This window comes from Enterobacter sp. WP_7_1, from assembly GCF_003688535.1.
Lineage (GTDB): Bacteria > Pseudomonadota > Gammaproteobacteria > Enterobacterales > Enterobacteriaceae > Enterobacter > Enterobacter asburiae.
Genome location: NZ_REFK01000001.1, coordinates 1,320,460 through 1,433,121, shown reverse-complemented (window position 1 = coordinate 1,433,121; position 112,662 = coordinate 1,320,460). Strand labels below are relative to the sequence as shown.

Below are 112,662 nucleotides of genomic sequence, written 5' to 3'. Positions count from 1 at the left end.
ACAAGAATAACAGGTGTACCATCCAGAATATTCTCCACCGGCGAGAAATATTTCTTCATCAGCCCGAATATAATATCCACTACCACCAGCGTGGTAATGGTAATCATCGCGCCGGTGACGGAAAAATCTTGTCCCAGAAGCGCCTGCTGTGTGGCTTCACTAATTATCAAGAGCAGAATGAGATCGAAGCTGGTCATCTGCAGCAGCGCACGACGCCCGGCCACTTTAAATACCACCACGAGGAACAGATAAATAGCCAGCGCGCGAAAGACCATATCCATATCAGCCTCCTACGGGTAAATAAATTGCCAGATGTTAATCTCCGGCTCGCTGTTGACGCGGATGACGGTGTTCCATTTACCGGCTCTGGAAGGTGTCGTGAAGAGTAACACGGAGAAGCGGTCGGATTTTTTCAGGTTGTTATAGACAAAAAAGAGGGTCTTTCCGCGGCTGAACATACTGTCCGGCTGCGGCCAGACGCTGCCGGGCTCATACGCATCGCTGCTCTCGCTGGTCATGCTGAGGACATACTTCCCCTCGGCCTGCACCGGAAACGCGAGCTCCATCCGCGTCTCTGTCTCCCGTCGTCCAAAGCGTTCATAGTTTATGGTCAATGATTTAGCGGAATTCGTTTTGACCGTGTTGCTGACCATTCCGCTGGAAAACAGACCGGCAATCGCCGCGACGATAATACCCAGCAGAACAATAAAACCCACCTGACGAAACGCGTATTCAAACGTCAGCAAGCGATAACTCTCGTCTATCCCGGGTAACTTTTCATTTTCACGCTTCATGGCCTTCGTCACCGTTTCGCTTATTATCCGATAATTTTGATTTCTAACGCGAATGTTTTTAGGACTTATCACATTTGCCACATAAAGGAATAGCAACAATACTTAATAAGTCAAGACACCCAAAATGAAGGATATCGGATGAAATTATCACTTGTTTCCGCTTTATTGATATTTCTGGTTCCGGCCGCATGGGCAGATAATAACGGGGGTTTACAAAAAGACGAAGCGCCACCGCCTCCCCACGCGCTTGATAGCGGATATCGCGGAACCGACGACGCGCGTATTATGACCATCAAGCAGGCAAAAGAATTGCATGATGGTGCGACAATTTCATTACGCGGTAATCTTATTGACGGTAGCGGCGATAAGTTTGTATTTCAGGATAAAACCGGAAAAATCGACGTTATTATTCCCCAGGCAGTCTTCGACGGCAGAACGGTAAAACCCGACCAGATGATCAGTATCAACGGTTCGCTTGATAAAAAATCATCTCCTGCCGTCGTCCGTGTTGATCGTTTGCAGAAATAATTCAGCGAAGCGTTAACGCTGCAGTTATCCATCAAATCTCACCCCTTGGCTTAAGGAGTCAGCTATGAGTGATACTAAACAACGTACGAACGCTTACCCGCAGCCCCCGTTCCCGGAACAGCCGCAGACGCCGCCGGGACTGGCATCAGAAATGCAGCCCGTACCCGACCACGGGGAAAAAAGCTACAAAGGACATGGACGCCTTGCCGGCAAAAAAGCGCTAATTACCGGCGGAGACTCAGGTATTGGTCGCGCGGTCGCTATCGCCTATGCTCGTGAAGGCGCTGACGTTGCCATTAACTACCTGCCCGAAGAGGAAAAAGACGCCTCTGAGGTCATCGACCTGATCGAAGCGGAAGGCCGCAAGGCCGTCGCGCTGCCGGGTGACGTCCGGGACGAAACCTTCTGTCAGAATCTGGTCGAAGAAGCCGTGTCGAAACTGGGCGGGCTGGACATTCTGGTCAATAACGCAGGCCGCCAGCAGTTCCGTGAATCGCTTGAAGAACTGACCACGGAAGATTTTGACGCAACGTTTAAAACCAACGTTTACGCTCCGTTCTGGATCACCAAGGCGGCGCTGCGCCACCTGAAAGCGTCGTCCGTTATCATTAATACCTCGTCCGTTCAGGCGGTTAAGCCCAGCCCCGTGCTGCTGGACTACGCCCAGACGAAAGCCTGTCTGGCGGTGTTTACCAAATCCTTAGCCAAACAGCTGGGTCCGAAAGGCATTCGCGTCAACGCGGTTGCTCCTGGCCCTTACTGGACGGTACTGCAGTCCAGCGGCGGGCAGCCGATGGAAAAAGTGAAGGAGTTCGGTGGCGACACCCCGCTGGGACGTCCGGGCCAGCCCGTCGAGATTGCCCCGCTGTACGTCACGCTGGCCTCGGATGAATGTTCATTTACGTCCGGCCAGGTGTGGTGTTCCGATGGCGGTGACGGCGTGATCTAAATCGGTAAACGATACCCCTCCGCAATGAGTAATAAATGAACAAGGATGTTCACTTTTATTCCCCCGCCAAAAAACATGTTGTAACTCAAACAGATCAAATGTTAAAAATATTTTGCTATCAGGTTATCAAAATTAAACAACTTAACTTGTCACCCGCATCGCTCTGTTTTTAACATCGCCTATGGAAAAAAATGGTCTGTTCAGTCAGCGCATACGCTTGCGCCATTTGCATACATTTGTGGCCGTCGCTCAACAGGGAACGCTGGGGCGTGCGGCTGAAACTCTCAACCTGAGCCAGCCTGCGCTCTCAAAAACCCTCAACGAGCTGGAACAGTTGACCGGTGCCCGTCTTTTTGACCGCGGCCGGCTGGGGGCGCAGCTTACCATCGTGGGCGAACAGTTCCTCACGCACGCCGTTAAAGTGCTGGATGCGCTCAATACCGCAGGCCAGTCCCTGCACCGAAAAGAAGAGCAAACCAGTGAGGTGGTGCGCGTGGGTGCTTTGCCTACCGCGGCGCTGGGCATCCTGCCGCCCGTTATCGGCCAGTTCCACAAGCAGCAGCGGCATACCACGATTCAGGTCGCCACCATGAATAACACCATGCTGCTCGCGGGGCTGAAATCGGGTGAACTGGATCTCGGAATCGGTCGCATGTCCGACCCTGAGCTGATGGGCGGTCTCAATTACGAACTGCTGTTCCTGGAGTCCCTGAAGCTGGTGGTTCGTCCCGATCACCCCCTGCTGCAGGACACGGTGACGCTTAGCCGCGTGATGGAGTGGCCGGTAGTGGTTTGCCCAAAAGGGACCGTTCCCCGCCAGACCGCCGAAACCTTGCTGCAAATGCAGGGGTGTACGCTGCCCTCTGGATGTATCGAAACGCTGTCGGCCTCGCTTTCGCGCCAGCTTACGCTGGATTATGACTACGTCTGGTTCGTGCCCTCCGGCGCGGTGAAAGATGATTTACGTCAGGGAACGCTGATCGCCCTGCCGATTACTTCCCCCGGCCCCGGTGAACCTATCGGCATTTTGACCCGCGTAGACACGCCGCTATCAACGGGCGCACAGACGCTGCTGAGCGCTATCCGTAAATCAATGCCGGTATAAAACCTTTTTCACCCCTCACCCTAACCCTCTCCCCTTAGGGGCGAGGGGACTAGCCCATGCGTTAATCAAATAATGCGGAATAATCCATTAACAATTGCGTAAAACAATTTAACAGTTTTATCATAGCGTCGAATTCACCAAATGGTTCGTAAATCATTTTTTAACTCCGAATTCACCCGTATTAATCATTATTCCCTCCGCATTTATTACCCAACTGGTACACACCCAGCTCGACGGGGGGATCTTAAGGAGACAGAAATGGCATTTGGCAGCGCGCCACGTGGGATACCGCGTATCCTGCAGTGGCTTCTTGCCGGACTGATGTTGCTCATCGGTCTGGCAGTCGGCGGGCTGGGCTTTAAGCTCGTCACCGTAGGCGGAAGTGGATACTTCCTGATAATGGGCGTGGTGATGGTGATTGCCGCGATCCTGATTTTCCTCAATCGCAGCAGCGGGATCGTGCTTTACGGCATCGCCTTTATTGCCTCGCTGTTCTGGGCGGTAAGCGATGCGGGCTGGGATTTCTGGCCGCTTTTCTCTCGCCTGTTTACATTTGCCGTATTGGCCTTCCTCTGCGCCATCGTCTGGCCTTTCCTGCGCGCGGCAAACCACAGCGTTGCGAACAAGGCGCCCGCTTTTGGCGTCGCGGCCGTGCTCGCGGTGGCGATGCTGGTCAGCCTGGGCTGGATGTTTAAGCCGCAGACCCTCGTGGCAGCGAACGAGCCCGTTCCGGTGAAACCCGTCGCCCCCGGCGAGCAGCAAAAGAACTGGGAGCACTGGGGCAATACCACCCACGGCGACCGTTTCGCCGCGCTGGATCAGATTAACAAGCAAAACGTCCGCGATCTAAAAGTCGCCTGGGTTGCGCACACCGGCGATATTCCGCAGAGCAACGGCTCCGGCGCGGAAGATCAGAATACCCCCTTACAGGTTGGCGACACGCTGTACGTCTGTACTCCATACAGTAAAGTGCTGGCTCTGGACGTGGATTCCGGCAAAGAAAAATGGCGCTACGATTCCAAAGCCACAGCGCCTAACTGGCAGCGCTGCCGCGGTCTGGGCTATTTTGAAGACCATTCAAGCGTGACAACGTCACAGACAGAAACACAGCCTGCGGCATGCCCACGCCGTCTGTTCCTGCCGACCACCGATGCCCGCCTGATTGCCATCAACGCGGATACCGGCAAGGTCTGCGAAGACTTCGGCGACCATGGCACCGTGGATCTGAGCGTCGGCATGGGCGAAATCAAGCCCGGGTATTATCAGCAGACCTCCACGCCGCTGGTCGCAGGCAATGTGGTTGTCGTCGGCGGTCGCGTCGCGGATAACTTCTCCACCGGCGAACCGCCGGGCGTGGTGCGCGCCTACGACGTGCACACCGGTAAGCTGGCGTGGGCGTGGGATCCGGGTAATCCGAACCTGACCGGCCTGCCGCCGGAAGGCCAGACCTACACGCGCGGCACGCCGAACGTCTGGTCAGCAATGTCTTACGACGCTAAGCTGAACCTGATCTACCTGCCAACCGGCAACGCCACCCCGGACTTCTGGGCGGGCGAACGTACCGCGCTGGACGATAAGTACAGTTCCTCCATCGTCGCCGTGGACGCGACCACCGGTCAAGTGCGCTGGCATTTCCAGACAACCCACCACGACCTGTGGGATTTTGACCTGCCTTCCCAGCCGCTGCTGTACGATCTGCCAGACGGTAAAGGTGGCACCACGCCGGTGCTGGTGCAGACCAGCAAGCAGGGCATGATCTTCATGCTTAACCGCGAAACGGGCAAGCCGGTGGCGAAGGTAGAAGAGCGTCCCGTTCCGGCGGGGAACGTTGAAGGTGAACGCTACTCTCCGACCCAGCCGTATTCCGTGGGCATGCCGATGATTGGCAACCAGACGCTGACCGAATCCGACATGTGGGGGGCGACGCCTGTCGACCTGCTGCTGTGCCGTATTCAGTTTAAAGAGATGCGTCATCAGGGCGTCTTCACCCCGCCGGGTCTCGACCGTTCCCTGCAGTTCCCTGGCTCTCTCGGCGGGATGAACTGGGGCAGCGTCTCCGTTGACCCGAACAACAGCCTGATGTTCGTCAACGATATGCGCCTGGGCCTGGCAAACTACATGGTGCCGCGCGCTAACGTGGCGAAAAACGCCAGCGGCATCGAGATGGGTATCGTACCGATGGACGGCACGCCGTTCGGCGCGATGCGCGAACGCTTCCTGTCGCCGCTGGGCATTCCGTGCCAGAAGCCGCCGTTTGGCACCATGTCGGCCGTTGACCTGAAAACCGGCAAGCTGGTGTGGCAGGTGCCTGTCGGCACGGTGGAAGATACCGGGCCGCTGGGCATTCGCATGCACATGCCAATCCCAATCGGCATGCCGACGCTAGGCGCATCGCTCTCTACCCAGTCCGGCCTGCTGTTCTTCGCCGGCACGCAGGATTTCTACCTGCGCGCGTTTGATACCGCCACCGGGAAAGAGATCTGGAAAGACCGTCTGCCTGTTGGCAGCCAGTCCGGCCCGATGACCTACGTGTCGCCGAAAACCGGTAAGCAGTACATCATCATCAACGCCGGGGGCGCTCGCCAGTCGCCGGATCGCGGTGATTACGTTATCGCGTACGCGTTACCCGATAAGCAATAAGATGTGAAAAAGGGACCGAAAGGTCCCTTTTTTTTGCCCGGTGGCGCTTCGCTTACGCGGGCCTACCGATTTACGTAGGTCGGGTTAGCGAAGCCGCCACCCGACAAAACACGCCACTCAGAACGTCTCCCAGTTATCCCCGGAAACCGTCGCCGCCGGACGCAAAGGCGCGTTCTTCGCCACTGGCGCAGACATCACCGCGCGGCCCGACTTTGCACCACTCAGACGAAATGCCCCGACCGCCTCGGTCAGACGCGCGCCCTGTTCTTCCAGAGACGCGGCTGCCGCAGAGGCTTCTTCCACCAGCGAGGCGTTCTGCTGGGTCACTTTATCCATCTCAGAAATCGCCTGGCTCACCTGCACGATACCGCGGCTCTGCTCATCGGACGCGGCGGCAATCTCCAGCATGATGTCGGTCACGCGTTTAACCGCCTCGACGATTTCATTCATGGTGTTACCGGCAGCCACAACCTCACCGGAGCCCTGGTCGATCAGCGAGACCGATTCGTTAATCAGGCTTTCGATCTCTTTTGCGGCATTCGCACTGCGGCTTGCAAGGGTTCGGACTTCGCTTGCCACCACGGCAAACCCGCGTCCCTGTTCACCCGCACGCGCCGCTTCTACCGCCGCGTTAAGCGCCAGGATATTGGTCTGGAACGCAATGCTGTTAATCACGGCGGTGATCTCGGAGATTTTTTTCGAACTGGTGGAGATATTGCCCATGGTTTTCACCACGCCGGAGACCATCTGGCCGCCGCGGCTGGCTTTCCCGGAGGCATCTTCCGCCAGCTTGCTGGCATGATGGGCGTTATCGGCGTTCTGCTTCACCGTCGCGGTAAGCTGTTCCATGCTTGCGGCGGTTTGCTCAATGGCCGCGGCCTGCTGCTCGGTGCGCGAAGAGAGATCGGTGTTACCGGCAGAAATCTCGCTCGTGCCGCGGTAGATCTCCTCCGCCCCCTGACGTACGGTGCCCACCGTGTTTTCCAGCGAGTGCTGCATGGTTTGCAGATCGCGCGTCAGGCGGCCAATTTCGCTGCGCCCGGCCACGTCGTCCGGCATCGTCAGGTCGCCTTTGGCGATATTCTCGATACGTTTCGCTGCACGCTGCAAAGGATTGATTACCGTGCGGCGCAGCACGACAAAGGTCATCGCCGTCAGCACCAGCGCCAGCGCAAACGCGCCCACCATAAACATCAGGCCCAGCTGCGTGCGGCTGTGCGCCTGCGCCGTCAGCGCATTGGCACGCTCGGTACGGATCTTGATCGCCTTCAGCAGTACGGCGTTGTAAGCGTCATCCAGCGGACGCGCCTTTTCGTTTTCGTGGTTGATAATCGCTTCGAACATGCCGTTTTTGGCAAATTTCACCATCGGCTGCATGCCCGCAATATAGGCGTCGTACCGGGCCTTGAGATCCTCATCCAGCGCTGCACCCTCAGCGGTACGCACGGCACGATTCATATAGGCGGTAAAGCTCTCCTGGGACTGCTTAATACGCGTTTCCGCCTCGCTGATGTTCTGCTTCATCGCATCCATCTCCGCGATGCGGCTTGCCGCACCGGCGTGGATCAGATTAATACGCGCGGTTCGCAGATGGTTTGAGCTGTTCGACAGCCCCATACGCACCTGAATTTCGGATGTAACATCCTGCTGATCGTTATCGGCCTGCAGCAGAAAATACCCCGCCAGACCCGAGCTCAAGGCAAACAGAAGAATAATGCCACCGAGAATGGAGGAAAACAGCGGAACCAGCCTGATGTGATGCAAGAAGCCCAGCTTGCGCTGCGCCGGCATCGAAGTAGTGTTGTCCATGACCGTCGACTCTCTTGTAGGTAAGATGCGTAAAAACATGCCTGTTAAATAGTCATCGGCACGGCAGAGATTTAGATTACGGCTAAAAACGCCGCACTGGTCACACTTTAGAGAAGATTATTAAAGAAACGCCAGCGGCGAAAAACCGCTGGCAGAAGAGTTACTTGTCGCCGAAATGAATAACGGTACGAATGGATTTTCCTTCGTGCATCAGATCGAACGCCTCGTTGATCTGCTCCAGCGGCAAACGGTGGGTGATGAACGGGTCGAGCTGGATCTTGCCGACCATGGCATCTTCAACCATGCCCGGAAGCTGGGTACGGCCCTTCACGCCGCCAAAGGCGGAACCGCGCCACACGCGCCCGGTCACCAGCTGGAATGGACGGGTTTTAATCTCCTGACCCGCACCGGCCACGCCAATGATGATGCTCTCGCCCCAGCCTTTGTGGCAGCACTCCAGCGCGGAACGCATCACGTTCACGTTGCCGATACATTCGAAGCTGAAGTCAACGCCGCCGTCGGTCAGCTCAACGATGACGTCCTGAATCGGTTTTTCGTGATCTTTCGGGTTCACGAAGTCGGTCGCGCCCATTTCACCCGCCAGCTTGAATTTCTCCGGATTAGTGTCGACCGCGATGATACGACCGGCCTTCGCCTGCACCGCGCCCTGAATCACCGCCAGACCAATGCCGCCGAGACCGAATACCGCAACGGTATCACCCTCTTTGACTTTTGCCGTGTTATGCACTGCGCCAATACCGGTGGTCACGCCGCAGCCCAGCAGGCAGACTTTATCCAGCGGCGCCTGCGGGTTTACCTTAGCCAGCGAGATCTCCGCGCAAACGGTGTATTCGCTGAAGGTGCTGGTGCCCATGTAGTGATAAACAGGCTCGCCGTTATACGAGAAACGGGTGGTGCCGTCCGGCATCAGCCCTTTCCCCTGCGTGGCGCGAACCGCCTGGCAGAGGTTGGTTTTACCGGATTTACAGAACTTACACTCGCCGCATTCCGCCGTGTACAGCGGGATCACGTGATCCCCCGGCTTAAGGCTGGTCACGCCCTCGCCCACTTCCACCACAATCCCGCCGCCTTCATGGCCGAGTACCGCCGGGAAGACGCCTTCAGGATCGTCGCCCGACAGCGTAAACGCATCGGTATGGCACACGCCGGTATGGGTGATTTTGATCAGCACTTCGCCTTTCTTCGGCGGTGCCACGTCGATTTCAACGATTTTGAGCGGCTGGCCGGGACCAAATGCAACTGCAGCGCGAGATTTCATCATGTCTTCCCTTTTTGTCAGGTGTGTGGGTTTATTTTAGATAAGAGCGCAGCAAATGGCCGACTTCTGCCATGCGTACGGCTCGCTGATCCGGCGTGGTTTCCCCCGTCACCAGCTCATCTTTGAGGTGAATTTCAACCATTTCGCCCATCAGGCCATTGGCAGCCCCGCGCACGGCGGCGATTTGCTGCAGGATGGCCAGACAGGGATCGCCCGACTCCAGCGCGCGCTCAAGGGCATCAACCTGGCCCCGAATGCGACGGACGCGAGTAAGAATACGCTTTTTATCTTCGGGTGAATGCGGCATACGCCCTCCTAATACTATAGGGGGGTATTGTATCCTCCAAAGCAACTTTATGTAAACATTAAGTTTTATATGTTTATCAGGCATTTACGCGGTATACATAAAAGACACTATTGGACATAAAAGGACTTTTTACTGCCCCCAAATTGCCCCCAAATTGCCCCCAAACCGTATTTTGCCCCCAAATTTGCCCCCAAAAATTCACTCTTTTGCGTAGCTCCTTCCAGTTTCGAAACGCCTCGCTTTACCGCCTCGCTGACTTCCATCATCATGCCCCTGCTTTAAAATCATAATGTTTCGGTGCACATCTGTTTTTTCTCCCTGCCCTATACTTTCAGTCTGACATCTGGCTGGAGGTTTCTATGTGTGGACGTTTTGCACAAGCCCAAACCCGTGAAGAATATCTGGCGTACCTTGTCGATGAAGCAGATCGCGACATCGCATACGATCCTGAGCCTATTGGGCGTTATAACGTAGCGCCAGGTACCAAAGTCCTGCTGTTGAGCGAACGCGACGAGCAGCTTCATCTTGATCCAGTCCTGTGGTCTTACGCGCCCGGGTGGTGGGATAAACCGCCACTGATTAACGCACGTGTCGAGACGGCGGCCACCAGCCGAATGTTCAAGCCTCTCTGGCAGCATGGCCGAGCAATCATTCGTCTTTAAGCATTCTGGAGCCCCGGATATTCTTCGACTGTGTACAGCCTCCCGACGTTACGATTGAGCGGGTTTACGCGCGTCAGGCTGCACGTCACGTCCTTGTCGTCCATCGAGCAGTCGCTGACGTAGAGCGTCCATGACTTGATGGCCGTGGACATATCGGCTGCGTCAAATTGCTGGTACGTCGCAGAGATAGGCGTGATGCGCGAGTAGGCTTTCCACTGCTTGAGCTGTTGCTTGAAGTCCTGCGCCAGCCGGCCAAATTTGACTGTGCTGTCAAGGATCGGCGTGTTGCTTTGCTGGCTTTCGGTTAACTCCATGCGGCATGGTGTGTAGACCTGACCGCCAAGCGTTTTGGGGAAAATCTGGTTATTAACGAGCCTGATATAGCCAAAGACCGGGCTGTAGAATGTGATGGTTTCGTACAGGATTCGGTTTGGCCTTCGGCTTTGAAATTCTCTGAGCGTCGGCATTATGGAACCTTAGGTAAACTCTCCTGGTCGCGACCGTCAGGATAGCCAGTGACAACGATATCCAGCCAGGATGCCCATGGCGGCGGGAGCTCAATGATAATGTCGTCAAACTCGTCATCTGAGTTGACCAGCTCGCGCGCGACGACATCACCGCTCCACGTGAAAATGGACCCGGACTGTGACCACGACGGCCAGGAGAGAAAGTGTAATTCCTGCACCTCGACACCGGAGTCTCCAGTCCCGGTGCCGAGTGGCATCGTGAACCACTGATTGCAGTTATCGAGGTAGTTAGGGCTGCGCAACCACTGCATGAATGCCCGGTGCTGATCCTGTGTGAAGATCCACGTTAACGAGAAGGACGTCTTCAGGTCGTCGGTTAATTTCTGAAATACCGGCGCGCCGACCGTCGGTTGGTCGACGCGAAATCCGGTATCGGTGGTTGGTGATTTCCCTTTCTGTGCCAGCGGCAACCAGTCAGGGTACGTAATTGGCATGTTATCCCCTTGCTTTGCGTGGTGCCTGGTGATTCTGCTGGATGGCCTGGCCGATGCGTCCGCCCTGGCTGATATCGGCAACAATCATGTCGATTGTCACGCCATTGCCGTTCTGTGTGGCCTGGGCATCAACAGTTGCGCCGGTATAATTCTGAATGTTGATGGTGACAGGCACTGAACTACCGCCAGCACCGGCATTCATCTGCTTGTTGCTGATGACCTTTCCATTGTCTCCCGGAATCATGTACTGACTGCCATTGCTGGCCCTGTAGATTTCAGGCATGCCGCCCTCACCTACCTGGTACATAGAGCCTGCAGATACCGGACCGCCGTTTTTGCGCTTCCCGGCAATACCACCAGCCATCGCCATAGCCGCGATAAGGGCAGCAATACCGATAGCCGCAGCACCACCGAATGAACCGATTGAGGCAACGGCCGCCGCTGGGGTCCAGACAGCCATCGTGGTCGTGGCCGCCGCAGTGCTTGCCGCAGTGGTTGTCGCTAAACCAGCAGTTTGCGCCGCTGTGGTGGTGGCAATCGCAGAGGTTTGCGCCGCAGCACCCATCACAGCAGATTTCACCCAGTCGACTCCCATCTGAACGAAGCCGTTAATCAGGCTATTCAGGGCGTTACTGGCTAGAGACTGCATAGCCTCCTGCGCCGACATGCTTCCGGTAAGGATCCCGGTAAAGGCATTGGATGCATTGCGTGCGAGAGAATCAAAGCTCGCGGCAAGCAACTCATTGCCCATACTCTGGTTACGGAAAATCTCCCACTGGGCAGCGATACGCGCCTGCTCATACTGCGTGTCAGTTGCAGCACGCAATGCCATGGCGCTCTGGTGAGTAATCAGCCCCTGCTGCTCGTATGACTGAATAAGCGCGAGTTTCTGGGCGTTCTCGTTAGCCAGCTGCTGAACAGGATCAACTCCACCAACCGACTCCTGCTGTGGCGTCACGGCCTGTTGAGCCTGGATTTTCGCGAGGTTAGCCTGGTGCGTTGCCGCCATTCTTTCTGAAGTCTGGTTGTACTGCTCCTGGCTGATTTTCTTCGCAGCCAGAGCGGTGTTCAGATCCTCAACATCCTGTTTGTAACTGGCATTCTCAGCCGCTTCAGGGAGAAGCTTCTGGGCTGCAGCTTCAGCCTTAATGGCGTTGGCGGTGTCCCATTTTTTTGCCGCATACTGACCGGCCAGTGCTATTTGCTCTTTGGTGGCGCCTTTCCCAAGCGACTGCTGCGCAGTCAGGATGGCCTGTTCGCGACTCAGCTTATTCGTTGAGTCAGCAGCGAGCTCTGATTGCAGTTTCAGGTTCACCAGCTTCTGGGCGATAGAATCGGTCAGTGATGCGCCTTTCTTCTGCTCTGACTGAAGCGTCTTCTGTGCCTGCGTATTTTTGTACGTGGCGGCAGCATCATCTTCCATCTGCTTGGCGTGCGGATCATCCTTGGCAAATCCGGCATCCTCTGCGGCATATTGCGCCTGCAGCCGCGCACGGGCCTCACCCTGCAATTTCGAGAGAGCCAAATTGCGCTCGGACTGTTTGATTAGGTTCTTCTGGCCAGAAGTAAGGTTGTCGACCTCTTTTTTCATCCCGGACAGATTGATTTGAGCCTCTCCAGCGACTCGAACGAGCTCTGTGAGCGGACCAAGGAACGTCCTGATGGCATCAGCGCCTGACTTTGTTGAGCTCTCCGTGTTCTGGAGCTCAAGGACCAGCCTTTGCAGCGCTTCAGGAGTAGGATTATTCGCCACATCGGAGAGTTGCTTGCTTAGCTCGAATGCCCGCTGTTCCGATACGCCAAATTTATCCGCGAGTGTGGTAACAGTGTTCTGGATCGCGTTAGCGTTAACGGTGAATTTCGCCCCGGCGTTCCTTGCCTGCTCCATTGCTGCAGAGTAGGTGTCAGCTGTTACACCGACTGTCGAAAGGTTTTTGTTAAATTCATCAATCGACGCAATACCGCCAACGAAAGAGGTTCTCAGCTTGTCAGTAAAGCCAACGATGGAGCTGGAAGCGTCGTTAATTGATTTGGGGATCTTCGCTATGGCAGCGTTGTACTCAATCATTGCCTGATTTCTCAGGATGGTTGCTGCCTCAGCGTTGGTTCTTGCCAGGTTGGCGTACTTATCTGATAGTGCGGCCACGCCATTTTGGGAAATGGTGATCACCTTATCCATCGCTTCAGCTGCGTCTTTCAGCGCATCCATGGCGTTCTTACCGCCATTCAGCGAGGTAATCAGCACGCCAGCGATAACTGAGCTCAACGCAATTACCGCACCCAATACAGCTCCAGCAGGGCCAAATGCACCGGCAAGCTGCGAGCCCTGCTGAGCGAACGCCACCAGCGCAGACTGCCCACCCTGGACCTGCACGATGAAGTCCTGAACCTGGTACCCGGCCTGCTGCATGCTGGACTTCCAGCCCTTGTTGCTGCCCATCGATGTGTCAGCAGCGCCTTTCATGTCGAACAGCCGCCCGGTCAATTCGCCGATCTTCTGCTTTTCTTCGTCTGTCGCTTTCGACCCGGCACGCAACTGCGCAGCCAGAACTGCGGCACTACGCGCGCCATTTTCCTGCGCTTCGTCCAGTACCGCCAGCTGGTTACCCAGCGCCTCGATGATGGATTCTGCTCGACTGAATTCACTACTCGCGCCGCCGGTACCGCTGCGGGCCTCTTCCATTGCGCGGGCAATTCCGCTCACGTTGGTGTTCAGCTTGCGCAGCTGGTTGTCCATGGAGTTGGCATAACCAGCCAGTTCAGTAAATGCGGACCCGGTCTGGGATGCGCTCTGATCAAGGTTATCCATTCCCTTGCCGGACTGCTGGGCTGCAGCATCCAGTTTATCCAGAGCATCAATGGCCTGTTTCCCGCCCTGCAGCAGCGGCTCAACGTCGGCGCTGATTTAATAAACGATGCTACCGGCGTTCTTCTCACCTGCCATGTCATTCTCCGGACGTAAAAAAACCCGCCGAAGCGGGTATTATTTAATTATATATTTAAGTTACTATGTTCGATTAATATTTTCTCGTTTACCAAACGCATAACCTAAGGCTAAGGTAAGGATAGGGGTAAAAATAGACCAAATATCCTTCAAAGCTGCGACTATATCAATTTTAGCTGGATCGCTCATGTCAAATACGAAGTGGAAATACGCCAGTATTATACACACACTAAAAAGGGCACCAAGATAAAAACAATACTTTAAAGTCATCCATATGAATGAGTCTCTTGCATGCTCACCCGTTCCAATCTGTTGAGCGATTGTACCGGGTAAAAATTCTCCACCAGAGCTAGCATTGTTAACAGATGGTCTTACTTCTTTGTGTTCAGGAGAAGCATGTGAACCAACTGAGGGTGTGATTTTATTGTCCATTACACATCCTCATAAAATGAATAATGCGTAGTAGCCACCAATGCTCCGCCTATAGCTCTAATAATATTTATAGACCAAGACATGTATATCTTTTTACCGTCATGCTTGACACCTACTTCAAGAGGTACAAGCATACCAGCATATCCATTAGTCACTCCGCTGCTATCATTACATCTTACTGGCTGACGGAGTACAACCTCACCATTTTCAACCATCCCTTGGAAATTAGGAAGTGGATAGGGAGGTATATTTGCCGGCGGATCAATATAGGTATTTATCAGAAACTTAATATATAAGCCATCGTAATTGAATCGAATCTGACTTTCATTATTCGCGGCTACGATACTATTAAATACACCAGATTCAACTAGTATTTTCCCATCAGAAACTACAGATATTTTCATTAGATGCCAACTTTAAAAGTTAAAGGTCATGTGATCTGTGATATTTTAACTTATTGAATCATTTAAACAATAAATGTCAAGTAATCATCTGCTTGAACTGCATTTAAATGCTGAATCTCAAACATCCGCAGCACTTCTCCGAGCGGCTTGTTTCTTAAGGTATTCGTCGGCGATGCTGTCGTACTCTTCACGAGTGAAGCCTTTCTGGTCCGGGTATTTCGCCGCCAGCAGCATCTGGAACTCGGTCATCGTTAGCTGCGAGGCTTCTGCGCGATTCATGCCGAAGTGGCTGCGTGCAGCGCTGATGTAATCGAAGGCCTTAAACTCTGTGGTTCGCTCGCCTGTTTCGTGGCGCTGCAGCTGGCGAACCTTTGCTTTGCCGACGACGCCGTGCTGCATTAGGTGCTGCGCCAGCACGATGATGTCGTTCTTAGGCATCTGGCCGGGTCGGTAGACGACGCAATGCCGCCCCCCCTTCCACTCTCCGATCATCGGCGTCAGATCGTCATCGCAACACGCCTGCAGTACCAGCATGCACGTTGATAACAGCTTCTCAGCAGCTCGGTTGAATGATGGGGATAGCCAGGAAGGAAAACGTCCCAGCGTGCCAGCGCAAACCTCAATCAGCTGAGCGACATCATTGCCGTGGATGGTGGCGTACGCCTGCACAATCTCTTCGGGAGTGCCGATCCTGGTCATGGCCTCGAATGAAGGCCGCAGCAGGTAGTCTTTCCCGCCTTCGCAGCTATCGCTGATAGAGAGTTCGCCAATATCGGTTAAAGCGGTCATAGGCCTTCCAGTAAACGGTCATTATCAAGGGCAGCACGCCGCCCTTTGGAATGTCCGTTAGGTAACAGTAACCGTATGCACGGCCACAAAGTTGCCGTCTTCGGTGTTGATGATGATCTGCGCGCTGCCGGTGGCGACACGCGTCACGGTAACGGTGTTGCCGGAGGCGGTGGCTGTTGCTTTAGTCGCATCGGTAGTCGCTACAGTGAAATCTTTGTTGGTTGCGCCGGTTGGTGCGACGTTACCCGTGAAAGTGCTGGTACCGCCCGCCGTGCCGGTGCTGGTTGTCGGGGCTACCGTCACGCCAGTCACCGCAACCGCAGTGATTTCGTTCACTTCGATGGTGCTGGCGTCACCGACTTTGAACTCAGTAGAGAACGTGACGATATCGTTAGTGCCACCGTCAGAACTCAGCGCGTTAATGTTCATGTAGCCGATGAATTCAATCGGACCGTAGTCCATGCGCACCCAGATACCTGGCTGGCGCTTAGCCTTAAGTTCATCAGCGAAATACTTGATGAACTTGCCGACACCGTACTGATCCAGCTTGTCCTTCTTACGCACCTCGCCTTCAAAGCTCAGCGTGAAGTCACTGTTAGTGATGATGGTCTCGACATAGCCGCCGCCGTCATCCGCATCAGAGGTAACCGAGTTCGGGTTGAAGTAGAAGCCTTTCGACGTACCAGCAGCCAGCGCCTTCCACTCACTTTCCAGTGGTTTGACGTCCGGGCAGCCATCGGCGACTTCCAGCACGACCGTACCGCCTAACAGGCGCTCGTTCGAGTTCTGGCAATTAGCCATGTGAAACTCCTCTTTGACGTATAAAAGAAAAACCGCCGGAGCGGATTATTTGGTTGGGATGGCTATTTGCCGTAAGTGCAGACGAACTGGAGTCGGAAGACTATTCGCCCTTCTTCTGTGAGCTCCGGCGCGGGAATTGCGCCCATGTTCTGGATGTAGCCGACACACTCGTCAGCCATGGGGTTGGCCTGTACGTAATCGACGATGCGCTGCACAGCATTGAGCGCGTCTTTGCGCTTATCTTTCGCGCCGACAACGTCGACCAGGACGTGATACTCAGAACCGAGGTCAGTGCGGATATTCGCCCCGCCGTTTGGCCTGAATACCATGACCGCCTTCGACAGGTCGTCAGGGTCGTCGTACATCAACTGCTGCACCGTGAAGCCGGTTGTTAGCCCGGCATCGCCGAACATGTTGCGCACCCGCTCGTGCATCATGGGTGTCATGACGTAAGCTCCTTGCGCATCACCGCGTCAACATTATCGCGCTCGTCATTTGCGCCTTTGGTCAGGAATTGGGGCTCACCGTGCGGATCCCAGTAGTTGCCTGTTCCGGTCCCGCCGCCGAACTCTTTCGGTTTCTGCGGACCGAACTCAGATCGGTTGCTGGTTATACCAAAGTGCGCGCGCGGCTGACCTTTAAGCTTGCCTGATGCCTCATGGACGTACGCAGCATAGTTGGCTGAGTAGCCGATGCGCCCGGTAATGAACACCCCGCCAGCGTCGATTTCCCGAAACTGGCTGTTAATCAGCGTGGAGGTGTCGATTGGGGTGTAATAGGCCGCCCGCGCACCGATGAGAATCATCGCCGACTGCAGCGCGCGAATCACCTTGCGCCCCCTCACATCGTTGATGATATCGTTCAGGTGTTTCTTCGCCTGGCTGATGCCTTTCACTTTGATGCCCATGGTTTTCTCCAGTCAATAAAAAAACCCCGCCTGAGCGAGGTTTGGTGTCATTTAAAGTTGAATCAAAAAGGGAGCATTGCGCGGATTTCAGTGTGCCAGTTATGAAAGGCAGGCAGGTCATCTAATAACCAGAATCCAAAGCCAATCATTACAACGCCAATAATCATTTGAGCAATAACGCTGAACCAGTATTCAATAGGCTTGCTGTCTTTATGGATGTACTCCTTTCGCGTCGTCCCCTTAAATGTCTTTGTATAGACACCTCGTCGCAAAAAGATAATCGACTGAACAAACGCAAAGGGGCCGGTCAGGAAAATCCCACATACCGCAAGCCAATATTGAAAGCCCATCACCTATCATTCCAGTTAATTTTTTGGGCCATTATTGCACAGGTTTATCAGATTCCAGTCAGGATGGCGTAATCATCAGTCAGGCGATCGAATGTATCGCCATAGCGGATAACCTGCCGCACCTCATCGGCACCGGCCACAACCGGGTCGGCTTCGGTTGACACGCCAATCATCAGATAATCACCTGCGGCCGCCAGCGCGAACTCCGTCCAGACAGTGTTCTTCACGACGATTTCGGCGCCCAGACTGGCTAACTTCTTGCTGAGCCCGCCCTCGTAATCACAGAGGATTTGCTCAGGTTCGGCATAGCCCAGCGGATCGCCGTATTCGTTATTGCCTTCCAACTTGCGCCAGATGGTCGCCGTAGCGGTATAGCTCCAGTTTGCTACCGATGACATCAGCCCTCCTTCCAGCGCAGCACCTTCGCGCCAGTCGCCCGGATGCGCGGGCAGTTAATGAACCACCCGCCATCCGACTTCACGTATCCGGTAGTCTCCCTCCCGGTGTCGGTCATCACCCATACGCGGGTAAACGAACGCGGCAGGCCTTGCTTAACTGATTTGTACGTCATCATCAGCCTCCGACCACCATGAACAGGCCGACGCTGTTACCAGCGCTGATCGGCAACTCACCGGTGCAGCCGCTGGTATCGAGACGGGCCAGCGAGTCGCGCAGCCAGGTAATGCTGTCGGTACCGTAATCGAACGAACGAGACGCGCCAGACGGCGCACCCTGCGATTTGATGCGGCGCGCGCCGGACGACGTAGCCATGAGCGCCGTGGCATACATCAGGATCAGCTTCGCTGTGCACTCGTCATACCCGGCTCCATCGAGGCACGGGATAATTTTGTTCACCACGCAGAGGATCGGATCCAGCAGCGCGCCCGGGATGGAGTAACCCAATTCACCGAGGAACGCCTGCACGTCTGCCGCTGTGATTGGGTCAGCCATGGTTATTTCGCCTTCTTGATAGCTTCTGCCAGTGCCGCTTCAGCTGCGTCAGCACGTTTTGTTTCAGCGTCCAACTTAACTGCACTTTCCTGCTTCAGTTGCTCAATCACTTCGGCATGCTCTTTATCCTTAGCATCAATTTCAGACCGGGCCTGTTCCAATTGAGCCAACGCCTCATTGAGTTTTGACTGCAAATCTGATGCACCGGTTGCCACGGGCGCAGACGGTGTCGCCACTTCAAAGACGAGCTTCTCACCCTTCTTGTCAGATGATTTTTCCGCCTTACCCTGCTCGATCCACTTTTCAGCGATCGAGTCATCGACGTCATAAACCTGTCCAGCCTCCAGCTTTTGAAGGCTGGCACCGGCAAAGAGGTTTGCTACCAATACCTTTACGAGTGCCATATTGTTTCCTTAGCTCGAAGCGTGAATAACAGAGTAGTGACCGTTGATGTCCTGCTTGACCATCAGGCCAGCAGCACCCCAGGTACGCCAAACGTAATCTGAGTTGTAGAACTGACGCGGATCAGCGACGGTGCCGAAGGCCTGGCCGACGATAGGAGCAATCACGCCAGCCTGCAGTGGTACGATTACGATTTCGTTTCCGGTCAGCTCAGCATCTTCTTTGATTGCCGCGATGCCTGACAGTTTGGAGATCTCTTCCAGCACGGTGCGGAGAGAGTTCACATCGAAGTACTGTTCCCAGTTGGACATGATTTCGCTGGAGACGTACCACGTCTGCTGCCCGTACTGCATGTTTTGCAGCTTAAGGACGTCACGCAGGGCAATCGCCGCAGCACGCATGGCTTTTGGGTCGGTGCTTGTTGCGAAGTTAACGCTCAGCGTTACCTGCGCCACACGCTCATCGTGACGCAGTCCCTTCCAGGTCTTGTCATCGAATTTGATGTAGTTACCGGCTGCATCGCGGAAGCCTTCCCAGATATAGTCGACATACTGGCGACGCACATCATCCACAGAACCGGCCTGAGCATCCGCCAGGGATGAGAGCGCAGATCCTTTATTGAATACCGGGTCACGCCAGTTAAATTTAAAACCGCTGTCGTGGATCGGCACCATGGTGCCATCGAAGGTGTAAGACTTCGCATCCAGCGCAGCACCAATCTGACCGGACATGGAAGTATGCGCCCAGCCACGGCCGCCGGTGCGAGCGTATTCGTAAACAGACTCTTCCAGACGAACAGAGCGAGACAGCGGCATCAGGTCGTTCAGCAGCGTGAATTCGGTATTCGGTTCGAATTGTTTCAGCACGGTCTGGTCACAGGCCTTGTACAGACGGCGGATATCGTCGACTGCGTTTACTGCGTCCAGTACCGGGGCATTTGCCGCTTCACCGCGAACACGGGTACGAGCAATAAAGTCTGCCACGGCCTGAGCACTGGAATTACGAGCGAACGTCAGTTCATTGAACTGAGCCATGTTGGCTTCGAGGTTCCCGGTTTCGGTCGCCTGCTTAGTGGAGAATACAAACATTCAGGTGCTCCTTATTTAATGACCACGCGCAGGAGGTCACCTGCCGTTGCAATGGTGTATGAGCGGTCTTCTTCTACGTAGCAGCGGACCGATTCATCAGTGCCGACAGCTTTAACGCGGCCGTTGGCAACAGAGAGCGGCTGCCCTTTGGTGTAAGTGCCTGCTGCAGCTGGCACGTTGAAGAAAACGCCTGGGGTTGGGTGGAAAGCAACAACCCAGTCGCCAGCCTTGATGACGTCGTCTACGGTTTTGCAACGCAGGTAGTCATAATTGGCTACGTAGAGGATCGCGGCTTCATTACCATCCACGGAGGCGGTGAATTTCTTCGTAGTGTTGTCGAAGAAACCAATCGTACCTGGAGGCGTATCAGCGGCTGCAGCACCTTCACGGTGAAGCTGTGGGTTTGCGAAGATACCGCCCGCGTGAATTACGTGTTTTCCGTCTTTAGCCATTTTTTACTCTGGCATTTCGCTGACTGATTGGGTGTTAGTTGCCTGGCGGAATGCACCGTTCAGGCCGAAAGAGGTTTGGCACTTGGCGTACATGGCGTCGAGCGCCTTACCGTCCAGATCCGCGACTTCTTCATCGCTCATGTTCATCGCCAGCTTCACTGCCGTGCGCTTTTCGCCTTTCTCTTTGTCGGCGTTCGCGTTCAGGCTGTTGAAAACGACGTCCACGCGATCGGCGAGTTTCTGCGCCCAGGCTGGCATCTCTTCGTTATTGGTGGCCTGCTCTTTTTTCTTGGACTTGCCGGTTTCCGGGTCGATTTCTTCATCGCCTTTTTTCTTGGCGGTGGCTTCTTCGGCCTTCATCTGGTTGTATGCGTCCATCAGCTCGGCGTCGGACTTGCCTTCAGTCGGCTTACCAGCGGCTTGCAGCGCATTGATAATTAGTTCTTTCATCGGATCGTTCTCTCCGTTGGTTTTAATCTCGTACTCAGTGGGTTTGCGCACGACTTCTACAGGTTCGCCGACGAACACGGCCTTGCCGTCATCATCGATGAGGTACTTCTGCTTCAGGTATTTGGTGTCATTGCGGTAGATGAAGCTGTCCGGCCACACCGTTTCAGGCCAAAGCCACTTATCTTCGGCGTCACCCTCGCGCAGCTTGTCGCTGATAGCGCGGGAGATGTCGTCGAAAGAGAAGTTGGAGGCATTGGTGAAGAAGAATTTTGTCTTGTTGAGCAGACCGTCGCGGGTGCAGTCGATACCATCAGCCAGGCGGGCAACTTCGATCTGCTGCTCATCACCTTCTGAGTTAACGAAGATGCCTACGCCCTCTTCTGGCGTTCCAGCGCCAGGCTCATCAAGCAGTACCGCCACATGGTCAAACATCATGTTGGTGGCGATCTCGTTGTACTTCTTGCCCTTAGACTCGCCATTTGCGGCGATGCCGGAATACAGCAGGCCGGTGGAGATGTGGATCGGATCGGAGTTGGTACCGGCCAGCATCTCATCCAGGCGGTTAATCAGGCGCTTCCCCTTGTCGCTCGACTCGGCGTACTGGCGGTTAACGTACATATCGCCCGTCACTTTCCCGTCTTTGTGGCTGACGTTCTGCAGCCATGCCCCGACGTGATACTCATTCACCGCTCTGACATCGCGAGCAGACACATGCTTGCCGTCAACCTTCGGGTGGCCCAGCGGCATCGGGTTTCGCTCAAGCGTGTTGTAGGCCTTTTCGATTTCTGCTGCCGGGTACAACTTCCGGTTCATCACGATATCGTCCACGACAGGCGTGATGCCGCGAACCACGATATGTGGCTTGCCGTCGATGATTTCAGTGGTGATGTTTGAAGCGGAGTTGACGACGGTCAGCACGTTAACGCGGTTGCGTTTCATGCTGGGTCCTCATTGGTGGATTTCAGGCAATAAAAAAGCCGCTTATGCGGCTTAGATATCTTCAAATATTTTTATACGGTCATGTATTTCAATTAAATGCTCTCCATATTCTTCAGGGCTTCTGGCTTCGCTATCTCCACTTATCCAGCCGGCCAAATTCATATGTTCCCATCCATGCAAATAATGGCTTAACTCATCAGCAAAAAATGCATTTGGTACTATTACCGAGTGAGCATTACGTATATCTAGCTGTTTGCAGTTCAACCTCCACTCTCTTTCCCAAGTGAAGTTAACTCCGTCTCTCTTAACCTTATCTTTATCATTTGGGTCATATGTCACATGACGCCAATGAAGGCCCTCCGGGAGGAAATAAGCCTCATTTTTAGGTTGGTAAATAACGTGCCTGCCACCCAAGTCAAAAATAAGTGATTTACTAAAAGCAAATCCAAACTGAGTATAGCGTGATGACTGATGCCTCTTTACTTCTAATGGCGACTCGGTAAAGCAAACGCTTTCCAGATTTCTGAAAGTGTCTTTACCAGACGCATTTAGGCAGCCATCCATAACAATTTTCTTCATTATCTCGAAGGCTAACTCATCAGCTTTTTTGTTATCTTTTCCATCGTAATCAGTTTTTATCCAATGAAATACGTCATCAGAATAATCGCTATGATTATGCATGAATGAAATCCTCCTTTAGTTAGTTATCGACAGGAAGACTCCATTGTTTACGTTCAATGGTCAATTTTTCTTTAAGCCCTTCATTGAAAATGCTGCCGTCATCGTTGAGCAGTACCGGAATCTGGCTGCAATAGCAATTGTACCGGTTGCCGTTCTCAGCGTAGAAGTCCCGCACCTCTTCCGTGGTGTGGACTTTGCCGTGTCGACTGGCGTGCCAGGTTCGCGTCGTTGGCTTGAGCGCAGACAGCCACAGCAGGCCTGTATTCAGGCCAAGCCGGTCAGCGGCCCAGTCGGTTTCGTTCCACTGAGCCTGCCGCAGCGCGCCGACCTGCTCAGTCTGAGCGATGGTCTTCGCCTTCGACATTGACACATCGAGACGCTTACTGATTACGCTGGCCGTCTCGCGAGGATTTACCCCTCGCGCGATCGCATCGGTGATGATGTTGGTCAGATCGCCGCGGGCTGTGTCGCTGATAACCTTCCAGTCACTGAACGTTGTCAGCCTGGCCGCCGATATCTGGTTCAGATAACCGGGGCTGCTTAAAAGCTGCTGTAGCGTTGTCTGGCTGGCGTACACCTGCGACTGCTGCGAGAGGTTGTTGAATGCCTCCAGTGTGCCGCGCTGCGCCTCAGCGACCACGTAATCCATCGTCCAGAGTTTTTGCTCACCACCGTCCAGAAGGTAATCATCCAGAATCGACTGCACCGCTTCGAGGAGATCAGCCAGTTCCTGCGCCGACATGTCGTAGATGAACTTGCCAGCGTTGACCTGGTAGACACGAATATCCTCGCCGTGGTCGTGGCAGAGGAAGTGCCAGTTATGGCTGTTTACCTCTCGCTCTCGCCCAGTCAGGCGCTGGTCAAACAGCGCTTTCAATGCGCGCTTGATGCCGAGATACCGCGCCTCGATATCCCGGAACATCGCGGTTACCTGCTTTGCCGATCGGGTCGGGTCAACCTTGCTGCGCGGAACTATCGGCAGGCCTACCTTTGCCGTCTGTTCTGGTGTCATCGGCCAGTGGATCATCGGTAGTCACCTTATCGTCCGGTTTTGGTGGTTCTTTTGGCTCCGGCAGCGGGTCAAGCCCAACAACTTCGCGCAGCTCATTGGCTGTAACAGGCGGCTCACCGCCATAGAAGCCAGTGGTTTTCTGCACGATATCGGCCAGCTTAGATGCGTTCTCGATCTTCTCTTTCTCGCCGGGCGCCAGCAGGTCACTCCACGAAATGGTGACCTCGCCTTTGGTCGGTGGGTCGATAATCCCAAGAGTCCAGAAGCGTTCCAGCAGCGCGGTAATGCGATCTGTCAGGAAGCCATTTCGGCGCGTGTTGCGTCGGATAGCCCAGTCCGTTTTATCCTCATCGCTCGCCAGTCGCCCAGTCTGCTGACCGAACAGGATGGTGAACGGGATTTGCACGGAGGCTGCCAGTTCGTTCGCAGTGACTTCCCAGGTCGGGCCCGGGTCGCCTGGCGTAACACTCAGAACGTGCATCTGCCCGGCCTGCATTACGGCCGCCGCATCGGTACCGCGGTTCAGCTTATTGACCTTATCGCCCATCGCTTCGCCGAGATCGGCATAGCCAGCCTTTTTGGCCTGGTCAGCCAGCGTATTCATATCGGTTTCTTTGCTGAACTCGACGGCGATCTGACGGCTGGCGTTCTTCAGGAAGCCTTCAGCGCCACCACCTGACACTTTCTCAAGGTCGAGGCCCTTGTTGTAGCCGGCTTCCAGCAGCGGGATACCGGACAACACGTTGTCATCTTCAGAACCTTCGCAGAACAAGATAACGCGGCTCGGGTGTACCGGTTCTCCGCGCATCGGACCGACAAAAGGCTCATCACCGACCGGCTGCTCGTTGAAGTTGAACATCTTCGGCTGGCCGAACGTTTCAGACTGACGGTCGTTATCCCATTCGGCGACAGTTAACTGCGGCTCCCATACCGGGATAAGTTTTACCAGCGCTGACTCGCCCAGGGATTTCACCAGCTTGGTATCTACTGGCTCGTTCCATGACTTATTGTCTTTCACCTGAAGCAGCAGCGCGGAGTATCGCCCGACCATATTGCGGCGATCGGCATCCTTCACCTTCGGCCACAGCTTCTTCATAAACTTGGTGACTTTCTTTTCCCAAGCGTTTGTTTTCTCCGCTTCCTGCGCTTCATCACCGTCAACAATGACAGGATAGTCCTGCCAGCAACCTTCCAGCAGCCGATGCACCACAGCGAAGCCAGCGGCGTTGCGGCGGTACATGTTGTAGAAGTCGTTGAAGGTGATCGTGCGCGGGTAGCCAAATTCCTGGTAAAGCGTAGGTCGCTTCGTGTTTCCGCCACCGATGCCGATGGCATTCAGGTAATTCGCTCGCCTCATTTCAGTGGCGAGGTTGTTCACAGCCATTTGAAGGCCGTTATCTTGTTCGCTCACTGGCGATGCTCCTTAGAAGAATACTGTGCCGACGCCCTGACCGCTTAACTCAGTCATTGCCCACACGAGAGCATCTAGCCGATCGGGTGATTTTTTGGCAGTGGTTGGGATGTATTCCATTTGCTGGTTTTCGAGGTTGTATAGATTGCCGTGGTGGGCAACACTCCCCTGCGAATAAAGCGCTGAAATTGGCTCTGCACGGGCAAATTTACCCTTACTGGCGTGGACGCGGATAATCCGGCCCTTAAACCCGGCGTTTCTGAGAGTATCCTCAGCCATGTCGCCGCCCTGGTTGGTTTCAATGACGATCGCATCTGCCTCATGAAGGTCGTAAGCCTCCATCGCCTTCGTCGCCCAGCCGTTGGGTGAATATTTACCGCTATAATCGCCATCAGCAGAGTATTGCCTGCGGTCACCTGTGCCATAAACACTGGCGGCCACGATACCAGTCTCATCACTTTCTTCGCTGTTTGTGGCCTGTGGGTCAATCGCGATAACCGTTCGCGATAGCTCTTCAGTGATGATGAGCGCCCTAGCGGCGCTGATCATCTCCTCATTCCACAGCGCCCCCTCCGCATTGAAGCGTTTAGGGTTCTGCATATACTGAGCTTCGGCGGTGCGCCGGTGAGAGAACAGCGATACGCGGTGCGATTCGTTGTGCTTAAACGGCCACAGCCAGCCATCAGGCAAGCAGTGGTCAATCGGGATAGCGTGGGTGTTTTCCGGATAAGTTTCTTCGTAACTGCGGCTGCTATCGATGAGAACAGGCAGATTCAGGTGATACCACTTCTCACCACTCCCGCCCCGCAGCAGATATCCGCTCAGGTCGTGGTAGTGAATCCGCTGCATGATGACAATCATCGGCGTCGTCTCGATCGCCAGTCGTGATTTGATTGTCTCGTTGAATCGGTTGTTGACCCCGTCGCGGACGATCTCAGAGTAAGCGTCGTCCGGTTTAACCGGGTCATCGATAATCAGCGCGCCCTGCCAGCCTGGCTCCATATGCCCCGCACGAAAGCCTGTAACCTGTCCGGCAGCAGATGACGCATAGACACCGCCGCCGTGCTCGGTCCACCACATCGCCTTGCTGTCAGCATCATCGCGCAGCGCCATCGGCCACATTGACTGATATGCTTGCGACTTAATCATGCCGCGCGCAGTAGATGAGTTCAGCAGCGCTAGGTTATGCGAATAGGACAGGTGCATGAAACGGGCCCGGCAGTTCAGCGCCAGCCCGCGCCCCATCATATTAATGGTCGCCAACTCCGTCTTCATGTACCCTGGAGGGACGTTGATGATAAGGCGTTGAATCTCACCATCGATGACGCGATCCAGTGTTTGCTGAATCACCTTATGGTGAGGCGCAACAATCATCTTTCCGCCGGTGCGCTGCTTGAAGAAGTAACGAGCGTAATAGAGCCCGTCCTCTTCGCATTCAACCTTACGGGCAAAAGCCTTTTGCTCAGCAGTCGTCATCCTCCATCATCTCCTGCCGTGCGGATTTATATTCCTCTTTGCTCATGGTGATCGTCTGGATAGCGCCACCATTAGGGCCGGAATGTTCAAACTTGTGCTTATTGGTGTAGGCATCGCCGCATTCCTTCGCCGCCTGTTCGATGATCTCGGCCGTAAGCGCGAGGTTCTTCATGCCCTCGGCACGCGTTGCCATACGGCCGAGAACTCGAAGGCGGTACGCCTTGTTGGCGATCGGAATATCGGAGATTTCATTCTGGAAGCGTTCGCGGGTGGCATTGAACATGTCCACCCATTTCTGCGCCAGCCCCCTGCCGTTTGCTTTCGTCGGGTCGTGGGATTCGACCTGCTGACGTGTGATGCTCAGGTCAAATTCTTTTTTGACCAGCTCAACCACCTGGGATGGAGTATCGAAGCAGGCAAGAGACTGAACGATGAAGGCTTTGACCTCACCTTTCAGTGTCGCCATGGATTACCTGCCTGTCATAATCAGTCATATTGTTAGGCCAGCTTTAGCATGCATGTTCCACATGACCTGGCTATATCGATGTGAGCCACTTCTGCAGGCGCATTGGCCGCATCAACGAGCTCCTGTACTTCTTTGCTGGCACCGTATCGACGTACGACACCTGTGAATTCTTCGACGTCGTGGCCGCGCAGTGTAAGCACTGGCTGCCCGGTCTCTTTGTTGAACTTAGGCGCGCCGAAATCATCGGTGGCCTGGGCGATATGGTAAAGCTCATGCTCTACCAGCGCGCAGAATTCGAGGTCACTGCATTGTGAGCAGTAATCAGCTGCCAGCGTGATGATGAACTTCGGGATGCGCCCGAACCATTCATGCATCTGCTGTTCCATTCTTGCTTTCTGCCAACCACCGGCGCGGAGCATTACCTGTTCGGCTTGGCCGAGGACATAACGCCCTTTCTTAGCGAACGAATCGGATGCCCACATGAAGCAGAGGTCAGCCTCTAACAGGTGTTCGTGGTCAGGGTTATAGATGCTTCCGGTATCGCTGAGGATCTGGCGGCCTATCAACTCATGCACTTCGTTGGCGGGTATCAGCCTGGTGTATGGCTGCCAGTTATCGGAGTCGATGAAGTTGACTGGCGGATATGGCCTGCGCTCGTCATCGGCTAACATGATTTAATTCCTATGGTTAAAGCTATAAAAAAAGCCACCCGAAGGTGGCCTTTGTGATGGCAATAGAAAGACGTTGCTACAATCTGATTATGGATTGTATTTTGTCACTATTGAGTACTTAACGATCCCCGGTTCGTCATGAGCCATGAGAAACGTCCCTTTGATTCCCGTTTGTTTCCCTGACTCAATATCATCAGCAAGCTGGCGTAACGTTTTTACATAATGAGGATGAAAATTAACCTCTGTTTCATCCGTAGATTGCATCAGCTTTTGCAATTCATCACGGTACATACATATCTCCTTAGTTGAGTGTTGTAAAAGTATATCGGCTCATTAAGGGGAAACTTAAATATACGCATCAATTAATTACTCATTTATCCATATCTCGTATCCCTGCTAGTTGGTGACTCTCCTTCTCAATGGCCTCCCAGTCCGATTTGCTCATTCGTTACTCCGTTGTTTGTTCTTCTGGCTGTTCGGTCTGCTATGCCGGTACCGGCTTGAACTCCACGCGCTTCACATCGGCAGGAGCGAAATACAGCCACTGCCCCGTTTCAGTCGCCAGCGGCACAAAGCCGTTAACCAGCTCAGGTTGACGTCGTGACATCTTGCCCGTGAAGGTTTCGCCTGTCTGGGTGGTTAGCGTAATTTGGTAGATGTCGGACATTGAGAGCCTCTTAATGAGCTTGAGGGATGTCGCGTTAATTTTCCTCTGCATGAGGATATAACTTATCACTCACTGTAGGAGCAGGGGTCGCCTGACTCGATTTTCCTATAGGAGGTAACATGTCCCAAAACCAATTTTTCGAACTGGCTATCGCCTACGCTGATGGAGTCAATGCGATCATCAATCTGACCTGCCTGCTGCTGGCGAAGCGCTTCGGCGTTCTTCGATATTTCTAATCCCTTCCTTGTCCAAATTGCACTGCCCCAGCGCCGTGTAGAGCTGCGCGTTTAACTCCAGACTTGCCTGCCATGTGAACGGAACAACCATTCTGGGGATCGGCGTATCTGCTGTCAGGTCAGCGCTTATCGGCACTACTGGGGCCGGTACGTAAACTGTCTGCGTATTCCCGCAGGCTGTCAGCAGCGGCAGAAGGAACAGGCTGGTTAGCGCACGGATCGCCTTCAAGCGCCTGCCTGATGTAGACAATGCGTGTCTCGCTATTTTGAGCCAGTTCGTTCTTTGCATTCTGGGTAGCCTGTGAGATGTCACGGATGAGGTTCATCGTGGTGATCACGTTGCTGGTGATCGCCACTGATGTGTCTGCCCGGACCGTCGCCTTATCGCGCTGGTCTTTGTAGGTGATGGCGTTGTCGCGGTAGTGGTTAACGAAGAACGCCAGCACGCCAATTACGGCTACCACAAACAGCTGCAGCCAGTAACGCCTTACCAGTGAGCCAATCACGACAGGAACAGAGCGCGCTCCGCCTCACGTCGACGGGCCAGGCCGTTCAGGACTTTACCGCCAGCTTTATTCCAGCGCAGGAACTCATCGGCTGCGCCAGCGTAATCACCGGCGTTGAGCTTGCGCAGCAGTGTCGATGTCGACAATGACCGGGCGCCGAGGTTATACGTGAACGATACCAGGGCGTCGAATTGCCCCTGAGTCAGGCCAATTTTGACCAAGCGGGACACATCACTTTCGTAACTGACCAGTCCTGTCTTCAGCAGGCGTTCTGCCGTTTCCTGCTTAATTGTCATCCCGGCACGGATTGGTTTCCCGTCGACAGGCTGGGTCCAGCCATAGCCGATCGTCCAGACGCCGACGCTATCCTGGTAAGCTGTGAGTTTGCAGCCTTCAAACTGCTTGATCAGGGAGATGCCTTTATCACTGGTTTGCATTCTTCATCCCCGTCAGGCGTTCCCAGAAGTACGTCAGCGCAACGGATCCCATCGCCCCGCTGATGCCGGACGTAACCAGGATCATGTAAAGACTCAGCCCGCTTTCAACGCTGATCAGGCCACCAATGAGACCGGTAAATCCGGACACTGCGATCTGCGCCAGTGCGTTGATCCAGCTCCAGGTTGCTTTGTTCTGCTTAACGTCAATAAGGTATCGGACCAGGCCGCCCCAGCATGACAGAGCAAGGACAATCAGCCATGACACTCCGGCAATGCTTTCTTTATCTTGCATACGTTTAGCCATATCACCTCCGAAAAAACGGGGTGCTGTTTGTAGTAAGGGATCAGGCCATCGGGACAATTTAACAAGTAGGTGTGTCGATGATGGTTCCCGGAGCCTGAATTAAAAAAGGCCCACATGAGTGAGCCTTTGAATAAAGTTTCTTCACATCACTGCCGATACATTCCTTAAAGGAGATAAAAATGGGCAGACGTAGACGTGGCAGGTACAGAATTAACAAGAATCCGGACATAGTGGATCGAATTATTCACATGATTATCGATATCGCTATTTTCATCTTCCTAGTAAAGCTTGGGATATCTTTTTTGTTCAAATAAAAAGCCCCGCACGATGGCGAGGCTCTTAATTCTTTGTCGACCTACGAAACTAGGGCGACGATATCAGATTTACATGAAATGTATGCTATTTAATTGACTTTTGCAATACTCTGCTGCGAAAAAGTCGTCTTTTGTTGTGATCGTGTTCTCACAGTACAGAGAAGAGAATCGCCATCAAGCCGCTAAAAGATGGTGCACATGGCCCGCCAGTAGTCGGCGTAGTTATGGCACCAGTTATCCGGTTTAACGCCACATAGAGCGGCCAGGTCCTGATGCTGATATGCATCCTTGCCCGCCAGCCCCGCTTTGACGTCCTGCGCCGCCAGCCATATCAGTTTCTTCAGGCGCTCCATCGTCTTGCCAGCCACCTTCTTCGCGCCGATCTGCTCCCGGAACTCTGTCCAGGCCCACTGGGTTATCGCCACCTGATATTCGAATCGGATGTTCTCGCTGTAGTTCCACAGCAGCCATGCTTTCTGGTGCTCTTCCAGCGACAACACAGCGCGGCGCCATGACGCAGTGCCGAACTCCAACGGGCTGACCAGCGCGATAGACGAGCCCTTGGCGCGGGACTGACTGCCACTCATCGCTGGGCCGTCCGGGTTAACTTTCCGGCCGGTGACCGGGTCAGTGACTTTCTTCCGTCCCCGGCTGCGCGCCGTCGCGGTGAATTGCGCGTTCTCGGCGAAAGCTACCAGCTGCCCTTTCGTCGCACCGCTCAGATCTGCGGTCGCCACAATGAGCTGCTGACGTACGTATTCCAGTTGCTGACTGTTCATGCGGCTTCCTTCTGTGGCTGGTTGGTTTTGGTCTGGCTGTGCTTTGCTACTGGCGGCATGCTGGCGCGCTTAACGCTTTCTGCCTGGTACTGCAGGATATCGGCGTGGTTCATGCTGCCTCCCGCTGTTTCAGTGCTTTGAGCTTGGTGCGGTATTCATCGCGGATCCGAATGAAGTCTTCACGGCGGTAGTTGGTCATTTCGTGGGGGCCGTTGAGCCAGTCCACGTAATCCTGCCCGTAACGAGCGACTAGGCCTGCTTCGTATTGCTGCGCCACGGTCGCCTCTTTGGCGGTGTATTTGCCCGCTCCGGCATTACACGATTTGCACTGCTTATGGGCGTTGCGTTCTTCAAAGCGCAGCTCAGGGTTGGCGCCGACCGTTTTGAAGTGGCCGCAGTCCCATTGGCCGCCGTGCAGATCAGGCGGATTGGTCTCACCGCAGCTGATGCATGGCAAATCAGCATCGCGCGCGCGGATGTAGGCGTTGAAAGCCTGCTGAGCCTGCGCTTTGTAGTAACCGTTAGGTCTGAGTTCTGCCAATCTTGCTTTACGGCGCTGGCGGCCTGCCTTCTCTTCGGTACGCTGGCGCTGCGCTTCCTTCTGCTGAGCGGCTTCGCGGGCTTTTGCGGTCTGTTCTTTGCCGAGCGCGCTGGCGCACTCGAATGAGCAGACCACCTGCCCTTCGCGGACCGGGTGGAACCACTGGCGACAAGCTTTATGGGCGCACTTGCGGCGCGGTAACTTAGCCATGCGCCCTCCGTGCCGCAAGACGCAGCCATTTCTGTTCCACAAGGCGGGCGGTATAGTCTTTCAGGGTCGGGATGTCGGACGGCTTAACCGCGGGCTTGCGCTGGCGGCGCGCCGGAACGCGGAAGATTTCGTTGGTGATGACGCGGAAAAGTGGAGTTGACATCAGTCCTCCTGCTTATCGCGCAGCTGCTGGTACTCGCAGCTCTGCGGGATGGTCAGGTGGCAGCCGATGTTCATCGCCCAGGCTTCGACTTTGCACAGGAAGATGTACATCTCGCCAGTTTCCAGATCGGCGGTATGGCGGAGGGATTGCACGGTGGTGACTTCGCCGGACACGACGTCTACCCGGTCTTTGCTCTCATAGCCGAGATAGGTGTGCTTCATCGCGTCCTTGACCCACTCAGGCGTAGCGAAGGTCTTGCCGCGGGCGATGAGGTACTCGCTGATTTCCGTGTACCACATGTGGCTGAGCGCGTTCTGCGACAGGCTGCGCTTCTCTCTCCACGGCTTAACCTGAAGTCGGAAGCACTGCCCGGCATCAAGCAATGGCTGAATCTGCTGGCCGATGGCCGCGAAGTTACCGCGATGGAGTTTGATGCCGTCTACTGGCAGAGTCATACGGCCTCCTTCACGGAAACCGCAGAATGCAGAAAATCGCAGGTGCATTTCTGCAACTGTGACAAGGTGAGGAGTTCAGATTGTGGTCGCATTTAAGTCCCCTTAAATGCGCAGAAGTCACCGGAGCTGTTCAGGCTCCGATGACATGATTATGGCGGGTTGATTATGGAAAATCAATTTTTGAAACTTTAGCGTAATGCTTTCACTACAGTTTGGAAATTTTGAGCTTATCTTTAAGATGCAGCATGTTTATCAACCAAAATGCACCAAGTAACGACATGCAGTGTGCACTTGCAACCAACTTTCTGATTCTAAGCTGATTTTTGTCAAGGCCAGATGGCAAGTCTTTCATTAGAGCTACCGCATAAATACCATTTTCAAGTATGGGTTCGATAATGTTGTGAATATATCCACCATGATTTATCTCTTCCAACTTAACTTTCTTAATGGTAAGGGCTAATCTATCCACTTCATTATCGGTTATTTTATAATCGATATTATGAGCATAATTGTTTCTAATCTTGTTTAACTCACCCATTGCATCGGCTAATGATACCGGAAGACCTAATAGAACAGCTGCTGCCAGCTTGGGGGCGAAGTACTTGTAATTTTTTGATTGCGTTGTATTTTTCTGACCCTTCAGGCCTCAGATTTTCAATAACTACCCTCAAGAAATCCTCATGTATAAGCATAAGCTTCAGAAGAGCTGCTGACTCATCTTCGAAATCAAGGATGGATTTCATTTTATTAACGTCTAAAAAATATCCAAAATCATGATCGATTTTCACGTAGTTACCCTTTTCCATTAGGGGGCTTTGCTCAGTTCTAGAAAATTTCACTTACCTTCCTCCTGTTTGAGATATCGAGGGTCAGATGCTTTTGGCAAAGAGAGGCTTTGCTCGCGGTAATACCGCAACCGCTCAAGGAAGTAATCTCGTAGATGCTCAGGCTGTTCGCGCATCACCACCTCAGCGATAACCGGCATGTTAAGTCGCTCTTGTACACCACGCCGGAGGCCGCCAGGTCAACGTTAACCTTGTCGCGGTCTTCCTGTGGTTTTTCAGCAATGTTATGATTACTCATTGACTACCTCGTAATCATTTAGAATACGCGCCAATACAACCCTAGAAGTGCGCTCTGTCGGGAAACGAAACCCATTGCTAATCTGGGTTAAGATTGGGCCACTAAATAAAACGTTTCCTGAATATGAAACATCCATCATGCCGCCCATGTTTTCCTTGGAAATAGATCGCATCCTATTCGCACAATCATCGGTAAAGTTGATGGATAAACTTTCGCCCTCATCCTTTCCCGTATAATTAATTTCCTTTATGCAATCAGGACTGAATACGTAATTTTTCCCGTTTACATTAAATTCCAAGCCACTGCGCGCAGCGCTCGCACTCATGGAGACAAGCGCTGCTGATATTAAAATACAGACCTTTAATTTCATATCCCCTCCATATTGAAGAGGATTATACATCACTCATGCTGAGGTGATGCTGCAATCATCGCCGCCCAGCACAGTCTTGCCCGGCGCGCCGCCTTCTGAAATCCACTCATATGTCGATGTTGCTCATTGGGCGGCTCCTTCAATGAGGAAAGTCATGCTTTCGAGTTTCTTTTTTTGCTTCTCAAGAGACTTTATTTTCGCCAGTCGACGATGCTCGCAATCAGCTAAAGCATCAGCCTCATTCAGCCAAAAATCCTTACCGTGAGCAGTCGTTAAATAGCCCCCAGGAAGCCTGTACGAAGCCATTGTTCCGCCATGTGATACATCGGCCATAACTTTAAACGGACCACTTGAAAGCGCGTACTTTGTTACGATAACTTCAGTTAACTCTTGATTGCTCATACCCCTACCCTCCCCCAAACCATCAATACTCGCTTCATAGCCGCGCTGTTGCGGCACTCCTGAAATATTCCGTTGGTGCAACTGCGAGCGGTACCGGCCTGCTCTTCCGGCGTGGCCAGGCGATAAGTCACCGTTCGCCAGACCTTGCTCACACGCACAATCTTGCGGGCCCGCTCCAGGTCGATAGCGTTCTTCGTGATGCAGTTGATCGTCATATCGCATTCTGTGGCCACATCCTTCGCGGTGAAGGTCCGGTGCGTTTCGAGATAACACAGAATTGCCTGTTTTCCTTTCATCTCACACCATCCCGTTAGATTTGTTGCGGTTGTACTTCGCCAGCAGCAGCTGGATCGGCGTAGGACCATGCTCGGCAGCCGGTGCGGCAATCGCCCTGCGCACTGGTGGCACTGGCTTACCCTCGGTGACGCGCTTCTCCCACATGTCCAGCAGGTCGCCCGCCTCGCGTGCCAACTCACCATGCGTTAACTGGCGCTCTGTGCTGCGGTGGCGCAGTTCTACGCAGATGTGGTACATGACCGGCTGCGACCAGGGGAATTGCTCGCTGGAGGTGAACTCGAACGAACGGTTACGCCAGTCCCAGTATTCGGCGATCACCTGGTCAACGGTGATGCCCAGCGCCCCGCCACTCTGTCTGCACCAGGCGACGAACTGGCCCGGCGATGGTAGGAATGGGCGCACCTGGCTGCGAGCTACACGCATGCCAGCATCGACCTGAGCCATTGAGTGGATCCCGTTCTCCTGAAACGCCAGCAACCACTGACGGCGGAATTCGTCCTCCTGCAAAGAATCCAAACGATTTGCACCAGAAAGCTGTTGGTGTTCGAGCACCGCAGCTTTCGCCATTTCTGTAGTTCTCACATAACCCCCAGCATCGACGTGACCATCGTCATCAACGGCCCTACCTGTTCCGGCATGAGGCGGAACAGCGACGCTATACCTTCGCTTACCTCTTTCAGCTTCTGATGCTCTGGAGCGTCCAGCAGCACTGCCTGTTTAGCTTCTGCGAGTTCTTTCTCGGCCTCAGCCAGGCGAGACATTTTGCAATCGGCACCGATCAGGCGAGTGCGATACTCAACCGGCAGGACCGCCATGATTGCGGGCGTCAGCTGGCGCACGTTCTCGCGGTACTGTTCGGAGTCGAAGCGGTTATCCAGGAAGCGGAACAGCTTCTGGCGTGCCCGGCTGATGTCGTCCGGAAAGCTGATGGCGGTCCCGCCCTGCTCCCGGTATTCGTTGATGATCAGCGCCGAAACGACGTCCTGATTGTCCAGCGCTGACGACCATGCACGGACCGCATCGCGGATCTTTTCGTGGTCTGGCGCCGCTTTAGCTTGAGCGCGGTTTATCATCGCTCCCGGGTGTATTCCGGTATTGTGTTGATACGCAAGTGAATGCATTGCTTTCCCTTTCGTTGTTAGGGCCGCCGTTAAGCGGCATTGTTGTCGGCCGGTGACGGGAACAGCGTCGATAAGTCAGGGCGAATCTGGTATGCCTGAATCTCGTCACCAGTTGCTTTTACGATGCTGTTCACATGCTCCGGAGAAACCTTCGCTTTGTTGTGTAGCCACTTGTAAACCGCCTGCTGCGACACTGCGCACGCTTCACCAAGGGCTTTTTGAGAGCCGACAATGGTGATAGCGGTTTTAATGGTTGGGTTCATAACAACCTCCGTAGTGAATATGAATGAAGAATAAAACTATGGTTGTATTTAGTCAACAACCATTTTCGTTTGATGGAATAAAACCATGGTTGTACATTGCGCGTATGAAAACGACACTCGCTGAAAGATTGAAAGAAGCCAGGACATTACGAGGCCTTACACAAAAGGCTCTTGGGGATCTGGTTGGGGTGAGCCAGGCGGCTATCCAGAAGATAGAAACAGGAAAAGCCAACCAGACAACTAAGCTGGTTGAGCTGGCTAATGCGTTAAAGGTAAAGCCTGAATGGTTGAGTTCCGGGGAAGGCGTTATGCTTCTCACTGGGCAGGATGAAGCCATCCCACCGTCTGATCAGTGGGGTACCGTTGAGCCTTGGGATAATTCAACCCCATTACCTGATGACGAGGTAGAAGTGCCATTTCTAAAGGATATTGAGCTGGCCTGCGGCGATGGGAAGTTTCCTCGCGAAGATTACAATGGCTATAAACTCCGCTTCTCAAAAGCGACTTTGCTTCGAGTTAATGCCCACAGAGAGAGTGTTATCTGCTTCCCCGCACATGGGAATAGCATGGAGCCAGTAATTCCGGAAGGAACGACTGTCGCTATAAATATTAACGACAAAAAGATCGTGGACGGAAAGGTCTACGCCATCAGCCAGGATGGATGGAATCGCTTAAAAATACTTTACCGTGTGGGCCCGAACAGGTTGAGCATTCGCAGCTTCAATCATGTCGAGCACCCAGACGAAGAGGCGGACCTTGATAGCGTCCAGATCATCGGAAGAATGTTTTGGACTTCAACCATCTGGTAGGGATACAACTATGAGAAAATTTTTATTGGCAATAGTATTACTGGCTCCATTAGCGGCAACGGCCAAAGAGTCAGTTCTTGATCACTTAAAGCAATCGTCATCTGTGATATGTAAAGACCACCCTCAGCCGGGTCAGTGCAAAGTGGCAGTACAAGCCACAATGCTAGCGGTTTATAATTTCACTTCGCTCGATGCCGGGTGCGAGAGCAGCTCTAACGAAGTCAAAGCAAGAATGAACAATGAGTTGAAAGCGCAGTGCGCAGCAGCCAAAGAAGTCTCCGACTACTTTAAAAGCCAAAACCAGTAAACAGCCCTCCCCCTCATCAAACCTCGCTCAGGCGGGGTTTTTTATTGCCTAAATCCTTTCATCAGACATTTTTTAAAAATAAATTCATTTCAAATACAACCAGATAAAACCAAAACAACCCAAAATACAACCATTGTTGTTGACAGCAAAACAACTATGGTTTTTAATAAGTCCATCGAAACGAAACATCGACAGCTGAGCGAAGTTAGCCAGCGGCGGACAGCAAGTCGCCTGCTCATTAAGAATTCAGTCAAGCAGCAAATCACCCGGAGCGCTCCTGGCAAATTGAAATGGCGCCCAATGGGATTGAGGCAGGTGTGTAACGCGTGGCGGGTATAGCACACGAAGAGGACTCCGCACCGGAATGGTTTGCTGCTCAGATCCCGAACATCGGGGAATCTTTACCAGCAGCTCTTTACGAGGGGCTGACGGTAAACAAAGAGAGGTGAATATGGGAAGCGAGTTAACGTTTCAGGATCGCACTGTCGTGCCATTTGATAACGGTGACGGGAAAATCTGGTTCACGACAGACGCGCTGGCCGACCTTCTTGGATATGCAAACACCAATAAGGTTTCCAACATCTACAACCGCCACAAAGATGAGTTCACGGATAGTATGACTACCGTGACCAAAGTGAGGAAGGATGGAATAAACAATAGCTTACGTGAAGTTGAGATGCGTATTTTCTCTCCCAGAGGTGCGCACCTTATCGGCATGGTCTCCCGTACCAAGGTCGCCAAAGACCTGCGTATCTGGATGCTCGACCTGGTAGAAAAAGAATCTGGCATTCAGATTGCTCCATTGAATGTCTCAGGACTTGCCAAACTTACCGGTCAGCAGATTCACGATCAGATCGCTTCATTCGACGAGTTGTCTTTCAAACATCGCGGACAAAAAGGCAGCGGCTTGCTCGCCCAGCGTAAGAAAGACAAAAAACGCGTTAAGGAAGCGACTCTCCTCGCGCTTCAGTTAACGCAGTTCAGCATCCCAGATCTTGGTGAATTCTCCGAAGGGCTACCGGTATGAGCCCGCAGGAGTTCATTCACAAAAATATAACTTCCGAGCTGATAAGGCTGCGTTACGACGAGAACGCCGCGATGACCGGCGCGGACATGGCGGTGGATCATTACCGTCGCTGCTCGCAGGCAAGTCGTAAGGGGAGGATATTCGACGACTGCCTTTATATCGCTAAGCAGTGGGCTGGAAAACACAAGTCCAAACAAAAGTAAGCCGCTTAACCAGCGGCTTTTTCATACCTCACCGTTCTCTATGAGTGCGGTTAGTTATGACAACCGGCGGCCATCCACCGCCCATTAGCGCAGAAGTCTTGTATTAACCGTTCCGTTCGCCGCGATAAGGCCAAGAGGATTTATGTCAGACCTGAAAGAGATAATCGCAAAGCTTTTAGAAGACGCCCGTCACCTTAATGAAATCGCTCCAAATGCTGGCACCGCAGCACGCATCAAAGAAGCCGAAGAGGCTCTTAAGGTTGCATCATGAAAGTCACACACAACGGCAAGCAGTACTCCGCAAAAAAGCTCAACGATAACGAGTGGCAGCTGACGTCGGTATCGGCACCACGCGACAAGCTGACGTTTAACCGCTGGCAGATGCATATCGCTGGCCTCCTGGAACAGGTTGAGATGAAGGTATGATGCACCACTACGGCACCACCCCGCTCATACGCCAGTGCGTCACGCCCGGCATGATGGCAATGCATGAAGGCCGAACCTATCGCGTCTCAGCAGTCATTCAGGAGCGCAAATGGGTGTACCTGCACACCGACGCAGAAATCATCCGCCTCAGTGACTGCGTGATTGACGTCCTTCTGGACGGTCACGGCAACCCTATCCAGCACTAACCACCCTATTCAACCGATCGGCTTGGCTTTCTGCGGGCGGCATCTGCACATCCAAATTTCAGGAGAAACCATGAGCGAAGTAACGGACTTAACTGTCATCGAAATAAAGCCGGAACAGGCGCCAGTGCTTTACGTAGCGTAGCTGGCGGCCTTGATGCTTATCTCGAGCAAATCCGCCAGGCAGTAAACGAAGTGCCGGACCTGTCCACGAAGAAAGGCCGTGATCGTGTCGCCTCTCTGGCGGCGCAGGTGTCCCGCAGTAAGACGGCAATCGAAAAGCCTGGCCGTGAGTACCTGAAGCGACTGAAAGAGGCTGTGCGTCCGGCTGAGGCTGAAATTAAGCGATTCGTTGATGCCTGCGACGAGTTGCGAGATGCCACCCGCCGCCCTCTAACCGAATGGGAAGCCGAGCAGGAACGCATCAAGGCTGAAGAAGCCATGAACGCGCTACACGCCGAAGCGCTGGTCATGAACGAGAGCATCGATCTACAGCGGGCTATTCAGTTCGAAGCAGACCACGAAATGGCTCTGCTGATGAACAAGAATTTCGACCGTGACCGCGAAGAGCAGCGCCGCCTGGCGGAACAGGCTCAGCGCGAGCACGAAGAGCGCATTAAGCAGGAAGCAGCTGACAAAGCCAAGCGCGAAGCCGAAGAGAGACATAAGGCGGAACTGGATGCTGCAGCGCGGCGCGAAGCTGATGAGAAAGCTCGCGCTGATGCCGCAGAGCGTAAACGCAAAGAAGACGCTGACCGTGCAGAACGTGAGAAACAGGACGCCATCGCTGAAGAAAAACGCAAAGCGCAGGAAGAGGCAAATCGCATCAAGCGTGAAGCTGAAGCTAAAGAAAAAGCCCGTCTGGCCGAAGAGCAGCGCAAAGCTGAAGAAGAAGCGCGCCGCGCCGCAGACAAGGAGCACCGCCGCACTGTCAATCGTCGCGTCATCGCCGACCTAATTAATCAGGGCATCCCTGAAGAATTCGCGCAGAAAGCACTGCTGGCGATTGCTGGCGGCAAAGTGCAGGACGCGCACATCAAATATTGAGGCAACCATGAACGCATACCTCACTTACGACCGCATCGAAGATCGGCGCTGGGTTGAGCAGCAGCTCATCGACGAGAAAGAGAAGTGGGTCGACGACCGGGCGCAGCAAATTATCGACATGATGCCAAAAGAGCCGTCCGGCATCTTCCACTTCACGGTCCCGATTGACTCCAGCCCGTACGAAGGACTTCGCAGCGATAAAGCTGGCGAGGCCTACAACGATTTCATTTCGGCAGTTGCTTACGCCCAAGCGGAATACGACTGGGAACACCGTACCGGCTGCCCGTTTTAATTTTTGAGGGGATTGACGATGGCAAACGAATTAACAATCACAGCGAGTGCGCTGCAGGAAAAAGGCATCGACGTCGCTACCTGGAGTGCGCTGAAGAACAGCATTTATCCCGGCGCCAAAGATGAATCTGTCATGATGGCGCTCGATTATTGCCGTGCCCGCCAGTTGGATCCATTGCTGAAGCCCGTTCACCTCGTGCCGATGAGCGTCAAAGACTCAAGAACGGGTAAAAGCGAATGGCGCGACGTGGTCATGCCGGGCATCGGGCTTTACCGCATTCAGGCGGACCGCTCCGGCGATTATGCCGGGGCCCGCGAACCAGAGTTCGGGCCAGACACGACTCAGACGCTTTCTGGTGTCGAAGTAACTTTCCCTCAATGGTGCAAATACACCGTCTACAAGCGCATGCCCAGCGGCGAAATCGTCGAGTTCAGCGCCAAAGAATACTGGATTGAGAACTATGCCACCGGCGGCCGCGACACCACGGCGCCGAACGCGATGTGGAAAAAGCGCCCATACGGCCAGCTGGCGAAATGCGCAGAAGCCTAGGCGTTGCGTAAGGCATGGCCTGAGATTGGACAGCAGCCTACCGCCGAAGAAATGGAAAGCAAATCACTGGACGTTGATATGCGTGACGTCACGCCGCGCAGCACCACAGAAGCACTTCCACCAGCAGCAAGCGAAGAAACGCTTCAGGCGATCACCGATCTCTTAACATCTCTGAATAAAGACTGGGAGCAAGACTTCCTTCCAGTGTGCAGCGACATCTTCAAACGGCCCATTCTTGAGGCGTCAGACCTCACTGAAGAAGAGGCACAGAAAGGATTCAACTTCCTTCAGAAAAAAGCTAAGGCGGCAGCATGACTGGTAAAACCGTTGAAGTGACCTGCAAGTGCTGCCCGGACAAATTCATGGCCCGAGTTGCTGACCGAAAAAGAGGTTGGGCACAGTTTTGCAGTAAGTCATGCGCTGCCTATTGGAAGCAATACGGTCGTCGCAGAGGGCATCAGTCACTTGAGATGCGGCAGTCGGCAATTGACAGAAATTCAATTGAGCGGCTACAGCGCGAAACACATGTGAGCGATCCATCGCGAGGTTTCGTTTACGTAGGTGGATTCGGACCGTGGGATGACCATAAGGACTGCTGACATGACACCAGAAATTATCCTGGCCAGGACCGGCGTTGACGTAACCAACATCCAACAGGGCGACGAGGAATGGCACCGGCTGCGCCTCGGCGTCATAACCGCCTCTGAAGTGCATAACGTCATTTCCAAGCCGCGCTCCGGCACCAAATGGACGGGCATGAAGATGTCCTACTTCCACACCCTGCTCGCTGAGGTATGCACTGGCGTAGCGCCAGAGGTTAACGCCAAGGCGCTGGCCTGGGGGAAGCAGTATGAGGAAGACGCCCGCACTCTCTTCGAGTTCACCACCGACGTGAAAGTCACGGAGTCTCCGATCCTGTTCCGTGACGAGAGCATGCGCACCGCGTGCTCCCCTGACGGCCTTTGCAGTAACAATTTCGGCCTCGAATTGAAATGCCCGTTCACCTCCCGCGATTTCATGAAATTCCGCCTCGGCGGTTTTGAGGCCATTAAGTCCGAGTACATGGCCCAGGTGCAGTACAGCATGTGGGTGACCGGGAAAGACGCTTGGTTCTTTGCCAACTACGACCCGCGCATGAAACGCGAAGGCATTCACCACGTCGTCGTTGAGCGGGATCCGCAGTACATGACCGATTTCAACGAAATGGTGCCAGAGTTCATCGAGAAGATGGACGAGGCGCTGGCGGAAATCGGCTTCACCTTCGGGGAGCAGTGGAAATGAAACGCACACCATTTTACCGCAGGCCCGGGCGAACCGGGCAATTCTCTGGCCTCCGTGAGCGCGTTATCTGGATGATTCAGACGCGCGGCCGCCCGGTAACCGGAAGCGAAATTGCCGAGAAGTTTGGCGTAACGCTCATCGAGTTCAACCGGGTAGCCAACGGTATTACCCGCGGCTCCGGACAGATAGCGCAGATCGTAGAGTCGGAAAAGTGGATCAACGAGGACGGCATCTGCGACCGGACTTTCGACTTGGTAACGAAACCAAAGGTCGTAACGCCGCAAGGTAAATCGCGCCTGTTCACCCGGCGCGCTATAGAGCAATCGCAGGAAGGTAGGCGGCAGGAGTGCATTCAACGTGCCGCCCGCCGTCGCCGCCTGATTGCTCAGGGCCTCTACATCGACGAAATGGAGTCAGTGCTATGAAAGCATGGTCACTCGAAGAGCTGGCGCTCTTGTGGCGACACTCAAACGCTGAAGTCGCAGAGATTACCGGCCGCAACATTGAAGGGGTCGGAGATAAGCGGCTTCAAATCAATATTGAGCGTAATGGCTGGGATGTTAACGATCCGGAGCGAGAGGATGTATGACCGGAAAATACTCTCTTATCTACGCAGATCCTCCCTGGTCTTACGGCAACACCATCAGCAACGGCGCCGCTGCCGATCATTACTCCACCATGAAGCTAATCGACATCAAGCGCCTGCCAGTGTGGGAACTTGCCGCCGAAAACGCGGTGCTGGCAATGTGTTACACCGGCACGCATAACCAGGAGGCGATAGAGCTGGCCGAAGCCTGGGGCTTTACCGTTCGCACGATGAAGGGCTTTACCTGGGTGAAGCTGAACCAGAACGCGGAACTGCGCATCAACAAGGCGCTGGCCGAGGGTGAAGTCACCGACTTTTACGACTTCCTCGATCTGCTTAACGCCGAGACGCGCATGAACGGTGGCAACCACACCCGGGCCAATACCGAAGACCTGCTGATTGCTACCCGCGGCGCCGGGCTGGAACGAAAGCACGCCGGGATTAAGCAAGTGGTATACAGCCCGCTCGGCGCGCACAGCGAAAAGCCGTGGGAAGGTAGTCCGTGAATTATGCCGCGGTGGGTTTAGCAATGATTGGGAAGCATGCCAGGCAGTTTATAACGCTGACTGGCCCGAAAGTTGGAGTGCGTGGGATGTCTGCGACGGGCTGACATTCAAAACCTACACCAGCCACTTCCGCTGGATCCTCTTTGCCATCACCTGGGCGATCTCCAAATACCACAACACAAAGCTGGTTGATAAAGCTATGTCGAAATTCATAGTGGTAAGGATGGCGTCAGCATGAACAGAGCCTCACCCGTTGATTTGAGAAAAAGCCTCGAAATCGCCAACCACCTCGCACATAGTCGAAGCCGAGAAGAATGAAGGCGGTGCAGCATGAAACCAATAATCACCAGGTCGCTAAAGCGGCCTTTTTTATTGCTGGCGTTCACCTTCAACCGTATTAACCGACAGTTCCGGGAGCATTGACCATGGCCGACATCATCGACACAGCAGCAGAGATTGAAGAGCTTCAGCGTAACGCAGCCCTTTCCGCCCACCGGCTCAACCGCAACGCCGTATCAGCAGAGCATTGCGCTGAATGCGGCGAGGATATCCCTGCGCCGCGGCGCGTTGCCGTTCCGGGATGCCAGACGTGCGCAGAGTGCCAATCTGTTATCGAGTTGAAGAATAAGCAGAGAGGGATTTAATTCATTTACATGCTTTTGCATATAGCTCGTTGAAGGCTTTCAGCTGAGAACGAAACTCATCGACCAAAAAACCATCATCCGTTGCGTAAGCTATCGGTCGTCGTGAATACTTGAAGCCCAGAACTAAATGATATGGTTCGGCAGTAATAAAACGCGCACCTATTTTACGGCCAAGTTGTGTCTGACCAGATATGACGCCGCAAACATACGGATGCCCTTCAGAACTATGCGATGACATTTCTGTGAAAGTTACTGGCTTAGATGTATCTAAGTCGCTGTCACAAAAACCTATCATCATTTTCCTTGCTTGCTCATCTTTTGGATTTTTTGCACTTTGCTCTTTTAGCACATCGCAGCCATCAGGATTCCCTGCCCCGCGCTTGAAGAATTCAATAACTGCAGGTTTTACATCTTCAAAATTGTATTGTTCTTGAGCATGACTACATTGGGCCAATGTTAAGAGCACAAGCAGCAGCAAATGCTTTGTTTTCATGGATGTCGATCCCTCAAATGTGACTCCTAACATATCGGCAGATATTGGATTTACCCAACTAATTTTCTAAAAAATGTGCATGCCCCGCTTCGTCGGGGCCTCTTTTTACCTGATTTCGAATAATCAACACGACGCAACAGACGTGGGTATACTCACGCCGGTTGCCAGGAGTCATCATGGCGCAAATCATTTTTAATAGAGAATGGGTTGTTGAGGCAGAACTGACGGCGCTTACTGGCCTGACAGAGCGCCAGATAAAAGCACTCCGAAGCGGGCCATGGCTGGAAGGTGTCCACTTCAAGCGACAGGCAATGAACGGAGGAGAAACTAAGCGTGGCTTGCTATGGTACAACTACCCTCGCATAAATCAGTTAGTGCAGGAGCTGTAATGACCTTCCCAACAGGTGTTGAAATTCACAATGGAAAAATCAGGTTAACTTTCACCTTTCGCGGCAAACGCTGCCGGGAAGTGCTGAAGGGCTGGATGGTCACTCCTGCAAATATCAAAAAAGCGGGAAACCTGCGCGCGCTCATCTTAAGTGAAATACAGCTAGGTGAATTCGATTACGCTCGGCGCTTCCCTGAGTCGAAAAGCGTCAAGAAATTTACCTCTACGCGTGTTGCTTACACCTGGGACGAACTTACCGAACTCTGGCTGGATGCCAAGGAAGAGGATGTTTCAAGAAACACCATGACGCGAATTAAGGCGCAGCTCAGGACGATGAATAAGGTCATCGGAGGGAACACGTTAATTTCCGATATTACTCACAGCGACATGATGCAGTACAGAAAGGAGCTGTTGCGTGGAGAAAGCTTTTACTCCGAGGGTAACAAGAGAAAAAAGACTGGCCGCAGTGTGAACACGGTGAACGACTACATTTGGTGCAGTGCCAGCCGTCAAGTTTATCTGGCATGCTACGTCGCATGCCATTGGTAATCAAAAAAACAGAGTGCCGAGTTGATTGAAAATATTCAGTTATATTCTACCAGATATTACCAGAGTTTTACGCTTCCGTCTGGCTGCTTACCACCAACAGGAGACATGTCATACGCTTTGGTTACACATTTTTGAATGCCATCTTTAAGATGCTTTACCATTTTTTTATCTGAATTATTCTGTTCAAAATAATTCACATTGGTAACATTGTTTTTACTGTAAATCTCAGCTTCACCATACGGCCCGGCGGGATATGTAAGTTTATAACCCCAAAACTCTTCTTTATAGCCAGCCAAAATGTAGGGATCGTAATCAGCAAATACATCAGCAATGCATAAAGCTACTCTTTTTGTATCGCTCTTAGTCGTATATACAGCGTCAGGGGTACCATGTTTAGGTGGTTCCTGCATAATTGAACACCCAGATAATGTAAGAACTGCTAATGCAAGAATAGGTTTTAACATGTCAATTCCATTTAAGTATTTATAAGTGCATGAATAAGATACCTTATTTTGATAATTGTGTCTTGCATTTATTTTATAATCTATACGACCTGAGTATATCGTCTACTGTAGCGAAAACATTTCTCATTTCATCCACCATTCTGGAGTGTGCCTTTCCTATAACATATTGTCTTAGGCCAGTCAGAGCACGGAGATAAAGCTGACAATATTGGCAACGGGGAGCTCAGCCGCCATCGGTTGGAAGGTCATCGGCCATGACTGTTTTTCAGAGTTGAGCCTTCTCAGGCAATCTCCTCAAATCCGTCTCCGAAGGATCCGGCCTGTGTTATGTAAGTAAACTCCCCTTCCATGCCCGCCTGAAACTAGGTTCTCCAGGTAAATGTTTCAATCGCCACTTTTCCTCCGGGCATAAAAAAAGCCCGCCGAAGCGGACCAGATAGCAGGCACCGATCAAAGTTTTTTTCTTCAATTCTTCTAGCCTACTGTTATCTCGCTCAGTAAACACAGTTGCATCAAACAACACCTGTTTATCAGCGCCTTCTGTTCTCATCACTGTCGTAGTGAAAACAGCCTCAGACGCAGCGCAAAGTGTTCCCCATTTCGAATTCTTAGGTGGCGCCAGAGCCCATTTAGCTTCTTCATTCGATTTAAGCCCACCAGGAACATTGTAAAAACATCACTCACCAACCAAGGAGTTGAGCGTTCATTGCTGGTTATCATGCATCGAAGGTATGCTCTGGAATTAGTAGTATCAGAATTATTTTTTACAACCAGTCTTGTTACGGGCGGAGGCTTACTGTCTTCTTCTGATTCCTTGAAAAGGGTGGAAGATAAAACCTTGATTTTCACAAGCTCCTCTTGGGCCTTCTCTGAGTGAGCACGTTATCTTAATTTCCTCGCATTACAGATTACCTCCGGGCTGGAGCTGCTTGGCAATCCCTGCGGACTGATCGATGGTCTGCTGCAAACCCGAGAAATAGAATCGTTATCACCGTAAGTTTGCTACTGAGAGTTTTGGTTTTGAACGATTATAGAGGTTCAAACAGTTACGCCACCAGCAGCAAGAGATTGCACACCTTGCATAAGCATCCGCCCAACATAGCGTTATGCTCCTTGCATCAGCGCAATGAGATTACCAACCAGGATACGAGGATGCAGAAATGATGTATCGGTATATTCGTTCTGGCTCAAGGAGTTCGATGATAAGCAGGCGTACCTGTTGAACGAGTATTGTCAGCAAAAGGCTATCCCGGTACGTAGTCAGAACTGATTCAATTCGCCGCTTCGGATGGGGCTCACTCTGTGATTGACCTATCCTTGAGCATCAAATGCAAATGTTTGAGTATTTGTTGAAGTTAGCTATTGAGATAGGATCTTACACTTCTGTTAATGACATGATATACTAAGAATTATTAATTTTATGGTTCAAAAAATGAACGTGCACTTCAACACTGCGGCTCTCACTTCAACTAATTATTCAAAAAAAGTAAAATCTTCACTACTAGATTTCATTTTTATTGTTCTTTTTTTTACAATAGCTATAACGGGCATTAAAAATTCAATACCATTACCAAACTTTTTATATTCAATAATACACTATATCTGGCTTGCAAGTCCTTTACCGTTAGCCTATATTTCTCTTCGCCTATTAAGAACACCATCATTAATTTCAGCTTATACTGTCTTTATAATCTTTAAGTTGTTAGATTATATAAGCAACACGAAATTATCCCTCACTGGTGAAGTTCTTTCCTGGAATGATTTATTTTCAGGGTCTAATATATCCATTGCAAAGCACTATCTTACCCCTTGGCCAGTGTTTTATCTGTTCCTCGCAATATCATTTGGTATAATTTTATTTTTTATCAGCCGTTTTTTCTACACGACAAAGAAAAACCAATTATTTCTTGCGATTAGCTTTGTCATAACACTACCCTTTTCATTTTATTCCCATTTTAGCACCCTCTTAGGCGAGGATAATATCCTCGCCAGAAAAATGACATTGATTGCTATAGAAATGAATGTGAGCTATATATCGTGGAATTGGCCTGTAAACCTACAGGAAAATGGAATGGCAATGCATATTTTGATGACAGGCTCGCGTAAATCTGCACCTTTGGCTGACAAAAATAACAAAGACATCTATTCCCTTGAAAAATCAGCAGGTAGTGCATCATTACCAAAACATAAAACTATTATTTATGTGCTCTGTGAGTCATGCTGGTATGACAATGAAAATTTTAAAGAAATTATCAATCCCTTATTAAAGGAAGGCTTTGTATCTTTCCGAGCGACCTCACCAGTTTATGGCGGAGGCACTGCAAATGTTGAATTTGAAATGCTAACTGGGCTACCAAGCAACTCAAGAGTTTTATCTGGAACAATTTATCAAGAATATGCCTCGCAGTTCAAATCGGGTTCAGACACTATTGCAAGCGTTTTAAGACAAAAAAACTATACTACTTATGCAGCACATAATTATATAAAAGAATTTTGGCATAGAGATATTGTTTACAAAAAATTCGGCTTCGAACAATTTGATGGCCTCAATGAAATGTCCAATATAAAACTACCCGATGAAATTGTCGCAACCAAAAAGAAATGGCAGTGGCAACCCGATGATTACCTTCTTTATAGGTCAGCAATTGAACATCTAAAAAAAGCCGATGGAAAAAGTATTTTCATGAATTTGATTACTATGTCTACACATGGCCCATATCCTAGAGAGAATGACTCGGGAGAGTATGTATATGCATATGAATTAAAACAGGCTATCGAACGATTCATTGATTTCTCCAAAGAAGTGCGAGAAATAGATCCTAATGCTGTTATCGTTATCTATGGCGATCACAAACCCGCCTTGAATAAATTTTTTATGGACAAGAATGTCTTACCAGCAAATCTTTTCAGCAAAACAGGTGATCGCGACAACGATTTTGTATTTAAATGGGATATAAAACCGACTGATTATGGCGATGTACCCGTGTTTATTTCTGCAGGCAGTAATACTAATTTACAACAACTCGCTATGGAAGCAAATAATCAACCTTACTTTTGTGTTTCATCCCTCATAGATAAACACTTAATTAATTCTGGTCTTCCAAGCTTCAGATACAATATTAAAAATGGTTGTTCCAACACAAGCCAATCATATCAAAGAAAAATCAATGCAATGCCTTCATGGATATATTCAATGGCCTTATTCGAAGGCAATGAAAAATGAAATTATTTCTTACAAGCCTCTCCTACAGCAATTATCGGGGTGTCGTAACTGACAATTCTAAAGGTGAAAATATGACTGACAACAAATGATAGCATATTCATCACTTTTAGAACCGGCCGCCGGTGGAGCGCAGTTAATACCACCGGGATCTGGACGGCATTGACTTGGTATAGTTGGCGGGGGATAGTTGTATGATCAATCCCCCGCTCTCGCAGGCATCAGCTCCATAACCATCTGCGTCAGCCAGCGCAAATTCCCCAGATGGTGATCTTCACGACATCTGCTGCGGGTCTGTATTGTGTCATTGTGCGTCCTTTCTGTTTTAACTGTCCTCTCAAAGCAAAACATCAAACACACCTTTAGACAAAAGCCACTTACTCTGACAAACGTTACCAGATAGTCTTCTAAAAATTCGCAGTTCATGTGCTGCAGATAACCAACCCACGGAGATAAAATGCTGGTACTTTTTACAATGCTTATATTTTCACTGACGCTTTCGTTTTCTCCTGGCCCCGTTAATATGGTGATTATATCATCTGGTGCCGTTCACGGTTTCAGAAAGACCTTCTCATTTGTCTCCGGTGCAACGTTAGGGTTTACGTTATTACTTATCTTTATATGTTTCGGCTTTTACGCTGCAATCGAAAAACATCCCGTATTTTTCAGGTATCTTAATATTGCCAGTTCTTTATTTATCATGTATCTGGGTTATAAGATAGCGTCGTCACGGTCCGATATATCATTAACAAAAACGGATTCACCCGGTTTTGTTCAGGGTTTTGTCATGCAGTGGATCAACCCCAAAGCATGGACCGCGTGCGCCTCTGGGGCAGCGATGTTTTCCGAACCCTCTAACCCTGTGACAGCTCTCGTCTTTATCACGGTCTATTTTTTAGTCTGTTACCTGTCGCTTTCTGCATGGGCATTGATGGGAGAAAAGGTATCGACGCTGCTCAGGAGCACGCGGCAGCTCCGTACGTTTAACGTGTTGATGGGCGGACTGCTGCTTATTACGGCGTGTTACATGCTCTTTTTAGCATTTTAAACCCGTTATAACGCGTGAAACTCAATTGCGTTATAAATATCATTAATCAATTTGTAGGCAATACTGCTGGTCGACATATTAGAGGGCCATACGGCATAGACTTTCAGCGGTTCTAATGACCAGTCTGGAAGTATTTCCTGCATTTCTCCACGCTTAATATCCTCTTCGCTTAAATAGCGAGGAGGTGCGGCAAGGCCAATTTGTTGTCTGGCAAGGGCATAAGCGGCTTCGACATTATCTACATACACCGTGGGCGTATACGTCACTACAGCCACCTCCCCATTTTTATGCCGGAATTCACGGTTATTCTGCCTCATATTGAGTCCAATCCACGGCAGTTTCGCCAGGTCATCAGGATGCGCAATCGTCGGGTAATGGCTGAGCAAATCACGGGAAGCAACTACCTGGCGCGGCAGCACAAAAAGGTGGCGCGCTTTAAGTGAACTGTCCGGAAGCTCGCCGATTCGAAATGCCACATCGATACCGTCGGCAATAATATCTCTGCGCGTATCGCTGTAAGAGATATTCAGTAAAAGGCCCGGATGACGTTTTATAAAATCGGCCAGATGGCGGGTAAACGCACTCTTCAGAAAAACGGCAGGAAGAGAAATAGTCAGCTTATTGGCCGTTGAGATCGAACGCTCCTTAAATTCAATGACCCCCTGCTCATACAGCGCCAGCATCGATTTGGCCGTTTCCAGCAAATTGGCGCCATCGTGAGTCAGAGAGAGTTTGCGGGTGTTTCTGTAAAGTAACGCGCAGCCAAGATTTTTTTCCAGCTTTGATAAATGCGCGCTTGCCGTTGCAGTTGTAAGCCCTAACGCTTCTGCCCCACCTGAAATGGATCCTGCCTCAGCAATCTTTGCAAACACTATCAGATAACGGATGTCATCAATCATTTATCGTCCTGTTGCGACGGCGTTCCTGCGAACTATGCGTTTAATCATAGAGTTACGATATCGTACTTTCCTTCCCGGCCGCATCTCTTTTTACTGTGTGGACTTTAGCGCCCTACTCATTTTGCGATGCGCTGCAGCGTCAACCCGGCGACATCCTCTCCTGGGAGCCGGAATGACGCGCCTGCGCCAGCGTTTGCAGCTCCTCCTTAAGCCAGCGCGTTGCGCCCCGCTGGCCGCTGCGTTTATGCGAGTAAATTTTCACTTCAAACGTGCGTATCGAAAACGGTAAAGGAAAAATCCTCAGGTCCGCTGCCGCAGCCAGCTTCTCAGCGGCAAACCGGGGGATTGCCATCAGCAGGTCGCTCTCCGCAACGATAAACGGCGCGCTCAGCATCGACGGCGTTTTGATCGCGATTTGTCGTGTATAGCCCAGCTGTTCGAGCCGCACGTCCAGAACGCCCTGCTTTTCATTCCATGGCGTCACCACCAGGTGTCGGGCCGCGAGATACTCCTTCAGCGTCAGACGCGTCCGGCGCGCGTTGCTGATGACCACATACTCATCTTCAAACCAGTCGATCTCTTCCAGCTCCGGGTGCCGGATATCATCCTGAGTGCTGAACCCCAGCGCAAGATCCACTTCGCCCGCCAGCAGTTCCGTCAGCGCCGGGCTGTGCGGCAGATAGCGCAATTCGAAACGCAAACCCGGGGCCGCAAGCTGCAGTTTGTGCATCAGCGCCGGGAAAATGCACAGCGCGGTAAAGTCCGTAATCCCAATTTGTAGGCCTTCGGTACTGCTGGACGGGTCAAACTCCGGCTGCGGGGTCAGCTCATGATTCAGGAACGACAGTGCGGAAGCAATGGAAGGCGCAAGCTGAGTGGCATACACGCTGGGGGACATGCGATGCCCTTCCCGAAAAAATAGCGGGTCATTAAGGGTGATGCGCAAACGCGACAGCGCATGGCTCAGTGCCGATGTGCTCATCGCCAGCTCATCAGCGGCCAGCCGAACGGAACGGTGGCGGTAAATCGCGTCGAAAACGGGCAGCAGGTTTAAATCAAGACGCCTCAGTACTGGATGCATAATATTCATCATTTGTTGATTTCATTGCACTTAATTCTTCGGACAATACTCCGTATGCTTAACGCCATCAATCGAACACAGGCTAAAACACAGGAAAAACAATGAGCATCACCATTCGTCAGGCCCGCCCCGAAGATGCGGCGGCAATATACGCCATGATCTACGAGCTGGCGGTGTATGAAAAAGCGCCGGAAGAGGTGGTTACCACGCCGGAGGAGATCCGCGAAACGCTCTTTGACGCAGGCACAAAAACCGAAGCGTTGATCGCGGAGTTTGACGGCAAGATAGCCGGGTATGCCGTGTTCTTCACCAGCTATTCGACCTGGCTAGGACGCAACGGGATTTATATGGAAGACCTGTACGTTTCTCCGGATTATCGCGGTAAAGGCGCGGGAAGAGCGCTGCTGAAACATATCGCGCAGCTCGCGGTAAAACGGCAGTGCGGTCGCCTTGAATGGAGCGTTCTGGACTGGAACCAGCCCGCTATTGATTTTTACCTGAGCATAGGCGCGCTGCCGCAGCCCGAATGGGTACGCTATCGTCTTGATGGCGACGCGCTGCTGAAATTTGCCGAATAGCGACACGTGGTACCGGAGAAGATCCCGCCCCGCGGGATCGCTCTGGCCTGCCTTGATCCCGCCTCAACAGATTCTGAATTTATGCTACCCTTCCATAAATTTCATAAACATATTGCAGAACGCCATGACGACAGCCCCTTTTATCCGCCCACAACTTTCCCTGCCAGACGGTGCCGACAGGCTGCTGTTGCACTCCTGCTGCGCCCCCTGCTCGGGTGAAGTGATGGAGGCTATCCAGGCTTCGGGGATTGACTACACGATTTTCTTCTACAACCCCAATATCCATCCACAAAAGGAATACCTCATTCGGAAGGAGGAGAATATTCGCTTTGCGGAAAAACACGGCGTGCCGTTTGTTGATGCCGATTACGACACAGATAACTGGTTTGAGCGCGCGAAAGGCATGGAATGGGAACCCGAGCGTGGCGTCCGCTGCACCATGTGCTTCGATATGCGTTTCGAGCGTACGGCGCTCTATGCGGCAGAAAATGGATTCAGCGTCATCAGCAGCTCGCTGGGGATCTCCCGCTGGAAAAACATGCAGCAGATAAATGACTGCGGCCAGCGTGCTGCCGCGCGCTATCCGGGTATGGTTTACTGGGACTATAACTGGCGTAAACAGGGCGGCTCTTCTCGCATGATTGAGATCAGCAAGCGGGAGCAGTTTTACCAGCAGGAATACTGCGGGTGCGTTTATTCGCTCAGGGACAGTAACCTGCATCGTAAGTCTCAGGGCCACCCGCTGATTCGCATCGGGACACTGTATTATGGTCAGGATGACAATGAGAAATAACGGGTTCCCGGTATAGAGATATATCCGAAAACAGCCCTGACATGTACCGAATTTAGCCTTACGTCTCCCACATCCACAAAGAGCGGCTATCCTTTAATTATCAACAAAAGGAGGCAAAAATGTCTGATTTCGGTACTGATAAAAACACCCAGTTTGCTGAAGATAAAGCAAAGAATAAATTTGACGAGCTTGCAGGTTCAGCGCAGCAGCAGTTTGGTGAATTCGTCGATTCACCAAAGCATCAGGTAAAAGGTGCGGCTAAAAAATATGCCGCACAGGCCAGCGATGCCGTCTCCGACGTCACTGAAGCTGTCAGAAATAATCCCCTCACCGGCCTCGTCGCAGCGGGTGCGGTCGGTATTGTTCTCGGCCTGCTGCTGGGTCGAAAATAATAAAAGGCCCTTCGGGGCTTTATTTTTTCTTAGCTAAAAATTCTGACCATGCGGTCTAACTCTTCCTCTTTCACGGCCCGCGATAAATAATATCCCTGAAAGTTTTTGACGCCCAGCGCGACTAATTTTTCAAACTTTTCTTCACTATCAACCCCCTCAGCAATACAGTCCGTTCCGGTCATGTCGCTGTAAAGCTGTATCGCTTTAATCAGGTTATAGTCATTATCGTTTGCCACAAAATGCTCAACGATGTCGCGATCCAGCTTGAGTCCATCAAAATGCACCTGCCGCACCGGGAACATGGTTTGATGATTAGAGAAACAGTCATCCAGAAACAATCGACACCCCGTATTACGTAAATGCCGCATGGTTTCAGGGATCCTCTTGTCCTTCGTCACGTCAATATCTTCTGCGAATTCAAAGACCAGCTTTTCGGCCCACTGCGGTTTGAGCAGCATGTCGATAGCTTTCTTTGCCATATCGGGCAATGCATTTCCGGAGGCCAGACGAGGCGGAATATTCACAGAAAAATAGTATTTACCGTTATACTTATTAATCCCGGACACGGCGGCATGAATGACTAACGCTGTTATTTTCAACCATATCTCATGGTTTGAAATATCCGTGAGAAAACTGGCCGGCTTGACAATTTTACCGTTTTTATTCCAGCGGATCAGTATCTCAAAGCCTACGCCTTTTTTATCACGATCGGTAATGATCTGATAAGCAGGGAAGATCTCTTTTTTATACAATGCATTAAAAATCTCTGATTCCTTATCCGTAAACTCCGTATTTTGACTCCGCCGCTTGATACTTCTTTCCGCATTGAAATTGTGCGAATCGTGTAGCCACCGCTTAATTAAGCGTAATTTCAGCACGCCTTCCTTACGGTGCGTATAAACCGTTTTATTAGAAAGCCCCATTTCATCGCACATTTCTTTTACGGACATGCCGCGGTAGAAATTTAATAAAACGTCAATCTCTCTTTTTGTTAGCCACTTTACGTTGTCTTGCGAAGAATTATCCTTGTAGCGATCGCGTAATAAGTACGAACGATCCTTAAAAACATGATGGTGCGTTTGAGAACCAGTGACGACGTCCGAAACGCGGGCTATGCGAATCAATGATAATTGATAACTATTATTTAAAAGACTGCCCAGGGTGCGATATAGCCAGCCATCCGGTATGTCGCCATACAGGGTAACGCGTCGAATAACGGGAAGTGCATTGAGCACGGATGCCAGTCGCTTCAGGCTCTCCAGAAGGCTGACGATACCTTTCCCGAGAAACACCACAACATGAGCATTCTGATTTATAAGGATATTTTCCAGATCCTGCTGGGATGCCTCATCCCCGTCAAAGTGAATATGCGAAGCCTGTATTCCGTACTGGTTAAGGATCAGACGATATCCCTGGAACGTAAAACCGCAGGCGGAGATGACAAATTTATGTTCATCGCACGCCTCATTTCTGAGAGAAATTTTGTGGGTCATAAACTGCTCCTGGGCACTAAGGCGCCATTTCCATTTGTGAATACGTAAAATTTAACGCACCTGTTATAAACATTAATTTTACAGTACCGCCTCAGGGTAAGAAACAGTTATCAGCTGAACTCACAGGAACATCTTTGCGTTAATCACCGTCATTTAAATATACTTTTCTTTGCAAATAACACCGGCAAACATCTTATTCTCAGGGTATAATGAAAATTCCGAAAAGAAGAGTGGACACTTCATCTATCGGCTCATTCAAATACGAGAAAAATGCTATGGATAATCACATCTCATCCAGGGCCTTGCTACATCGAAGGGATGTTATAAAGAACAATCCGCGATTCGGTGAGGCAATATTAGAGCACTACACAATTAATGACACCATCTACAAAAAACAACCTTTGTTCTACAAGACAATGCTGCAGGAATCACGATTTAACATTATTCTCTCCATGTGTTGTTTTATTTTTGGAAATCAGGCCGAGTCAGTTTCAGAGATTAAAGAGCTATGCTCTCGCTATAAAATAGCCAGCCCCAACAGCGTGATTGCGATCATTACGATTCTGAGAACCACCGGGCGCATCAGGACCTGGCGCTGCACGGATGATCGACGCAAAACGAGAATCGCGCCAACTGAAAAAGGACTCAATGAACTTAAGCGTTATATGTCCGGCGCTTTTTTGCCTGTCAGCATTCTTTATCCGGCATTTAATATTAATGTTAACCTGCTGGATAATGATATTTTGAGAAACAACTTCTTCCGCCGCGCGGCTGAATATCTTTTTCGCGGATTAACGTTCAGAAAGGTGTTGCCTGAGGTAGGATTATTTATCGATAAAGATGGCGGCCGTATGATTATGCTTTATATCTACCTGCAGGCCATGAAAAATAAATCCGCTCACGGTGCGGTCATTGACTATTCAGCCAGCACGCTCGCAAAAGAATTTTTTGTTTCACGCATCCACGTCAACCGAATTATCAAATCGGCACAAGAGGCGGGTTATCTTAAAGATCGTGGTGATGGTCGGATGTCGATATACCCGGCGTTTATCGACCTTGTCGAAAATTATGCCGGTTTATATTTTGCGTATGTTACGCATTACATCAACGTTGTGCCTAAAGAGCGACGCCACGCTCACAGCGTGACGTCAACCGTATAATCCAGCAGGCGTTCGGAGTTCCGAACGCCATTCCCCTATCGTTCCCGCAGCGCCTCTTTCGCCTTGTTCAGCGGTTTCAACAGATAATCCAGAATGGTTTTGCTGCCGGTTTTAATATCAACGGTGGCAATCATGCCCGGAAAGACCGGAAATTCCTGACCCTGCTTATTGGTCAGATGGTTACTGTCGGTACGAATATAGACGCGATAGTAATAGACATCCCTTTTCACCTCATCCTGCAGGGTGTCAGGCGAAATCATGGTCACTTCCCCTTCCAGCCCACCGTAAATGGAGTAGTCATAGGCCGTAATTTTCACCAGCGCTTTCTGGCCGGGATGGATAAACGCCACATCGCGCGGCGAGATTTTCGCTTCGACTACCATCTGATCGTCAAGCGGGACAAGGCTCATCAGCTTGCCGTTCGGCGGGATAACGCCTCCCACGGTCGTGACGTCAATATCCTTCACGATCCCGCGAACCGGGGCATTAAATGTCAGCCGGGTCAGGGAGTCCTCACGCCCTTTCATCACCGAACGCTGGGCTTCAATCTCCGCATTGGCTTTTGCCAGCTCCTCACGGGCACGAACGTAATACTGGTTTTTCATCTCGGTAATTTTGTTCTCAAGCTCATTTTTTTGACGCTCAAGACGTAACACCTCAACCTTGCTGGCCGCTCCCTGAGTCACCAGTGGACGAGTTAACGACAGCTCGCGCTGCACCAGTTCGGCGCCCTGACGCAACCCGGCCAGCCCTTTTTCGAGACTTTCACGGCGGGACTGGTAGAGCGCCGTTTCCTGTTTGACCAGCTCAACGTCGTCATCCAGCTCTTCCGGGAACGCGAGCTCCGTGTCGTTCACCTCGGCCTTCAGGCGCGCAGCGGTTGCCAGCGCCGCATTCAGGCGAGACTCGCTCTCCAGCACGCTCGACTCGGTTTTTGTCCGGTCAAGCTGCGCGAGCTGCTGCCCGCGTTCCACGATGTCGCCTTCGCGCACCATCAGGCTGTGGATGATGCCGCCTTCCAGGGACTGGATGACCTGCTCATGCGAAGACGGTATCACCTTGCCGCTGCCGGTCGTCACTTCATCCAGATGGAACAGGCTTGCCCAGGCGATAAACACCGCAAGCAGGGCGAACAGGGACCATGCCACCAGCGACGAGCGCGGCAGGCGCGGCTCCTTCAGTCGGCTATTGAAACGAGAGAAATCATTCATGCCGCGCCCTCCTCTGCAACCGCCGCCGGCTTCATGGTCACCGTACGCTGCGCGGCTTTCTGCGGCGCCATACCGTGCTGATGCAGGATCGCATCGCGCGGGCCGTCCATCACCACCTTACCGTTTTCCAGCACGATGATGCGGTCGACCAGGTCCAGAATCGGCAGGCGATGCGTCGCCACGACCAGCGTCCGGCGTTTACCCAGCCATTTGTGAAGATGCTGAATAAACTGCTTCTCGCTCATTTCGTCCAGCCAGGCGGTAGGCTCGTCCAGCAGCAGGATATTCGGGGAAGTGATCAGCGCGCGCGCCAGCAGCAGCGCCTGACGCTGGCCGCCTGAGAGGCCAGCCCCGCCCTCGTTGATGATGTAATTCAGACCCATTTTCTGCTTGCGCACAAACTCCAGCGCGCCGCTGTTAACCAGCGCCTGATGAATCTCATCATCGGTGGCTAACGGGTTCCCCATCAGGATGTTGTCCCGCACGGAGCCAAAGAACAGCCGGGCCTGCTGGCTGAGCAGCTGCATGTCGCGACGCACGTCGGCCGGGTCCAGATGATTGAGGGCAATATCGTCGAGCAGGATGCTGCCCTGCTGCGGCTCCTGCATGCCCGCCAGAAGCTGTAACAGCGTGCTTTTACCGGAGCCATTGCGCCCGAGCACCGCCACGCGCTCTCCGGCGCGGATCTGCAGCTTGCTGATGTTTAGCACGGTGAGTTTTTCTTCCTCGTCGTAATAAAACCCGACGTCCTCAAGCGCATAGTCGCCGCGCAGGTGGGCTTTGTGCACCTTCTTGCCGTGCTGCGGATCGTCAATCGGGCGCTGCATCAGGTCGTCCAGCCCCTTGCGGGCCACTTTTGCCGACTGCCAGCGCGAAAGCACGCCTGAGATCTGCGACAGCGGCGCGATGGTGCGCGACGCCAGAATCGAGGTTCCCACCAGCGCACCGGTAGTCATGTCGCCGCTGATGACCAGGTAACAGCCCACCAGCAGTACCACCGCGTAGACGATGGACTGCACCTCCTGAGTCCATGTCAGCAGTAACCCCGTCAGCCAGCGCTGCTTCATGCCGACGCTGGCGGCAACGTCGTTGGTATTATTCCACTGGTTCTGGAAACGCTGCTCGGCGCGCATCAGCTTGATGTCTTCAATGCCCTGCACCGCTTCCACCAGGGTGGCGTTACGGATGGCGGATTCACGCATCCCTTCGCTGGAGAGTTTCCCCAGCGGGCGCTGCACCAGCAGGCCGGGAATGAGCAGCAGCGGCACGGCGAGCAGGACCACCAGTACCAGCGGGCCGCCAATCATCCACAGAATAAAGACGAACAGCAGGAAGAACGGCAGATCGGAGATGGCCGCAATGGTGGTCGAGGTGATGAGCTCGCGCACCGACTCCAGCTCGCGGATCTGCGCGATAAAGGATCCGGTTGATTTTGAGCGTGCGCCGTTTTTAATCCGCAGCGCGTGGGCAAACACGCGTTCAGAGATGCGCAGGTCGGCGCGCTTCCCCACCACGTCAGAAATATGCACGCGCAGCATGCGCATGATGAATTCGAACACGATGGCAATCATCACGCCGCCAAACAACACCCACAGCGTGGCTTCCGACTGGGACGGTACCACCCTGTCGTAGACCTGCATAGAGAAGACCATGCCGGAAAGCGCCAGCACGTTGGCCACCAGCGCCACCAGCATAATGTCGCTGTAGCGTCGCCAGTCCTTCAGCGCCAGCTGCCAGAACCAGTTTTTCTCATAGGGTTTGATGTAGTCGTCCACGCGGGCATCCGGCGTGGATTCGAGCGGGCGCAACACCATCAGCCCCTTTAACCGCGCCCCGAGTTCATCACGCGTCAGCGTGGTCTCCAGGCCGCCGTCGCCGCTAAACTGCAGGCTGACGTTGCCTTCGCTGTCCATGCGGTTAATGACCGCGATTTGTCCGCCGGTGAATTCCGCCAGCAGCGGCAGACGCCACGGATCGAGGGATACCGATTCAGCCGCCACCATACGCATCCCCAGCCCAAGCTGGCGCGCCATCTCTTCCAGCACCAGCTGGCGCGGAGACTGGCTTTCGTGGTTAATCGTGACCCGAACATGCTCCGCTGAGAAATCCAGCCGGTAGTGTTTAGCGATGATAAGCATGCCCTGCAGCCAGGGTTCGTACTGTGGATGTGTCTTCATAATGCTACGTCCTGTCCAGAGCGGTAATTTCGCACTGAAATGATACCTTTACGGAATGATTAAAAATCGAACACTTTCTAAACGAGCCCGCAAAATAATCATGTGAAATATAGGGTTATCGCTATTCATGTAAAGAAACGCAAAAGGCCGCGGGGATCGCTCCCCGCGGCGTTGGTTTACGCAATTAACAGCTGATGGTTCGCCAGCAGCGTCGCCAGATCCGTCTGCACGCCGTTCAGGGTCACCAGCGTGGTCGGCGAGAACTGACCGCCTGTACCGTCCAGGTCAACCTGGATCTCGGTATTGCTGCCGTTCTGCACCACGCGGATGTAATCGCTGATATTGCCCGCGCTGCTGTCCAGCGTGGCCACGCCGTTCACGTAGCTCGCCGAGCCCGTGCCGGTATAGCCGCTGCCAGAGAGCAGATCGCGCAGGTCAATACGATCCGTGTCCGCGGTCCCTTCCCAGGTGCCGACCGTAAAGCCGTTCACCACGTCGTGACCGTTACCGCCCGTTGCATCCGAGGCGTTGATCAGCTTGTAGAGCAACGTATCGTGACCGCCGCTGCCGATGTTGAAGGTGTCGTTCCCGCCGCGGCCTTCGAACTGGTTATCACCGCTGTTGCCGGTAATGACGTCGTCGAAGTCCGAGCCGTTGATCCCCTCAATGTTGAGCAGTCGTGACGTACCGAACCCGGTGTCCTGCGCGGTAGAGAGGCGCAAATCAACGGTCACGCCGGAGGTCGCATTGCGGTAATCCACCACGTCCATCCCGCCGGTGTTGCTCCAGGTGTCGTAGTCGGAATGGGTATTCCAGCCGCCGGAGCCGTTGTAGGTATAGGTGCCATCCTCTGCGATAAAGGTGTCGTTATACCCGGTCCCGGTGAGGGTCCCGCTGTGGCCGCCGGTGGCGGCTTCGGCCGTCAGGACGTACCCCTCTTTGCCGTTGCCCGCCTCCAGACTGCTCCAGGTGACGTTATCCGACACGCCGTTGGTGATCTTAAGGATCTCAGCCGAATAGGTTTCATTCGGATCCAGACCGTAGAAGCTCACCAGCGCGGAGGTATCGTTCGACCCGATACCGGACTGGGCGTTGATGATCTGCGACGCCACCAGCACGCCCGCGGCGTTGTACAGATTGACCGTGTTGCCGTAGTAGGCGTTGATGCCCTCGCTGTCGACAATGTGCAGGTGCATCGCGGTGCCGTCAGCAATGGTTTTGCTGTTTTGCACCAGCACCACCTTGCCGTTCTGCTGAGAGACCAGCAGATCCTGCGCGCCGTCCCAGTTGTAGTCGACTGCGGCCACACCGGTAACGTTCGCCAGGCCGGAAGCCAGCTGGCTAGAGGTCCAGGTGGAACCGTAGCCGTTGTTGGTGAACAGGGTCGCCGTCTGCGAGCCGCCGTAGCTGCTGAGCTTGATGATGTCCATCTGCCCGTCACCATTCCAGTCCACCGCCACCGACAGATAGCCCGCCGTGGCGTTAGAGGCCTCCACCGCGCTCTTGGTAGCAGAGAGCTGCCCTGCGCCGTTGTTGTAGTAAATCACCCCGCCGTTGTTGTTGTAGCTGCTGCCCAGGTACAGATCCATGTAGCCATCGCCGTTGAAGTCCGCCCACGTCATGGACGCCGCCGTGGTGGTATTCGAGGCGTTGGCCACAAACACGTTGGTCAGGTTTTGACCGATAGAGAGCGTGCCGTTACCGTTGTTGTTGATCACGGTTAACGAGTACGCTCCGCTGCGGTTGGTGTGCTGGACCACGTCCACGGTGCCGTCATTGTTAATGTCGACGCCGGAGATTTCACGCATGGTGGTGAACTGTCCCCAGAAACCCGCGCCGCCGTAGGTGCCGTCAGGCGAGAGTACCCCGTTGTTGTTGATCAGATAGGTGATGGAGTCCGCACCGGAGTCACCGTACGCCAGATCCAGATAGCCATCGCCGGTTTTATCGTACGCAATCACGCCGCCGTACCAGATGGTGGTCCCCATCGCCAGCTGGCTGGCGTTATAGGTGCTGCCATCGTAGGTCCACATCACCTGCGTAGAGCCCGAGTAGGTGGTCTCCGTCGCGAAGATATCCTGCGTGCCGTTACGGTCAAAGTCGGCAGCGGTCTGGCTTACCACGTAGTAGCTGCGGGTGTTGGTCAGCGTATTCCCGGCATAGGTCGAGCTATCGCTGCTGGAGTAGGACTGGCCGTTAGCAATGATGTTCCACAGACCGCTGCTGTTCATGCCGAGGGTCATGGTGGAGTTGTTGCTGTTCCCCGCCGTGGTTGCCCAGTCGGTATTCACCGAGGTGGTATCAATCACCAGACTGCCGGTCGCCGTACCGGTGGTATTACCGTTACCCGCGCTGCTCTTCACCTGCGCCGTCACGCTGTAGCTCGACACGCTCAGCGCATCGCCGTCCGGGATCTGCAGATACCAGGTGTTGTGATCCGGGTCGACCACCACCGCGCCGCCGGTCTGGGAGGTGTAGGTTTTTCCGTTCACCGTTACCACCAGGTATTCACCGTTCACCAGGTCAGCGGAGACGGTACCGCTGACGATCGGCGTGGTGTCCGACGTGGTCTGCGCGGTAATCGCCGCCGTGGTGGTCGGGATGCTGGTATCCACGTTCAGCACAAAGCCGTCGGATTCCGTGTAGTTACCGGCCTTATCGGTGACGCGCACAATGTAGGTGTGGTTGCCGTCGCTGAGGCCGTTATCCTGGAAGGACCAGCTTGCGCTGCCGTTCATGGTCACCTGGCCGAGCAGGACTCCGTCACGATAGAGCTGCACGATTTCACCGTCGTCCGGGGCGCGGTTAAGCGTACCGTTGATCAGCGGCGCGTTATCGTCCGTTGCCACCGCGCTGCCAAAGGTGCCCTGACGCTCGCCTTCACCGTCGGTATAGCTCACTACCGTGCCTATCGTGGTTGGCGGCGTGGTGTCCACCGTCACCACCTGAGAGGCGGTGGAGCCGACGTTGCCAGCCTGGTCGATAATCCGCACCTGGTAGGTGTAGTCTCCGTCAGGCAGATCGCGGGTATCGGTGTAGCTCCAGCGCTGGTTATTAACGGTGGCGTCTACCCATTGATTGCCGCCGTCGAGGCTTATCTGCACGCGTTCATCACTTGCCAGCGCGCTGCCCAGCGAGCCGTTGATCGTCAGCGTGGTGTCCATGGTGATGAAGTCACTGCTGGACTGCCCGGTATCTTCACTGATGCTGTCAACAGTGATGCCGTACTGCGGTGCGTGGGTATCCACCGTCACCGCCTGCGAGGTGGTCGCCCCGACGTTCCCCGCCTGGTCGACGACCCGCACCTGGTAGTTATGGCTGCCGTCGGTCAGGGTACGCGTGTCGCTGTAGCTCCACTGCGTACCGTTCACCGTGGCGTAAACCCAGTCGGCGCCGCCGTTCAGACTCACCTGAACGTATTCCCCCGCCCCCAGTGGAGCCCCGAGCGTACCATTAAGCGTGTACGAGGTCGAACTGGTCAGGAAGTCGTTGTTATCGAAGCCGGTATCCACGGTGATGTTATCCACGGTCACCGTAATTGCCGCATCCGGCGGCACCGTATCAACGGTCACCTGCTGATGAGCGCTCGCCCCCACGTTGCCCGCCGCGTCTACCACGCGAACGTAGTAGTCATAGGTCTGATTACCCAGCGTGCGGCCGTCCACGTAGTACCAACTGTTGCCGGTGACGATGACGTTCTGCCAGGTGACCCCGCCGTTGATGCTGATCTGGGCATACTCGCCGTCGGCCAGCGTCGCCCCGAGCGAGCCGTGCAGCGTCAGGGACGTATCGTTGGTGATAAAGTCGCTACCGCTCAGGCCGCTATCGTCGCTGATGCTGTCGATGGCGATCGTTTTACTGGCGTCCGGTGCAACCGTATCAATGGTCACCACCTGGCTGGCGGTGGCGCTGATATTGCCCGCGTCGTCAATCACGCGCAGCTGGTAGTTGTAATCCCCGTCGGCCAGCGTGCGGCCATCGACGTACGTCCAGCTCAGGCCGCTGACGCTGACGTCGATCCATTTAACGCCGCCGTCGAGGCTGATCTGCGCGTGGTCGCCGCTGCCCAGCGCCGCACCGAGCGTCCCTTTCAGGCTGATCTGGTTGTCGCTGGTAATAAAGTCGCTGCCGGACAGGCCGGTATCCTGGGTGATGGAATCGACCGTAATTGTCGTAGCCGCAGGCTTCGTCAGATCAATCACCACGTCCTGGCTGTCCGTTGCCCCCACGTTGCCCGCGCTATCGATAACGCGTACCTGATACTGATACGTACCGTCCGTCAGGATGCGGCCATCGGTGTAGCGCCAGGTGGTGCCGGTCACCGTCAGGTCAATCCAGTTTGACCCGCCGTCCAGGCTAATCTGCGCCTTCTCGTTATTGCCAAGCTGCGCGCTCAGGGAGCCGTTGACCACGACCTGAGCGTCGTTGGTGATGAAATCCGTCGCGCTCAGGCCGGTGTCGTTTTGCAGCGAATCAATCGTAATTCCCATCGACGGCGCGGTGAGATCCACGGTGACGCTGTGGTTATCGCTGCCGCTGTTGCCGATGGTGTTGCTGACCTGCGCGTTAATCACGTACGAACCGCCGTCCGCCAGCGCGGTCACGTCTGCGCTTCCGACCGTATAGCTCCAGGTGCCGTCATTCTGAACGGTAGCCGTATAGGTTTTACCGTTCAGCGTGATGGTCACCGTCTGGCCCGCCGGGGCGTCGGTGGTGCCGCTGACAGTCAGCGGCGTGCCGTGCTCGGCGGCGTTGACGATATCGTCCTGCGCAAAGGTGTTAATGGTGATGGTCGGGACATCGCCGTTCAGCGTCACGTCGTGCGTTGCGCTGCCCGGGTTGCCCGCCCTGTCGTTCACCGACGCGGTGATGGTGTAATCCCCGTCGCTCAGGCCGAGGAAATCACGGCCCGGTACGAAGACCGACCAGGATCCGTCCGCCCCGACGGTCGCCTGATAGCTGTGCCCGTTGAAGGAGACGGTCACCGTCTGGCCCTGTTCCGCCGTAGTGGTGCCGCTGATGGTCTGGCCCGCCAGTTGCTCCGCGTTGTTGACGATATCGTCATCGGCCACGGTGCTGATGGTCACGGTTGGCGCGACGGTATCGACCGTTAAGTTGTGCGTGGTCTGGCCGCTGTTGCCGGCCTTGTCGTTGACCGAGGCGGTGACCGTCAGCGCGCCCTGGCTCAGCGCAGCCAGATCGGCTGCCGGAACATCCAGCGTCCACGTCCCGTCGTTCGCGACGGTGGCGGTGTAGGTTTTGCCGCCCAGCGTTACGGTGACGGTCTGACCCTCCTCCGCGCTGGAAGAGCCGCGCACGGTCAGCGGCTGCTGCGCTTCCGCCGCGTTCAGCATGTCGTCAGTCGACAGCGTCGCAATGCTCACTACCGGCGCGGTGGTATCCACGCTGATGCCGTGCGTCGCCGACGCGCTGTTGCCCGCGCTGTCCTGCGCCGACACGGACACCTGATAGCTCGCGCCATCGGTCAGGGCGCCCACGTCTGCGGCCGGAACGGTGGTCGTCCAGCTGCCGTCGCTCTGGATGGTGGCCGTATAGCTCTTGCCGTTCAGCGTCACGGTGACCTGCGTACCGCTGGCGAACTGGGCGCTGGAGCCGTTAATCACCAGGGACGAACCGGCTTCAGCCGCATTGATGACGTCATCGCCGCTGAGGGTATTGATGGTCAGCGCCACGGAGGCGGTGTTCACTACCACATCGTGGGTCTGGGTGCTGCTGTTGCCCGCGCTGTCGGTAATCGTCGCGCTGAGGGTCACGGTGCCGTCGTTCAGCGCGGAAATCACGCTGGCCGGAACGCCCACGCTCCAGTTACCGCTGGCGTCAACGGTGGTGGTGTACTGGTTCGAACCGATGGTGATGACCAGCTTATCGCCGACGCTCGCGCCGGTTGCCGTGCCGCTGACAATCTGCGCCTGCCCGTGCTCCACGCTGTTGATGACGTCATCGCCCGCGACGGCGTTAAAGCTGACGGTCGGCGGCGTGGTATCAAGCGTAATCGCCTTGCCCGCGCTGCCCGGGTTACCCGCGGCGTCGCTCACGCTGACCTGCACGGTGTAGCCGTTATCCGCCAGTGAGGACAGGTCGGCGCCCGGCACGTTCACGATCCAGATGCCGCCCTGCTGCACCTGTGCGGTATAGCTCTTACCGCCCAGCGTCACGGTGACCGTCTGCCCGGCTTCCGCCGTGGTGGTGCCGGAAATGGCCACGCCCGCAGCCGCTTCGCTGCCGTTAATCACGTTATCGCCAGCGACCGTATCGATGCTCACGGCTGGCGCGGTGGCGTCCACGCTGTACTCGCGGCCCGCAGAGGCGCTGTTGCCGTGCGCGTTGGTGACGCTCACCTGCACGCTGGCATCGCCGTCCTTCAGGCCCGCGAGATCGGCGGAAGGCACGGTGGCCGTCCAGTTACCGTCGGCATCGACTTTCGCGGTGTACGTCTTGCCGCCGAAGGTGATGGTGACGGTCTGGTTTTCCTCCACGTTCGAGGTGCTGCCGGACAGCACCAGATCCGCGCCTTTCTCCGCCGCGTTAATCACGTCGTCGGTGGCAATCGCATCGATGCTGACGGCAACGGCAGACAGATCGACGGTGACATCGTGGCTGATGCTCACCGGGTTGCCCGCCGCGCTCTGGCCTGCAGCGGTCACGGTGACCGTGCCCGCAGCCAGGGCCCCGACGTCTGCCGCCGGGATCGCCGCGCTCCAGGTGCCGTCTGCCAGCACGGAGGCCGCATAGGTTTTGCCGTTGACGGTCACGGTGAGCGTGGTGCCTGCAGCCAGCCCGTCGCTGGAGCCGGTGACAATCAGATTCTGCCCGTGCTCGATGCTGTTGATCACATCGTCGCCCGCCACGGTATCAATGCGCAGACCCGGCAGGCTGGCGTCGATAGTGATTTCGCGCTCGCCCGCGCCGGTATTGCCGTGGCCGTTGGTGACGGATGCTGACACCGTCAGGTCACCGTTGCCCAGCGCGGTCAGGACGGATTCCGGCACGTTAATGGACCAGGTGAGATCGCTCTGCACCGTTGCGGTGTAGCTGTTGCCGCCAATGGTGACGGTGACGGTATTGCCCGCTTCCGCGTTCGCTACCTTACCGCTGATGGTCTGACCCGCGGCCACTTCCGCCGCGTTGATGACGTTATCGCCCGCCACGGTATTGATGGTGACGGTCGGCAGCGCGGTGTCGACCAGCAGGGTCGCCGTATTACTGACGCTGTTGCCCACGCCGTTGGTCGCGGCGGCGTTCAGGGTATAATTCGCTTCGCCCAGCCCCGCCAGATCCGCAGCCGGAACGGTCAGGCTCCAGGTACCGTCCGCCGCCGTCGTGGCCGTGTAGTTTTTACCGTTGAGGGTCACGGTCACCACGGTGCCTTCCGCGAGGTTAGCGCTGATGCCGCTGACGCTCAGATCCTGACCTTTCTCCACCGCGTTCAGCACGTTATCGCCGCTGATGGCGTTGAAGGCCACGGACGGCAGGCCGGTATCGACGGTCACGTTATGGCTGCCGGTACCGATATTGCCCGCCGCGTCGGTGACTGACGCCGTGACGGTCACGGTGCCGTCGCTGAGGCCGGAAATGACGCTCGCCGGGACGCCCACGCTCCAGTTACCCGCCGCGTCCAGCACGGTGGTGTAGGTCTGGCCGCCAATCGTGACGGTGACCTTATCGCCCGCTGCCGCGCCGGTGGCGGTGCCGCTAATGATGTGCGCCTGAGCGTGCTCAACGATGTTAATCACGTCGTCGCCCGCTACGGTGTTGATGGTTACCGCAGGCACGGTCACGTCGACCGTCAGAGTGCGATCAACCGACGCCGGGTTGCCCGCCTTGTCGCTGACGCTCGCCGTCACGGTGACGCTGCCGTCGCCGAGTGCCGCCAGATCCGCCGCCGGAACGCTCAGCGTCCAGCTGCCGTCCGCGCCTGCGGTTGTGGTGTAGTCTTTGCCGTTCAGCGTCACGGTCACGGTCTGGCCCGCTTCGGCGGTGGTGGTGCCGGACACGGTCAGATCGGACTGCGCTTCAGCGGCATTCAGAATATCGTCGGTCGCAAGGGTATTGATGGTCACGGACGGCGCGGTCGCATCCACGCTGTACTCGCGGCCCGCCGAGGCGCTGTTGCCGTTGACGTTGGTGACGCTCACCTGCACGCTGGCGTCGCCATCCTTGAGGTGTACCAGATCCGCAGACGGTACGGTGTAGGTCCAGTTGCCGCTGTCGTCTACTGTCGCGCTATAGATTTTGCCGTTCAGGCTGATGGTCACGGTCTGCCCGGCTTCCACGTTGGTGGTCGCACCGGACAGCACCTGATCCGCGCCCTTCTCCGCCGCGTTAATCACGTCGTCGGTAGCGATGGAATTGATGCTGACGGCAACGGTCGCCAGATCGACCGTCACGTCGTGGCTGATGGTAATCGGGTTGCCCGCAGAGCTGTCGCCGGTAACGCTGATTTTGACGGTGCCTTCCGGCCACGCGCTCACGTCGGTGGACGGGATCGCCGCGCTCCAGGTGCCGTCCGCCAGTACGGTGGCCGCATAGGTTTTGCCGTTGACGGTGACGGTCAGCGCCGTGCCCGGTGCCAGCCCGTCGCTGGAGCCGGTGACGATCAGGTTCTGCGCGTGCTCGATGGTGTTGATCACGTCATCACCCGCGACGGTGTCGACGCGCAGTCCCGGCAGGTTAGCGTCGATAGCGATCTCGCGCACGCCCGCACCGGTGTTTCCGTGGCCGTTGGTGACGGTCGCCGTTACGCTCAGGCTGCCGTTGCCCAGCGCGGTCAGCACGTCAGACGGCACGTTCACGGACCAGGTCAGATCGTTCTGCACCGTTGCGGTGTAGCTGTTGCCGCCAAGGGTGACGGTAACGGTATTGCCCGCTTCGGCGTTAGCCACCGTGCCGCTCAGGGTCTGGCCTGCCGCCACTTCCGCCGCGTTGATGACGTTGTCGCCCGCCACGGTATTGATGGTGACGGTCGGCAGCGCGGTGTCCACCAGCAGGTTCGCGGTGTTGCTCACGCTGTTGCCCACGCCATTGGTGGCGGTCGCGTTCAGGGTATAGTTGGCCTGGCCGAGACCGGCCAGATCCGCTGCCGGAACCGTCAGGCTCCAGGTGCCGTCTGCCGCGGTCATCGCCGCGTAGTTTTTGCCGTTGAGAGTCACGGTCACCACGGTGCCTTCCGCCAGGTTGGCGCTGGTGCCGCTGACGCTCAGATCCTGACCTTTTTCTACCGCGTTCAGGACGTTGTCATCGCTGATGGCGTTGAAGGCCACCGATGGCAGACCGGTATCGACGGTCACGTTATGCGTGCCGGTGCCGGTGTTGCCCGCCGCGTCGGTGACTGACGCAGTGACGGTCACGGTGCCGTCCTGCAGAGCAGAAATCACATTCGCCGGGACGCCTACGCTCCAGTTCCCCGCCGCGTCCAGCACGGTGGTGTAAGTCTGGCCGCCGATGGTCACGGTGACCTTATCGCCCGCTGCCGCGCCTGTGGCGGTGCCGCTGATGATTTGCGCCTGGCCGTGCTCAGCGATGTTAATCACATCGTCGCCCGCCACGGTGTTGATGGTCACCGCAGGCGCGGTGATATCTACCGCCAGGTTGTGATCCACGGACGCCGGGTTACCCGCTTTATCGCTGACCGATGCAGTGACGGTCACGCTGCCGTCGGTGAATCCAGCCAGATCCGCCGCCGGGACGTTCAGCGTCCAGCTGCCGTCTGCGCTGACGGTTGTGATGTAGTCTTTGCCGTTCAGCGATACGGTGACCGTCTGGCCCGCTTCGGCGGTGGTGGTGCCGGATACGGTCAGATCGGACTGCGCTTCAGCGGCGTTCAGAATATCGTCGTTCGCCAGGGTATTGATGGTCACGGACGGTGCGGTCGCATCCACGCTGTACTCGCGGCCCGCCGAGGCGCTGTTGCCGTTCACGTTAGTGACGCTCACCTGCACGCTGGCGTCGCCGTCTTTCAGCCCCGCCAGATCCGCAGACGGCACGGTAGCTGTCCATTTTCCGTCGGCGTCCACCGTCGCGGTGTAGCTCTTGCCGCCGAAGGTGATGGTGACGGTCTGGTTTTCCTCAACGTTCGAGGTCGCCCCCGAGAGCGCCAGATCCGCGCCCTTCTCGGCCGCGTTAATCACGTCATCGGTGGCGATGGCGTCAATGCTGATGGCAACGCTCGCCAGATCCACCGTCACATCGTGGCTGATGGAGACCGGGTTACCGGCGCTGCTCTGGCCCGCAACGGTTACGGTAACCGTACCTGCTGCCAGGGCTCCGACGTCCGCCGCCGGGATCGCCGCGCTCCAGGTGCCGTCCGCCAGCACGGTCGCCGGATAGGTTTTGCCGTTTACGGTCACGGTCAGCGCCGCGCCCGCCGCCAGCCCGTCGCTGGTGCCGGTGATAATCAGGTTTTGAGTATGTTCGATGCTGTTGATCACGTCGTCACCCGCCACGGTATCCACGCGCAGGCCCGGCAGGTTAGCGTCTATCACGATTTCGCGCTCGCCCGTTCCGCTATTGCCCACGCCGCTCGTGACGCTGGCCGACACGGTCAAATCGCCGTTGCCCAGTGCGGTCAGCACGGATTCCGGCACGTTAACGGACCAGGTGAGATCGCTCTGCACCGTTGCGGTGTAGCTGTTACCGCCAATCGTCACGGTCACGGTGTTGCCCGCTTCGGCATTCACCACCTTACCGCTGATGGTCTGCCCGGCTGCCAGCTCCGCCGCGTTAATGACGTCGTCACCTGCAATGGTGTTGATAATCACACCCGGCAGAACGGATTCCACGTTCACGGTGTGTGACGTGCTGGTATTGTTGCCGACGCTGTCCGTTGCCGATGCGGTAACGGTATACAACGCTTCGCCCAACTGGCTCACCTGATCCGCCGGAACGGTAGTCGTCCATTTCCCGTTGCTATCGACCATTGCGCTGTACGCTTTGCCGTTCAGCATCACGGTCACCACCGCGCCTGTCGCCAGGCCGGAAGCCGTACCGGAGATCGTCAGATCCTGGGTTTTCTCGGCGTTGTTGATCACATCGTCACCGGAAACGGTGTCAATGGTCAGCACCGGCGCGGTCAGGTTCACCTCCACGCCGTGCGTGGCGCTGTTGCTGTTGCCCGCTTTATCGGTCAGCGCCGCGGTAATGGTGTAATCCCCGGCGGCCAGCGCGGTAACGTCCGCCGCAGGCACGCCCACGCTCCAGTTGCCTGAGGCATCCAGGGTGGCGGTGTACGATTTGCCGTTGAGCGTGACGGTGACCACGTCGCCCGCCGCCGCGCCGGTCACGGAGCCCGTGACAATCAGAGCCTGCGCATGCTCTGCGCTGTTGATCACGTCGTCGTCGGAAACGGGGTTAATGGTCAGCTGCGGGACGGTGGTATCGACCAGCACGTCGCGATCCGCAGAGGCCGGGTTGCCCGCCTTATCAGACACGGCGGCGCTGATGGTGTAGTTGCCGTCGGTAATACCGCTCAGATCCGCGGACGGCACGGTCACGCTCCAGCTGCCGTTTGCCTGCACGGTGGTGGTGTAGTCCACGCCGTTCAGCGTCACGGTGACGGTCTGGCCCGCTTCGGCGTTGGTCACGCCGTTAACAACCAGATCCTGCTGCGCTTCGGCCGCATTGATGATGTTGTTGTCGCTGACGATCTCGATAGACACCGTCGGCGCGGTGGCGTCCACGCTGTACTCGCGGCCTGCCGTCGCGCTGTTGCCGTTCACGTTGGTGACGCTCACCTGCACGCTGGCATCGCCGTCCTTCAGGCTGCCCAAATCGGCGGACGGTACGGTCGCCGTCCAGTTGCCGCTGGCATCCACCGTCGCGGTGTACGACTTGCCGCCGAAGGTGATGGTGACGATCTGGTTTTCTTCCACGTTGGTGGTCGAGCCGGACAGCACCAGGTCCGCGCCTTTCTCCGCCGCGTTGATTACGTCGTCCGAGGCAATCGGGTTAATGCTGATGGCGACTGCCGCCAGATCCACCTTCACGTCATGGCTGATGGAAACCGGATTGCCCGCCGCGCTCTGGCCGTCCACGGTCACGGTGACCGTGCCCGCATTCAGCGCGCTGACGTCTGCCGCCGGAATGGCCGCCGTCCAGGTCCCGTCCGCCAGCACGGTTGCGGCGTAGGTTTTACCGTTAACGGTCACCGTTAACGCCGCGCCCGTAGCCAGGCCTTCGCTGGAGCCGGTGATAATCAGGTTCTGAGCGTGCTCAATGCTGTTGATCACATCGTCGCCCGCCACGGTATCGACGCGCAGGCCCGGCAGGTTGGCGTCGATGGTGATGTCGCGCTCGCCGGTGCCGGTGTTGCCGTGGCCGTTGGTGACGCTGGCTGACACGGTCAGATCGCCGTTACCGATGGCGGTTAAGACCGTGGACGGCACGTTGACCGACCAGCTCAGATCGTCCTGAACCGTCGCGGTATAGGTATTGCCGCCGATTAAAATCGTGACAGTGTCACCGATCACCGCGCCGCTCACTTTGCCGCTCAGGGTCTGCCCGGCAGCCACTTCCGCTGCGTTAATGACATCGTCCGTGGCGACAGGGTTGATGGTGACCTGCGGCAGCGCGCTGTCAACCAGCACGCTGTGGCCGGTGCTTGCGCTGTTGCCCGCCGCGTCGGTTACGCTCGCCGTCACGACGTAGCTTGCTTCGCCCAGCGCGGAGACATTTGCCGCCGGAACGGTGATGCTCCAGCTGCCGCTGGCGTCGGTGGTGGCCGTATAGCTGATGCCGTTCAGGGTCACCGTAATGGTGGTTCCTTCCGGCTGGTTGCTGGTGCCGGACACCAGCAGATCCTGGCCTTTCTCGGTCGCGTTGATCACGTCGTCAACCGCCAGGGTATTGATGGCAACCACCGGCGCGGTCAGGGAAACGTCAAACGCGTGCGTCGCGCTGGTGCTGTTACCGGCTTTATCGGTGAGGGTCGCGGAGATCGTCTGTTCGCCGTTAACCAGCGCGCCCACGTCCGCCGCCGGAACGCCCACGCTCCAGCTGCCGGACGCGTCCAACATGGCGGTGTAGTCTTTGCCGTTCAGGGTCACGGTAATCACGTCACCCGCCTGCGCGCCCGTGACCTTGCCGGAGACGATCAGCGCCTGGCCGTGCTCGGCAATATTAACGACGTCGTCGCCCGCGACGATGTTGAAGGTAATCTGCGGTACGGTGGTGTCGACCAGCACCGAGGAGCCCGCGCTGGCCGGGTTGCCTGCCTTATCGGACACGGTCGCCGTGACCGCCGCGCTGCCGTCGGTTATGCCAGCCATGTCCGCCGCCGGAACGTCGAGCGTCCAGCTGCCGTCCGCCTGCACCTGCGCGGTGTACTGATTGCCGTTGAAGGTCACGGTGACCGTCTGGCCCGCTTCGGCAGTAGAGGTGCCGCTCAGGGTCAGATCCTGCGCCGCCTCTGCCGCGTTCAGCATATTGTCACTGCTGATGGTGTTGATGGTCACCGTCGGCGCGGTGGTATCAACGCTGAATTCCTGCGCCGAAGACGCCGCGTTGCCGTTCACGTTGGTGACGGTTACCTGCACGCTGGCGTCGCCGTCTTTCAGGCCGCTCAGATCGGCTGCCGGAACGGTCCAGGTCCAGTCGCCGTTGGCATCCACCGTGGTGGTATAGGTTTTACCTGCGAAGGTGATGGTTACGGTCTGACCCGCTTCCACGTTGGAGGTGGTGCCGGAAAGCACCAGGTCCTGACCTTTTTCCGCCGCGTTGAGCACGTTATCGTCGGTCACGCTGCTGATGGTGATGGCAACAGGCGCGAGATCGACGTCCACGACGGTGCCGATGGTCACCGGGTTGCCGGAAGCATCCTGCGCGCTGGCCTTGATATCCAGCGAACCGTCCGCCCACTGGGACACGTCGGCCGCCGGTACCGCCGCCTGCCAGGTGCCGTCCGCCAGTACCGTTGCCGAATAGGTTTTGCCGTTGATGGTCACGGTCACGGTGCTGCCCGCCGTCAGATCGGTGCTGGTGCCTGACACAATCAGGTTCTGAGCGTGTTCAATCACGTTGATCACGTCGTCACCCGCCACGGTATCAATACGCAGTCCCGGGAGCTGGGCGTCGATACTGAAGTCGAGAGAAGAAGAGCCGGTATTGCCGTGCGCGTTGGTCACGCTGGCGGAGACGGTGAGGTCGCCGTTGCCGAGTGCGGTAAGCTGGCTCTCGCTTAACGGCAGGCTCCAGGTCAGATCGTCCTGCACGGTAGCGGTGTACGTCTGGCCGCCAAGGATAATGGTGACAGTGTCACCTGAAGCCGCGTTCGTCACCTTACCGGTCAGGGTTTGCCCTGCCGCCACTTCCGCTGCGTTAACGATATTGTCGCCCGCCAGGGTGTTAATCGTCACCACCGGCAGCGAGCTGTCCACCAGCACATCGTGCGAGGTTGAGGCGCTGTTGCCTACGCTATCCGTGACGCTCGCCGTCACGGTGTAATGGGCTTCTCCCAGCGCGCTGACGGCCGAGGCCGGTACGGTGACGCTCCAGCTGCCGCTGGCGTCGGTGGTGGCGGTGTAGTTGATGCCGTTCAGGTTAACGGTGATGCTGGTCCCTTCCGGCTGGTTGCTGGTGCCGGAGAGAAGCAGATCTTCGCCCTTCTCGGTCGCGTTGATCACGTCGTCCGCCGCCAGGGTGCTGATACCAATAACAGGCGTCACGGTATTCACCACCACATCCAGCGAACTGCTTCCGGTATTACCGGATCGGTCGGTCACGGAGACGTCGATTGTCCAGGTGCCGTCAGTCAGCCCCTGCACGACGGACGCCGGCAGGCCAAGGCTCCAGTTACCCGCCGCATCCACCACGGTGGTGTAGTCGACGCTGTTAATGGTGATGGTGACCAGGTCGCCCGCTGCCGCACCGGTGACGGAGCCGCTCAGGATTTGCGCCTGTGAATGGGCGAGCTGGTTAACGGTGTTGGTGTCGGTGACAAAGTCGTTAATGGTCACCTGCGGTACGGTGGCGTCCACCAGACCCACGCGGTCCGCGCTGCTGGCGTTGCCCGCCACGTCGCTCACGGAGGCCGTCACGGTCACAATGCCGTCCGTCAGGGCACCTACGTCAGCCGCAGGCACGCTCAGCTGCCACGTACCGTCCGCCTGAACCGTGGTCTGATACGTTTTGCCGTTCAGCGTCACGGTGACCGTCTGGCCCGCTTCCGCAGTGCTGGTACCGCTTAAGGCTAAATCCTGCTGCGCTTCAGCCGCATTGATGATGTTGTCAGCGGTCAGGTTATCGAGCGTAATCGCCGGTGGCTGCGTATCCACCGTGACCACGCGCGCGGCGTCCGCGCTGTTGCCGCTGACGTTAGTGACGCTGACGCTCACCTGCGCGCGCCCGTCGATCAGGGTTTCCATCGCGCTGGCCGGTACGGTCAGGCTCCAGGAGCCATCCTGCTGCACCTGCGCGGTGAAGGTCTGGTCGGCGAATTTCACCACCACGGTCTGCCCCGCCTCCACGCCCTGCGTCTGGCCGGAAAGGGTTAAATCACCGCCTTTTTCTGCCGCATTGAGCAGGTCGTCGCCGGAGACGGTATCAATGGTGACCGCCACGGCGTTCAGATCGAGCTCAATCGGGTGTTCAGCCGAAACGGGATTGCCCCAGGCATCTACCGCACTGACGCTAACCGTCATGCCGCCCGCCGTCCAGGCCTGCAGGTCCGCCGCCGGAACGCCGATCTGCCAGCTGCCGCTGGCGTTAACCGCGGTGACGTACTCAACGTTGTTGATGGTGACGATAATCTGCGTGCCCGCGGCCAGATGGCTGCTGGAGCCGGTGACGCTCAAATCCTGCTGCTGTTCGATGGCGTTGATCACGTCATCGCCGGAAATGGTGTTCACGCGCAGACCCGGCAGCTCCGCGTTGATGTTGATATCACGCTCGCCGGTGCCGGTATTGCCGTGCCCGTTGGTGACGGAGGCGGTAAAGGTTAAATCCCCGTCGCCGAACGCCTGAAGATCCGCTGACGGGATTTTCACGCTCCAGGTCAGATCGCTGCCAACCGTTGCGGTGTAGCTCTTGCCGCCTGCGGTGATGGAGACGGTATCGCCCGCCGCCGCGCCGGTAACGCGACCGCTGAGGGTTTGATCGACGCCCGCTTCGGCGTTATTGACCAGGTTGTCGCCCGCAAACGTATTGATAATGACCTGCGGAAGGACGGTATCCACCAGCAGATTTGCTTCGGCAGAACCGCTGTTACCCACGCTGTCGGTACCGCTGACGCTGACGGTGTAAAGCGTGTTCGCCAGATTCAGGACGTCGGAAACCGGCACCTGGACCGCCCAGATACCGTTTTCTACGGTGGCCTGATAGCTGACGTTGTTCAGCGTCACGGTGACGGTGGTGCCGTCCGGCAGGTTGCTGGTGCCGGTCAGGCTCAGCGGCTGCATCGCCTCCTGGGCATTCAGGACGTTATCCTGGCTGATGGCATCAATCGTAAATTCCGGCGGGTGTCCGCTCAGCGTAATGCCGTGCGTGGCGCTGCCGGTGTTGCCTGCCGCGTCAGTGACGGAAACCGAAAGCGTGTGGTTGCCTTCACCCAGCGCGCCCAGCACGGACGCCGGAACGCCGACGCTCCAGCTGCCGTCCGCCAGCACCACGCCGGTGAAGGTCTGGCCGCCAAGAGTCACGGTGACCACATCGCCCGCGGCGGCACCGCTCGCCTGGCCGGAAATAATGTGCGCCTGGCCCTGCTCGCTGATGTTGAGGATATCGTCGCCCGCCACGGTATGAATAGTGACGACCGGCGCGGCGGTATCCACCGTGAAATCTGCCGTTACGGACGAGCCGTTGCCCGCTTTGTCGCTCACGTTAACCGTCAGGGTGTGATTACCCTCATTGAGCGCCTGCACGTCGTTCACATCAAGCGTGACGGACCAGGTGCCGTCGCTGCCCACCGTGGCGTTATAGTTTTTACCGTTCAGGGTGACCGTGACGATCTGACCGGCTTCCGCATTCGTTTTACCGGTCAGGGTCAGCGGCTGATTGTGCTCAGCCGCATTAATGATGTTGTCCTGCGCGAGAGTATCGACAGAGAGGGTTGGCGCGGTGGTATCCACCCCAATCGTCTGGCTTCCGCTGACGGTGTTACCCGCCGCGTCTTTACCGCTCACGCTAACCGTCCAGGTTCCGTCGCCCAGCGCCTGCGCGTCTGCCGCAGGTACGTTGACGCTCCACGCGCCGTCTGCCCCGACTTCAGCCGCGTAGGTTTTGCCGTTCAGCGTCACGGTGAGTTCGGTACCCTGCGCCAGGTTTTTGCTGGCACCGGAAAGCGTAAAGCCCGCAGATTGCTCGCTGGCGTTCAGCACGTTATCGCCCGCCGTGGTGGCCAGCGTAATGGCGGCATCGGCGGTAGAGACCGTCACGGTGATACTGCCCGCAGAGGTGGTTTTACTGCCGTCGATCTGCACGACCGACCAGGTGTGCTCCCCGTCCGTCTGGGTCGGTAATATTACCGTCCACGTGCCGTCTGTACCGACCATGGTGCTGGCAATGGTGCTGCCGCTGCTGTCTTTGATCTGGATTGTCGCGCCCGGCTGACCGGTGCCGCTAAAGGTTGGGTTGCTGTCGTCCGTGATCTCGTTTGCGCTCAGCACGCCCTGCTTGTCACCCGCTTTATCCGACAGCAGGAAGGTCGGCGTGGCGCTTTCAACTTCTTTCGTATTATCAATGACTTTTGTTTTAGTTTCGCCGTCACCGCCGTTTGCCAGCAGTGCACCGATGGCACCGCCGCCTAACGCAGCCCCCGCAATCCAGCCCCACGGCGCGTCGCTTAAAACGCTTTCCTGCTCGAGGAAAGGTTGAATGCTGCTAATCGGTGTGGCCTGCGCGGTTAACTCGGTCACCGCAACGCCTGACGCTTCCCCGGCATTGGCAAAAGAAATATGTGTCAGTTCCTGACGGTCGTTGAACACCAGCTCTGACTGATTTTGCGTTTCAGGATCTTCAACAAAATAGTTATTGCAGCGAATAACGCTTCCATCTTTCATATAAATGAGGAGGTCTTTCCCCTGACGGACATAACGCGCCACATCCTGAGCAGAACCCTGGATTTCAATCACGCTCGGGGATGAAATAGAGACCGACAGATTTCCTTCGCCGGTTAATTTCGTTTTCTCCGCCGTTTTGCGAATGATGACATCAACAACCTTTACGTTACTCATATTTCTCTCCTTGCAGGTGTGCGGATTCCTGTGGATATGTCCACCAGACGGATGTAGCTATCCCTGGGAAAAAACACCCATTATTTTCAGTCTTACTTTGCGCAACACTGCGCGTTTTTTATTAACTCAAATCGGGTAATTTTGCGGCAGCGTTTTTCTCTATTCCAATAAGCGGCATTAAATTATCAACCGCGGAAGCATAATTAATTGCCGAACTCCAGCCGTCATACTCAGCGATTATTTTCGCTGAGGTGGCCTGCCAGACATCCTGCTCAACGCTGAGCAGATCGTTAATGCTCCGCTTGCTCAGAGTGTATTCATTTTTATAAACATCCCGGGCGCGCAGCGCATTTTCCAGCTGCTGCTTTCCTGCCTCCATTCTTCCCCGTGCGCCGGTCCAGTCAGCCTGCGCGACGGAGGCTTTTTGCAGGACATCGAAACGTGCCTGATCGACCTGAGAGGAGGCCATGGCCCGTGCGCCTTCCGCCTGCCGAACGCGAGCTGAAACCGCGCCCCCCTGATACAGCGGTGCGTCGATATTGAGCTGTATCTGGTCGTCCCAGTATGAACGGTTGTCCGATTCGTAACGGGTGCGCCCCCCTTTCAGGCTTAACGTCGGCCAGTGCTGGGACTTCGCCGTTTCTACGCCATACTGGGCCGAACGTTCCATGTTCTGCGCGGCCATCACCGCCGGTATTAACGAATAATCAATACGATTGAGCGAATCTGGCTCAACCGCGAGGTTCGCAGGCACCGGGGAATACGCTTCTGCCTGCATCCCGGTTAATACCGCAAGCCTGGCGCGCGCGCTGTTTAAGGCGGCGGTATACTGCGCGACCGTCGCCTGCATGCCGGCAATACGCGTGCGGGTCTGAAGCTCATCGGAGGTGGAACTCACGCCCGCGTCTGCGCGCAGCTTTGCCAGCTGCTCGACGTTCCTGAGCGCCTGCACGTTATCTATTGCCGCCTGCAGCAGATCGGAATAGCGTTTGACCTCCACATAGCTCAGCGCCGTTTTTTCCGCCACGTCCGAAAGCGTGCCCATCAGCTGGTAGCGGTAGCTATCACGCTGGGCGGAAGACTGGCTGATGCTGTTATTGGTCTTGCCAAAATCGTACAGCAGCTGTGTCAGGCTCAGCCCCCAGGCGGCTGAATTCTTCAGCGACCCGCTGGAATCGGTGGTCTGGCTGTGGCCTGTACTCCCGTTCAACGATATTTGCGGCATCCAGCCGCTGCGCGCTTCATCTATTTGTGCCTGGCCAATACCTAATTGCGCGGCCTGCTGACTAATTGACGGATCGCGATCGATAGCAAAAAGAATACTTTCTTTTAAGGTTGTGGTTGCCACCGGGGCAATACCCACCTGATTACTACTGGCGTACGCCGTATTTATGGCTAATGAAATGAATGCCAGTGCTGCTGTAAATCGGCGTAACATAGGCTTTCGTAATATCGTCATGTTATCTCCCTGACTCTGAGTGATACTCAAGCAAATACCCAAAAAGAGGTACAGATAATTAGACAAATATCTTATTTAGCTACCGTGCTGGATTTTAGGTAATAATTCCCATGCCCATTTCCATTGGAGATGAGATCTGCCTGCGTCTTATTTCAATTAAGAATTTACTTATTTCTTAAACTGGTTAGCAGCATAACAAAATGTGGTATAGCCCACTACAGCCACAATGTTAATGTGGTGTTACAAGCAAGAAAAAATATGGGGTTTCTGGACAAAACTCTTAAAGTATCCTTTCAGATGAAACATATAAAGCCTCTGTTATCTAAGGAAAATTCTTAATTCTTTCTATGCACATTTTTGCGTTAATTTCAGAGCGGGTCAGACACAAAGATTTTCAAAGAAGTGTCAATTTACGTAGCTTAAGGGGTATATTTAAAATTAAATGCCTTTAAAAAACTAATTAAAGCAATTAAATGCTGCATAGTTTTTATTAAACAGCATTTAAACCTACTCAATGGCGATATACTGGTTACATAACCCAAATCGTTAAATAAAACATAACAATAACATTGTGATTAACATTGAAAACGGCTTGATTATACCTGCTTAATAAAATTTTAATAATCACCTATCTGAATCATCACGCCGCTGCACATCGTGCATGACCACAATCCCCTTCTCTCTGCGTCAAAATGCTGTATTATGCAAACTATTGCGACATTTTGCAGGAATGTACTCCCATGCACAAAACCGCTCGTCAACGCTACGTCCTGGATATCCTCAGCGAGCAAGGCCAGGCCAGCATCACCGACCTGGCCGAAAAGCTGCAGGTTTCAGCGGATACCATCCGTCGAGATCTGACCGACCTGGAAAACCAGGGCCTTGCGCAGAAGAACCACGGCGGAGCCATCGCGCTTAACCTCTCCGCCATGAACCGTCAGGGCCGCAATACGCTGCTGCCGGAGACCAAACAGCGCCTGGGTAAACAGGTCGCACAGCAGGTTCCACCGGGCTCCACCCTGTTTCTGGATGCCGGAAGCACGGTGATGGCCGTCGCCACCTTTCTTCAGGGGCCGCTCACCGTTATTACCCCCTCGCTGGATATCGCACAGCATTTTAGCGACCGGGAAGACGTTGAACTGATCCTGCTCGGCGGGAAATGGGACCACAAGCAGCGACTGTTTGCCGGCAGCGCCACGCTGTCTTTGCTGTCCCGTTATCGGGCAGATATCGCCATTCTTGGGGCGTGCGCCATTCATGCCGAACTCGGTTTGAGCGCCGGTAAAGAAGCGGATGCCGAGGTAAAACGCGCGATGCTCGACGCAAGCCACGCGCACTGGATTGTCGCCGACCACCTGAAAATTAACCGCTGCGAGCCGTATCTGGTTTCCGGGTTATCCAGCATTCAACAACTCTTTTTAGATCGTCCCTGGCCTGAGCTTGGGGACCATAGCGCACTGCAGGTTACGGTATGCGCGAATTAACGTGGAGAAGGTCATGAGTAAAGTTCAAACAATCAACATTGCGCTGATCGGGTATGGATTTGTCGGTAAAACCTTCCATGCCCCGCTGATCCAGTCGGTGGACGGGATTAAGCTGGCCGTGGTCTCTTCTCGTGATGAAGAGAAAGTTAAACGCGATCTGCCGGACGTACAGGTGGTGGCGACACCGGAAGAGGCTATTCAGCATCCTGATATCGATCTGGTGGTGATTGCCTCCCCCAACGCCACGCACGCCCCGCTGGCGACGCTGGCCCTGAACTCGGGTAAGCACGTGGTCGTGGATAAGCCTTTTACCCTCGACATGCAGGAAGCCCGCGACCTGATTGCGCTGGCGGATGAAAAGCAGCTGCTGCTCTCCGTCTTCCACAACCGCCGCTGGGACAGCGATTTCCTCGGCATTAAGCAGATTATCGAGCAAGGCACGCTCGGCAAGGTTAAACACCTGGAATCGCACATTGACCGCTTCCGCCCGGAAGTGCGCGTGCGCTGGCGCGAGCAGAACGTCCCCGGGAGCGGTCTGTGGTTTGACCTGGGTCCTCACCTGATTGACCAGACGCTACAGCTCTTTGGCCTGCCGGAGTCGGTTCAGGGGAATATCGCGACGCTGCGCGACGGCGCAGAAATTAACGACTGGGCGCACGTGGTTTTAAACTACCCGGAGCATAAGGTCATTCTGCACGCCAGCATGCTGGTTGCTGGCGGTACGGCACGCTTTACCGTCCACGGGGACAAGGGCAGCGTGGTGAAAGCCAGAATCGACCAGCAGGAAGCACAGCTGCTCGCAGGGGTGATCCCGGGCAGTGAAACCTGGGGCGAAGACGGCGACAGCATGGTGTTCTTTGGGGCCGACGGCGCACCGCAGACTATCCCTACCCCGAAAGGCGATCAGCGCCAGTATTACGTCAACGTACGCGATGCGCTGCTCGGGAAAATCACCAACCCTGTCCACCCTGTTGAGGCACTGGCGGTCATGGCCGTTCTGGAAGCGGCGGTGAAGTCGTCGGAGACGGGGTCAAGGCAGGCGCTGGCGTTAACTGCCGAAGAGCGTGCGCTGCTGGGTTAAAAAACAAGCCGGGTGGCGCTGCGCTTACCCGGCAAGAGTTAAAGACTACTGACGCTTTTTCGGCATCATGCGCAGAAGAGTATTATCTTTCCAGAAATAGTGATGCATCAGCGCCGCCACCGCGTGCAGGCCAATCACAAAATAGCCCAGGTTCGCCAGCGTCTCGTGCCATTCTTTCAGCACATCAACCAGGTCAAAATTTGACTCCGCCGCATGCGGCATCACCATGCCAAACGCAAACCAGTCGCTGCCCCGGTTATACATCATCACAATGCCAATCAGCGGCAGCGCAATAAACAGCAGATACACCACAAGGTGCCCCAGATGGGACATCCCCGTCACCATCGCTTTTGGCTTTGGCTGAATCGGCGGCGCGCGGAATTTCAGGCGAACCAGCAGACGCGTCACCATCAGCACCAGGATACTGATACCGCACGAGACGTGGATCATATTGATTACTGGACGCGCGGTGCGCGGGAAGAAACCTTTGAACTCCATGGCGCAGTAGGCGACGATGATTAACAGAAACACCAGCCAGTGGATGCCGATTTGCAGGCTTGTATATTTAGTGCGCATGTGATTTCCCGATTAAAAACAGTTACCGCGCCAACATAATCCCCTTTCCTTAAAAATTCATTAACTTTTCTGTATGGTTTTTCAAATACTTCCTCCCGCATGAAGCATCTTCAATTGCCGCCCTGCCCGTGATGGTCTAAGCCTGGATGAGTTCAAACTGTCGCATCGACACGTTTACAGGAGAACACCATGAGTAAAATTGGCATTAACGGCTTTGGACGCATTGGGCGCCTTGTACTGCGTCGCCTTCTTGAAACCCAGGACAGCAATACCGTCGTCGCCATCAACGACCTCACCTCACCGAAAGTGCTGGCCTACCTGCTCAGGCATGATTCCAACTACGGTGGCTTCCCGTGGAGCGTCGATTTCACCGAGGATGCGCTGATTGTTGATGGCAAAACCATTGCGGTGTACGCCGAAAAAGAGGCGAAGCACATTCCGTGGAAAGCCGCAGGCGTAGATATCGTCGTGGAGTGCACCGGCTTTTATACCTCTGAAGAGAAATCACGGGCGCACCTGGACGCCGGCGCGAAGAAAGTGCTGATCTCCGCGCCTGCGGGTGAGATGAAAACCATCGTCTACAGCGTGAATGACGACACCATTGACGCCAGTGACACCATTATTTCCGTTGCATCCTGCACCACCAACTGCCTCGCGCCGCTGGCGAAAGCCCTGAACGATGCGTTTGAAATAAAAGTGGGCACCATGACCACCATTCATGCCTATACCGGTACGCAGGCGCTGGTGGATGGCCCGCGCGGGAAAGACCTTCGCGCCTCGCGGGCGGCGGCAGAGAATATCATTCCCCACACCACCGGTGCCGCAAAGGCCATCGGTCTGGTGATCCCGGCGCTCAGCGGCAAGCTCAAGGGCCACGCGCAGCGCGTGCCGGTAAAAACGGGTTCGGTCACCGAGCTAGTGGCGATTCTCGGCAAGAAAGTGACCGTCGAGGAGATCAACGCCGCGCTGAAAAAGGCGACGCAGGGCAATAAATCGTTCGGGTATACCGACGAAGAGATTGTCTCGTCCGATGTGATTGGCTCGCATTACGGTTCGGTGTTTGACGCCACGCAGACGGAGGTGTCAGAAGCGGGAGAGCTGCAGCTGGTGAAGGCGGTAGCGTGGTATGACAATGAGTACGGTTTCGTGACGCAGCTGGTGCGGACGCTGGATAAGTTTGCGGCGCTGTGATTTCCCCCTCACCCTAACCCTCTCCCCAATGGGGCGAGGGAATGGTTCCGTGCTTAGATTATCTTACGCGCCCCCTTCAGGACCGGATCCTGCTGCAGCTGTTTCCACGCGGCAATCACCCCCTCAGGAAAGTTAACGTGCGTGATAAAATCCCGCCCGGCCGGGCCATAGCCGTTAACGTCATCATACAAACGCGGCAGCTCCCCCAAAACCAGTGACAGGTAGCGGTCAACGGGCCAGAGTCCGCTATTGCCCGCGCTAAACTCCACGCCCTCTTTGCCATTGTGCAGCGCTGGCGTAAACCCAGGATGGCTTATCCACTGCGGTGACGCGGGTTCATCCTGACAAACGCGGGCAAACGTCGCCATCGTACGGCGCTGCATCGTCGGGTCCTGCACCACCAGCACCCGCCCGGTCGCGCGCTGATGCTGTTTCAGCATATTCCAGCTAAAACGCGCGTTCTCACCGCAGTTGGTGGAGCGATCCTCAATCCACAGGCGCGCATCGGGGATCTGCCAGAACTCCCGCGCAATGTCGGCAAGAATGCTCGCTTCGGCCCGCCCTTCGACCTGTAAGGTGTGATAACGCGGATGACTGCCGATAGCTGAATATAAAAACGCGGTTGAATGGCCAATACCGCCGCTAATCAGGAGAGGGATTTTTCTCTGCGCGGCAATACGGCAGGCTGCCTCAATGGTCGGGATCACCGCGTTCCCTGCCAGGATGACCGCATCGACGTCCGGGGGCTGGCGGCTGCCGCTCAGGTCATCCTGCGCCAGCCATTCACCGACAGTATTGATGGCCGCCAGCGTGGCATCCGGCAGGATGGGAAAATGGGGCTGAACCATGGTGAACTCCTCATTTGTGTCTCTTCAGGGTAGCGGCTTCTTACCGATAACGCAGAGGCGGGCTCTGAAACCAGACGTTGTTTTATCGCCCAAATTGTCATTTTTCTGAAATAACCAGAAACATCCAAAAACAATCGGGTTGCACCTGCATATTATGCTTTTGGTTTTCCAACATACAAAACATCCTGTTGCACATGCTCTCTGCAAAAGCACCCAACGCTGCTTATTTCACCGTGATCTGACCAGTTTCATCCCCCGTTAGCTTGCCAAATACAACATCCAACCCTAAGTTGCTTAACAATTTTACAACCTTTTTCATCATCACAGGTTGCACCTGAAGCGCGCCAGGTGACACCTCATACATCATCAACGTGGCGGGGTTTCAGGTCATGACAGAACATGAAAGTACGACGACGGTATTACGAAAAAATAAGAAGGTGTTAATCGCCAGCCTTACCGGGAGCGCCATTGAATGGTTTGACTATTTTCTCTACGGCACGGCGGCCGCGCTGGTCTTCAATAAGATCTTTTTCCCGATGGTCGATCCGGTTATCGGGCTCATCCTCTCTTATCTCTCTTTCTCATTAACCTTTTTCATTCGCCCCATTGGCGGGGTACTTTTCGCCCATATCGGCGACCGCATCGGCCGTAAAAAAACCCTCGTTCTTACCCTCTCTTTGATGGGAGGTGCAACCGTCATGATCGGTCTGCTGCCCACGTATGAGATGATTGGCCTGTGGGCGCCCGCTCTGCTGATCCTGATGCGTATCATTCAGGGGATGGGCATTGGCGGTGAATGGGGCGGCGCGCTGCTGCTGGCCTACGAATACGCGCCCGAAAAACGTAAAGGCTTCTTCGGCAGTATTCCGCAGGCTGGCGTCACCATCGGCATGCTGATGGCGACCTTTATCGTCTCGCTGATGACCCTGTTCAGCGAGGAGGACTTCCTCTCCTGGGGCTGGCGCATCCCGTTCCTGCTGAGTTCGGTTCTGGTGTTGCTCGGCCTGTGGATCCGTAAGGACATCGACGAGACGCCTGATTTCAAGAAGGTAAAACAATCGGGCCAGGTGGCGAAAGCGCCTCTGCGCGATACCCTGAAACACCACTGGCGCGAAGTATTGATTGCCGCCGGTCTGAAGGTGGTAGAAACCGCACCGTTCTACATCTTCTCGACGTTTGTCGTGAGCTATGCCACCACGACGCTGACGTATCAAAAGTCTCAGGCGCTGGAAGCCGTGACGCTGGGAGCCCTGGTGGCCACGGTTATGATCCCATTAATGGGGCTACTCTCGGATAAAATTGGCCGTCAACGCATGTATGCCGCGAGCGTCATCATCCTGGGTTTGTTTATCGTGCCGTGGTTTATGCTGCTCAATACCGGTACAACCTGGGGCATTGTGCTCGCGACGGTCATCGCCTTTGGCGTGCTGTGGGCACCGGTAACGGCGGTACTCGGCACGCTGTGCTCTGAAATTTTTAGTGCAAACGTACGCTACACCGGCATTACGCTCGGTTATCAGCTGGGTGCCGCGCTGGCAGGCGGTACCGCGCCGCTGATTGCCACCGGACTGCTGGCAAAATATGACGGCGACTGGGTTCCGGTGGCCTGGTATCTTGCCGTCACGGTAGCCATTTCCCTAATCGCGATTTTCTGCGCCAGCCGCGTTAAGCGAGCGTCACTCCTGCAGGCACAGCCCGAACATCTCTGATCGTTGTCGGCCCGACTTTCGGGCCGCTCTTTTTCCTTAAACTTCCCTTCTACATTTGATTAACATGCGTAAATCATATTCACTTGAATTATCATTTGCGGCAGACGTAGAATCGCTAGCCCGCTAATTATTCAATTATTTCTAAGGTAAACGACGTTATGCGCCTGCCCGAACGCGACCCTTATGCTCCTCGCGAGTGGCAGCCACATGAGAAACCCGCCCTGCTGGGTTCGCCTTCCACACCCGAGCACACTACGCCAAAACGCATTGCCTACGGCGTCGTTGGCCTGCTGGTGTGCCTGACGGGGGCGCTGGGAAATGCGGTGGTGACCGCCAACCTGCAAAATCTGCAGGGGACCTTCGGGGCCTGGTCGACTGAAATCGCCTGGCTGCCCGCGGTCTACGTCATGACCAACATCTCTATCAACCTGCTGCTGGTCAAGTTCCGCCAGCAGTACGGTCTGCGCGCCTTCACGGAAGGTTTTCTGGTGCTGTACGTGCTGGTGACCTTTTTCCACCTGTTCGTTAACGATCTCAGCTCGGCGCTGATGGTGCGCGCCGCGCACGGGATGGTGGCCGCCGCGCTCAGCTCGCTGGGGATTTACTATCAGATCCAGGCCTGGCCTGCGAAGCACCGCCTGAAGGCGCTCACCATCGGGATTACCGGGTCCTCGCTCGCTATCCCTCTGGCCCGCCTGTTTTCGACCGAACTGCTGCAGCTGGACGAGTGGCGCGGGCTCTATTTCTTCGAGCTGGGGCTGGCGCTGATCTCTCTGGCCTGCGTGATAGCCTTAAAACTGCCGCCGGGCGATCGGCGTAAGGTCTTTGAGAAGAAAGACTTCATCACCTTCTTTTTAATGGCCCCCGGCATGGCCCTGCTCTGCGCCGTGCTCTCGTTGGGCCGCCTTGACTGGTGGTTCGAGGCGCCGTGGATCGGCTGGTCGCTGGCGCTATCGCTGGTGCTGATTGTGGCTGCCATCGTCTTTGAACATAACCGCGCCAACCCGCTGCTGAACACCCGCTGGCTGTCGAGCGGCAGCATCGTCCGTCTGGGGCTGATCATGCTGCTGATCCGCATCGTGCTGGCAGAGCAAAACACCGGCGTCATCGGCTGGCTGCAGTACGTGGGGTTACAGAATGAGCAGATGACCCACCTGGCGTGGTCCATTTTCGCCGGGATCGTCTGCGGGATTGTCACCAGCTGCCTCACGATTAAGCCGACCAAACTGGCGTGGCCGATTATCACCTCTCTGGCGCTGATGATTGTTGCCTCGCTGCTGGACAGCCAGTCCAACAACCTGACCCGGCCGGATCAGCTGATGCTAAGCCAGTTTCTGCTGGGTTTCGGCAGCGCCTTCTTCCTGGCACCCGCCATGCTGGCCGCCATTGGCGGGGTGATTGCAGATCCGCGTAACCTGGTCAGCTTCTCGGTGATGTTCGGCATGAGTCAGAACCTCGGCGGCCTGCTGGGCTCCGCGATCCTCGGAACCTTCCAGACCTGGCGCGAGAAGTACCACTCCAGCCTGCTGGCGGACCAGCTCACCACGCTCAATCCGCTGGTCAACGAGCGTATCCAGATTTACACCCAGATGTACCGAAGCCTGATTGGCGACAGTTCGCTGCTGGGAACGCAGGCGATAACGCAGCTGCAAACGGTGACGACGCTTGAGGCGAATATTCTGGCCTACAACGATACTTACCTGCTGACGGCGGGCATCGCTGCCGCCACGCTGGTCTGGATTTTATGGCGCTTGCTGCGCCTGCGCATTACTGCCCGTATGGCGCTTAAGAACGCCACCGGCAATAAATAATTGAAATATTTCTGGAGAGTTTATGAGTCAGCAGGATGCCGCTAAAGAGCAGGCCAACACCCGCAAAAATGTGCGCATTGTTTCCGTTTTCACCGCCGCCGCCATCGGTATTGTCGGCGTGCTGGTGATCCTTTATGCGTGGCAGCTGCCGCCGTTCACCCGCCACGCGCAGTTTACCGACAACGCCTACGTGCGCGGTCAGACGACGTTCATCAGACCCCAGGTGAATGGCTATATCACCGAGGTGAAGGTTCAGGACTTTGTACAGGTTAAAAAAGGCGACCTGCTGCTGCAGATTGATGACCGTATCTATCGTCAGCGCGTGCATCAGGCCGAGGCGCAGCTGGCGATGAAAATTGCCGCGCTCAATAACAACCTGCAGCAGCGTAAAAGCGCCGAAGCGACGATCGCCAAAAACGACGCGGCGCTGAAAAATGCCCGCGCCCAGAGCCTGAAAACCCAGGCGGATTTAAAGCGCGTGAAGGATTTGACGGCTGACGGATCGCTTTCCATTCGCGAGCGCGACGCGGCGCTGGCCAGCGCGGCCCAGGGCAGCGCCGATATCGAGCAGGCCAAAGCCTCGCTTGAGATGTCGCGTCAGGATCTGCAGACGGTAATTGTGAACCGCGGCGCGCTGGAGGCGGATGTCGAAAATGCGAAAGCGGCGCTGGAGCTGGCGCAAATTGACCTGCAAAACACCCGAATTACCGCCCCGCGCGACGGCCAGCTCGGCCAGATTGCCGTGCGTCTCGGGGCGTACGTAACCGCAGGGACCCATCTCACCACCCTCGTCCCACCTCAGCACTGGGTCATTGCCAATATTAAAGAGACCCAGCTCGCGGAGCTGCGCGTTGGTCAGCCTGTCAAATTCACCGTCGATGCGCTGAACAACAAAGCGTATCAGGGCCGCGTGGAGAGCATTTCGCCGGCAACCGGGGTTGAATTCAGCGCCATCACGCCGGACAACGCCACCGGCAACTTTGTCAAAATCGCCCAGCGTATTCCGGTGCGCATCGAGGTGCTCGGCAAGCCTGAGGAGTCCGCCCTGCTGCGTCCAGGCATGTCGGTGCAGGTGACCATTGATACGCGGGAGGGCAAACAATGACCCTTCGCCCGATTGCCGGCCTGGTGCTGGCGGTGACGCTGGCCGGATGCCAGTCCGTTGACGTAAAACCGGCGCAGCCGACGCTGCACATCCCCACCCAGTGGCGTGCTGACGCCGGCCCTGCCAGCCCGGCAGAGCAGCTCTGGTGGCGCAATTTTCACGACAACAACCTCAACCGCTATGTGGATCGGGCGCTAAAGAACAACAGCGACGTGCTGATCGCCCGCGAACGAATTAACGAGTATCAGGCGCGGGTCTTTGCGGCCGACGGCAGCCTGTTTCCGTCGCTTGACGCGGGCGTAACGGGGACGCGCGCCCGTTCGCAATCTGCCGCGACCGGGCTGCCAGTCTACGGCACGCTGTACAGAGGTAGCCTGACGGCGAGCTATGACGTTGATATCTGGGGCGTCAACCGCAGCACGGCCAATGCCGCTGAAGCCTCGCTGGAGGCGCAAAAAGCCGCCGCCGCCGCCGCGGATTTGACCGTCGCGTCTTCCGTTGCATCCGGGTATGTCACCCTGCTCTCGCTTGACGAACAGCTGCGCGTGACCGAATCCACGCTGAAATCACGCGAAGAGGCATTTAACCTCGCGAAACGTCAGTTTGAGACGGGCTACAGCTCGCGTCTGGAGCTGATGCAGTCGGATTCCGAACTCCGCTCAACGCGGGCGCAGGTTCCCGTGCTGCAGCATCAGATTGCACAGCAGGAGAACGCCCTCAGCCTGCTGCTGGGAAGCAATCCCGGCGCGGTAGCGCGCAGCGAAAGCTTTGAGGCGCTGACGCCGCTGACGCTGCCGTCACAGCTGCCTTCTACGCTCCTGAACCGTCGGCCGGATATCGTTCAGGCCGAACGACAGCTGGTTGCGGCAGACGCCTCGCTTGCCGCGTCGCGCGCCAGCCTGCTGCCGTCGATCAACCTGACAGCGACAGGATCGATACAGGATCGCACCCTGTCCGGCCTGCTGGACAACCCGCTTCAGCTCTGGAGTGTCGGGGGCAGTATTCTCGCCCCGCTGCTGAACCGCCAGGCGCTGAATGCGCAGGTGGATATTTCCCAGTCCCAGCGTAACCAGGCGCTGTACGCCTATGAAAAAACCGTGCGTAACGCGTTTGCCGAAGTGAACAACAGCCTTGATGCTATTACGCGCTATCAGGAACAGCTGACGGAGCTGCTTGCCCAGCAGGATGTGGCGCAGGAGACGCTGCGCATTGCGCAGAACCGCAATCGCAACGGCTACTCCTCCTATCTGGACGTGTTGGACGCGCAGCGCACGCTGTACTCGGTGCAGACCAGCGTGGTGCAGGTGAAAAATAATCTGCTGCTGGCGCAGATCGATTTGTACAGGGCGCTGGGCGGCGGCTGGAAGAATGCATGAACCGCCTTGCGCGCTGATGCCCTCACCCCGCCCCTCTCCCACAGGGAGAGGGAGAAAAATCCAAGGAGTCAATCTATGCAACAACAATGGTCTGCAGTAGATAATTACATGATTTCTTCGCTTATCCCTGATGATGACGTGCTGAGTCAGGTACTGGAAAACAACAAGCGCGCCGGGCTACCCGAACACGATGTTGCGGCCAATCAGGGGCAACTTCTGGCGCTGTTCGTACGCATGACCCAGGCAAGACGCATTCTTGAGATCGGTACGCTGGGCGCCTATAGCTCAATCTGGATGGCGCGCGCCCTGCCGCCGGACGGAAAGCTGGTTACGCTCGAGGCTGACACGACGCATGCCGATGTTGCCCGCCAGAATATTCATCTCGCGGGGCTGAACGATCGCATTGAACTGATTGAAGGCCCGGCGCTGAATTCACTCGAAAATCTAGGTGACGTTACGCCGTTTGACCTGATCTTTATTGATGCCGATAAGCCAAACAATCCCGGCTATCTGGAGTGGGCGCTTCACTACTCCCGCCCGGGTACGGTGATTATCGGCGATAACGTGGTGCGCGATGGCGAAGTGGTTAACGGGCAAAGCGACGACGCGCGCGTGCTGGGCGTGCGCCGTTTTATCGAGATGATTGGGGATAACCCGCGCTTAACCGCCACCGCGCTGCAAACGGTGGGGGTTAAGGGATGGGATGGGTTTACGCTGGCAATGGTGAACGGGTGAAAATTGTGCGGCCTGATGCCCTCACCCCGACCCTCTCCCACAGGGAGAGGGAGAAAAACGGGCAAGGGTTTTAACCGGAGATCTGCTCCATCGCCTGCAGAATACGTTTATCCGAAATCGGATACGGCGTACCGAGCTGCTGGGCAAAGAAGCTGACGCGCAGCTCCTCGATCATCCAGCGGATCGCCTGCACGTCTTCATCGTCGCGGCGCGCCGGCGGCAGCTTGTTAAGCCACTGCTGCCACGCCTGCTGCACGCTTTCCACTTTCAGCATCTGCGCGCGATCGCGGTGCGGGTCGATAGCCATCTTCTCCAGACGTTTTTCGATCGCCTGCAGGTAGCGCAGCGTATCGCCCAAACGCTTAAAGCCGTTGCCGGTGACAAAGCCGCGATAGACCAGCCCCGCCATCTGCGCCTTCACGTCCGAGAGCCCCAGCGCCATGGTCATATCCACGCGCCCCTTCAGGCGCTTGTTGATATTGAACACGGCGGTGAGGATCTGCTCGACCTGTTTGGCAATCTCCACCACGGTGTCGTTCAGCTCCGCGCGCACCTTTTCATGAAGCTGAGCAAAGCCCTCTTCCGTCCAGACCGGACCGCCCGCCTCGTGGATCAGCTTGTCCACGCCGCAGGAGATGCAGTCGTCAATCAGATCCAGCACCTTGCCATACGGGTTAAAGTACAGCCCGAGCTTGGCTTTGTTCGGCAGCTTCTCGTGCAGATACTTAATCGGCGACGGGATGTTGAGCAGCAGCAGACGACGCAGCCCGCGCCACATCATCTGCTGCTGTTCCAGCGGGTTATCGAACAGTTTGATCGCCACGCTGTCGCGCTCGTCCACCAGCGCAGGCCAGGCTTTGACCTTATAGTTACCGCGCTTCTGTTCGTAGCTTTCCGGAAGCTGACCAAAGCTCCAGATGTGCAGCCCGCTCTGCTCAATACCGTCGTCCGCCACCGCAGAAAGCGTCTCCTGAACTTTCCCCTTCAGCGCCTCTTTCAGCTCGCTCAGCGAACGTCCTTCCAGCAGCTTTTTGTTTTTATCATCCACCACGCGGAAGCTGATTTTCAGGTGATCGGGCACCTGATCCCAGTTCCAGTCCTCGCGGTCGATGGTGGTGCCGGTCATGCGGCGGAATTCACGCTCCAGCGCGTCCAGCAGCGGCAGCTCCAGCGGCGTGACGCGGCCTAAAAAAGCTTCCGCATAGTTTGGCGCAGGCACAAAGTTGCGGCGCACCGGTTTCGGCAGGGATTTGATCAGCGCAATCACCAGCTCGCGGCGCAGGCCGGGGATTTGCCACTCAAACCCGCCCTCATCGACCTGGTTTAGCAGCGGCAGCGGAATATGAACGGTCACGCCGTCCGCGTCGGCACCCGGTTCAAACTGATACGTCAGACGCAGCTTGAGGTTGCCCTGATGCCAGAAGTTCGGGTAGTCGAGCTTGCTGACCGACTCCGCCCCCTCTTTAATCAGCATGCTCTTTTCGAAGTTGAGCAGGTCCGGCGTCTCTTTGCTGGCTTTGTTCCACCAGCTGTCAAAATGGCGAGCGGAAATCACCTCGTGGCTGATGCGCTGGTCGTAAAACTCAAACAGCGCCTCATCGTCCACCAGAATGTCGCGGCGGCGGGACTTGTGCTCAAGCTCCTCCACTTCGGCGCGCAGCTTCAGGTTTTCGCGAAAGAAGGCGTGACGCGTCTGCCAGTCCCCTTCCACCAGCGCGTGGCGGATAAACAGCTCGCGGCTGAGCGCCGGGTCAATCTGGCTGTAGTTGACCTTACGCGCGGCGACCACCGGCAGGCCGTAAACGGTCACTTTCTCGGTCGCCATTACCGCGCCCTGCGCGCGCTCCCAGTGCGGTTCGCTGTACGAGCGTTTCAGCAGGTGCTGAGCCACCGGCTCCACCCATTCCGGATCGATACGCGCGGCAATGCGTCCCCACAGGCGGCTGGTTTCCACCAGCTCCGCGACCATGGTCCATTTCGGCGGCTTCTTGAACAGGCCGGAACCCGGGAAGATGGAAAAACGGGCGTTGCGCGCGCCGGTATACTCCTGCTTTTCGGCATCCTTCATCCCAATGTGGGACAGCAGGCCGGTCAGCAGCGCGATATGAATCTCGCGGTACTCCGCCGGCTCGCTGTTGACCGGAATGCCCAGCTCTTTCACCACCTGGCGCAGCTGGGTGTAGATATCCTGCCACTCGCGCACGCGCAGGTAGTTGAGGAAATCCACGCGGCACTGGCGGCGGAACTGGTTCGAGGAGAGCGCTTTCTGCTGCTCGCCGAGATAGTTCCACAGGTTTACGAAGGCGAGGAAGTCGGACTCTTTGTCGTGGAAGCGACGGTGCTTTTCGTCAGACGCCTGCTGTTTGTCCATCGGACGCTCGCGCGGGTCCTGAATGGAGAGCGCCGAGGTAATGATCATCGCCTCGCGCACGCAGCCGTGCTTCTGCGCTTCCAGCACCATACGGGCCAGACGCGGATCCACCGGCAGCTGGCTGAGCTGGCGGCCCAGCGGCGTCAGCTTGTAGACCGTCGCCTGCTCGTCGGTGGTAATGGCGCCGAGCTCTTCCAGCAAACGTACGCCGTCCTGAATGTTGCGTTTGTCCGGCGCTTCGACGAACGGGAACGCCGCGATGTCGCCCAGCCCCAGCGCGGTCATCTGCAGGATAACGGACGCCAGGTTGGTACGCAGAATTTCCGGATCGGTAAATTCCGGGCGCGACAGGAAATCATCTTCGGAATAGAGACGAATACAGATCCCTTCCGACACACGGCCGCAGCGGCCTTTACGCTGGTTGGCGGAAGCCTGAGAGACCGGCTCAATCGGCAGCCGCTGAACCTTGGTGCGGTAGCTGTAGCGGCTGATGCGCGCCGTGCCCGGGTCGATAACGTATTTAATCCCCGGCACGGTCAGCGAGGTTTCCGCCACGTTGGTCGCCAGAACGATACGTCGCCCGCCGTGCGGCTGGAATACGCGGTTCTGCTCGCTGTTTGACAGGCGCGCGTAAAGCGGCAGGATCTCCGTGTGGCGCAGGTCGCGCTTGCTGAGCGCATCGGCGGTGTCGCGGATTTCGCGCTCGCCGCTCATGAAGATCAGGATGTCGCCCGCGCTTTCGTTGCCCAGCTCGTCAACGGCGTCGAAGATAGCCTGCAGCTGGTCGCGCTCGGTATCGTCCGCCTCTTCCACAATCGGGCGATAGCGCACTTCAACCGGATACGTGCGTCCTGACACCTCGATAATCGGCGCATTGTTGAAATGCTTTGAGAAGCGCTCAGGGTCGATGGTCGCGGAGGTGATGATGATTTTCAGATCCGGACGACGCGGCAGCAGCTCTTTCAGGTAGCCGAGCAGGAAGTCGATGTTCAGGCTGCGCTCGTGCGCTTCGTCAATGATGATGGTGTCGTACTGCATCAGCAGGCGATCCTGCTGGATTTCCGCCAGCAGAATACCGTCGGTCATCAGCTTGACCATGGTGTTATCGCTAACGTGGTCGCTGAATCGCACCTTGTAACCGATGCAGCCACCCGGCTCCGTCTGTAGCTCTTCGGCAATACGGTTCGCCACGGTGCGCGCCGCCAGTCGACGCGGCTGGGTGTGGCCAATCAGCCCTTTTAGCCCGCGTCCCAGCTCCATACAGATTTTCGGCAGCTGGGTGGTTTTCCCCGAGCCGGTTTCCCCCGCAACAATCACCACCTGGTGGTCGCGAACGGCCTCAAGGATGTCCTGTTTTTTCTGGCTGACGGGCAGGTTTTCCGGGTAGGTAATTGCCGGACGCGCGGCTTCGCGCAGCACAACTTTCCCTGTCGCCTGTTCAATCTCTTTCGCCATCTCCTGGTAAATGGCCTGTTGTGCATCAGGATTTTTAACCTTCTTCACGCCGTGCAGACGGCGGACAAAGCGCTGTTTATCGCGCAGCATCAGAGAATCAAGCTGTTGCAGGAGCATCGGGAAGGTTAATTTTTGTTGTTCTGTCATAGCGTTAAAGGGCAGTACACGCCCTGATAAACTCTCTTTTTAATGATTGCTATAGAGTACCACATCGACGCCTTTCGTGCCTTATTCAAAAAATTCGAACATAGGCTTCGATATATTGCGCTATCTCTGTGGCAGGATTGTGAATAGAGTGTCAACAAGCAACGGGGCACCCCCCTTCAATCAAATGCAACAACAGGAATCACCCATGAGCAAAGTATTAGTTTTGAAATCCAGTATTCTGGCAGGGTACTCTCAGTCTGGTCAGCTGTCTGATTACTTCGTTGAACAGTGGCGTGAACAGCATTCCGCTGACGAAATCACCGTGCGTGACCTGGCTGCAAACCCAATTCCTGTGCTGGACGGCGAGCTGGTTGGCGCGCTGCGCCCAAGCGATGCACCGCTGTCTCCACGTCAGCAGGAAGCGCTGGCCCTGTCCGACGAGCTGATTGCTGAGCTGCAGGCGCACGACGTTATCGTCATCAACGCCCCAATGTACAACTTCAACATCCCTACCCAGCTGAAGAACTACTTCGACCTGGTGGCGCGCGCTGGCGTAACCTTCCGTTACACCGAGAACGGCCCTGAAGGTCTGGTGAAAGGTAAACGTGCGATCGTACTGACCAGCCGTGGCGGCATCCATAAAGACACCCCAACCGACCTGGTTGCGCCGTACCTGAGCCTGTTCCTGGGCTTCATCGGCATCACTGACGTGAACTTCGTGTTCGCTGAAGGTATCGCTTACGGTCCGGAAGTGGCGACCAAAGCGCAGACCGATGCGAAAGCCGCCATCGACAGCCTGGTAGCAGCCTAAGATTTTGCCCTCTCACCGCCTGGTGGGAGGGTTTTTCTTTTCTCCCGCATTTCGTTATCATCCGCTCCCACTCTCCAGCCGGGCGGCCTGATGTCTGCGATTATTGATTCTTTTATTGCCCCACCGTGTCATGACGACATTGAGATCCTCTGGCAGGATGAACATCTGCTGCTGATCGATAAGCCTTCCGGTCTGCTCAGCCTCTCGGGCAAAAATCCGCAAAACCTTGATTCTGTCCATTATCGTCTGGTCCAGACGTTCCCCGGCTGCACGCTGGTACACCGTCTGGATTTTGGCACGTCCGGGCTGATGGTGGTTGCACTCAATAAGGCCATCAACGCGGCGCTGTGCCAGCAGTTCAGCCAGCGCAGCGTGGAGAAGGTCTACAGCGCCCTGCTTTGCGGCCATGTGGAAAACGACGAGGGAATAATAGACGCACCGATTGCCAAAGATCCGGCGCTGTTCCCGCTGATGTCGATCTGCGCCCGCAACGGAAAACCCGCCCGCTCCCGCTATCGGGTGGTGGAACGATTTTATCAGAGTACCGGACTGCCGTTAACGCGGGTGAAACTGATACCGGAGACCGGGCGAACCAATCAGCTGCGTATTCACTGCCAGCAGCTGGGGCACCCGATTCTGGGCTGCGATCTGTATGGCGGTCTTGAAGCGCCGGGGGCGGAAGACGCGCCCCGGCTGATGCTGCATGCCAGCGAGTTGAATTTTATTCATCCCGTGAGCGGAGAGCCGGTTAACGCCCGTCACGCCGCCCCGTTCTGAATCCGTTTTACCACATCAAATCGTCAGGGATTTTGAAGTCCGCGTACGGATCGTCTTCGTCCTGCTCTTCCTGGCTGAGCGCGCTGTTTAACACGATGCTGTCGGCATCGCGCTGGGCAATTTTATCGGCCACCACCGCCGGAATAATCGCGTATTCACAGTCGCCGCTGGCGTTGATGACCAGACGAGCAATCGCCAGACGGCCGTTGATCAGCTGAGCCTGGGTTTGCTTGTCGACCTCGATTTTTTTGATCAGATTGCCGTCGGTGAAGTTAAAGGTGATGTTGCCTCTCGTCACGGTGATGCGGTTCATCTCAATCAGCTGCTTCACCTGTGCTTTAAACTCTTTTGCCAGCACGGCCTGCTTCTGCTGCTCGCTCAGCTGCTTGTCGCGCTCGATCTGCGCTTTCTTGTTCTCTTCTACCGCTTCCCGAGCCTCGCGCGCCTGAACACGTGATTTCTTTGCCGTGCGCTGCACTTTCGCCGCTTTTTTGCTGCTAACTAAGCCCGCTTTCAGCATCTGCTCTTGTAAGGTGAGTTTTGTCATGATTGTTTCTAAACCGGTTGGAAATTTTGGGGATTATAGCGGGAATTGCGGAGCGTGTGCCAGAGAAGTAGGCATGGCGTTTTGTTGCCTGAGTCTTGTTTATTATTTATTCAGCGTTTACTAACGTTACGGCCGCAAGAGTGATTAAAAATCGTCAGGTCATTTTCTTAAAAAAAATCAGCAATTCGTGAATATGATGTGGATTGAATAATTGTGATCGCTTCAGGCGTAGGCTGCTTTTTCTTATTAAGAGTATGAAGAAAAAATATGCCCTTAAAAGGAGAAATGATGCTTAATGATAAGGATTCAGCATGTTCCGACTCTACCGGTCACATGATTTAACACGGCAATTAAACCCTGAAGATTTTCAATACATTCTGACGCCAGCGGGCTCGCTGAGAGAGGCGTGTATTCATTACGATCTCTCTTATGAAGTGAACGGTCACAGTCTCACTTTTGGTCTTCCCCAAAAAAAATATAGCGTATCTCCACATCAAAGACCCTATGAACGAAAGCATCGCAGCTACGCAGATCCCATTTATGATGAAGTAGAACGCGAGCTGCAAATTGGTTGGCTTGTTGGTGTGGATACCACCAGGCGCTGGAGCAGCGACCAGAACCCGTTTTATATCGACAATAACGGCGAGCTAATTTTTACCCCTACTTCCTCATCGTGGCATGCATGGTATAAGGACGAAATCATGAGCGCCTACCGGCACGTTATTGCCGATCGACAAGGCAGGAAGCCTGCTCCCACTCAACGGATGCATTATGATTATTACGGGCCAACAATTGCACCATCGGGGAAAACCCTGAACAGTAAAGCCGTTGGCCAACTGCTGGCCGCAGGTGGAGTGTATAACGGCAATATTGAAGGGTTCCATGAAACCGCACAGCAGCTTGGAGGGGATGCTCCAGCGGGCTACGATCAAATCATGAGCAACAAAGGGTTAATCATTACGGGTGCCTCTGTTGCGGCAGGATTAACAATGGGTAGGTTGAACCCTTTAAGCGAAATAGATGAAATATCGGGTCTCAGTAAAATATCAGCTCTTGAAAACCCATATGTAAAAGGCTTCACCTCTAAGCATGGCATATTAGTTAATGCTGAACACGCGGTTATCGATCCGAAAAAACTCGCGGCTTATGCTTTAGATTCAACGCATCCTACAGGGGGGCACAAAGCCAGAGTGTTTGAGTCAGCGCTGGGATACAACCCAACTAATGCAGATGTTTTAGCCGCAAGAATTCAGGAAGGCGTATTATCGGCCCCAGCCAAAGTGTTGCAGGCGAATAATTACGGTCAAACAATGGCTGTCGATATGCCCATTTTAGGCGTCAATGATGAAACAACGATCGTGCGTACAGGCTGGATGTATGAAACAGACGCCCTGGTTCCTCGCCTGACAACCATATTCGTAAAATGAGAAAACAAAAATGAAAAGAACCGAATTAGACGTTGTGGTTTTAGGCGAGGATTTACCGGATGAAGGACTGGTAAAAGGGACCGTTGGTACAATTGTTATGGTTTTCGATACCCCGACACTGGGCTATCTTGTCGAGTTTTGCGACAAAGAAGGAAGAACAATAGCAATGCCCGCTTTGCTTCCATCTCAGCTAAAGAGTTATTTCACCCCAGGTATCCTTAAAACACTTCTGGTTGACAATAATTTCCCGGTAGCCAACCCAGTTGATCCAGACGTAATGGCAGGCTTGATGCGCAAAGCCGCCCCTGCTGAATGGGATGCTCAGAAGAGTAGAGTTTACGAGGATATCCAACGCCTGATGGTTAACCGGTTGGACTACTCTGGTATGTTCGAAATCATGGATGGACTTGAGTATAACGGTTTGACGCTGTACAGCCTGGTGCAGGCGGAGAACGGTGAGCCCGTATGGTCGAATATCTACTTTCGTAATTTTGAAATACGTAACAACGAAATCTATGTTGATCCGAACCTTACTGACAAGGTACTCATTGGTGAAGATGGTATGTCCGTGTTTGCCTACAACTTCACAGATGACTGTTTCGAGATCCGTGATAAAGCATCGACGGATTATGCCATTGAAACACATGTTAACTTCAGCGAATTGTTGTCCGCGCTGATTGATACGGTGAACTGAAATCCGCAACATCAATTGCTGGTTGTATTTGCAACCAGCCTCTCTCTTCCCAAACCTACCTGAACAATCACGAAGCAGATAGCCATCGCAGTCCGTTCATGAACTTCCCTCATGTTGCATTGAAATTAAGTCACTTCCCCTGCGCCGCGGGCTCAGGCATAAATTATGCATCGGCAACTTCTTAGCAACATGAACTTAGGATGCATAACTACAATGAGCAAAGCTTTCACATATACCCTTAAGCGCAGTTGCTTCGATGAGAATTACAACCCGTCAGAAAATACGCGTACGACCACCAACTTTGCCAACCTGGCGCGCGGGGAAAAGCGTCAGGAAAACCTGCGCAATACGCTGGTGATGATCAACAACCGCTTTAACGCCCTGGCGCGCTGGGATAACCCAAACGCCGATCGCTACGCGGTTGAGCTGGAAATCATCTCTGTCGATTTGAACATTGGCGCGGAAAAACCATTCCCGGCCATTGAGATATTGCAAACCACGATTGTCGACAAAAAAAATAACCTGCGTATCCCTGGCATCGTCGGAAATAACTTCTCTTCTTACGTGCGGGATTATGATTTCAGCGTGCGCCTGCTGGAACACAACAAGAACGAGCAGCACTTCAGCATTCCGGAAAAGTTTGGCGAACTGCACGGCAATATTTTCCGCCACTTTGTGAATTCGCCGGAATACAAAGAGAACTTCAGCAAGGGACCGGTGATCTGCCTGAGCGTCTCCAGCAAAGACACCTACCGCCGCACCGGCAACCAGCACCCGGTGCTGGGCATTGAATATCAGCCGGATGGCGAGTCGCTAACGGAACAGTACTTCGCGAAGATGGGCCTGCAGGTTCGCTATTTCATGCCGGAAAACAGCGTGGCGCCTTTCGCGTTCTTCTTTACCGGGGATTTGCTGAGTGATTACACCGATCTGGAACTGATTGCCACCATCAGCACGATGGAGACGTTCCAGAAAATCTATCGCCCGGAAATTTATAACGCAAACTCGGCGGCGGGACTGTACTACCGACCGGATCTGAACCAGCAGGATCACTCATTAACCAAAATTGTTTATGACCGGGAAGAGCGTAGCCGACTGGCGATTGAACAGGGCCGCTTTACCGAAGCGTACTTTATTAAGCCTTACCAACACATTCTTGAGCAGTGGTCTGATAACTACACGCTTTAATTCATCAAAAAAGGTCTTTTATTATGAAAACATTGCTCCCGACTTCTACGGCTGGCAGCCTGCCTAAGCCGACCTGGCTTGCACAACCTGAAACGCTGTGGTCACCCTGGAAATTACAGGATCAGGAACTGCTGGCAGGTAAACAGGACGCGCTGCGCCTGTCTCTGGATGAGCAGATCCGCGCGGGTATCGATATCGTCAGCGACGGAGAACAGACTCGCCAGCACTTCGTCACCACCTTTATTGAACACCTGAGCGGCGTGGATTTTGAAAATCGCCAGACGGTGCGCATTCGTAACCGCTACGACGCCAGCGTGCCGACCGTGGTTTCAGCCGTTGCGCGTCAGAAGCCGGTATTCGTGGACGATGCGAAGTACCTGCGTCAGCTCACGGACAAGCCGATCAAATGGGCCCTGCCCGGACCGATGACCATGATCGACACCCTTTACGACGCGCACTATAAAAGCCGCGAAAAGCTGGCCTGGGAATTCGCCAAAATCCTCAATCAGGAGGCGCGTGAGTTAGAGGCCGCAGGCGTGGATATTATCCAGTTTGATGAACCGGCATTTAACGTCTTTTTTGACGAGGTGAACGACTGGGGTATCGCCGCGCTGGAACGCGCCATTGAAGGGCTGAAGTGCGAAACCGCGGTACACATCTGCTACGGCTACGGCATCAAAGCCAATACCGACTGGAAAAAGACGCTCGGCTCAGAGTGGCGCCAGTACGAAGAGGCCTTCCCTAAGCTGCAGACCTCTAATATCGACATTATCTCCCTGGAGTGCCACAACTCCCGCGTGCCGATGGATCTGCTGGAGCTGATCCGCGGTAAAAAGGTTATGGTCGGCGCGATCGACGTGGCAACCAACGCGGTTGAAACGCCCGAGGAAGTCGCCGATACGCTGCGTAAAGCGCTGCAGTTCGTCGATGCCGACAAGCTTTACCCGTCAACCAACTGCGGCATGGCCCCGCTTTCACGCCAGGTGGCCAACGGCAAGCTGAAAGCGCTTAGCGCCGGCGCAGAGATTATCCGCAAGGAGCTCGGCGCGTAATTGCCTTACGTTTGCCAGTAGAGCGGCGTGCCGAAAAACGCCACGTAATAATCAATCACCGCCCTGACGTTCAGGGGCGGATGACGTGCGTTAGGATAGATCGCCGCAATATTGAGTTGCTCCGTGTTGATGGCGCACGTCATATCCGGCATAAGGGCGATCAGCTCGCCCCGCAGCAGCCTGTCGCCAATTAGCCAGTCCGGAAACAGGACGATCCCCATCCCACCCAGCGCGGCAATGAGCAGCGACTCCGCATTATTGGACGTCATCAGCGGCGCGACGGGATAATGCACCCAATTCTCCCCTTTGCGACGCACGAGCCAGCGGTTAGGCCCGGACGAACCGCGATAGACCAGACATTTGTGCTGGCTCAGTTCGGTCGGGTCGGCCGGGACGCCGTGTTGACGCAGATACTCGGGCGACGCGGCGAGGTGGTAGCGCTGCTGCCCAAAGACACGGGCGTGGAACGTCGAATCCGTCAGCGTGCCGATGCGGAAAATGAGATCGGCGGCATCCCGGTGCGGGTCGATAAAGTCATCGGTCAGCGTCAGCTCTATGGTTAACCGTGGATAAAGCTCGGCCAGACCTGCCAGTCCGGGCGCAACGTGCCTCTGTCCAAAAAATACCGGCCCATTTATGCGGACCGTGCCGGAGGGTTCGGTCGAACGTTCATCCATCTCCCGCCGCGCCTCTTCGAAGTTATCGACCATCGCCCGGGCATAGCGGATAAACAGATGCCCGCTTTCCGTGGGGATCACCGCCCGGGTATTGCGATAGAACAGCTGCTGGCCGAGCGCGTCCTCAAGCTGATGAACAATGCGCGACACCTGCGAGGCGGATATTCCCTCTCGTCGCGCGACGACGGAAAAGTTCTGCGTTTCATAGACGGCAATAAACAGCAGCAGTGAGCGAAGGTTCATGCTTCCGGCATCTGACATTAATGCATTTCCTGCAAAGGTGTTTCCTGCATTATGGCATTTTTCTCACGGGTCTACCGACGTAATCTTCTTCGCCTGAAAACGGAGGAAGCGTAATGCAGTTTGTTTTGATTTTACTGGTGATTGCCGGCGGGATGGGCCTTTCCGTCGAGGCTGGGCTGCTGGGGCCATTAGGGGGAGAAGTGGGCGATTTATGGGCGACGTTCAGCATTTTTGGCGTCGGTGCCGCGCTGACGTTTCTGCTGATGCTGTTTTTCAGCCCGCGCAGCAGCCCGTCGTTTTTCGCCCAGCCCGGCTGGCAGCTGCTCGGCGGCGTGCTTGGCCCTGTTTACGTGGTCATTCTGACGATTGCCACGCCGACCATCGGCATCGCTCTGACGATGATTGGCATTCTGGCTGGTCAGGTTTTTAAAAGCCTGATCATTGACCACTTTGGCCTGCTGGGTACGCCGCACAGGAAAATAAACGCAAAACGTATCGTGGCGCTGGTTTTTATTATTGCGGCACTGGTTCTTGTCGCACAGGGGTGATGATATGACGCTGATAATGATTCTTCTCGCCGTCTGCGGCGGCGCAACGCTGAGCATTCAGGCCGCGATTAACGGGCAGCTCGGCAGCAGCGTGGGCGTTTTCAAAAGCGCGTTTCTGACATTTTCCGTCGGCGCGCTGGTGACCGCCCTGCTGATTTTCTTCTTTGAGCCTAAGCAGGCGGTCACGCTGCTGGACGTGCCGAAATGGCAGCTCCTCGGGGCGATGTTTGGCGTGCCCTATATCGTGATAATGGTGCTCGCCGTACAGCAGATCGGCACCGCCGTCGCCACGGTGGCGGTGATATTCGGCCAGCTCGCTATGAGTATGCTGATTGATAACTTTGGCTGGCTGGGCAATCCCGCCATTCCGTTTTCGCCGAGCCGTCTGAGCGCGGTGGTGTGCCTGGGGATTGCCCTGTACTTCATCTACTCCAGCAGCAAAACCGGCAGCGTCCGCGACTAAGCTGAGGTCTTACGGGTAAAGAACAGCGTCACCGTGGCAACGGTGACGCCAAATTTCTTCATCTCGGTTTTGTTAAACAGATGGGTCTCATCCTGCAGGTACATCCAGTCGTCGAAGTTCAGTAGCCAGGTGCTGCCGTTTGCCGTCACGTTCATGCTGTAATGCCAGTTAAAGGCATTGCCTGCGGCCTGCCCCGTGGCAACCCCTTCAATATCCCCTGCCGTTCCCTCGTAGCGATCGTTCCCCACGCGGCGTATATGCCAGACCCGCTGCTGCTTCTCGCCATCGTCGTAGACGAAGTGCTCGTTGAGCGTCAGCGTATCGCCGATAACGTCCCCGGCAATCTCAACGTGAAAACGGCGGATCTGCTTGCCGCTGCGATCCTGCACCATCCCCCACGCTTCGGTTTTGCCCTGGAAGTAGTGGAAGATATCAAGCCGCGGCTGCTGCTGGCGATACTCGGCCACCTCAGTGCTACAGCCCGCCAGCAGCATCGTGAATGCCAGCGCCATCATCAGGATACGTTTCATTTTTGGCCTCCGATTAACTGCTGACGCAGCTCAGGATATTGCGTGCGGGGATCGAGCCAGATGGCCAGAAAACGGGTGCTGAACGCTTCCGACTGACGCGGTCCAAGTGGAATAAAGGATGTTTGCGCCGCTGACGCGCGATACCAGAACTGCCCCTGCTTATCATTGAGAACAAACGCCAGCTGTGAGCCCGGGCGAACATCCGGCCAAAGGGACCGGAGCATCCGCAGCCAGGCTTCGCTTTGCGCTTCCTGCGCCAGGATCCCCTGCGCCTGCCACTGGTCGCGGGTCGCCTCAACCAGTTCATCGCGATCGATGTCCCGCGCATAGGTAATAATGAGCGCCTGATCCTGATTATCCCGACCGTAACGCCCGTCCGGGGTGCGTAGCTGGGAGGTATAGACGGTGAACGGCCCCCAGGTGAGCGTGGCGTCCCCCACCTTCCGCCAGGCCAGCCAGTCGGCGGCCTGGGCAACAGGCACAACCAGCGTCAGCCAAAGCAGCAAAACCACAGCTCTCATTTTTGTCTCCCCATCAGCAGGTGGAAAAACAGCATCAATACCAGCCAGCCCGGCGCCATCCAGCCCACGACGATAAAGGTCGGCTCCAGAAACGTGATGCCCCCCAGCCGCTCGCCAAACAGGTAGGCCACCGGTCCACCCACGGCGGCCAGCAGGGTCAGCAGCCAGCCGGGTAACGTGGTGGTGCGCGTCAGCTGCGTCCAGACGGTGGCGAACATCAGCCACAGTGCCACCATCCATAACGGCATCAGGGACTCGCCCGTAAAGGCAATCAGCCCGGTCAGCGCCCAGAGTGCGTCCAGCAGACTGCCCGCCGCGGCCAGCCCAATGGCGTAAAAACGGTAAGCAGGCGGCAAGAGCAGGCACGCCAGGATCGCCAGCGCGAGCCAGATAATCAGGCCCTGTTCGCGAAAGAGCACCACCAGCGCCCAGTAGAGGTCGAACGCGACGGCCAGCAGGAAGACCTGAAGGTAACGTCTCATACGCGCTCGGCGGTCAGCTGCACCACGCTGATGGTGCGAGCGTTAAACCCGGCTTCGCAGTAGCCGAAGTAGTACAGCCACATGCGGCGGAACCGTTCATCGAAGCCGAGCTTTTCAATCTCCTGCCAGGCATGGACAAATCGCTGCCGCCAGTGGGCAAGCGTGCGGGCGTAGTCGGGGCCCATGTCGAAAAGATTGCGCACCACGAAATCGGTGTGGCGCGTCATCAGCTCGTTCATCGCAGTGATGCTCGGCAAGAAGCCGCCGGGAAAAATGTAGCGCTGGATAAAATCGACGCTTTTGCTGTAGTCGCGATAGCGCTGGTCCTGAATGGTAATGGCCTGAATCGCCATCCGTCCTCCGGGGCGCAGACGCGCCTGGCAGGTGCGGAAAAACGTGGGCAGATAGCGTTGCCCGACGGCTTCAATCATCTCAATTGAGACCAGCTTGTCGTACTGTCCGGTGAGGTCGCGATAGTCGCAGAGCAGTACCTCAACGCGATCCTGCAACCCGGCGCGGGCGATCCGCTCGGTTGCCCAGGTATATTGTTCCTGCGACAGCGTGGTGGTGGTCACCCGACAGCCGTAATGACGGGCCGCGTATTCCGCCATCGCGCCCCAGCCGGTGCCAATTTCCAGCAGGTGGTCACCCGGGTTTAGCGCCAGCTGGTCACACAGGCGCGCCATTTTGGCCCGCTGAGCCGCAGTGAGATCCTGCTCGTCACCAGTAAACAGCGCGCTGGAATAGAGCAGCTCTTTATCCAGAAAATGGGCATAGAAGGTATTGCCCAGATCGTAATGGGCGGCAATATTTTCGCGCGCCTGCATGCGAGAGTTACGCCGCGTCCAGTGGCGTATCCGCTCCAGCGGCCTGCCGAGCAGACGGAACCCGTTTTCCAGACGGCCAAGCACCTCGCCGTTGAGCGCCAGCAGCTCCAGAAGCGGCGTGAGGTGTGCGGTTTCCCACTCGCCGTCCATCCAGGCTTCTGCCGCAGCAAGGCTCCCGCCCGTTAAGACGCGCCAGTAGACGCCGGGCGTGAGGATCTGCACGTCGGCATGCAGCGCGGAGGACGTCTCGCCAAAATGGAAGGTCTGCGCCCCTTCACGCAGCGTGAGCGAGCCGCCGCGGATGCCGCTTAACAGACGAAACAGCAGCCATCGCGCGAGGCGGACGTTGCGCGGAATATCGGGTTCTAACGCAAAGACGGGATCGGTCATGAGCGTTCACTCCTGCTGACGGGATGGTTATACAGCGGCACGCGCTTGAGCCACAGGCGCAGCGCCTGCCAGTAAATGGCAAAAACGGTTTTCAGGGTCATAAGCGGAATGCGCAGCAACAGCGAGCGCAGCGCGGGGCGCGTCAAAGGCTCCCGGCGCAGCGCGAGCGTGGCGTCAAAGACCTTCGCTTCCTGATGATTTTCAATGTGCATATGCAGCGTGTTATCCGGGTCGTTAAAGCGCCAGTGGTAAATCATGTCCATCGGGTTGAAGGGGGAAACGTGAAACGCTTTTTCCGTGGGCTGCGCATCCTGTCCGTTGACGGCATAGTAATGACGTTCATTCCACGGCGTGTTGCGGACCTCCGCCAGCACCCAGCGCAGCGTTCCCTTTTCGTCGTAGCAGTAGTAAAAATTGACCGGATTGAAATGAAAGCCGAAATAGCGCAGCTGCGTCAGGAGCATCACCCGCCCGTCCGGACGTTCCCCGGTCAGGCTCTCCAGCCTGCTGAGCACGTTCTCTTTAAGCGGCGTGCCGAGCGGATAGTCCGCGTCGTGGAACGAGGCGGCGGCAAAGCGATTGCGCCGCACGCCGACGGACGAAAGCTGCGGTAGTTCATCGAGATCCAGCCAGGCCATAAAGACGCTGTAGCTAAATTCGTGGGTTTTCGGCTGAAGGCGGCGGTGGCGTAACACGCCGTGGTAGAGGCAGCTGTTCATCTCAGTTCCCCTCTCCGGCCGCTATCGCATTGACCACGTCCAGCGCGCTGCGCACGCCATCTTCATGGAAACCGTTGTACCACCAGGCCCCGCAGTACCAGCTCCGGTTATGACCGTTGATCTCGCCGCGCCGCGCCTGCGCCCGCCAGCTTTGCGGGTTAAACAGCGGATGTTCATAGACAAAGCGTTGCAGAACGAAGCGCTCATCTACCGGCGCGTCCGGGTTGAGGGTGACGCAGAACAGCGGACTGCCCGCAGGCAGCCCCTGCAGGATGTTCATGTTGTAGGTGACGCAGGCGCTGGCCTGTTCCTGCGCGCTCAGGCGGTAGTTCCAGCTGGCCCACGCGCGCTGCCGCTCCGGCAGCCAGCGCGGATCGCTGTGTAAAACGACCTCGTTGCGCTGCCAGCCGATATCGCCCAGCACCTCGCGCTCTGCATGCGTTGGGTCATCAAGCATCTCCAGGGCGCTGGCGGAGTGGCAGGCAAAAATTACCCTATCGAAGGTATGACTGCCGTTTTCAAGCTGGAGCGTAACCCCGTGCGCGTGGCGGCTCACCCGCTGCACCGGTGAATTGAGGTGCAGATTCAGACGGTCGCCCAGTTTGTCGAGCATGGCGCGGATATACTCTCGCGAGCCGCCCGGCACCACGTACCACTGCGGGCGCTGGGTGATATCCAGCAGGCCGTGGTGGTGGAAGAAGCGCAAAAAGAGCGGCAGCGGGAAACGCTTCATCTCCTGCAGCGACGAGGACCAGATGGCGGCCCCCATCGGCAGAATGTAGTGGCGCGCAAAAAACGGCGTGAAGCCGTGCTGTTCCAGAAACGTCTGCAGCGTGGCGTTCGGGTCCACCTCCCCGTCCAGCGCCTGTTTTGCCAGACGATTGAAGCGGACGATCTCCCCGAGCAGCCGCCAGAATGCCGGATTCACCAGGTTTCGGCGCTGGGCAAACAGCGACGTCAGGGTGTGTCCGTTGTATTCAATCCCCGTCGCCGGGTTGTGCACCGAAAAGCTCATCTGCGTTTTTTGCCCGCTGATGCCCAGCTCGCTGAGCAGGCCCATAAAGCGCGGATAGGTGCGGTCGTTGTAGACGATAAACCCGGTATCGATCGCGTATGTGCCCTGTGGCGTCGTCACGTCAACCGTTGCGGTATGGCCGCCGGGCGTGGCGCCCGCTTCAAATAAGGTCACCTTATGGTGCCCGGCCAGGCGCCAGGCGCAGGTCAGCCCGGCGATGCCGCTGCCGATAATCGCAATGTTCATGAACGCACCATCCTGCGCAGCAGCGCGCGCTGTAAAAACGCGGGCAGCCCGGAGAGCAACCGCAAAATAAAGCCGAACCCGTCAGGAAATGCGATATGCATTTTTCCTGCCGCCAGCCCGGTACGGATCGCCTTGACCGCCTCATCGACGCTCACCCTGCCCGGCATGGCAAAATCGTTTTTGCGCGTCAGCGGCGTGTCGACAAAGCCCGGGGAGACAACCGTCACGGCTATCCCTTTTGGCTCCCAGTCCAGCCGCAGGCTCTCGGCAAACCAGCTCAGGGCCGCTTTGGACGCGCCGTAGGCCTCTGCACGTGGGAAAGGCAGCCAGTGGGCCATCGAACTCACCAGCACCACGCGGTTGCCAGCCGTCAGCTGCGGCTGCAGCGCGTCAAGACAGTTCACCGGGCCGAGGAAATTTGTCGCCATAACCCGCTCCACCAGCGCCGCATCCACCACGCCTCCATCGAGATATTCGCAGGTACCGGCGCAGAGAATAATCAGATCGGCGTAGCTGCCGGTCAGCGCCTGGCGACAGGCGTCCCTGTCTGTCATATCGAACAGGCGAACGGTGAGATTGGGGCAGGTCTGATGCAGCGCTTCGAGACGCGCCGGATCGCGTCCGCAGGCAATCACGTGGTAGCCGTCTGCGGCAAAGGATTTCGCCAGCCCGGCACCAATGCCCGAGCTTGCGCCGGTGATCAGTACCGTTTTCATGATTTGACCCTCCGCTTCACGCCGCGTACCGCCCAGCCCAGCAGAGGAAGGTGTTCGTAGATCATCTCTCCCGCATCGTAGTAGTCGCGCTGGTGCGTGATGAGATCGCTTTCCGTGTCCACCACCGAACATCCCGGCAGTTCGAGCGGCTCTCCCCCGGCAATGCGCGGATGCGACCAGTGCATTACCCAGGTCACAGCAAACCGGTTCCCGCTGCATAGCGGCGTATCGATGGAAAAACGGCAATGCTCGACGTTGGCCAGCAGATGGGTGAAGTAGCGCTGAAGCGCGAAAATCCCGTCATGCTCGCCAAACGGATCGATAAGCGTGGCATTCGAATGGTAAAGCCCCACCAGCGCGGACGGCGGCTGGCTATCCAGTGCGGCGTAGTACTCAACAAACCGACTCACGACAGAGGGCAAAGTGCTCATGGGTCACATCCTGGCTGTAAACAACGTGGCGTAATCGCATAATTAAAACTTACACAATTAACGTTATTTGTCCAAGTTTGTGGTGATTTATTTTTTATTTTAGATATATATCAATTACCTATATATAGTCAAAAGAGTGGGTTTTGTAGTTCAGGTAAGGCGTAGCCGCCACCCGGCTTTAACTTTCAGGATATCCTTAAGGCAAACTCGCCGGTCTTATTCCAGGCTTATCCTTTTTATTCATAAGGATGCCCGCATGAAACGTTTCTTTCTCTCCCTTTTCTCCAGCCCGGAATCCTTACTGCAGGTGATGAGCCAGCAGGAAATCATTGAAGCCGTCGAAGATGGCGATCGCATCATTATCGACCAGGACGGGAACGCCTCGGTGAACTACAAAAGCAACGAGGTGCGGCAGGATTTTTTGCGTCACGTCAACATGCTGAAGAGGGCCTGATATGGGAACGGCGATATTTATGGTGCTGATGGTATGCGGGTACTGGTACACCAGCCGCGACCTGTCGACCCGCTTTAAAATCAAGCGCTCCTTTGGCTGGGACGTCTATTTTCTTGTGGCGCTGTACGGCTGTATTTTCGTTCTGCAGGGCGTAATTGCCACCGGTCTGCTCTGGCTGCTCCTGCTCGCCCTTTCTGCGGCCAACAACGCTTTTCACTTTGCCTCGCCGAAATATACCGACTGGCAAATCGACTTTATGAACTGGAGCTTTTTAGGCATTCAGGCGCCGGTGGTCGTGATGCTGGCGTTTGCCATCCTGTTTTGCCTCTACCGCTCTAACTGGGCAGGCAGCGCCAGGCTGGACGGCGAAAGCCGGAAAAAGCTCTACAAACGTCTGGCGCAGTCGAGCGGTATTGAACAACTGCTGTATCAGTGTATGGAGCAAGGGGAACTGGCGCAGGTTACGCTCCGTTCCAGGCGGATTTACGTCGGCATGATCCACACCGCGACGCTGGAATATGAAAAAACGGCCAATATCGTGCTGATCCCGATGTTAAGCGGGTACAGAGACGCGAAGACGATGAACTTTCGCATCGAGAATAACTACAGCAAGTGGTATGCGGAGCATGACATCACGCTCGACTCTGAACCCCGCAGCGCCATGTCATTCCGAAAGGTGATTTTACTCAATCAGATTGAGAGCCTCTCGCTGTTCGATCCCGCCAGCGCCAGCGCGCTATCGCTGGCACAGCGCGACGAAAGCTCTCGCCCTAAAGAGACATCCCCATAATTCTGAGAATGCTCTGCTGTGAAGCGGTTTCGAAAAGGACGTTCTTAACGCAGAGCATGCCCTGCTTCTGGTAGAACCGGTACGCTCCCGCGTTCTGCTCAAGCACTTCCAGCCAGAGATAGTCTTTTCCCCTGCTCCGGGCCATGTCGGTAATGTTGTTGAACATCACCTGGCCATAGTTCTTGCCGGTCTCGGCGGGATCGAGGTAGAGCTTGTTGAGGAGAACGCCCTTCTTATCCGTTTCCGGGAGCAGAGCTTCCCAGGTCACTTTCATGAACCCCACGGGCCGATCGGTCTCGGCAACATACCAGGAAACAGCGTTCTCTTTCAGGCTCTGTTCAAGTACGGAAAGCGCGTACTCGCCGTGCAGAAAATCCTTCATCTCTGCCTCTGACACCCACAGATGCTGAAAATGGGCGGGATAGATTCGGTATCCCAGCTCGCTTAAAAGCGTTGAATCGGCCCCTGTGGCCTGTCTAATTCGAAGAGTCATGAAAAGTATCCCTGGTAATCACCCACGTTGGGCATTTTGGTAGAGATCCCAGCGGTTGCCGTAAATATCTTCAAACACCACCACCGTACCGTACTCTTCCTCACGAGGTTCTTCGCAGAAATGAACGCCTTTATCTTTCATGGCACGGTAATCGCGCCAAAAATCGTCCGTCTGAAGGAACAGGAAAACTCTGCCGCCGCATTGATTGCCGATAAAGCTTTCCTGCCTCTCGTTAGAAGCACGAGCCAGCAAAATATTGCAGTCGCTTTCCGGGTTGGGTGAGACGACCACCCAGCGTTTACCCGGTTGAGGCGTATCCTCTACGAGGGTAAAACCCAGCTTATCTGTGTAGTATTCAATAGCGCGATCGTAGTCATCAACCACAACAGCCACGCAGCCAAGGCATCGCTTCTGTGTTCTCATTTTTCGTTTCCTTTACCCTAAATGGTTATGCTCAGCGCTTTCTCACAGAATACGCGCGCATGAAAATATTTTACAGACTGATAGGTCTGCTAAGTACGCTCCAGGTTCAGACACACTAAAACGGGTGGGTGAAAAACCTCATCCGATCGCGCTACTCTGCCGCTGATGAAGGGATGATGGGTGATAAAAACATATGGAAATTATTTTGATGCGGCATGGAGAACCTCAGCACAGGGGTGAGCCAAAAGTATCGCACAGGCAAATGGCTGAATGGATCGACAGCTATAACCGCTCTTCAACGGGCAGCGACAGACCTTCGGAGATAGCTCAAATCCTCGCGTACCGCGCGCTCACGTTTCTCAGCAGCCCTCTCCCGCGAACCCTTTCATCGTTGAAAACGCTGGGGTGTCAACCGGGTTTAATTGATGAGGTTTTTCGGGAAGCGGAACTGCCGATATTTCGTATCCCAGGGTTACGGTTGTCGCCTTTTTACTGGGCGGCACTGTTTCGCGTTCTTTGGCTCTGCGGGCTGTCTGGTGAAGCAGAGTGCGTAAGCGTCGTAAAAAAACGTGCCGCTAAAGCGGCTGAGATCCTCGTAACGGCGGCTAAGGACTCCGATGGCCCCGTCTTGCTCATGGGGCATGGGATCATCAATCGGTTTATTGCAAAAGAACTGATCGCATCAGGCTGGAAAGAACAGACTCGTCAGGGTAAGGGTTACTGGGGAGCGGGTGTTTACAGCCTTATGTAACGGCACCAACTGACGCCGAGGATTTTTCAACCTCAGCAATTGGGTCATAACGTCTGGCCAAGAATAACGCAATCAAACAGACGCGCATGCGGATGAGCATCCCGGCATGCTTGCCGACTGCATAGCATGTACGCGGATGAGGACTTTTCCAGCTTATATCGAGGGCGAAAGTGCGGTTATAGGCCATTTGCTCATTCCCGGTGTGAAGGTTATTAAACGCTAAGTGTTGTTGTCTTGCGGGCATTTGTCAGTCGTCGCAGGGGTAAACATTATTTGCCCACTA

General features: G+C 55.3%; 112 protein-coding genes and 7 pseudogenes (2 of these 119 cut by a window edge). 47 read left to right on the top strand and 72 right to left on the bottom strand.

The features are described from left to right. Both BJ885_RS07135 and BJ885_RS07130 read right to left on the bottom strand, forming a co-directional pair. Positions 1-281 carry the 5' portion of a DUF421 domain-containing protein gene (locus BJ885_RS07135; protein WP_047060810.1) on the bottom strand. The gene continues 166 nt to the left of window position 1, outside the view, so 281 of the gene's 447 nt are visible here — the first part of the coding sequence; its start codon is at positions 279-281; its stop codon lies off the left edge, out of view. Between the two features lie 9 nt (positions 282-290). Then, positions 291-794: a hypothetical protein gene (locus tag BJ885_RS07130; RefSeq protein ID WP_121931517.1), complete on the bottom strand. Its 504-nt coding sequence runs from the start codon at positions 792-794 to the stop codon at positions 291-293. 138 nt (positions 795-932) lie between these two features. On the opposite strand from BJ885_RS07130, the gene BJ885_RS07125 reads away from it, so the two are divergent. From BJ885_RS07125 to BJ885_RS07110, 4 genes are all read left to right on the top strand, one after another. Continuing rightward, on the top strand, positions 933-1,322 hold the full coding sequence (locus BJ885_RS07125) for a YdeI family stress tolerance OB fold protein (protein ID WP_121931516.1): 390 nt from the start codon (positions 933-935) through the stop codon (positions 1,320-1,322). Between the two features lie 64 nt (positions 1,323-1,386). Then, complete coding sequence (locus tag BJ885_RS07120) at positions 1,387-2,271, top strand: SDR family oxidoreductase (RefSeq protein WP_024908407.1); 885 nt, start codon at positions 1,387-1,389, stop codon at positions 2,269-2,271. Between the two features lie 181 nt (positions 2,272-2,452). After that, a complete protein-coding gene (locus BJ885_RS07115) occupies positions 2,453-3,376 on the top strand; it encodes a LysR substrate-binding domain-containing protein (RefSeq protein ID WP_023311667.1) in 924 nt (307 codons plus the stop codon). A gap of 258 nt (positions 3,377-3,634) precedes the next feature. Next, entirely contained in the window at positions 3,635-6,016 is a 2,382-nt protein-coding gene (locus tag BJ885_RS07110) for a glucose/quinate/shikimate family membrane-bound PQQ-dependent dehydrogenase (protein WP_121931515.1), read from the top strand. A gap of 117 nt (positions 6,017-6,133) precedes the next feature. Here BJ885_RS07110 and BJ885_RS07105 read toward each other — a convergent pair whose 3' ends face one another. The 3 genes from BJ885_RS07105 to BJ885_RS07095 all read right to left on the bottom strand — a co-directional run bounded on the left by BJ885_RS07105 (position 6,134) and on the right by BJ885_RS07095 (position 9,411). After that, entirely contained in the window at positions 6,134-7,825 is a 1,692-nt protein-coding gene (locus BJ885_RS07105; protein WP_121931514.1) for a methyl-accepting chemotaxis protein, read from the bottom strand. Positions 7,826-7,985: 160 nt separating this feature from the next. Then, the gene (locus BJ885_RS07100; RefSeq protein WP_032657150.1) at positions 7,986-9,104 is read right to left on the bottom strand and encodes an S-(hydroxymethyl)glutathione dehydrogenase/class III alcohol dehydrogenase; all 1,119 of its coding nucleotides are present in this window, start codon (positions 9,102-9,104) and stop codon (positions 7,986-7,988) included. Positions 9,105-9,135: 31 nt separating this feature from the next. Then, the gene (locus BJ885_RS07095) at positions 9,136-9,411 is read right to left on the bottom strand and encodes a metal/formaldehyde-sensitive transcriptional repressor (protein ID WP_003857256.1); all 276 of its coding nucleotides are present in this window, start codon (positions 9,409-9,411) and stop codon (positions 9,136-9,138) included. A gap of 359 nt (positions 9,412-9,770) precedes the next feature. Here BJ885_RS07095 and BJ885_RS07090 point away from each other — a divergent pair. Continuing rightward, a pseudogene (locus BJ885_RS07090) lies at positions 9,771-10,061 on the top strand (SOS response-associated peptidase family protein); the annotation flags it as partial. An 8-nt stretch (positions 10,062-10,069) separates the two neighbouring features. Here BJ885_RS07090 and BJ885_RS07085 read toward each other — a convergent pair. From BJ885_RS07085 to BJ885_RS06885, 42 genes and pseudogenes are all read right to left on the bottom strand, one after another. Further along, complete coding sequence (locus BJ885_RS07085) at positions 10,070-10,540, bottom strand: hypothetical protein (protein ID WP_032657161.1); 471 nt, start codon at positions 10,538-10,540, stop codon at positions 10,070-10,072. Beyond that, positions 10,540-11,034 carry a hypothetical protein gene (locus BJ885_RS07080; protein ID WP_121931513.1) on the bottom strand — a complete coding sequence of 165 codons (495 nt, stop codon included), beginning with the start codon at positions 11,032-11,034 and terminating at the stop codon, positions 10,540-10,542. Before BJ885_RS07080 ends, BJ885_RS07085 begins: the two co-directional genes overlap by 1 nt. 1 nt (position 11,035) lies before the next feature. Next, positions 11,036-13,717 carry a tail protein (tape measure) gene (locus tag BJ885_RS07075; RefSeq protein ID WP_375714064.1) on the bottom strand — a complete coding sequence of 894 codons (2,682 nt, stop codon included), beginning with the start codon at positions 13,715-13,717 and terminating at the stop codon, positions 11,036-11,038. Positions 13,718-14,041: 324 nt separating this feature from the next. Next, positions 14,042-14,410, bottom strand: a complete 369-nt coding sequence (locus BJ885_RS23170) for a hypothetical protein (RefSeq protein WP_147449212.1) — start codon at positions 14,408-14,410, stop codon at positions 14,042-14,044. After that, positions 14,410-14,814, bottom strand: a complete 405-nt coding sequence (locus BJ885_RS23165) for a hypothetical protein (RefSeq protein WP_147449211.1) — start codon at positions 14,812-14,814, stop codon at positions 14,410-14,412. Before BJ885_RS23165 ends, BJ885_RS23170 begins: the two co-directional genes overlap by 1 nt. Before the next feature lie 117 nt (positions 14,815-14,931). Next, positions 14,932-15,603: a DUF6246 family protein gene (locus BJ885_RS07065; protein ID WP_121931511.1), complete on the bottom strand. Its 672-nt coding sequence runs from the start codon at positions 15,601-15,603 to the stop codon at positions 14,932-14,934. A 57-nt stretch (positions 15,604-15,660) separates the two neighbouring features. Beyond that, a complete protein-coding gene (locus tag BJ885_RS07060; RefSeq protein ID WP_121931510.1) occupies positions 15,661-16,404 on the bottom strand; it encodes an Ig-like domain-containing protein in 744 nt (247 codons plus the stop codon). Between the two features lie 62 nt (positions 16,405-16,466). Next, complete coding sequence (locus BJ885_RS07055) at positions 16,467-16,850, bottom strand: hypothetical protein (protein ID WP_121931509.1); 384 nt, start codon at positions 16,848-16,850, stop codon at positions 16,467-16,469. Next, the gene (locus BJ885_RS07050) at positions 16,847-17,311 is read right to left on the bottom strand and encodes an HK97 gp10 family phage protein (protein WP_121931508.1); all 465 of its coding nucleotides are present in this window, start codon (positions 17,309-17,311) and stop codon (positions 16,847-16,849) included. Before BJ885_RS07050 ends, BJ885_RS07055 begins: the two co-directional genes overlap by 4 nt. Before the next feature lie 62 nt (positions 17,312-17,373). Then, on the bottom strand, positions 17,374-17,661 hold the full coding sequence (locus BJ885_RS07045; RefSeq protein WP_032657172.1) for a hypothetical protein: 288 nt from the start codon (positions 17,659-17,661) through the stop codon (positions 17,374-17,376). A 47-nt stretch (positions 17,662-17,708) separates the two neighbouring features. Then, the gene (locus BJ885_RS07040; RefSeq protein ID WP_032657174.1) at positions 17,709-18,059 is read right to left on the bottom strand and encodes a hypothetical protein; all 351 of its coding nucleotides are present in this window, start codon (positions 18,057-18,059) and stop codon (positions 17,709-17,711) included. Further along, the gene (locus tag BJ885_RS07035) at positions 18,059-18,232 is read right to left on the bottom strand and encodes a hypothetical protein (protein WP_032658299.1); all 174 of its coding nucleotides are present in this window, start codon (positions 18,230-18,232) and stop codon (positions 18,059-18,061) included. Before BJ885_RS07035 ends, BJ885_RS07040 begins: the two co-directional genes overlap by 1 nt. Positions 18,233-18,234: 2 nt before the next feature. Next, the gene (locus BJ885_RS07030; RefSeq protein ID WP_121931507.1) at positions 18,235-18,612 is read right to left on the bottom strand and encodes a hypothetical protein; all 378 of its coding nucleotides are present in this window, start codon (positions 18,610-18,612) and stop codon (positions 18,235-18,237) included. Between the two features lie 2 nt (positions 18,613-18,614). Beyond that, a complete protein-coding gene (locus BJ885_RS07025) occupies positions 18,615-19,016 on the bottom strand; it encodes a hypothetical protein (RefSeq protein WP_032657178.1) in 402 nt (133 codons plus the stop codon). Positions 19,017-19,025: 9 nt separating this feature from the next. Continuing rightward, positions 19,026-20,102, bottom strand: coding sequence for a major capsid protein (locus tag BJ885_RS07020; protein ID WP_121931506.1), 1,077 nt, complete (start codon positions 20,100-20,102; stop codon positions 19,026-19,028). Between the two features lie 11 nt (positions 20,103-20,113). Then, positions 20,114-20,554, bottom strand: a complete 441-nt coding sequence (locus BJ885_RS07015) for a hypothetical protein (RefSeq protein WP_047647778.1) — start codon at positions 20,552-20,554, stop codon at positions 20,114-20,116. 3 nt (positions 20,555-20,557) lie between these two features. After that, positions 20,558-21,943, bottom strand: a complete 1,386-nt coding sequence (locus BJ885_RS07010; RefSeq protein ID WP_121931505.1) for a DUF2213 domain-containing protein — start codon at positions 21,941-21,943, stop codon at positions 20,558-20,560. Positions 21,944-21,994: 51 nt separating this feature from the next. Beyond that, positions 21,995-22,624: a hypothetical protein gene (locus tag BJ885_RS07005; protein WP_121931504.1), complete on the bottom strand. Its 630-nt coding sequence runs from the start codon at positions 22,622-22,624 to the stop codon at positions 21,995-21,997. Between the two features lie 19 nt (positions 22,625-22,643). Then, positions 22,644-23,651: a phage minor head protein gene (locus BJ885_RS07000; protein WP_121931503.1), complete on the bottom strand. Its 1,008-nt coding sequence runs from the start codon at positions 23,649-23,651 to the stop codon at positions 22,644-22,646. Further along, on the bottom strand, positions 23,578-25,047 hold the full coding sequence (locus BJ885_RS06995; protein WP_121931502.1) for a DUF1073 domain-containing protein: 1,470 nt from the start codon (positions 25,045-25,047) through the stop codon (positions 23,578-23,580). The genes BJ885_RS07000 and BJ885_RS06995 overlap by 74 nt, the downstream gene beginning before the upstream one ends. Positions 25,048-25,059: 12 nt before the next feature. Beyond that, positions 25,060-26,523, bottom strand: a complete 1,464-nt coding sequence (locus BJ885_RS06990) for a DNA-packaging protein (protein WP_121931501.1) — start codon at positions 26,521-26,523, stop codon at positions 25,060-25,062. Next, complete coding sequence (locus tag BJ885_RS06985; protein WP_121931500.1) at positions 26,510-26,989, bottom strand: DUF2280 domain-containing protein; 480 nt, start codon at positions 26,987-26,989, stop codon at positions 26,510-26,512. The genes BJ885_RS06990 and BJ885_RS06985 overlap by 14 nt, the downstream gene beginning before the upstream one ends. Before the next feature lie 32 nt (positions 26,990-27,021). Beyond that, positions 27,022-27,660, bottom strand: coding sequence for a putative metallopeptidase (locus tag BJ885_RS06980; protein WP_121931499.1), 639 nt, complete (start codon positions 27,658-27,660; stop codon positions 27,022-27,024). A gap of 87 nt (positions 27,661-27,747) precedes the next feature. Continuing rightward, complete coding sequence (locus BJ885_RS06975; RefSeq protein ID WP_121931498.1) at positions 27,748-27,951, bottom strand: hypothetical protein; 204 nt, start codon at positions 27,949-27,951, stop codon at positions 27,748-27,750. A gap of 193 nt (positions 27,952-28,144) precedes the next feature. After that, positions 28,145-28,327, bottom strand: a complete 183-nt coding sequence (locus BJ885_RS06970) for a hypothetical protein (protein ID WP_121931497.1) — start codon at positions 28,325-28,327, stop codon at positions 28,145-28,147. Between the two features lie 355 nt (positions 28,328-28,682). Further along, positions 28,683-29,027 (bottom strand): DUF2570 domain-containing protein, encoded by a 345-nt coding sequence (locus tag BJ885_RS06960; protein ID WP_375714061.1) that lies wholly within the window; start codon positions 29,025-29,027, stop codon positions 28,683-28,685. A 38-nt stretch (positions 29,028-29,065) separates the two neighbouring features. After that, positions 29,066-29,506, bottom strand: coding sequence for a lysozyme (locus BJ885_RS06955; protein ID WP_121931494.1), 441 nt, complete (start codon positions 29,504-29,506; stop codon positions 29,066-29,068). After that, positions 29,493-29,798: a phage holin family protein gene (locus BJ885_RS06950; protein ID WP_122008274.1), complete on the bottom strand. Its 306-nt coding sequence runs from the start codon at positions 29,796-29,798 to the stop codon at positions 29,493-29,495. The genes BJ885_RS06955 and BJ885_RS06950 overlap by 14 nt, the downstream gene beginning before the upstream one ends. 415 nt (positions 29,799-30,213) lie before the next feature. Further along, positions 30,214-30,903: pseudogene (locus BJ885_RS06945) on the bottom strand (bacteriophage antitermination protein Q). Next, positions 30,900-31,016: a hypothetical protein gene (locus BJ885_RS06940; protein ID WP_121931493.1), complete on the bottom strand. Its 117-nt coding sequence runs from the start codon at positions 31,014-31,016 to the stop codon at positions 30,900-30,902. Before BJ885_RS06940 ends, BJ885_RS06945 begins: the two are co-directional and overlap by 4 nt. Further along, positions 31,013-31,654, bottom strand: a complete 642-nt coding sequence (locus tag BJ885_RS06935; RefSeq protein WP_121931492.1) for a recombination protein NinG — start codon at positions 31,652-31,654, stop codon at positions 31,013-31,015. The genes BJ885_RS06940 and BJ885_RS06935 overlap by 4 nt, the downstream gene beginning before the upstream one ends. After that, positions 31,647-31,817, bottom strand: coding sequence for a NinE family protein (locus BJ885_RS06930; RefSeq protein ID WP_121931491.1), 171 nt, complete (start codon positions 31,815-31,817; stop codon positions 31,647-31,649). The genes BJ885_RS06935 and BJ885_RS06930 overlap by 8 nt, the downstream gene beginning before the upstream one ends. Then, positions 31,817-32,272 (bottom strand): YbcN family protein, encoded by a 456-nt coding sequence (locus BJ885_RS06925; RefSeq protein WP_121931490.1) that lies wholly within the window; start codon positions 32,270-32,272, stop codon positions 31,817-31,819. The genes BJ885_RS06930 and BJ885_RS06925 overlap by 1 nt, the downstream gene beginning before the upstream one ends. A gap of 205 nt (positions 32,273-32,477) precedes the next feature. Continuing rightward, the gene (locus tag BJ885_RS23435) at positions 32,478-32,810 is read right to left on the bottom strand and encodes a hypothetical protein (RefSeq protein ID WP_259467196.1); all 333 of its coding nucleotides are present in this window, start codon (positions 32,808-32,810) and stop codon (positions 32,478-32,480) included. Further along, on the bottom strand, positions 32,803-33,060 hold the full coding sequence (locus BJ885_RS23430; RefSeq protein WP_259467195.1) for a hypothetical protein: 258 nt from the start codon (positions 33,058-33,060) through the stop codon (positions 32,803-32,805). Before BJ885_RS23430 ends, BJ885_RS23435 begins: the two co-directional genes overlap by 8 nt. A 47-nt stretch (positions 33,061-33,107) precedes the next feature. After that, positions 33,108-33,355 (bottom strand): annotated as a pseudogene (locus BJ885_RS06915) (DNA polymerase III subunit theta). After that, the gene (locus tag BJ885_RS06910; protein WP_121931489.1) at positions 33,348-33,725 is read right to left on the bottom strand and encodes a hypothetical protein; all 378 of its coding nucleotides are present in this window, start codon (positions 33,723-33,725) and stop codon (positions 33,348-33,350) included. Before BJ885_RS06910 ends, BJ885_RS06915 begins: the two are co-directional and overlap by 8 nt. 123 nt (positions 33,726-33,848) lie before the next feature. Then, the gene (locus BJ885_RS06905; RefSeq protein ID WP_121931488.1) at positions 33,849-34,127 is read right to left on the bottom strand and encodes a hypothetical protein; all 279 of its coding nucleotides are present in this window, start codon (positions 34,125-34,127) and stop codon (positions 33,849-33,851) included. Next, positions 34,124-34,423, bottom strand: coding sequence for a protein ren (locus BJ885_RS06900; protein ID WP_121931487.1), 300 nt, complete (start codon positions 34,421-34,423; stop codon positions 34,124-34,126). Before BJ885_RS06900 ends, BJ885_RS06905 begins: the two co-directional genes overlap by 4 nt. Position 34,424: 1 nt before the next feature. Further along, positions 34,425-34,928: pseudogene (locus tag BJ885_RS06895) on the bottom strand (replication protein P); the annotation flags it as partial. Between the two features lie 74 nt (positions 34,929-35,002). Then, on the bottom strand, positions 35,003-35,545 hold the full coding sequence (locus BJ885_RS06890) for a toxin YdaT family protein (RefSeq protein ID WP_062938765.1): 543 nt from the start codon (positions 35,543-35,545) through the stop codon (positions 35,003-35,005). 29 nt (positions 35,546-35,574) lie between these two features. After that, positions 35,575-35,808, bottom strand: a complete 234-nt coding sequence (locus BJ885_RS06885; protein ID WP_121931486.1) for a helix-turn-helix domain-containing protein — start codon at positions 35,806-35,808, stop codon at positions 35,575-35,577. Between the two features lie 38 nt (positions 35,809-35,846). Between BJ885_RS06885 and BJ885_RS06880 the strand changes: the two genes are divergently transcribed. The 15 genes and pseudogenes from BJ885_RS06880 (at position 35,847) to BJ885_RS06820 (ending at position 43,688) form a co-directional block, all read left to right on the top strand. After that, positions 35,847-36,617, top strand: coding sequence for a helix-turn-helix transcriptional regulator (locus tag BJ885_RS06880; protein WP_121931485.1), 771 nt, complete (start codon positions 35,847-35,849; stop codon positions 36,615-36,617). A gap of 10 nt (positions 36,618-36,627) precedes the next feature. After that, entirely contained in the window at positions 36,628-36,924 is a 297-nt protein-coding gene (locus tag BJ885_RS06875; RefSeq protein ID WP_121931484.1) for a hypothetical protein, read from the top strand. 451 nt (positions 36,925-37,375) lie between these two features. Beyond that, the gene (locus BJ885_RS06870; RefSeq protein ID WP_183128613.1) at positions 37,376-37,951 is read left to right on the top strand and encodes a BRO family protein; all 576 of its coding nucleotides are present in this window, start codon (positions 37,376-37,378) and stop codon (positions 37,949-37,951) included. Next, positions 37,948-38,154 carry a hypothetical protein gene (locus BJ885_RS06865; protein WP_121931482.1) on the top strand — a complete coding sequence of 69 codons (207 nt, stop codon included), beginning with the start codon at positions 37,948-37,950 and terminating at the stop codon, positions 38,152-38,154. Before BJ885_RS06870 ends, BJ885_RS06865 begins: the two co-directional genes overlap by 4 nt. Positions 38,155-38,296: 142 nt before the next feature. Further along, positions 38,297-38,425, top strand: coding sequence for a hypothetical protein (locus BJ885_RS23425; protein WP_259467194.1), 129 nt, complete (start codon positions 38,297-38,299; stop codon positions 38,423-38,425). Beyond that, complete coding sequence (locus tag BJ885_RS23265; protein ID WP_183128612.1) at positions 38,422-38,580, top strand: hypothetical protein; 159 nt, start codon at positions 38,422-38,424, stop codon at positions 38,578-38,580. Before BJ885_RS23425 ends, BJ885_RS23265 begins: the two co-directional genes overlap by 4 nt. Continuing rightward, positions 38,577-38,786 (top strand): hypothetical protein, encoded by a 210-nt coding sequence (locus BJ885_RS06860; protein WP_001514158.1) that lies wholly within the window; start codon positions 38,577-38,579, stop codon positions 38,784-38,786. Before BJ885_RS23265 ends, BJ885_RS06860 begins: the two co-directional genes overlap by 4 nt. Positions 38,787-38,856: 70 nt before the next feature. Beyond that, positions 38,857-39,830: pseudogene (locus tag BJ885_RS06855) on the top strand (hypothetical protein). Between the two features lie 7 nt (positions 39,831-39,837). Continuing rightward, positions 39,838-40,122 (top strand): host nuclease inhibitor GamL, encoded by a 285-nt coding sequence (gamL, locus tag BJ885_RS06850; protein ID WP_121931481.1) that lies wholly within the window; start codon positions 39,838-39,840, stop codon positions 40,120-40,122. Between the two features lie 18 nt (positions 40,123-40,140). Further along, positions 40,141-40,986: pseudogene (gene bet, locus BJ885_RS06845) on the top strand (phage recombination protein Bet). Between the two features lie 285 nt (positions 40,987-41,271). Next, a complete protein-coding gene (locus tag BJ885_RS06840) occupies positions 41,272-41,952 on the top strand; it encodes a lambda exonuclease family protein (protein ID WP_121931480.1) in 681 nt (226 codons plus the stop codon). Continuing rightward, positions 41,949-42,377, top strand: coding sequence for a regulator (locus BJ885_RS06835; RefSeq protein ID WP_121931479.1), 429 nt, complete (start codon positions 41,949-41,951; stop codon positions 42,375-42,377). Before BJ885_RS06840 ends, BJ885_RS06835 begins: the two co-directional genes overlap by 4 nt. Beyond that, complete coding sequence (locus BJ885_RS23260; RefSeq protein ID WP_183128611.1) at positions 42,374-42,541, top strand: hypothetical protein; 168 nt, start codon at positions 42,374-42,376, stop codon at positions 42,539-42,541. Before BJ885_RS06835 ends, BJ885_RS23260 begins: the two co-directional genes overlap by 4 nt. Next, positions 42,538-43,032: pseudogene (locus BJ885_RS06830) on the top strand (MT-A70 family methyltransferase); the annotation flags it as partial. The gene BJ885_RS23260 and the pseudogene BJ885_RS06830, both read left to right, overlap by 4 nt. Before the next feature lie 437 nt (positions 43,033-43,469). Continuing rightward, the gene (locus tag BJ885_RS06820) at positions 43,470-43,688 is read left to right on the top strand and encodes a TraR/DksA family transcriptional regulator (RefSeq protein ID WP_032657245.1); all 219 of its coding nucleotides are present in this window, start codon (positions 43,470-43,472) and stop codon (positions 43,686-43,688) included. 1 nt (position 43,689) lies between these two features. Here the strand turns inward: BJ885_RS06820 and BJ885_RS06815 are convergent, their stop codons facing one another. Then, a complete protein-coding gene (locus BJ885_RS06815; RefSeq protein WP_032657247.1) occupies positions 43,690-44,181 on the bottom strand; it encodes a hypothetical protein in 492 nt (163 codons plus the stop codon). A 176-nt stretch (positions 44,182-44,357) separates the two neighbouring features. On the opposite strand from BJ885_RS06815, the gene xisR reads away from it, so the two are divergent. Together xisR and BJ885_RS06805 are read left to right on the top strand one after the other, a co-directional pair. Then, positions 44,358-44,570, top strand: coding sequence for an excisionase family protein (gene xisR, locus BJ885_RS06810; protein WP_032657248.1), 213 nt, complete (start codon positions 44,358-44,360; stop codon positions 44,568-44,570). Further along, positions 44,570-45,118 carry an Arm DNA-binding domain-containing protein gene (locus BJ885_RS06805; RefSeq protein WP_121931478.1) on the top strand — a complete coding sequence of 183 codons (549 nt, stop codon included), beginning with the start codon at positions 44,570-44,572 and terminating at the stop codon, positions 45,116-45,118. The genes xisR and BJ885_RS06805 overlap by 1 nt, the downstream gene beginning before the upstream one ends. A 56-nt stretch (positions 45,119-45,174) precedes the next feature. Here the strand turns inward: BJ885_RS06805 and BJ885_RS06800 are convergent, their stop codons facing one another. Further along, a complete protein-coding gene (locus BJ885_RS06800) occupies positions 45,175-45,582 on the bottom strand; it encodes a hypothetical protein (protein ID WP_029740541.1) in 408 nt (135 codons plus the stop codon). Between the two features lie 1,432 nt (positions 45,583-47,014). On the opposite strand from BJ885_RS06800, the gene BJ885_RS06795 reads away from it, so the two are divergent. Further along, a complete protein-coding gene (locus BJ885_RS06795) occupies positions 47,015-48,805 on the top strand; it encodes an LTA synthase family protein (RefSeq protein ID WP_183128610.1) in 1,791 nt (596 codons plus the stop codon). Between the two features lie 454 nt (positions 48,806-49,259). Then, positions 49,260-49,850, top strand: coding sequence for a LysE family translocator (locus BJ885_RS06790; RefSeq protein WP_121931476.1), 591 nt, complete (start codon positions 49,260-49,262; stop codon positions 49,848-49,850). Positions 49,851-49,855: 5 nt separating this feature from the next. Here the strand turns inward: BJ885_RS06790 and BJ885_RS06785 are convergent, their stop codons facing one another. Together BJ885_RS06785 and BJ885_RS06780 are read right to left on the bottom strand one after the other, a co-directional pair. Beyond that, complete coding sequence (locus tag BJ885_RS06785; RefSeq protein WP_121931475.1) at positions 49,856-50,749, bottom strand: LysR family transcriptional regulator; 894 nt, start codon at positions 50,747-50,749, stop codon at positions 49,856-49,858. Positions 50,750-50,888: 139 nt separating this feature from the next. Further along, the gene (locus tag BJ885_RS06780; protein ID WP_121931474.1) at positions 50,889-51,842 is read right to left on the bottom strand and encodes a LysR family transcriptional regulator; all 954 of its coding nucleotides are present in this window, start codon (positions 51,840-51,842) and stop codon (positions 50,889-50,891) included. 89 nt (positions 51,843-51,931) lie between these two features. Between BJ885_RS06780 and BJ885_RS06775 the strand changes: the two genes are divergently transcribed. The 3 genes from BJ885_RS06775 to BJ885_RS06765 all read left to right on the top strand — a co-directional run bounded on the left by BJ885_RS06775 (position 51,932) and on the right by BJ885_RS06765 (position 53,593). Then, positions 51,932-52,408, top strand: a complete 477-nt coding sequence (locus BJ885_RS06775) for a GNAT family N-acetyltransferase (protein WP_121931473.1) — start codon at positions 51,932-51,934, stop codon at positions 52,406-52,408. Positions 52,409-52,532: 124 nt separating this feature from the next. Next, positions 52,533-53,201, top strand: coding sequence for an epoxyqueuosine reductase QueH (locus BJ885_RS06770; RefSeq protein ID WP_121931472.1), 669 nt, complete (start codon positions 52,533-52,535; stop codon positions 53,199-53,201). A 119-nt stretch (positions 53,202-53,320) separates the two neighbouring features. Next, positions 53,321-53,593: a YqjD family protein gene (locus BJ885_RS06765; protein WP_023311651.1), complete on the top strand. Its 273-nt coding sequence runs from the start codon at positions 53,321-53,323 to the stop codon at positions 53,591-53,593. Positions 53,594-53,622: 29 nt separating this feature from the next. Here BJ885_RS06765 and BJ885_RS06760 read toward each other — a convergent pair whose 3' ends face one another. After that, positions 53,623-55,086 (bottom strand): EAL domain-containing protein, encoded by a 1,464-nt coding sequence (locus BJ885_RS06760; protein WP_121931471.1) that lies wholly within the window; start codon positions 55,084-55,086, stop codon positions 53,623-53,625. Between the two features lie 275 nt (positions 55,087-55,361). On the opposite strand from BJ885_RS06760, the gene BJ885_RS06755 reads away from it, so the two are divergent. Continuing rightward, positions 55,362-56,246 carry a MarR family transcriptional regulator gene (locus BJ885_RS06755; RefSeq protein ID WP_121931470.1) on the top strand — a complete coding sequence of 295 codons (885 nt, stop codon included), beginning with the start codon at positions 55,362-55,364 and terminating at the stop codon, positions 56,244-56,246. Between the two features lie 35 nt (positions 56,247-56,281). Here BJ885_RS06755 and BJ885_RS06750 read toward each other — a convergent pair whose 3' ends face one another. The 4 genes from BJ885_RS06750 to BJ885_RS06735 all read right to left on the bottom strand — a co-directional run bounded on the left by BJ885_RS06750 (position 56,282) and on the right by BJ885_RS06735 (position 79,275). Then, entirely contained in the window at positions 56,282-57,457 is a 1,176-nt protein-coding gene (locus BJ885_RS06750; protein ID WP_029740549.1) for an HlyD family type I secretion periplasmic adaptor subunit, read from the bottom strand. Continuing rightward, the gene (locus BJ885_RS06745; protein WP_121931469.1) at positions 57,454-59,634 is read right to left on the bottom strand and encodes a type I secretion system permease/ATPase; all 2,181 of its coding nucleotides are present in this window, start codon (positions 59,632-59,634) and stop codon (positions 57,454-57,456) included. The genes BJ885_RS06750 and BJ885_RS06745 overlap by 4 nt, the downstream gene beginning before the upstream one ends. A gap of 176 nt (positions 59,635-59,810) precedes the next feature. Continuing rightward, the gene (locus BJ885_RS06740; protein ID WP_121931468.1) at positions 59,811-77,816 is read right to left on the bottom strand and encodes an Ig-like domain-containing protein; all 18,006 of its coding nucleotides are present in this window, start codon (positions 77,814-77,816) and stop codon (positions 59,811-59,813) included. A 121-nt stretch (positions 77,817-77,937) separates the two neighbouring features. Beyond that, complete coding sequence (locus BJ885_RS06735) at positions 77,938-79,275, bottom strand: TolC family outer membrane protein (RefSeq protein ID WP_121931467.1); 1,338 nt, start codon at positions 79,273-79,275, stop codon at positions 77,938-77,940. Between the two features lie 740 nt (positions 79,276-80,015). Between BJ885_RS06735 and BJ885_RS06730 the strand changes: the two genes are divergently transcribed. Both BJ885_RS06730 and BJ885_RS06725 read left to right on the top strand, forming a co-directional pair. Beyond that, a complete protein-coding gene (locus tag BJ885_RS06730; protein WP_047061832.1) occupies positions 80,016-80,759 on the top strand; it encodes a DeoR/GlpR family DNA-binding transcription regulator in 744 nt (247 codons plus the stop codon). 13 nt (positions 80,760-80,772) lie between these two features. Next, entirely contained in the window at positions 80,773-81,840 is a 1,068-nt protein-coding gene (locus BJ885_RS06725; protein ID WP_121931466.1) for an oxidoreductase, read from the top strand. 45 nt (positions 81,841-81,885) lie between these two features. Here BJ885_RS06725 and cybB read toward each other — a convergent pair whose 3' ends face one another. After that, entirely contained in the window at positions 81,886-82,416 is a 531-nt protein-coding gene (gene cybB / locus BJ885_RS06720; protein WP_029740555.1) for a cytochrome b561, read from the bottom strand. A gap of 189 nt (positions 82,417-82,605) precedes the next feature. Here cybB and gap point away from each other — a divergent pair, with 189 nt between their 5' ends. Further along, positions 82,606-83,607, top strand: coding sequence for a type I glyceraldehyde-3-phosphate dehydrogenase (gene gap, locus BJ885_RS06715; protein WP_029740556.1), 1,002 nt, complete (start codon positions 82,606-82,608; stop codon positions 83,605-83,607). 53 nt (positions 83,608-83,660) lie between these two features. On the opposite strand, the gene BJ885_RS06710 is transcribed toward gap, so the two are convergent. Further along, positions 83,661-84,455 carry a YdcF family protein gene (locus tag BJ885_RS06710; RefSeq protein WP_121931465.1) on the bottom strand — a complete coding sequence of 265 codons (795 nt, stop codon included), beginning with the start codon at positions 84,453-84,455 and terminating at the stop codon, positions 83,661-83,663. A 389-nt stretch (positions 84,456-84,844) separates the two neighbouring features. Here BJ885_RS06710 and BJ885_RS06705 point away from each other — a divergent pair, with 389 nt between their 5' ends. The 5 genes from BJ885_RS06705 to BJ885_RS06685 all read left to right on the top strand — a co-directional run bounded on the left by BJ885_RS06705 (position 84,845) and on the right by BJ885_RS06685 (position 91,191). Next, on the top strand, positions 84,845-86,164 hold the full coding sequence (locus BJ885_RS06705; RefSeq protein WP_059347814.1) for an MFS transporter: 1,320 nt from the start codon (positions 84,845-84,847) through the stop codon (positions 86,162-86,164). Between the two features lie 158 nt (positions 86,165-86,322). Beyond that, entirely contained in the window at positions 86,323-87,975 is a 1,653-nt protein-coding gene (locus BJ885_RS06700; protein WP_121931464.1) for an MFS transporter, read from the top strand. A 22-nt stretch (positions 87,976-87,997) separates the two neighbouring features. After that, complete coding sequence (locus BJ885_RS06695) at positions 87,998-89,080, top strand: HlyD family secretion protein (RefSeq protein ID WP_121931463.1); 1,083 nt, start codon at positions 87,998-88,000, stop codon at positions 89,078-89,080. Next, on the top strand, positions 89,077-90,456 hold the full coding sequence (locus BJ885_RS06690) for an efflux transporter outer membrane subunit (protein WP_121931462.1): 1,380 nt from the start codon (positions 89,077-89,079) through the stop codon (positions 90,454-90,456). The genes BJ885_RS06695 and BJ885_RS06690 overlap by 4 nt, the downstream gene beginning before the upstream one ends. Before the next feature lie 75 nt (positions 90,457-90,531). Continuing rightward, positions 90,532-91,191 (top strand): O-methyltransferase, encoded by a 660-nt coding sequence (locus BJ885_RS06685; protein ID WP_121931461.1) that lies wholly within the window; start codon positions 90,532-90,534, stop codon positions 91,189-91,191. Between the two features lie 70 nt (positions 91,192-91,261). Here BJ885_RS06685 and hrpA read toward each other — a convergent pair whose 3' ends face one another. Next, the gene (gene hrpA, locus BJ885_RS06680; RefSeq protein ID WP_121931460.1) at positions 91,262-95,164 is read right to left on the bottom strand and encodes an ATP-dependent RNA helicase HrpA; all 3,903 of its coding nucleotides are present in this window, start codon (positions 95,162-95,164) and stop codon (positions 91,262-91,264) included. A gap of 205 nt (positions 95,165-95,369) precedes the next feature. Here hrpA and azoR point away from each other — a divergent pair, with 205 nt between their 5' ends. Together azoR and BJ885_RS06670 are read left to right on the top strand one after the other, a co-directional pair. Next, on the top strand, positions 95,370-95,975 hold the full coding sequence (azoR, locus tag BJ885_RS06675) for an FMN-dependent NADH-azoreductase (RefSeq protein ID WP_008502313.1): 606 nt from the start codon (positions 95,370-95,372) through the stop codon (positions 95,973-95,975). A 90-nt stretch (positions 95,976-96,065) separates the two neighbouring features. Further along, a complete protein-coding gene (locus BJ885_RS06670; RefSeq protein WP_121931459.1) occupies positions 96,066-96,752 on the top strand; it encodes an RluA family pseudouridine synthase in 687 nt (228 codons plus the stop codon). 7 nt (positions 96,753-96,759) lie between these two features. On the opposite strand, the gene BJ885_RS06665 is transcribed toward BJ885_RS06670, so the two are convergent. Then, positions 96,760-97,299, bottom strand: coding sequence for a DUF2058 domain-containing protein (locus tag BJ885_RS06665; RefSeq protein WP_047647828.1), 540 nt, complete (start codon positions 97,297-97,299; stop codon positions 96,760-96,762). Between the two features lie 311 nt (positions 97,300-97,610). Here BJ885_RS06665 and BJ885_RS06660 point away from each other — a divergent pair, with 311 nt between their 5' ends. From BJ885_RS06660 to BJ885_RS06645, 4 genes are all read left to right on the top strand, one after another. After that, positions 97,611-98,726 carry a DUF6883 domain-containing protein gene (locus BJ885_RS06660; RefSeq protein ID WP_121931458.1) on the top strand — a complete coding sequence of 372 codons (1,116 nt, stop codon included), beginning with the start codon at positions 97,611-97,613 and terminating at the stop codon, positions 98,724-98,726. A gap of 10 nt (positions 98,727-98,736) precedes the next feature. Next, complete coding sequence (locus tag BJ885_RS06655; protein ID WP_121931457.1) at positions 98,737-99,420, top strand: YrhA family protein; 684 nt, start codon at positions 98,737-98,739, stop codon at positions 99,418-99,420. Positions 99,421-99,633: 213 nt separating this feature from the next. Beyond that, entirely contained in the window at positions 99,634-100,608 is a 975-nt protein-coding gene (locus BJ885_RS06650) for a DUF1852 domain-containing protein (protein WP_054830314.1), read from the top strand. A gap of 23 nt (positions 100,609-100,631) precedes the next feature. Beyond that, positions 100,632-101,660 (top strand): methionine synthase, encoded by a 1,029-nt coding sequence (locus BJ885_RS06645; protein ID WP_023311627.1) that lies wholly within the window; start codon positions 100,632-100,634, stop codon positions 101,658-101,660. 5 nt (positions 101,661-101,665) lie between these two features. Here the strand turns inward: BJ885_RS06645 and BJ885_RS06640 are convergent, their stop codons facing one another. After that, positions 101,666-102,598, bottom strand: a complete 933-nt coding sequence (locus BJ885_RS06640; protein WP_121931456.1) for a LysR family transcriptional regulator — start codon at positions 102,596-102,598, stop codon at positions 101,666-101,668. Positions 102,599-102,693: 95 nt separating this feature from the next. Here BJ885_RS06640 and BJ885_RS06635 point away from each other — a divergent pair, with 95 nt between their 5' ends. Beyond that, complete coding sequence (locus BJ885_RS06635; protein ID WP_047647834.1) at positions 102,694-103,128, top strand: DMT family transporter; 435 nt, start codon at positions 102,694-102,696, stop codon at positions 103,126-103,128. Between the two features lie 4 nt (positions 103,129-103,132). Further along, positions 103,133-103,591 (top strand): DMT family transporter, encoded by a 459-nt coding sequence (locus tag BJ885_RS06630; protein WP_121931455.1) that lies wholly within the window; start codon positions 103,133-103,135, stop codon positions 103,589-103,591. On the opposite strand, the gene BJ885_RS06625 is transcribed toward BJ885_RS06630, so the two are convergent. The 8 genes from BJ885_RS06625 to BJ885_RS06590 are packed head-to-tail and all read right to left on the bottom strand — an operon-like array spanning position 103,588 to position 109,468. After that, positions 103,588-104,121, bottom strand: coding sequence for a DUF3833 domain-containing protein (locus BJ885_RS06625; RefSeq protein ID WP_121423644.1), 534 nt, complete (start codon positions 104,119-104,121; stop codon positions 103,588-103,590). The two genes, BJ885_RS06630 and BJ885_RS06625, sit on opposite strands and share 4 nt — an antisense overlap. Next, positions 104,118-104,642 (bottom strand): hypothetical protein, encoded by a 525-nt coding sequence (locus tag BJ885_RS06620; RefSeq protein WP_121931454.1) that lies wholly within the window; start codon positions 104,640-104,642, stop codon positions 104,118-104,120. Before BJ885_RS06620 ends, BJ885_RS06625 begins: the two co-directional genes overlap by 4 nt. After that, the gene (locus BJ885_RS06615; RefSeq protein WP_121931453.1) at positions 104,639-105,124 is read right to left on the bottom strand and encodes a DUF2878 domain-containing protein; all 486 of its coding nucleotides are present in this window, start codon (positions 105,122-105,124) and stop codon (positions 104,639-104,641) included. The genes BJ885_RS06620 and BJ885_RS06615 overlap by 4 nt, the downstream gene beginning before the upstream one ends. Beyond that, positions 105,121-106,341 carry a cyclopropane-fatty-acyl-phospholipid synthase family protein gene (locus BJ885_RS06610; RefSeq protein WP_121931452.1) on the bottom strand — a complete coding sequence of 407 codons (1,221 nt, stop codon included), beginning with the start codon at positions 106,339-106,341 and terminating at the stop codon, positions 105,121-105,123. Before BJ885_RS06610 ends, BJ885_RS06615 begins: the two co-directional genes overlap by 4 nt. Next, positions 106,338-107,060 carry a DUF1365 domain-containing protein gene (locus tag BJ885_RS06605; protein ID WP_047647840.1) on the bottom strand — a complete coding sequence of 241 codons (723 nt, stop codon included), beginning with the start codon at positions 107,058-107,060 and terminating at the stop codon, positions 106,338-106,340. The genes BJ885_RS06610 and BJ885_RS06605 overlap by 4 nt, the downstream gene beginning before the upstream one ends. A gap of 1 nt (position 107,061) precedes the next feature. Then, the gene (locus BJ885_RS06600; protein ID WP_121931451.1) at positions 107,062-108,321 is read right to left on the bottom strand and encodes an NAD(P)/FAD-dependent oxidoreductase; all 1,260 of its coding nucleotides are present in this window, start codon (positions 108,319-108,321) and stop codon (positions 107,062-107,064) included. Continuing rightward, on the bottom strand, positions 108,318-109,037 hold the full coding sequence (locus BJ885_RS06595) for an SDR family NAD(P)-dependent oxidoreductase (protein WP_032657315.1): 720 nt from the start codon (positions 109,035-109,037) through the stop codon (positions 108,318-108,320). Before BJ885_RS06595 ends, BJ885_RS06600 begins: the two co-directional genes overlap by 4 nt. Continuing rightward, a complete protein-coding gene (locus BJ885_RS06590) occupies positions 109,034-109,468 on the bottom strand; it encodes a nuclear transport factor 2 family protein (protein WP_029740577.1) in 435 nt (144 codons plus the stop codon). The genes BJ885_RS06595 and BJ885_RS06590 overlap by 4 nt, the downstream gene beginning before the upstream one ends. A gap of 256 nt (positions 109,469-109,724) precedes the next feature. Between BJ885_RS06590 and BJ885_RS06585 the strand changes: the two genes are divergently transcribed. Together BJ885_RS06585 and BJ885_RS06580 are read left to right on the top strand one after the other, a co-directional pair. Next, the gene (locus BJ885_RS06585) at positions 109,725-109,922 is read left to right on the top strand and encodes a hypothetical protein (protein WP_023311615.1); all 198 of its coding nucleotides are present in this window, start codon (positions 109,725-109,727) and stop codon (positions 109,920-109,922) included. Between the two features lies 1 nt (position 109,923). After that, complete coding sequence (locus BJ885_RS06580; protein ID WP_029740578.1) at positions 109,924-110,712, top strand: hypothetical protein; 789 nt, start codon at positions 109,924-109,926, stop codon at positions 110,710-110,712. Here BJ885_RS06580 and BJ885_RS06575 read toward each other — a convergent pair. After that, entirely contained in the window at positions 110,693-111,205 is a 513-nt protein-coding gene (locus BJ885_RS06575; RefSeq protein WP_121931450.1) for a GNAT family N-acetyltransferase, read from the bottom strand. The two genes, BJ885_RS06580 and BJ885_RS06575, sit on opposite strands and share 20 nt — an antisense overlap. A gap of 18 nt (positions 111,206-111,223) precedes the next feature. Then, complete coding sequence (locus BJ885_RS06570) at positions 111,224-111,628, bottom strand: VOC family protein (protein ID WP_029740580.1); 405 nt, start codon at positions 111,626-111,628, stop codon at positions 111,224-111,226. 193 nt (positions 111,629-111,821) lie between these two features. Between BJ885_RS06570 and BJ885_RS06565 the strand changes: the two genes are divergently transcribed. Further along, a complete protein-coding gene (locus BJ885_RS06565; RefSeq protein WP_259467193.1) occupies positions 111,822-112,379 on the top strand; it encodes a phosphoglycerate mutase family protein in 558 nt (185 codons plus the stop codon). 269 nt (positions 112,380-112,648) lie between these two features. Here the strand turns inward: BJ885_RS06565 and BJ885_RS06560 are convergent, their stop codons facing one another. Next, positions 112,649-112,662, bottom strand: the final stretch of a protein-coding gene (locus tag BJ885_RS06560) for a TetR/AcrR family transcriptional regulator (protein WP_029740582.1). It continues 571 nt past the right edge of the window; the window shows 14 of its 585 coding nt (coding positions 572-585); the start codon falls outside the window, past its right edge; the stop codon is at positions 112,649-112,651.

Coding starts and splice junctions, on each gene's coding strand:
- BJ885_RS07130 (WP_121931517.1), bottom strand. CDS start 794: ATGAAGCGTGAAAATGAAAAGTTACCCGGGATAGACGAGAGTTATCGC.
- BJ885_RS07125 (WP_121931516.1), top strand. CDS start 933: ATGAAATTATCACTTGTTTCCGCTTTATTGATATTTCTGGTTCCGGCC.
- BJ885_RS07120 (WP_024908407.1), top strand. CDS start 1,387: ATGAGTGATACTAAACAACGTACGAACGCTTACCCGCAGCCCCCGTTC.
- BJ885_RS07115 (WP_023311667.1), top strand. CDS start 2,453: ATGGAAAAAAATGGTCTGTTCAGTCAGCGCATACGCTTGCGCCATTTG.
- BJ885_RS07110 (WP_121931515.1), top strand. CDS start 3,635: ATGGCATTTGGCAGCGCGCCACGTGGGATACCGCGTATCCTGCAGTGG.
- BJ885_RS07105 (WP_121931514.1), bottom strand. CDS start 7,825: ATGGACAACACTACTTCGATGCCGGCGCAGCGCAAGCTGGGCTTCTTG.
- BJ885_RS07100 (WP_032657150.1), bottom strand. CDS start 9,104: ATGAAATCTCGCGCTGCAGTTGCATTTGGTCCCGGCCAGCCGCTCAAA.
- BJ885_RS07095 (WP_003857256.1), bottom strand. CDS start 9,411: ATGCCGCATTCACCCGAAGATAAAAAGCGTATTCTTACTCGCGTCCGT.
- BJ885_RS07085 (WP_032657161.1), bottom strand. CDS start 10,540: ATGCCGACGCTCAGAGAATTTCAAAGCCGAAGGCCAAACCGAATCCTG.
- BJ885_RS07080 (WP_121931513.1), bottom strand. CDS start 11,034: ATGCCAATTACGTACCCTGACTGGTTGCCGCTGGCACAGAAAGGGAAA.
- BJ885_RS07075 (WP_375714064.1), bottom strand. CDS start 13,717: ATGGAAGAGGCCCGCAGCGGTACCGGCGGCGCGAGTAGTGAATTCAGT.
- BJ885_RS23170 (WP_147449212.1), bottom strand. CDS start 14,410: ATGGACAATAAAATCACACCCTCAGTTGGTTCACATGCTTCTCCTGAA.
- BJ885_RS23165 (WP_147449211.1), bottom strand. CDS start 14,814: ATGAAAATATCTGTAGTTTCTGATGGGAAAATACTAGTTGAATCTGGT.
- BJ885_RS07065 (WP_121931511.1), bottom strand. CDS start 15,603: ATGACCGCTTTAACCGATATTGGCGAACTCTCTATCAGCGATAGCTGC.
- BJ885_RS07060 (WP_121931510.1), bottom strand. CDS start 16,404: ATGGCTAATTGCCAGAACTCGAACGAGCGCCTGTTAGGCGGTACGGTC.
- BJ885_RS07055 (WP_121931509.1), bottom strand. CDS start 16,850: ATGACACCCATGATGCACGAGCGGGTGCGCAACATGTTCGGCGATGCC.
- BJ885_RS07050 (WP_121931508.1), bottom strand. CDS start 17,311: ATGGGCATCAAAGTGAAAGGCATCAGCCAGGCGAAGAAACACCTGAAC.
- BJ885_RS07045 (WP_032657172.1), bottom strand. CDS start 17,661: ATGGGCTTTCAATATTGGCTTGCGGTATGTGGGATTTTCCTGACCGGC.
- BJ885_RS07040 (WP_032657174.1), bottom strand. CDS start 18,059: ATGTCATCGGTAGCAAACTGGAGCTATACCGCTACGGCGACCATCTGG.
- BJ885_RS07035 (WP_032658299.1), bottom strand. CDS start 18,232: ATGACGTACAAATCAGTTAAGCAAGGCCTGCCGCGTTCGTTTACCCGC.
- BJ885_RS07030 (WP_121931507.1), bottom strand. CDS start 18,612: ATGGCTGACCCAATCACAGCGGCAGACGTGCAGGCGTTCCTCGGTGAA.
- BJ885_RS07025 (WP_032657178.1), bottom strand. CDS start 19,016: ATGGCACTCGTAAAGGTATTGGTAGCAAACCTCTTTGCCGGTGCCAGC.
- BJ885_RS07020 (WP_121931506.1), bottom strand. CDS start 20,102: ATGTTTGTATTCTCCACTAAGCAGGCGACCGAAACCGGGAACCTCGAA.
- BJ885_RS07015 (WP_047647778.1), bottom strand. CDS start 20,554: ATGGCTAAAGACGGAAAACACGTAATTCACGCGGGCGGTATCTTCGCA.
- BJ885_RS07010 (WP_121931505.1), bottom strand. CDS start 21,943: ATGAAACGCAACCGCGTTAACGTGCTGACCGTCGTCAACTCCGCTTCA.
- BJ885_RS07005 (WP_121931504.1), bottom strand. CDS start 22,624: ATGCATAATCATAGCGATTATTCTGATGACGTATTTCATTGGATAAAA.
- BJ885_RS07000 (WP_121931503.1), bottom strand. CDS start 23,651: ATGATCCACTGGCCGATGACACCAGAACAGACGGCAAAGGTAGGCCTG.
- BJ885_RS06990 (WP_121931501.1), bottom strand. CDS start 26,523: ATGACGACTGCTGAGCAAAAGGCTTTTGCCCGTAAGGTTGAATGCGAA.
- BJ885_RS06985 (WP_121931500.1), bottom strand. CDS start 26,989: ATGGCGACACTGAAAGGTGAGGTCAAAGCCTTCATCGTTCAGTCTCTT.
- BJ885_RS06980 (WP_121931499.1), bottom strand. CDS start 27,660: ATGTTAGCCGATGACGAGCGCAGGCCATATCCGCCAGTCAACTTCATC.
- BJ885_RS06975 (WP_121931498.1), bottom strand. CDS start 27,951: ATGTACCGTGATGAATTGCAAAAGCTGATGCAATCTACGGATGAAACA.
- BJ885_RS06970 (WP_121931497.1), bottom strand. CDS start 28,327: ATGTCCGACATCTACCAAATTACGCTAACCACCCAGACAGGCGAAACC.
- BJ885_RS06955 (WP_121931494.1), bottom strand. CDS start 29,506: ATGCAAACCAGTGATAAAGGCATCTCCCTGATCAAGCAGTTTGAAGGC.
- BJ885_RS06950 (WP_122008274.1), bottom strand. CDS start 29,798: ATGCAAGATAAAGAAAGCATTGCCGGAGTGTCATGGCTGATTGTCCTT.
- BJ885_RS06940 (WP_121931493.1), bottom strand. CDS start 31,016: ATGAACCACGCCGATATCCTGCAGTACCAGGCAGAAAGCGTTAAGCGC.
- BJ885_RS06935 (WP_121931492.1), bottom strand. CDS start 31,654: ATGGCTAAGTTACCGCGCCGCAAGTGCGCCCATAAAGCTTGTCGCCAG.
- BJ885_RS06930 (WP_121931491.1), bottom strand. CDS start 31,817: ATGTCAACTCCACTTTTCCGCGTCATCACCAACGAAATCTTCCGCGTT.
- BJ885_RS06925 (WP_121931490.1), bottom strand. CDS start 32,272: ATGACTCTGCCAGTAGACGGCATCAAACTCCATCGCGGTAACTTCGCG.
- BJ885_RS23435 (WP_259467196.1), bottom strand. CDS start 32,810: ATGGGTGAGTTAAACAAGATTAGAAACAATTATGCTCATAATATCGAT.
- BJ885_RS06910 (WP_121931489.1), bottom strand. CDS start 33,725: ATGAAATTAAAGGTCTGTATTTTAATATCAGCAGCGCTTGTCTCCATG.
- BJ885_RS06905 (WP_121931488.1), bottom strand. CDS start 34,127: ATGAGCAATCAAGAGTTAACTGAAGTTATCGTAACAAAGTACGCGCTT.
- BJ885_RS06900 (WP_121931487.1), bottom strand. CDS start 34,423: ATGAAAGGAAAACAGGCAATTCTGTGTTATCTCGAAACGCACCGGACC.
- BJ885_RS06890 (WP_062938765.1), bottom strand. CDS start 35,545: ATGCATTCACTTGCGTATCAACACAATACCGGAATACACCCGGGAGCG.
- BJ885_RS06885 (WP_121931486.1), bottom strand. CDS start 35,808: ATGAACCCAACCATTAAAACCGCTATCACCATTGTCGGCTCTCAAAAA.
- BJ885_RS06880 (WP_121931485.1), top strand. CDS start 35,847: ATGGTTGTATTTAGTCAACAACCATTTTCGTTTGATGGAATAAAACCA.
- BJ885_RS06875 (WP_121931484.1), top strand. CDS start 36,628: ATGAGAAAATTTTTATTGGCAATAGTATTACTGGCTCCATTAGCGGCA.
- BJ885_RS06870 (WP_183128613.1), top strand. CDS start 37,376: ATGGGAAGCGAGTTAACGTTTCAGGATCGCACTGTCGTGCCATTTGAT.
- BJ885_RS06865 (WP_121931482.1), top strand. CDS start 37,948: ATGAGCCCGCAGGAGTTCATTCACAAAAATATAACTTCCGAGCTGATA.
- BJ885_RS23425 (WP_259467194.1), top strand. CDS start 38,297: ATGTCAGACCTGAAAGAGATAATCGCAAAGCTTTTAGAAGACGCCCGT.
- BJ885_RS23265 (WP_183128612.1), top strand. CDS start 38,422: ATGAAAGTCACACACAACGGCAAGCAGTACTCCGCAAAAAAGCTCAAC.
- BJ885_RS06860 (WP_001514158.1), top strand. CDS start 38,577: ATGATGCACCACTACGGCACCACCCCGCTCATACGCCAGTGCGTCACG.
- gamL (WP_121931481.1), top strand. CDS start 39,838: ATGAACGCATACCTCACTTACGACCGCATCGAAGATCGGCGCTGGGTT.
- BJ885_RS06840 (WP_121931480.1), top strand. CDS start 41,272: ATGACACCAGAAATTATCCTGGCCAGGACCGGCGTTGACGTAACCAAC.
- BJ885_RS06835 (WP_121931479.1), top strand. CDS start 41,949: ATGAAACGCACACCATTTTACCGCAGGCCCGGGCGAACCGGGCAATTC.
- BJ885_RS23260 (WP_183128611.1), top strand. CDS start 42,374: ATGAAAGCATGGTCACTCGAAGAGCTGGCGCTCTTGTGGCGACACTCA.
- BJ885_RS06820 (WP_032657245.1), top strand. CDS start 43,470: ATGGCCGACATCATCGACACAGCAGCAGAGATTGAAGAGCTTCAGCGT.
- BJ885_RS06815 (WP_032657247.1), bottom strand. CDS start 44,181: ATGAAAACAAAGCATTTGCTGCTGCTTGTGCTCTTAACATTGGCCCAA.
- xisR (WP_032657248.1), top strand. CDS start 44,358: ATGGCGCAAATCATTTTTAATAGAGAATGGGTTGTTGAGGCAGAACTG.
- BJ885_RS06805 (WP_121931478.1), top strand. CDS start 44,570: ATGACCTTCCCAACAGGTGTTGAAATTCACAATGGAAAAATCAGGTTA.
- BJ885_RS06800 (WP_029740541.1), bottom strand. CDS start 45,582: ATGTTAAAACCTATTCTTGCATTAGCAGTTCTTACATTATCTGGGTGT.
- BJ885_RS06795 (WP_183128610.1), top strand. CDS start 47,015: ATGAACGTGCACTTCAACACTGCGGCTCTCACTTCAACTAATTATTCA.
- BJ885_RS06790 (WP_121931476.1), top strand. CDS start 49,260: ATGCTGGTACTTTTTACAATGCTTATATTTTCACTGACGCTTTCGTTT.
- BJ885_RS06785 (WP_121931475.1), bottom strand. CDS start 50,749: ATGATTGATGACATCCGTTATCTGATAGTGTTTGCAAAGATTGCTGAG.
- BJ885_RS06780 (WP_121931474.1), bottom strand. CDS start 51,842: ATGATGAATATTATGCATCCAGTACTGAGGCGTCTTGATTTAAACCTG.
- BJ885_RS06775 (WP_121931473.1), top strand. CDS start 51,932: ATGAGCATCACCATTCGTCAGGCCCGCCCCGAAGATGCGGCGGCAATA.
- BJ885_RS06770 (WP_121931472.1), top strand. CDS start 52,533: ATGACGACAGCCCCTTTTATCCGCCCACAACTTTCCCTGCCAGACGGT.
- BJ885_RS06765 (WP_023311651.1), top strand. CDS start 53,321: ATGTCTGATTTCGGTACTGATAAAAACACCCAGTTTGCTGAAGATAAA.
- BJ885_RS06760 (WP_121931471.1), bottom strand. CDS start 55,086: ATGACCCACAAAATTTCTCTCAGAAATGAGGCGTGCGATGAACATAAA.
- BJ885_RS06755 (WP_121931470.1), top strand. CDS start 55,362: ATGGATAATCACATCTCATCCAGGGCCTTGCTACATCGAAGGGATGTT.
- BJ885_RS06750 (WP_029740549.1), bottom strand. CDS start 57,457: ATGAATGATTTCTCTCGTTTCAATAGCCGACTGAAGGAGCCGCGCCTG.
- BJ885_RS06745 (WP_121931469.1), bottom strand. CDS start 59,634: ATGAAGACACATCCACAGTACGAACCCTGGCTGCAGGGCATGCTTATC.
- BJ885_RS06740 (WP_121931468.1), bottom strand. CDS start 77,816: ATGAGTAACGTAAAGGTTGTTGATGTCATCATTCGCAAAACGGCGGAG.
- BJ885_RS06735 (WP_121931467.1), bottom strand. CDS start 79,275: ATGACGATATTACGAAAGCCTATGTTACGCCGATTTACAGCAGCACTG.
- BJ885_RS06730 (WP_047061832.1), top strand. CDS start 80,016: ATGCACAAAACCGCTCGTCAACGCTACGTCCTGGATATCCTCAGCGAG.
- BJ885_RS06725 (WP_121931466.1), top strand. CDS start 80,773: ATGAGTAAAGTTCAAACAATCAACATTGCGCTGATCGGGTATGGATTT.
- cybB (WP_029740555.1), bottom strand. CDS start 82,416: ATGCGCACTAAATATACAAGCCTGCAAATCGGCATCCACTGGCTGGTG.
- gap (WP_029740556.1), top strand. CDS start 82,606: ATGAGTAAAATTGGCATTAACGGCTTTGGACGCATTGGGCGCCTTGTA.
- BJ885_RS06710 (WP_121931465.1), bottom strand. CDS start 84,455: ATGGTTCAGCCCCATTTTCCCATCCTGCCGGATGCCACGCTGGCGGCC.
- BJ885_RS06705 (WP_059347814.1), top strand. CDS start 84,845: ATGACAGAACATGAAAGTACGACGACGGTATTACGAAAAAATAAGAAG.
- BJ885_RS06700 (WP_121931464.1), top strand. CDS start 86,323: ATGCGCCTGCCCGAACGCGACCCTTATGCTCCTCGCGAGTGGCAGCCA.
- BJ885_RS06695 (WP_121931463.1), top strand. CDS start 87,998: ATGAGTCAGCAGGATGCCGCTAAAGAGCAGGCCAACACCCGCAAAAAT.
- BJ885_RS06690 (WP_121931462.1), top strand. CDS start 89,077: ATGACCCTTCGCCCGATTGCCGGCCTGGTGCTGGCGGTGACGCTGGCC.
- BJ885_RS06685 (WP_121931461.1), top strand. CDS start 90,532: ATGCAACAACAATGGTCTGCAGTAGATAATTACATGATTTCTTCGCTT.
- hrpA (WP_121931460.1), bottom strand. CDS start 95,164: ATGACAGAACAACAAAAATTAACCTTCCCGATGCTCCTGCAACAGCTT.
- azoR (WP_008502313.1), top strand. CDS start 95,370: ATGAGCAAAGTATTAGTTTTGAAATCCAGTATTCTGGCAGGGTACTCT.
- BJ885_RS06670 (WP_121931459.1), top strand. CDS start 96,066: ATGTCTGCGATTATTGATTCTTTTATTGCCCCACCGTGTCATGACGAC.
- BJ885_RS06665 (WP_047647828.1), bottom strand. CDS start 97,299: ATGACAAAACTCACCTTACAAGAGCAGATGCTGAAAGCGGGCTTAGTT.
- BJ885_RS06660 (WP_121931458.1), top strand. CDS start 97,611: ATGTTCCGACTCTACCGGTCACATGATTTAACACGGCAATTAAACCCT.
- BJ885_RS06655 (WP_121931457.1), top strand. CDS start 98,737: ATGAAAAGAACCGAATTAGACGTTGTGGTTTTAGGCGAGGATTTACCG.
- BJ885_RS06650 (WP_054830314.1), top strand. CDS start 99,634: ATGAGCAAAGCTTTCACATATACCCTTAAGCGCAGTTGCTTCGATGAG.
- BJ885_RS06645 (WP_023311627.1), top strand. CDS start 100,632: ATGAAAACATTGCTCCCGACTTCTACGGCTGGCAGCCTGCCTAAGCCG.
- BJ885_RS06640 (WP_121931456.1), bottom strand. CDS start 102,598: ATGTCAGATGCCGGAAGCATGAACCTTCGCTCACTGCTGCTGTTTATT.
- BJ885_RS06635 (WP_047647834.1), top strand. CDS start 102,694: ATGCAGTTTGTTTTGATTTTACTGGTGATTGCCGGCGGGATGGGCCTT.
- BJ885_RS06630 (WP_121931455.1), top strand. CDS start 103,133: ATGACGCTGATAATGATTCTTCTCGCCGTCTGCGGCGGCGCAACGCTG.
- BJ885_RS06625 (WP_121423644.1), bottom strand. CDS start 104,121: ATGAAACGTATCCTGATGATGGCGCTGGCATTCACGATGCTGCTGGCG.
- BJ885_RS06620 (WP_121931454.1), bottom strand. CDS start 104,642: ATGAGAGCTGTGGTTTTGCTGCTTTGGCTGACGCTGGTTGTGCCTGTT.
- BJ885_RS06615 (WP_121931453.1), bottom strand. CDS start 105,124: ATGAGACGTTACCTTCAGGTCTTCCTGCTGGCCGTCGCGTTCGACCTC.
- BJ885_RS06610 (WP_121931452.1), bottom strand. CDS start 106,341: ATGACCGATCCCGTCTTTGCGTTAGAACCCGATATTCCGCGCAACGTC.
- BJ885_RS06605 (WP_047647840.1), bottom strand. CDS start 107,060: ATGAACAGCTGCCTCTACCACGGCGTGTTACGCCACCGCCGCCTTCAG.
- BJ885_RS06600 (WP_121931451.1), bottom strand. CDS start 108,321: ATGAACATTGCGATTATCGGCAGCGGCATCGCCGGGCTGACCTGCGCC.
- BJ885_RS06595 (WP_032657315.1), bottom strand. CDS start 109,037: ATGAAAACGGTACTGATCACCGGCGCAAGCTCGGGCATTGGTGCCGGG.
- BJ885_RS06590 (WP_029740577.1), bottom strand. CDS start 109,468: ATGAGCACTTTGCCCTCTGTCGTGAGTCGGTTTGTTGAGTACTACGCC.
- BJ885_RS06585 (WP_023311615.1), top strand. CDS start 109,725: ATGAAACGTTTCTTTCTCTCCCTTTTCTCCAGCCCGGAATCCTTACTG.
- BJ885_RS06580 (WP_029740578.1), top strand. CDS start 109,924: ATGGGAACGGCGATATTTATGGTGCTGATGGTATGCGGGTACTGGTAC.
- BJ885_RS06575 (WP_121931450.1), bottom strand. CDS start 111,205: ATGACTCTTCGAATTAGACAGGCCACAGGGGCCGATTCAACGCTTTTA.
- BJ885_RS06570 (WP_029740580.1), bottom strand. CDS start 111,628: ATGAGAACACAGAAGCGATGCCTTGGCTGCGTGGCTGTTGTGGTTGAT.
- BJ885_RS06565 (WP_259467193.1), top strand. CDS start 111,822: ATGGAAATTATTTTGATGCGGCATGGAGAACCTCAGCACAGGGGTGAG.